Origin of the sequence: Streptomyces sp. NBRC 109706, from assembly GCF_000974485.1 — a bacterium.
Classification (GTDB): Bacteria; Actinomycetota; Actinomycetes; order Streptomycetales; family Streptomycetaceae; genus Streptomyces.
In genome coordinates this window covers 114,775-229,769 of record NZ_BBOM01000005.1, presented here as the reverse complement: position 1 = coordinate 229,769, position 114,995 = coordinate 114,775, and the positions used below count along the sequence as shown (strand labels likewise).

Here is a 114,995-nt window from a genome sequence, read left to right as displayed (position 1 = left end):
GGACGACGTTCCCTCGGACCTGCGTGCCAAGGTGCTGGAGCGGATCGACACCATCAGGGACGAGGCCCGTGCCGCCGCAGAGGCGGGGCCCGAGGCCCGGGAGGCCCCCCGGGCCGACCGCTGAACCACCGCCCCCTTCGCCACCTCCCGCCCGGAGCGCCCCGTCGCGCGCCGGGCGGTTCTCCTTTTCCGCCCGCTCCGCCCTCTCCTTCTGTACCGATCCAGCTGTACCGATCCTTCTGTACCAACGGTTTCGTCCGCCGGTTTCACCCGCTGGTCTTCCGCCGTCTCGCGCGCGACGGCGGACTGACCCATGCTGTGAGCAGGCACCTGTCGCCCCATGGTTGGATGCGGTCCGGGACGGACAGGAGAACTGTGAAGTGCACGCTACAAGGCGGGAATCAGGCAGGACACCGTGAGGATCTTCGGCAGGGTCCGGCAGCGCCCGTCCACGGACTGGCGGCTGGCCACCAACCGGGCGTTCACCCTCATCGACGACGGTCGCTACGAGGACGCGGACGCGCTGCTCACCCGTGCCGCGGATCTGGAGCCATGGCTCTCCGAGTCCTGGTTCAACCTGGCGCTGCTGCACAAGTTCCGCCACGACTGGGAGCAGGCCAGATCGGCGGGCCTGCGCGCGGTGGCCCTGCTGGAGAAGGACGCCGGCGCCCCGGACTGGTGGAACGTCGGCATCGCCGCGACCGCCCTGCAGGACTGGCCGCTGGCCCGCCGCGCCTGGCAGGCGTACGGGCTGCCGGTGGCCGGCGCGCCCTCGGTCGCGGACGAGCCGCTGGGCATGGAGCTGGGCGGCGCCGCCGTGCGGCTCTCGCCCGAGGGCGAGGCCGAGGTGGTCTGGGGCCGGCGGCTCGATCCGGCCAGGATCGAGGTCCGCAACATCCCGCTGCCCTCCTCGGGCCGCCGCTGGGGCGAGGTGGTGCTGCACGACGGGGCGCCCCGGGGCGAGCGGACCACGGCGGTGGCCGGCGGCTCCGCCGTCTTCCCGGTCTTCGACGAGATCGAGCTGTGGGCGCCGTCCGCCGTCCCCACCTGGGTGGTGCTGATCGAGGCCGCCACGGAGGAGGACAGGGACGCCCTGGAACGCCTCGCCGCCGAGGCCGGCTACGCGGCGGAGGACTGGTCGTCCTCGGTGCGGCTGCTGTGTCGCTCCTGTTCGGAGAGCCGGATGCCCAGCGAGGAGGGGGACGGGCTGGCGCAGCACGATCCCCATGACCACAGCGTGCCGGGGCGGCCGGGGCCGTTGGGGCACACCGGCGCCGGCGCGCTCTGGTCGCCGGAGCGGGAGTGCGGCATCGCCGCGCCAAGCGGCCTGGTCCGGGGGCTGCTCGACGGCTGGGTCGCCGACCGGCCGGACGCCAGGGAGTGGCGGGATCTGGAAGAGGTCTGCTGAGCCCGGCCGGGGCCTCGGGCCGGTGTGGCCCACGGGAGGGACCAGTCGGCGGCGCGCCTTAAGCTTGGAGCGGCAGTGCGGGCCATGTCCCGCGAGCATGACCCGAAAGGCGAACGTCGGACCATGGCGCAGCAAGACACCGATGAGCGCGGCGGCGAGTTCATCGACGACACGCAGGACGCCGCGCAGCGTGAGCAGGAGCACCGGGAGCGCGGCACGGTCCGGCCCATCACGGTGGTGGGGCATCCGATGCTGCACCGGGAGTGCCGGGACGTCACGGAGTTCGACGACAAGCTGGCCGCGCTGATCGACGACATGTTCGCCAGCCAGCGGGCCGCGTCGGGCGTCGGCCTGGCGGCCAACCAGATCGGCGTCGACCTCAAGGTTTTCGTATACGACTGCGAGGACGACGACGGCGTGCGGCATGTCGGCACGGTCTGCAATCCGGTGCTGGACGAACTACCGGCGGAGCGCCGGGTGTTGGACGACAGCAACGAGGGCTGCCTCTCGGTGCCCACCGCCCACGCCGAGCTGCCGCGCCCCGACTATGCCGTCGTGCGTGGTCAGGACAGCGCGGGCAAGCCGATCGTGGTGCGCGGCACGGGGTACTTCGCGCGGTGCCTGCAGCATGAGACGGACCATCTCTACGGCCGCCTGTATCTGGATCGGCTCACCAAGCGGGAGCGCAAGCGGGCGCTGAAGATGATGGACGAGGGAACGCCGCGTTACGAGACGGTTCCCAACGCGGACTGATCCGGGACACTTCCGGCGGGGCGTCAGTGGCCTGGTCCACTGGTGCCCCGCAGAAGGTTGACGCGCGTTGACAACCTCGGGCACTCTCATTGCGAACTTCCTCTCCCCCCTCGGAGGTCAGCATGTTGAGACGTCTCGTCAGAGTGTTACTCACGATTGTCATGGTCGCCTCAGCGGCAGTGGTGGGTACGGTAGCCACCGCCGGAACCGCGCAGGCGGACGGTTGTTACACCTGGAACCGCGTGCTCAGCCAGGGCAGCTCCGGCGAGGACGTGCGACAGCTGCAGATCCGGGTCGCCGGATACCCGGGCTACGGCGCCGTGTTGGCCATCGACGGTCAGTACGGTCCCGCGACCGCCGCCGCCGTCACCCGGTTCCAGCAGGCGTACGGCCTGTCGGCGGACGGCGTCGCCGGCCCGCAGACGGTCGGCAAGATCTACGATCTGCAGGACAACGACTGCACGCCGATCCACTTCACCTACGCCGAGATGAACCGCTGCAACTCGGACTGGTCGGGCGGTGCGGTCAACGCCGCCACCGCGCGGTCGAACGCGCTGCAGCAGATGTGGAAGCTGGAGGCCCTCCGGCACGCGCTCGGTGACCGGCCGCTCAACACCAGCAGTGGTTTCCGGTCCTACTCCTGCAACAGCGCGGTGGGCGGCGCGGCCAACAGCAACCACCTGTACGGCCGTGGCATCGACCTGGTCGGCTCCCCGACCTTCTGCCAGATCGTCACGCAGGCCCGGAATCACGGCTTCAACGAGATCCTGGGCCCGGGTTACCCCGGTCACAACGACCACGCCCACCTCGGCAGCATGAGCAGCCGTTTCTGGTCGGCCCCCAGCTGCGGTATCTGAGCGGCTGATCCACCGATCGAACTGAGTGACTGAGCACCGCTGGCAACGGCCGTGCGGCCGGCGCGAAGGCGCCGGCCGCACGGGCATGTCCGGGGGTTCCCCGACGGGGCCCGTCGCCGGAACCCGCCTCAGGAGTCGTCGTCAGAACTCGTCGTCAGAACTCGTCGTCGAAGGAGACGTTGCCCTCCACCGCGACCTGGTACGCCGACGGGCGGCGCTCGAAGAAGTTGGTCAGCTCCTGGACGTCCTGCAACTCCATGAAGGAGAACGGGTTCTCCGAGCCGTAGACCGGCTTGAGGCCCAGCCGCACCAGCCGCTGGTCCGCCACGCACTCCAGATACTGGCGCATCGACTCGGTGTTCATCCCGGCCAGCCCGTCACCGCACAGGTCGCGGGCGAACTGCAGCTCGGCCTCCACGGCCTCCCGCAGCATCTCCGTGACCTGCTCGGCCAACTCCTCGTCGAACAGCTCGGGCTCCTCCCGGCGGACCGTGTCCACCACCGAGAACGCGAACTCCATGTGCATGCTCTCGTCCCGGAACACCCAGTTGGTGCCGGTGGCCAGGCCGTGCAGCAGGCCACGGGAGCGGAACCAGTAGACATAGGCGAAGGCGCCGTAGAAGAACAGCCCCTCGATGCAGGCGGCGAAGCAGATCAGGTTGAGCAGGAACCGCCGCCGGTCCGCCTTGCTGGTCAGCTGGTCCATGTCCTCGACCGAGTCCATCCAGCGGAAGCAGAACTGCGCCTTCTCCCGGATGGACGGGATGTTCTCCACGGCGGCGAACGCCGCGGTCCGCTCGTCGGGGTCGGGCAGATAGGTGTCGAGCAGCGTCAGATAGAACTGGACGTGCACGGCCTCCTCGAACAGCTGCCGGGAGAGATAGAGCCGGGCCTCGGGCGAGTTGATGTGCTTGTAGAGGGTCAGCACCAGGTTGTTGGCGACGATCGAGTCGCCGGTGGCGAAGAACGCGACCAGCCGGCCGATCAGATGCTGCTCCCCGGGCGAGAGCTTCGCCAGATCGGCGACATCGGAGTGGAGGTCGACCTCCTCGACGGTCCAGGTGTTCTTGATGGCGTCCCGGTAGCGCTCGTAGAACTCCGGGTAGCGCATCGGCCGCAGCGTCAGCTCGAAGCCCGGATCGAGCAGATTCTTCGTGGCGGACGGGGTGGCCGGTGCGGTGGCCGGTGCGGCTGGTGCCGGCTGTTCCGGCTGGCTCTGGGTGGGGACACTCACTGGCATGCCTCGCAGGACTCGGGGTTCTCCAGGGAGCAGGCGACGGCCTGCTCGGGGACGGGGATCTCGTCGACGACCGTGACGCCGACGGGGGCGGCGGCCGGCTCGGGGACGGAGGCGGCGGCCGCGCTCGAACGGGCGGACTGCGCGATCCGGGTGGCCGGACGGGACCGCAGGTAGTAGGTGGTCTTCAGGCCGCGCTTCCAGGCGTAGGCGTACATCGAGCTGAGCTTGCCGATGGTGGGCGACGCCATGAAGAGGTTGAGCGACTGGCTCTGGTCCAGATAGGGGGTGCGGTCGGCGGCCATGTCGATCAGCGCGCGCTGCGGGATCTCCCAGGCGGTGCGGTAGAGCGCGCGCACCTCCTCGGGCAGCCCGGACAGCTCCTGCACCGAGCCGTTGGCCGACCGCAGCTCCTGCCTGGTCGCCTCGTCCCAGCGGCCCAGACGCTTCAACTCCGCGACCAGATAGGTGTTCACCTGAAGGAACTCGCCGCTGAGGGTCTCCCGCTTGAAGAGGTTGGAGACCTGCGGCTCGATGCACTCGTAGACGCCGGCGATCGAGGCGATGGTGGCGGTCGGGGCGATCGCCAGCAGCAGCGAGTTCCGCATCCCGGTGCGCCCGATCCGCGTCCGCAGCGCCTGCCAGCGCTCCGGCCAGGTGTGCTCGACGCCGTCGTAGTGGTCCGGGTGGAGCACCCCGTCGGCCGTGCGGGTGTCGGCCCAGCCGTCGTGCGGCCCGTGCCGTTCGGCCAGCTCCGCCGAGGTCTCGTAGGCGGCGAGCATCACGCGCTCGGCGATCCGGGTGGAGAGCGCCCTGGCCTCGGGCGAGTCGAAGGGGAGGCCGAGCCGGAAGAACACGTCCTGCAGGCCCATCACGCCGAGACCCACCGGGCGCCAGCGGGAGTTGGAGTTCTCCGCCTGCTCGGTCGGGTAGAAGTTGATGTCCACCACCCGGTCCAGGAAGAGCACGGCGGTGCGCACCGTCGCGTCGAGACGGGCCCAGTCCATCTCGCCGTCCGTGCCCAGATGCGCGGCCAGGTTGACCGAGCCCAGATTGCACACGGCGGTCTGGCCGTCGTCGGTGACTTCAAGGATCTCGGTGCAGAGATTGGACGAGTGCACCACGTTGCCGGGCCGCGCCGTCTGGTTGGCGGTGCGGTTGGCCGCGTCCTTGAAGGTCATCCAGCCGTTGCCGGTCTGCGCCAGGGTGCGCATCATCCGGGCGTAGAGCTGCCGGGCCGGCACCTGGCGCTGCGCCAGACCCCTGGCCTCGGCCTCGCGGTAGGCGGCGTCGAACGCGTCGCCCCACAGGTCGGTCAGCTCGGGAACGTCGGCGGGGGAGAAGAGGGACCACTGGCCGTCGGCGTCGACCCGGCGCATGAACTCGTCCGGGATCCAGTGCGCGAGGTTCAGGTTGTGGGTGCGCCTGGCCTCCTCGCCGGTGTTGTCCCGCAGTTCGAGGAACTCCTCGATGTCCGCGTGCCAGGTCTCCAGATAGACGCAGGCCGCGCCCTTGCGCCGGCCGCCCTGGTTGACGGCGGCCACCGAGGAGTCCAGCGTGCGGAGGAACGGGACGATGCCGTTGGACTTGCCGTTGGTGCCCCGGATCAGCGAACCCCGGGCGCGCACCCGGCTGTAGGAGAGGCCGATGCCGCCGGCGTGCTTGGAGAGCCGGGCGATCTGGTGGTAGCGCTGGTAGATGGAGTCCAGCTCGTCCAGCGGGGAGTCCAGCAGATAGCAGGACGACATCTGCGGGTGCCGGGTGCCGGAGTTGAACAGGGTGGGGGAGGACGGCAGATAGGAGAGGGTGCTGGTCAGCCTGTACAGCTCGGTGACCTGCGCCAGGGCCGCCTCGGTGTCGTCCGGGGCCAGGCCGCAGGCCACCCGCAGCAGGAAGTGCTGCGGGGTCTCGATCACCCGGCGGCTGATGGGGTGGCGCAGCAGATAGCGGGACTGGACGGTGCGCAGCCCGAAGTACTCGAAGCGGTCGTCGGCGCCCTCGGCCACGGTGCGGGCGAGCAGCGCGTTCAACGCCTCGGCGTGCCGACCGACGAAGGCCGCCGTGCTGTCGCCGATCAGGCCCTCCCGGTGGCCGACGGCGATGGAGTCGGCGAACGAGACCGCGCCCTGCCCGGCGGCCTCCTCACGGATCGCCAGGGTGAGCAACCGGGCGGCCAACCGTGAGTACTCGGGCTCCTCGGCGATCAGACCGGCCGCCGCCTCGATGGCCAACTCACGCAACTCGGCCTGGTCCGAACCGGGATGGCGGCCCCGTTCCACGGCGGCGGCGACCCGGGCGGGGTCGGTCGCCGGCAGATCGGCGGTGAGGTCGGCCAACGTGCGCGTCAGCGCCGCTGTAACCGGCTCTGCGGGGGCGGCGGGTGCGATGGTCACTCGGTGCTCTCCCTCGTGTGGCGATGCGCTCCACGAGCGAGGCGCGAGGGGATGCGGGCATGGCTGTGCCCCAAGGCAGTTCAGCCGCACCGCGTCCTTCGGCCCAGCCCGCGAGGCTTGGACGTGATCAGCCGTCGGCAGGCAATCGGACTCGTCAGGGCAGGGCGAAACCCGGCCATGACACACCGTTGCGGGACAGTTCCGGATTCCCACCGGATTCCCCTGCGGCGACAACGAGCACGAGCATACATCTTGTGCCGCTGCCCACGAGCAGCCCTATATGTTGTGTTCTCCGTCTCGTTGCGCGGGGAGTTCACCTGCGAACGCCCAGAGCTTCACTGCTTCGGGCATTCCCGGCACCGGCTTCCAGTCGCGCTCCGGCGCTCGGACGAGACCGAGGGGACGGCAGGGACGCATCGCCGTGTGCAGCTGCGACTGACAGGAAATCACGACACGCCGACGACCCGCCGCCGAGGCCCGGCGAAGGCGCTCCCGCGCCAGCGCCTCACCCACCCCACGGCCGCGCCGCTCGGCCGCCACCGCCAACATCCGGAACTCCGCCTCGCCCTCGCCGGCCACCTCGGCCAACTCCCCGCCGGCCACCGACAGGCTGACGGCGCCCCACAGCTCGCCGGGCCGGGACGGATCATCGGCGACCAGGAGATCGGCCGCCTCGGCGCGCCGGGGAACATCCCCGAGCGCCGCCGGACAGTGTCCTCAGGGCCACCGCCCAGGCCGTCCGCCAGCGGGACCGCCGTGGTCAGCGTGGTCAGCGAGGCCACGGCGGCGAAGTCGGCCGGCTCGGCCGATCGCACTCGCACGTTCATGGGACCAGTCTGCGTGCCACCACTGACAGTCGGGGCGGCCGGCCCTACTTGCGGCGCAGCACGAAGTAGCCGGAGTCCCCGGCCACCACCGAGTAGACCGTTCCCGGATACAGCCCGGCGGCCCTGCGCAGCATCGCGTCCTCGCTCATCCCCGGGCCGTAGTACGCCACATACTCCGGCGCCCGCACCGCCGGGTCGCCGATCCAGAACACCCGGCAGCGGCCGGTGAGCTGGGCGATGGGCCGGACATTGGCCGCCACCTCGGCGCCGTCCGGAACGCCGGCCAGCACCTGCCGGCCCGCCACCGCGACCGGGCCCGGACGGTAGGTCTCCGGCTCGGCGAGCGCCGCCACCGGCAGCGTGGGGGCGAGGGCCAGCGCGGCGCCCAGCAGCCCGGCGGGGACGAAGCGGGCCCCCTGCCGCACCCAGATCCTCGGGGAGCCTCGGGAGTGCGCCAGGGCGTCCGTCAACGCCAGCGCGACCACCGGCATCAGCACCGCGCTGTAGTGCCAGTCGGTGCCCCAGTAGTGCGGCTCGTGGGAGACGAAGCGCCAGCCCAGCGTCGGCAGCGCGACCAGCAGCAGCGGGGAGCGCAGCGCCAACAGCGCGCCGGTCGGCAGCAGCAGCCACACCACGGTGCGCAGCTTCTCCTCGCCGCCGGCCAGCAGCGCGCCCCAGGGGCCCCCGCCGCTCTCCTCGTTCAGCTTGTTCCAGTAGTCGTAGTCGCCCGCGCTGTTGAAGAACGGGATCAGCACCGCCAGGGTCAGCGCGCAGGCCAGCACCCCGAAGAGCGCCACCAGGCCGGCGCTCCGCAGCAGTTGGGGCGCCCGGTGCCGGGCCCGCACGGCGACCACCGCCGCGATGGCCGCCGTGGTCAGCCCCAGGTCCTCCTTGACCAGCACCAGCGGCAGCGCCCAGACCAGCGCGGCGCGCCACCGCCCGCGCAGCACCGCCTCCAGGGCGAAGGCGATCAGCGGCACCGCGAAGCAGATCTCGTGGAAGTCGAAGTCCACCGCCTGCTGGATCCCCCAGGACAGCCCGAAGACCACCCCGAGGGCCAGCCCGGCCGCCCGGCCGAGCAGCGAACCGCTGACCCTGGCCACCGGGATCACGGCCAGCGCGAACAGCGCGGCCTGGGCGACCAGCAGCGTGACGGGCGTCGGGAAGGCCCGGTAGGCGGGCGCCAACAGCGCGGTGACGGGGCTGAAGTGGTCGCCCAGGATGGGGAATCCGGGCCCCTTGAGATCGGATACGGGCAGCCGTCCCCGCGCGTAGGAGCTCACCGCCTGCTCGAATATGCCCAGATCCCAGGACCGGGTGCGCAGATCGCGGTAGCGCCCCACGGAGATCACCGTGTAGACGACGAAGAACCCCACCGCGAGGAGATACGGATCCCGCGCGCCGCGCCGGCCGAGCAGCGGCGGCGCGGCCCGCCAACGGCCCGCGGCCGGCCGTTCGATGGTCGCCATCCGTCCTCCCCCGAACCGGGCGCCCGGGAGTGTTCCCCCGGCGCCCACCACAACAGCACTCCCCAGCCACAACGCGTGGCGCGGGCGCTTGGTTCGCCGGGCCGGTCCGGTGTTGTGCCCGTCACCAGGACCGGCCCGGCGTTCTTGTCGTTCTCGTCGATTTCGTCGATCTCGTTGTTCTCAGGTTGGGGCGGCCCCGTCAGCAGCAGCCGTGGTGGGAGGTGGGATCGGCGTACTTGTGGTCCTGGCGCCGCCGTTCGAACTCCCGGCGGTCGAGCACCGGCGCCGACGGGTCCTCGTCGTGGGCGCGTTCCCGGTAGCGCCGGTAGGCGTTCTCCCCGGTCAGCTCGGTGACATACCAGCGCAGCCAGGCGGCCGCCCGGCGTGGCGCGGCGATCAGACGCATCAGTGGGACCCTTCCTCCGTCGCGGTCTCCTTGGTGCCGGGCGCCCGCTGTGCGGGGATGCCGCCGCCGGGGCCGAGCCCGGCCCGGGCGAGTTCGGCCTTCTCCTCCCTGGTGGCGATCAGTTCGGCCGGCGCGATCAGCCGGGACTCGGCGTAGGGGGCCTCCCGCAGCCGGACCGACTCGGGGGAGCGGATCGACCTGAGCGTCACCCGGGCGGCGTCCACAAAGATCACCAGGACGAGCAGCGCCAGCACCGCCGTCAGCGCCGCGTCCAGGGTGGCGTTGTTGACGATGGTGCGCATCTCGGACATGTCGGCCGCGCCGGGCAGGAGTTCGCCCCGGTCGATGCCGTCCTGGTACAGGTCGCGCCTGGCCAGGAAGCCGACCGCCGGATCGCCGGAGAACACCTTCTGCCAGCTGGCGGTGAAGGTGACCACGGCCACCCAGGTCATCGGCACCGCGGTGACCCAGGCGTAGCGCAGCCGCCCGGACTTGACCAGCAGCACCGTGCAGACCGCGAGCGCCACCGCGCCCAGCAGCTGGTTGGAGATGCCGAAGATCGGATAGAGCGTGTTGATGCCGCCGAGTGGATCGTTGACCCCGACCCACAGCAGCCAGCCCCAGAGGCCGACCACCGCCGCGCTGGTCAGCAGGATGCCGGGCAGCCAGGAGCTGGAGCGGAACCGGCCGAGCCGGGGGTGGGCGCTGGCCAGCGCGTCCTGGAGGATGAACCGGCCCACCCGGGTGCCGGCGTCGATCGCGGTCAGGATGAAAAGCGCCTCGAACATGATCGCGAAGTGGTACCAGAAGCTCATCATCGCGTCGCCGCCGAGGATGTCCGAGAGGATCGCGGCCAATCCCAGCGCCAGGGTGGGCGCGCCACCCGTTCTGGAGAGCAGCGAACCCTCCTCGACCGAGGCGGCGGCCTCGGTGAGCTGTTCGGGAGTGATCACAAAGCCCCAGGACGAGATCGTCTCGGCGGCGGCCTGAACCGTGTCCCCGATCGCCGCCGGTGGCGCGTTCATGGCGAAGTAGACACCCGGGTCCAGCACACAGGCCGCGGTGATCGCCATCACGGCCACCGACGACTCCATCAGCATCCCGCCGTAGCCGATGCTGCGGACCTGGGTCTCCTTCTGGATCATCTTGGGCGTGGTGCCGGACGAGATCAGCGCGTGGAACCCGGAGAGCGCGCCACAGGCGATGGTGATGAAGACGAACGGGAAGAGCGATCCCGCGAACACCGGCCCCTCGCCGTTGCGCGCGAAGTCGGTGACCGCCTCCATCTGGAGGGTCGGCAGGGTGATCACCAGGGCGAGGGCGAGTAGCCCGATGGTGCCGATCTTCATGAAGGTGGAGAGGTAGTCGCGGGGCACCAGCAGCAGCCAGACCGGGACCACGGACGCCGCGAATCCGTAGAGCACCAGGCAGATGACCAGGGTGCGGGGATCGAGGGTGAAGGCGTCCGCCCAGCCGGAGTTGGCCACCCAGCGGCCGGCGACGATCACGAAGAGCAGCAGCGCTACACCGATCCCGGTGACCTCGGCGACCCGTCCCGGCCGGATATAGCGCAGATAGACGCCCATGAAGAGCGCGATGGGGATGGTCATCCCGACGGAGAACGTGCCCCAGGGCGATTCCGCGAGCGCGTTGACCACCACCAGCGCCAGCACGGCCAGCAGGATGATCATGATGGTGAAGATGGCGATGACGCCGGCGACGCCGCCCACCGGGCCGATCTCCTCGCGGGCGATCTGCCCCAGGCTCTTGCCGTCCCTGCGGGTGGAGAAGAACAGCACCACCATGTCCTGGACCGCGCCGGCGAAGATCACCCCGACGATGATCCAGATCGTTCCCGGCAGATAGCCCATCTGGGCCGCCAGCACCGGGCCGACCAGCGGCCCCGCGCCGGAGATGCCGGCGAAGTGATGGCCGAGCAGCACCCGCCGGTCGGTGGGCTGGTAGTCGAGCCCGTCCTCAAGCCGCTCGGCCGGGGTCGCCCTGGTGTGGTCGGCGCGCAGCACCCGTCTGAGGATGAACCGCGAGTAGAACCGGTACCCGATGGCGTAGGAGCCGAGGGCGGCGGCCACCATCCAGGCGGCGGAGACGTCCTCTCCTCTGGACAGGGCCAGCATCGCCCAGCCGATTGCGCCCACCAGGGCGACAACCGTCCAGACGATGATGGACCGGGTACGTACCTGACGTGTCTGGCCTAGGAGTTGCACGATTCCTCCCGCCGTCGTCTTTGACTGACGCGGGGAATCTAGAGCACCCGAACCGCCTTGACCATGGGGCCTGCGCGGCGGAGGCGCGGCAGGTGACCCCGGGGCCCGGTGGGACGACCCGGTTTGCGGGCCGGACGCCCGGATGCCCCGGAGGGCCGGTTGCCCCGGATGGCCGAACGCGGCTCGGGCGGCTCGGGTGACCCGGACGGCTCAGGTGGGACGGGGACGCTCCAGGTTGGCGACGAACTTGTAGCGGTCCCCCCGGTAGACCGAGCGGACCCACTCCACCGGCTCACCCTGGGTGTCCCGGGAATGGCGGGAGAGCATCAGCATCGGCAGACCCACGTCGGTGCCCAGCAGCCCGGCCTCGCGGGGGTTGGCCAACGAGGTCTCGATCGTCTCCTCGGCCCGCGCCAGATGGACGTCGTAGACCTCGGCCAGCGCGGTGTAGAGCGAGGTGTAGCGCACCAGGCTGCGGCGCAGCGCGGGGAAGCGTTCCTGGGAGAGGTGGGTGGTCTCTATGGCCATCGGCTCCCCGCTGGCCAGCCGCAGCCGTTCGATGCGCAGCACCCGGCCGCCCTCCGGAAGGTCCAGCAGCCGGCTCAGCCGCTCGTCGGCGTTGATATAGCCGATCTCCAGCAACTGGGAGGTGGGCTCCAGACCCTGGGCGCGCATATCCTCGGTGTAGGAGGTGAGTTGCAGGGTCTGTGAGACCTTGGGTTTGGCCACGAAGGTGCCCTTGCCCTGGATGCGTTCCAGCCGGCCCTCCACCACCAGCTCCTGGAGCGCCTGCCGCACGGTGGTTCTGGAGGTGTCGAACTCGCTCGCCAACGAACGTTCCGGCGGCACCGGCGTGCCGGGCGGCAGTGTCTCCGTCATCTGTTGAAGATGGCGCTTGAGACGGTAGTACTTCGGTACACGTGCGGTGCGGACCCGGTCGGCGGCGTCGGCGGCACCTGATTCGTTGGCCATGTCCCACCCCTCCGACTCGTTGTGTTCTGCCGTCACCGGCTCCTCCGAAAGATCGCGGTTGACATGGTGGCACGGGCCACCCCGGGGCGCCGCCCCGGGACAGATGTCGGTCCTGTAACGGACCTGTCAGGCGGCCCGTGGGCCCTTGACACCTTTCCTGGTCTGGTCCAGGCTCCCGTGCAACTGGTCTACACCTCTTGTCTACACCACTAACGCAACGGCCGTCCCGGCGCACCACGATGTGGACCGGGCCCGGCTTTTTGAAGGAGGGTGACGTGAAGCGCAAGCTGATCGCTGCTATCGGCGTGGCCACCATGGCGGCCACCGTCGCCGCCTGCGGCTCCGACGACGACGGCGGGGGTGGCGGCGGCAGCTCCGACGCCATCACCGTCTGGCTGATGGACGGGTCCGCTCCCGAGGACTGGCTGAACGAGCTCAACGAGGCGTTCGAGGCCGAGCACGGCGTCTCGGTGAACGTCGAGATCCAGCAGTGGGACGGCATTCAGGAGCGGGTCACCACCGCGCTGTCCGAGGACGGCACCATCGACGTCCTGGAGATCGGCAACACCCAGACCGTCGGCTACGCCAACACCGGCGGCCTCGCGGACCTCGGCGACTTCGCCGACGAGCCGTGGAACGAGGCGATGCTGGAGTCGGCCCAGGTGGACGACACGCTCTACGCGGTGCCGTGGTACGGCGCCAACCGCGTGGTGGTCTATGACAAGGGCATCTGGGAGGAGGCCGGCGCCGAGGTGCCCACCACGCGGGACGAGTGGATCACCGCGCTGGAGACCATCCAGGAGAACACCGATGCGGAACCGATCTATCTGCCCGGGCAGAGCTACTACGTGATGGGCGGGTTCGCCGCGGACGAGGGCGGCGCCTTCGCCGTCGAGGAGGGCGACGGCTGGGTCGGCGCGCTGGCCACCCCCGAGGTGCAGGCCGGCATGGAGTTCTATGCCGAACTCCAGTCCTTCTCGAACTCCCCGACCGACAACGACGAGGCGGAGCCGCAGCAGTCCACGGAGATCGTCCCCAACGGGAACATCGCCTCCTGGATCGGTCTGGGCTGGGAGGCCGCCGGCGCCATCGCGGCCATCGAGGAGCAGGGCGGCGAGGCCGACTTCGGCTACTTCCCGGTGCCGGGCCCGACGGCCGACCAACTGGGCCACGTCTTCCTGGGCGGCTCCAACCTGGCCGTCTCCAACCGGGCCGGCAACGCGGAGCTGGCCAACGAGTGGCTGGCCCTGGCCACCTCGCAGGAGTGGGCCCAGAAGTACGTCGACGCCAACGGCGGTGGCGTGGTCCCCAACCGGACCGATGTCACGGCCACGCCCGAGGAGGGCAGCTTCGCCGAGGCGATGGTCGCCGCCCGCGACGTCGGCTACCTGCCGCCGCTGACCACCGGATGGGCGAACGTCGAGACCGACCCCAACCCGATCAAGGAACTGATGACCAAGTCCCTGAACGGGGACGACTACCAGTCCGCCGCCGAGTCCGCGGACTCGGAGATCACCAGCCGCATCAACCGCGAATAGCCAGCGCCCGGGGGCGCCGCAGCCCGGCGGCGCCCCCGTCCTTCTTCGCCATCTGAGGGAAGACACCGCATGACCGTGCACATCGAGGAAGCACCGGCACCACCGCCCCCGGTCCGTGGCACCCCGGGCCACGGCGAGGACCGGCGCCCGCCACGCCGGTGGCTGCCCTCAAACTGGGTGCCCTATCTGCTGATCGCGCCGGCCGTCATCGCGATCCTGTCGGTTCTGGGCTACGCCCTCTTCCGCAACGTGCTGATCTCGTTCCAGGAGTTCGGCCGGAAGCAGCTGATCTCCCGGACCACCGAGTGGATCGGCGTCGAGAACTACCGCGCCGTCCTGCAGAACGAGCGCTTCTGGGACTCGGTGGTCCGCACCTTCCTGTTCATGGCGGCCAACGTCGTGCTGATCATGATCATCGGAACGCTGCTCGGGCTGCTGCTCAACGCGCTCGGCAAGAAGATGCGGCTGGTGCTCGCGATCTCCCTGGTCGCCGCCTGGGCCATGCCGGTGGTCGCCACCACCACGGTCTTCCGCTGGCTCTTCGACACCCAGTTCGGCGTCGCCAACTGGATGATGCGCACGCTGGGCTTCTCCGGCTACGACCAGCACAACTGGTTCAGCAGCGGCCTCTCGACGCTGGCCATCGTCACCCTGCTGATCGTCTGGACCTCCGTCCCGTTCGTCGCCATCAACCTCTACGCCGGACTGACCACCATCAGCGGGGAGATCCGGGAGGCCGCCCGGGTGGACGGCGCCTCCTCCTGGCGCATCTTCTGGTCGATCCTGCTGCCGATCATGCGCCCCTTCTTCATGATCACCACCTTCCTGGAGATCATCTGGGTCTTCAAGGCGTTCGTGCAGGTCTACGCCATGAACGGCGGCGGACCCGACCGGGAGTCCGAAACCCTTCCGGTCATGGCGTACGTCGAGGGCATGGGGCAGAACCAGTACGGCGTGGCCGCGGCGATCTCCGTGCTGACGCTGTTCATCCTGCTGATCGCCATGTCCTTCTACTTCCGGCTGATCCTCAAGCAGGAGAAGGAGAACTCATGAGGAAGCTCTGGCTCAACGGCACGGCCCTGGTGCTGTCCGTGCTGTTCATCTTCCCGGTCTACTGGATGTTCAGCACCTCCTTCAAAAGCAACTCCCAGGTGCTCACCAAGGACCCGGTCTTCTTCTTCACGCCGACGTTCGACCACTACTCGACGGCCACCGGGGTCGACCTGTTCTGGACCTATGTGACCAACAGCCTCGTGGTCACCATCGCGGCCGTGCTGCTGGCGCTGGTCGTGGCCCTGGCCGCCAGCTTCGCCATCGCGCGGATGGAGTTCAAGGGGCGCAGGGGCATGGTCATCGCGGTGATGATGGCCCAGATGGCGCCCTGGGAGATCCTGATCATCGTCGTCTACCTCAACGCCCGCGATCTGGAGATGCTCAACAGCCTGGTGACGTTGACGCTGATCTACTTCGTGATGGCGCTCCCCTTCACCATCTGGACGCTGCGCGGCTTCATCGCCGCCGTGCCCAAGGAGCTGGAGGAGTCGGCGATGATCGACGGCTGCAACCGGGTCCAGGCGTTCATCCGGGTGATCTTCCCGCTGCTCGCCCCCGGCCTGATGGCCACCTCGCTGTTCGGCTTCATCGCCGCCTGGAACGAGTACGCGATGGTGCTGGTCCTCAACAAGGCGCCGGACGCCGCCACCCTGCCGCTGTGGCTGACGCAGTTCCAGACCAACTTCGGCAACGACTGGGGCGCCACCATGGCCGCCTCCTCCATGTTCACCATCCCCGTGCTGATCGTCTTCCTCCTTCTCCAGCGACGGGTCACCGGCGGCCTCTCCGCCGGGGCCGTGAAGGGATAACGCGCATGACCACCGTGGTTCCGGACTCGGACACCCTCACCAGGGACGCGCTGGCCGTTCTGCAACCCACCTTCGTCGGCACCCACCAGGCACCGGGCTGGCTGCTGGCGCAGCTGGACAACGGCATGACCGGCGTCGGGCTGTTCGGCAGGAACGTCGTCTCGACCGAACAGCTGGCCGAGCTGACGGAGCAGCTGCGCGAGGCCAGACCGGACGTGCTGGTGGCCATCGACGAGGAGGGCGGCGACGTCACCCGGCTCGACGTGCACGGTGGTTCGTCGGTGCCGGGCAACCACGCGCTGGGCAGCGTGGACGATCCGGACCTCACCCGCGCGGTCGCGGCCGAGATCGGCCGCCGCCTCGCCGCCGGCGGCGTCAACGTCAACTGGGCGCCGTCCGCCGATATCAACTCCGATCCGGAGAACCCGGTGATCGGGGTGCGCTCCTTCGGCGAGGAGCCGGGTCTTGTGGCCCGGCACACGGTGGCCTATGTGGAGGGGCTGCAGTCCGCCGGCGTCGCCGCCTGCGTCAAGCACTTCCCCGGGCACGGCAACACCAACGTGGACTCGCACCACGCGCTGCCGACGATCGACATCGACCTGGACACCCTGCGCGGCAGGGAGCTGGCGCCCTTCCAGGCCGCGATAGCCGCCGGCACCCGCTGCGTCATGAGCGCGCACATCCTGGTGCCCGCCCTCGACCCCGACCGGCCGGGAACGCTGAGCCCGGCCGTTCTCACCGGACTGCTGCGCGCCCCCGTCGCCGAGGGCGGGCTCGGCTTCGACGGCCTGATCTACACGGACGCCATCGAGATGCGGGCGGTCGCCGAGACCTACGGCCTCGACCAGGGCTGCGTCCTGGCCATCGCGGCGGGCGCCGACGCCCTCTGCATCGGCGGCACACCGTCCGACGAGGCCGAAGTGCTGCGGCTGCGCGACGCGTTGGTCACCGCCGTACGGACCGGCCGGCTCCCCGAGGAGCGGCTGCACGAGGCGGCCGAACGGGTGCGCGCCCTGGGCCGGTGGACCACCGCCGAGCGGCAGCGGATCGCCCGCCGGCCCAGCGCCGGGCCCGGCGGCGCGGAGATCGGGCTCATCGCCGCCCGGCGCGCGGTGCGCCTGACCCGCCCGGCCGGCTCGGACGCCTTCCAGCCGGTGACCCGCCCGGCGCATGTCGCCGCGTTCACCCCCGGCGCCAACATCGCCGTGGGCGACGAGACCCCCTGGGGGCCCGGCACCGAACTGACCCGGCTGCTCCCCGGCACCACCACCGGCGACCACTCCCGCACCGACGCCGAGCGGCTGGGCCCGGTGGAGCTGGCCGCCGAGGTGCTGGCGGCGGCGGGGGAGCGCCCCCTGGTGGCCGTGGTGCGGGACAGCCATCGCCACCCCTGGATGGCCGCCACGCTGACCGCCCTGGTCGCCGCCCGACCCGACACCATCGTGGTGGAGATGGGTGTTCCCCACGCCGCGCCGGTGGGCGCCTCCCATATCGCCACCTATGGCGCGGCCCGCGTCTGCGGCCAGGCGGCGGCGGAGATCATCGCCGGCCACCAACCCGGCTGAGCCACCCGGCCCGCCCGATGGCGGGGGCGCCCCGTCGCGCGCCCCCGCACGACCGTCCGTTCCGCTTCCGGCTGGGAGAGTCCTGATGTCCGCCACACAGCCAGGCCGGCTGATGTTCGCCGAGATGACCGAGCAGCCCACCGTGCTGCGCCGCCTGTTGGACGAGGGCGCGCCCCGTATCGCGGAGGTGGCCCGGCGGATCGCTGCCCGCCACCCCCGCTTCGTCCTGCTGACCGGCCGGGGCACCTCCGACAACGCGGCCTACTACGCCAAGTACCTGCTGGAGATCCAGCTGGGTCTGCCCTGTGGTCTCACCTCCATGTCCACGACGACCGCCTACGAGGCCAAGCCGGACCTGACGGACTGCCTGGTGATCGCCGTGAGCCAGTCCGGCGGCTCACCCGATCTGGTGGCCTCCACCACCGCCGCCCGGGAGGGCGGGGCCATCACCCTGGCGGTGACCAACAACCCCGACTCGCCGCTGGCGGAGGCATGCGAGTTCGCCATCGATGTGTTGGCGGGGCCCGAGGAGGCGCTGCCCGCCACCAAGACCTACACCGCCGAGCTGCTGGCGCTTTATCTCTTTGTCGCCAGCCTCCGGGGCGAGGACGGCGTCGCCACCGCCCGGGCCCTGCCCGAGCTGGCCGAGCGGGTCCTGGCCCGCCAGGACGAGGTGCGGCAGCTCGCCGGGCGGTACCGCTTCGCCGAGCGCATGGTCCTCACCTCACGCGGCTACGGCTATCCGACGGCGAGGGAAGCGGCCCTCAAGCTGATGGAGACCAGCTATATCCCCGCGCTCGCCTACTCGGGAGCCGATCTCCTCCACGGCCCGCTGGCGATGGTGGACAACGTGTCCCCGGTGATCGCCATCGTGACGGGAGGCCGGGGCGGCGAGGCCCTGCGCCCCGTGTTGGACCGGCTCCAGGACCGGGGCGCCGACCTGATGGTGGTGGGCCCGGAAAGCGCCGTCGCCCGGGCATCGGCCGGCTTCGCGCTGCCCACCGAGCAACTGGCCGAGGAACTTCAGCCGATCCTGGAGATCATCCCCCTGCAACTGCTGGCCTACGAGGTGACCCGCGCCAGGGGCCAGGACCCCGACGCCCCCCGGGCGCTGGCCAAGGTGACCGAGACGCGCTGAGCGCTCCCGCCGCCTCAGAGCAGCGCCCCGCCGGTGGCGTCCAGCCACTGACCGGTGACCCATCGGGCGTCGTCCGAGGCGAGGAACCCGGCGACATCCGCTATGTGTGAGGGCTGCCCCACCTCGCCCAGTGGGGACATCGAGGCGATGGCCGCCCTGCGCTCCGGATCCGACAGCCCGAGCCCGGCGTTCATCTCCGTCTCCACGATGCCGGGGGCCAGCGCGTTGACCGTGATCCCGCGCGGCCCCAGCTCCTTGGCGAGGGCCGTGGTGAAGGCGTCCACCGAGGCCTTGGTCATCGAGTAGGCGAGGATGGCCGGCATCATGCCCGGGCGATGCGAGAGGCCCGAGGAGAGATTGATGACCCGGCCCCCGTCCCGCAGCCGGCCGAGCCCCAGCCGGGTGATGAAGAACGGCGCCCTGACATTGACCGCGTGCAAGCGGTCGAACTCCTCGGGCGAGGTGCCGGCGAAGTCGACGGCGGTGCCGACGCCCGCGTTGTTCACCAGGATGTCCAGGCCGTCGGCCTGTTCGTCGAACGCCGCCCAGAGCGCCTCGGCATCGCCCGGCTCGCCCAGCCTGGCGCGCAGGGCGAAGGCGCTGCCGCCCGCCCGCTCGATGGCCGCGACCGTCTCCTTCGCGGCATCCTCCCGCTCGCCGTAGTGCACCCCGACGCGGGCCCCGTCCGCCGCCAGCCGCTCGGCGATAGCCCGCCCGATGCCCCGGCTGCCGCCGGTGACCAGGGCCGTCTTGTTCTTCAGCGTGCTCATGCGTGGCACACCCCTCCCCACAGAACCCCCCTCAGGGCGCCCCGCGGAATTAGCTAGCGATCGTTACAGAAGGAACCGTAGCACCATTTCTTGAGCGAGCGCTATAGAATGGCGGCCATGGTCACTCGTTCGCGTGGACGCCCCCGTTCCTTTGACCGCGACACGGCGCTGGAGCAGGCCACCCACGCCTTCTGGGAGCACGGCTACGAGGCCACGTCGATCGCCGATCTCACGGCGGCCATGGGCATCGGGGCGCCGAGCCTCTATGCCGCCTTCGGCGACAAGCGCAGCCTCTTCGAGGAGGTGGTGGCGTTCTATGTCGAGCGCTACGGCTCCTTCATCGGCCGCGCCCTGGCGGAGGAGCCCACCGCCCGCCGCGGGGTGGCCAGGGTGCTGCGCGAGGCCGCCGTCGAATACACCAGGCAGGGGCGGCCGGCCGGCTGTCTCGTGGTCTCCGCCGTCACCAACTACGCGGATTCCGCGCGGGAGGTCGCGGAGGAGCTGCGGGTGATCAGGCGGGGCAACTTCCAGGCGGTGCGTGATCGGGTGCGGATGGATATCGCCGCCGGTGTGCTGCCGGCGACGGCCGACGCCGAGGGGCTGGCCCGCTTCACCAGCGCGGTGATCCAGGGCATGAGCCAGCAGGCGCGGGACGGCGCCACGGCGGCCGAGTTGGCGGTGGTGGCCGAGGCCGCGCTGCGCGCCTGGCCCGAGGAGTTCGACGGACCGGTGATCGAGGTCCCCTGAGCGGTCGGGATCCCCGCGAGGGGGCGGCCACCGCCCCAGGGCCTGAAGGGCCGGGGAAGAGAGGCGGAAAGTCCGGGGAAAGGTCCGAGGAAAAAGCCCCGGAAAACACCCACGGGCCGCGGCACCGAAGAGGGACCCTCAACCCTCTTGGCACCGCAGCCCGGAGCGATTTCGGGCCCGGGGCGCCGTCAGGGCAGAAAGCGCCGGGCCCCGCTCTGCTCTCCTGTGCGGGGAGAGCAGAAGACTGTGTTGGTCCCTCCCATTCTGGACCGGGCTCGTCTCATGTGTCCATGCTCTGAACGGACTTCCTGCTTGGTTTCGCCGTTCCCCGTCACAACTTGATCACAAGGAGCATCCGGACCGTCGCAAGACGCTCGCCGGTAAGCTCCGAGTGTGCCCTCCATGAACGACCTCGTACGCCAGCACACCGCCCTGGGAACCGGGGACCTGGAATGGCTCCATCTCCTGGTCTCCGAATGGCAGCTGCTCTCCGACCTCTCCTTCGCCGATCTGGTGCTGTGGCTCCCCACCGAGGACGGCACCCGCTTCGTCTCCGTGGCGCAGATGCGGCCCAACACCGGGCCCACCTCCTACCAGGACGACATGATCGGTCATCTGGTCCCCCGGGGCCGCCGGCCGCTGCTCGATGTCGCCCTGGACGAGGGGCGGATCGTGCGCGAGGGCGATCCCGAGTGGCGCGAGGAGGTCCCGGTGCGGGTGGAGTCCATCCCGGTGCGGCGGGAGGGCCAGGTGCTCGGCGTGATCGCGCGCAACACCAACCTGCTGACCGTGCGGACGCCCAGCCGGCTGGAGCTCACCTATCTGCAGAGCGCCTCCGACCTGGCCCAGATGATCGCCGGCGGGGCCTTCCCGTTCCCCGGCCAGCAGGTGGGGATGGACCGGGCGCCCCGGGTCGGGGACGGGTTCATCCGGCTGGACGCCGAGGGCGTGGTGCAGTACGCGAGCCCCAACGCGCTCTCCGCCTACCACCGGTTGGGCCTGGCCACCGATCTGGTCGGCCTTCCGCTGGGCCCCACCACGGCCGAACTGGCGCCCACCCGTGGCCCCGTCGACGAGTCCCTGGTCAAGCTCGCCAGCGGCTGGGCGCCTCGGGAGGCGGAGATCGAGGGCGCCGACTGCGTGATCCAGCTGCGCGCCATTCCCCTCAAACCCAAGGGGGAACGTATCGGCTCGTTGATACTGCTCCGCGATGTGACGGAATTGCGCCGCAGAGAACGCGAGTTGATTACCAAGGACGCGACAATCCGCGAGATTCACCATCGGGTGAAGAACAATCTGCAGACCGTGGCCGCGCTGCTGCGCCTGCAGGCTCGACGGATCGGCGCCGCCGGCGACTCCAGCGCCAGGGCCGCGTTGGAGGAGGCGGTTCGCCGGGTCGGTTCGATCGCCATCGTGCACGAGACGCTTTCGCAGAACCTCGACGAGCGGGTGGAGTTCGACGAGATCGCCGACCGGGTGATCGCGATGGTTGCCGAACTCTCCCCGGACGGCCGGGTGGTGGGGCGGCGCACCGGCCGGTTCGGGATTCTGGACGCGGAGACGGCGACGCCGCTCTCCATGGTGCTCACCGAGGTGCTGCAGAACGCCCTTGAGCACGCCTTCGGCCCGGGGGAGCGGGGCACGATCGATGTGGCCGCGACGCGCGCCGACGCCACCCGTTCCACGCATCGGCTGCTGGTCACCGTGCAGGACAACGGGCGGGGGCTGCCGGCGGGCTTCGACCCGCGCGGCGGCGGGAACCTCGGGCTGCAGATCGTCCGCACCCTGGTGGAGGGCGAGTTGGGCGGCCGGTTCGACATGTTCCCCGCCGACGGCGGCGGCACCCGGGTGGTCCTGGACGTTCCACTCCAACCCGAGAAGCGCTGAAGGGGGAAATCCGGTACGGGAGTTGACGAGCCGTCAACTCCCGTAGGAACGGCCCTGCTGCGCACAGCACTGAGCCCCGGCGCCTGGCCTTTCGGCCTGGTGCCGGGGCTCATCACGTTCTACGCGATGTGCACCTCGGTCGGTGCGGGTGCTGCGGCTCGGGGCAGCGAAGGGGCGGCGGCGTCGGCCTGGGTCAGGCGGTCGCCTTGCGCGCTCGGTTGCGGGCGGCGCGGCGCTTCATGGCGCGGCGCTCGTCCTCGCTCATGCCGCCCCAGACGCCGGAGTCCTGGCCGGACTCCAGAGCCCACTGCAGGCACTGCTCCATCACGGGGCAGCGGCGGCAGACGGCCTTGGCTTCCTCGATCTGCAGCAGCGCGGGACCGGTGTTGCCGATGGGGAAGAACAGCTCGGGGTCTTCCTCGCGGCAAACGGCGCTGTGACGCCAGTCCATGTCTGCTCCATCTCCTGCACGTTGCAGTTACATTGCTTGTGAATGTGAACGCTTTCACGAATCCCCACACAAGGAACGGGCCGTCGATTGGACGTCGCTCAGAGTGAAGCCCCTCACCGCGATCCCGCAGGATGGGAGGGGAGGATTCGGGCTCTCAAGGGGGCCAAGGGCTTGGCCGTCCCGATCGCCATGAAGAGGTTCGCAAACCTCGGCGACGGATACAACCCCTTCCGACAAGTTTTTTTTGAATCCTTGGTGTCGCCTAGCTCACAACCCTAATTCCCTTGGGTGGAGTCTGCGCTAAACGTTCGACTAGAAGGAGTTTTCGCAGTTCTGCTCACACAATCACACGCAGTGCACGGCGCACGCCTGTGAAGGAGACGCTGTTTCGCAGTCCCAGGTGGTCACCATCAAGCTGAAACGGCAGTGGCACCTGCGATTGCAAGGTGAACTCCGTTTCGTCATGCAACGACACCACATGTCGGCCATGTGGGCCTCGGTCCGGGCTGGAGCGCAGCAGTTGGGTCCCGTAGCGCGTGACGGCGGCGGAGGAGAGGCGGGAGAGACCGAGCAGGTCGAGCCCCGTGTCGAACGAGGCGCGCGGCGCGGCGTACATCGGTCGGTTCCCCAGAAAGGTCCAGGGCGCCGTATTGCAGATTATCGACAACACCAGCCCCTCGACGGCCTCTTCGCCGGGCCGGGTCAACGAGATGGTGCCGTGGGTGCGCCGCCGGTCGCCGAGGAAGTGCCGCATCGCCTGCCGCACATAGAGCGCGTGGGTGGAACGTTTGCCCCGCTCCCGTTGTCCCTCCACCCGGCCGATCACCCCCGCGTCGAAGCCGTAGCCGGCGCAGAAGGTGAACCAGCGGCTCGGCACCTCGGCGTCCGGGGTGCCCGGGGTGCCGGTGGCCAGGCCCAGGCCGATGGTGCGTTCGGAGCGGGCGTGCAGGGCGTCGAGCAGCGCGCCGGTGGCCTCCACGGCGTCGTTGGGGAGCCCGAGGGCGCGGGCGAAGACATTGGTGGAGCCGCCCGGCACCACCGCCAGCCGGGGCAACTCGCCGCCGGGGTCGGGGCCGTTGTGCAGCAGCCCGTTGACCACCTCGTTGACCGTGCCGTCCCCGCCGAGCGCGATCACCACGTCCGTGGTGCCGGACTCCGCGGCCTGTCGGGCGAGCCGCCGGGCGTGGCCCCGGTACTCGGTGGCGGCGACATCGAGCTTGAGGTCGCTGGCCAGCGCATGGCTGAGCACGTCACGGGTCCGCGCACTGGTGGTGGTGGCTACCGGGTTGACCACGAGAAGTGCGCGCATGGTGGCAGGGTACCCAGGTCAGGCGCGTCGGTGCCGGGGTGGTGCCTTATACCCTGGCCGGGTGAGCGAGAAGAGCCCGCGGGAAGCGGAGCGGATGGAGGCCGACCGGCCGCGTCGGATCGCGCTGGCGGCCGTGCTGTGCGGCGCGCAGGGGGCGGCGCTGGCCGGGGTCGCCGTGCTGCTGCTGGTGTTCGCCGTCGGCGGGGAGTCGGGTGATCTCGCCCAGGCGGTGGCCGGCGGGCTGACCCTGCTGGCGCTCGCCGGGCTGCCGCTGATGGCGGGGCACGGGCTGTGGCGGCTGCGGCGCTGGAGCCGGGGCCCGGCCGTGATGACGCAGTTGATAGGGGTGCCGATCGCCTTCACGCTGCTGGGCAGCGGAGGCGTCTGGGTGGTCGCGGCGCTGGGCCTGGCGGGCTCGGTGGCCGTGGTGCTCGGCTGTCTGCTCAGTCCCACGGCCACCGAGGCGCTCGGCGTGGGCCCCGAGCGGGCCTGAGCCCGGCGGGCGACCGTCCGAGGGGACGCCCGGGCCGTTCACTCCTCGACGAGCAACTTCTCCCGGAGCTGGGCCAGCGTGCGGGCCAGCAGCCGCGAGACGTGCATCTGCGAGATGCCCACCTCCTGGGCGATCTGCGACTGGGTCATGTTGCCGAAGAAGCGCAGCAGCAGGATCTTCTTCTCCCGGGGCGGCAGCTCCTCCAGCAGGGGCTTGAGCGATTCGCGGTACTCCACGCCCTCCAGCGCGTCGTCCTCGGCGCCCAGCGTGTCCGCGACGGCCGGCGACTCGTCGTCGGTGTCCGGGACGTCGAGGGAGAGCGTGCTGTATGCGTTGGCCGACTCCAGGCCCTCCAGCACGTCCTCTTCCGAGATGTTCAGCCGCTGGGCCAGCTCGTGCACCGTGGGGGCCCTGCCGTGCTGTTGGGACAGCTCGGCGGTGGCCTGGCTCAGCGAGAGCCGCAGCTCCTGCAGCCGGCGGGGGACCCGCACGGCCCAGCCCTTGTCCCGGAAGTGGCGTTTGATCTCGCCGACCACGGTGGGCGTCGCGTAGGTGGAGAACTCCACGCCGCGCTCCGGGTCGAAGCGGTCGACGGACTTGATCAGGCCGATGGTGGCGACCTGCGTGAGGTCGTCCAGCGGCTCGCCGCGGTTCCTGAAGCGGCGCGCGAGATGCTCCACCAGCGGCAGGTGCATCCGCACCAGGGTGTCCCGCAACTCCGCCTTGGCCGCCGAACCTTCGGGCAGCTCGCGCAGCTGGACGAAGAGGGCCCGGGCGGCGCTGCGGTCCTGCGGATCGGGCGACAGCCGGCGTCGCGTCTGGGTGTGGTCGGCTCCGCGCCGCCGGATCGTCGGCTCGGACTGCCCGGGAATGGCCGCGTCGGCCGGCTGTTGGTGCGCCGCCGTGCGCGTTGTCTGATCCACCTCGTTCACCTCGGCCCCCTCGTCCCGTGGCGGCCCCTGGGCGCCGGTCACGGCGCTCCGGGGGCGGCGCCGCGCTTCTTGTGCAGGCTGATGCTGACCGTCTTGTCCTCGGCGACGGTCGATTCGACTTCGCCGGCGAGCGCGGTGAGCACTGTCCAGGCGAAGGTGTCGCGCTCCGGCGCGTGCCCCTCCGTGGTCGGGGCGGAGACCGTGACCCGCAGCGCGTCCCCGACCAGCGTGAAGACGCAGTCGAGCACGCTGCCGTGGATGGCCTGCTGGAGCAGGATGGCGCACGCCTCGTCCACCGCGATGCGCAGATCCTCGATCTCGTCGAGGGTGAAGTCCAGTCGGGCCGCCAGCCCGGCCGTGGCCGTCCGCAGCACCGACAGATACGCACCCGCGGCCGGTAGCCGGACTTCGACGAAGTCCTGCGATCCGGGCTCACCTGGGAATTGGGACACCCTCACCTCCACAGAGACTCACAGTTCGTAAGCGCTCCAGGGCACCACCGAGGTGCCCTGACCGCCCTGCGACGCTACCGCGATCCACAGCGCGCTGTCGCCTGGCCCGGGATGTGGCCGACCGACCCGACCACCTCAGCGGTATTACTCATCGTAATGCACTCAGTGCTTACTGTGCCCGGTGGGGGGGCGTCAAATCCCGTGTCCACGACAGATGTTGTGCGTGATCACCGCGATGGTCGTTGATCGTACTGCCCCCTGGGCCCCATGCGTCACGACCAGCCGAGGAGGGTCAGGTCGACCGTGCCGCTCAGGCAGCGTTCCACCAGGCGCTCGCCGCCGAAGACCATCTCCGTGTCGTTCGTCGGCAGGGCGTCGACAGCCACCCAGCGCACCTCGGAGTGCTTGGTCGGTTCGACGTTGCGCGGTTCGCCGCTCCACTCCTCGGTCCGGAACACCATCGTGACAAAGCCGTTGGGCGCCTCGACGCCGCGCGCCGCGTGCAGCACATGGGCCAGCCGGAGCGCCGACTCCTTCACGACCACCCCGGTCTCCTCGTGCAACTCCCGCACGGCGGTGGTGGTCACCGGCTCACCCGGGTCGCTCTTGCCGACCGGCAGATCCCACTTTCCCGGCGCGAACTTGGCCGCCGGGCCACGACGCAGCAGCAGCACGCGGTCGGTCGCCGGATCGTGCACCAGAACCGCGGCGGCGAGCATGGTCATGGACTGGGCGGCGGGGGGCAGCGCTGGGGACATGCCGGCAGCCTAGCCAGCGTGCCGGGCCGTACCGCAGCGGTTTTTTCCGCCGGGTGGCACGGCGTGTGGTCGGACAGGGGCGCGAAAAAAGAAAAAGCCGCGCCTTGAAAGGGCGGCCAATTACTCGCTATATTGGTGGGTTTGATGCGCCTGAAGGGGATTGGCGAGTCAACTCACAAGCTAATTTTAGCGAGAAGAGGAAAGCGATGTCAAGTCGCGCGGAAAAAGGGGAACTCGACGGGGAACTGCGGGGCGAGCGGGGCTATGTGAATGCCCTGTACGACCGGCTCGACGCGCTGCGCGAGCAGGTGGCGCGCCGGCTGGACGCGACCCTGGCCAGCACCGGGCTCGGCCATCAGGGGTTGGCCGAACGCGATGTCGCCGCCCGGGAGTTGGCCCGTGAGCTGGCGCGGCTCGACGGTGTGGAGAGCGGTCTGTGCTTCGGCCGGCTCGATATGCGGGCCGAGGAGCGCCGCTATATCGGACGGCTGGGGCTGCGGGAGACGGACGGAACGTATGACCCGTTGCTCATCGACTGGCGGGCGCCGGCGGCCCGTCCGTTCTATGTGGCGACCGCGCTCAATCCGTTGGACGTGCGTCGACGTCGGCATATCCGGTCCCGGGGGCGAAAGGTCGTCGGGGTCTGGGACGAGGAGTTCGCCGGCAATGCGGAGGTGAGCGGGGATTCCGCGCTGCTGGACGCGCTCGACGCGGCCAGGACGGATCGGATGGGCGATATCGTCGCCACCATCCAGGCCGAGCAGGACGAGATCATCCGCGCCCACCACCGAGGGGTGCTGGTGGTGCAGGGCGGCCCCGGCACCGGGAAGACCGCCGTCGCGCTCCACCGGGCCGCGTACCTCCTCTACACCCGGCGCGAACAGCTGGCCAGAAGCGTGGTGTTGGTGGTCGGCCCCAACCCGACGTTCCTGCGCTATATCGGCGATGTGCTGCCCTCGCTGGGCGAGACCGGGGTGCTGCTGGCCACCGTCGACCAGCTCTACCCCGGCGTGCGCCCCCGGCGCGCGGAGTCCAGGGACGGCGCGGTGCTCAAGGGGCGGCGGTCCATGGTCGGGGTGCTGGAGCGCGCCGTCGCCGACCGTCAGCGGGCGCCGGAGGACGGTTGGACGGTCGAGGTCGACGGCCGGCCGGTCCGGCTGGCCCCGGGCGCCTGCGCCGCGCTCAGGCGCGCGGCCAGGGAGAGCGGGCTGCCGCACAACCAGGCCAGGGCCGTTTTCGCGGAACTGCTGGTGGACGCCCTGACCGAACGGGTGGTGGCGGACTTCGGCACCGATGTGCTGGACGGTACCCCGCTGTTGGGCGCGGAGGACATCGCCGGCATCCGCGCCGAGCTGGCCGCCGAGCCGGGGGTGCGGGCGGCCCTGGACGAGCTGTGGCCCGCGCTCACCCCGATGACGCTGCTGGCCGGCCTCCTCGGCTCACCGGACCGGCTGGCGGTGGCCGCGCCCGGGCTGACCGGGGCGGAGCGCCGTGCGCTGCACCGGCCCGAGGCACCCGACGGCTGGACGGCGGCGGACGTGCCGCTGCTGGACGAGGCGGCGGAGCTCCTCGGCCCGCTCCCCGAGCCCCGGCCGGGCCCCGAGGACGAGGAGCGGGCCCACGCGCTGCGGCTGGCCGGGGAGGCGCTTGAGGTCGGCTACGGCTCGCGGACGGTCGACGTCGACGACGGGGAGGAGTCCGAACAGCTCGCCGCCTGGGATCTGTTGGACGCCGAGGCGCTGGCCGAACGGCAGGCCGACACGGACCACCGCACCCCGGCGCTGCGCGCCGCGGCCGACCGCACCTGGGCCTTCGGGCATGTGGTGGTGGACGAGGCGCAGGAGCTGTCCCCGATGGCCTGGCGGCTGCTGATGCGCCGCTGTCCCGCCCGGTCGATGACGCTGGTCGGCGATATCGCGCAGACCGGTGACCCGGGGGGCGCGCCGTCCTGGGACGAGGTGCTGCGGCCCCATGTGGGCGGTCGTTGGCGGCTGGCGGAGCTGACCGTCAACTACCGGCTGCCGACCGAGATCGCGGAGGTCGCGGCCGAGGTCCTGGGCCGGATCGACCCGTCGCGGCGGGCGCCGCGCGCGGTGCGGGAGGGCGGCGTGCGGCCCTGGTGGCGCCGCGCGGCGGACGCCTCGCCGGCCGGGCTCGCCGCCGAGGCGGCGCGGCTCGCGGCCGTCGAGTGCGAGGCGCTGCCGGAGGGGCGGGTCGCCGTGCTGGTGCCCGGGTCGCTGCGTGGCGCTGCCGAGGCGGCGGTCGCCGGCCTTGGGCGCGGCGAGCGGATCGTCGCGTTGGACCCCGGGACCGCCAAGGGGCTTGAGTTCGACGCGGTGTTGGTGGTCGATCCCGAGCGGATGGTCGCCGAGGCGCCGCGCGGCCTGGGCGATCTCTATGTCGCGCTGACCCGCGCGACCAGGCGTCTTGGCGTGCTCCACCCGGGGCCCACGCCGCCCCTGGGGCTGCTCGGCCTGGCCGGCGCCGGCACCGGGCGGCCCCGGAGTCGGCCGTCGTTCTCCGAACGGTCCGGCGGACCGGGTCAGTGCGCGTCGTAGATGCCCCGGTAGTGGCCGAGGGCCGTCGAGCTGATCCGTTCGTCGCTCCAGTCGGCGAAGCGGTCCGGGGCCAGCCGTTCGGGGTCGACCAACGGAGCGCCGCCGGACAGGAGTTGGTCGGCCAGCTGGCGGCCGACCCCGGCGGCGTGGGTGACCCAGGACGCCTCGGCGCACCAGAGCCCGGCCACTCCCGGGGCCGGCCCCACCAGCGGGAGTTCGTCGGGCGTCAGGGCGAACGCCCCGTTGAGGCGGCGTCCCCGCGGGGCCGTGCGGAAGGCCGGCACCAGGGCGGTGGCCTCGGCCAGGGCGGTGCCGAAGTCCGTTTCGCGGAAGGGGAGTTCGGCCGAGCCGAGGGTGGCGGACGGGGTCAGCGGGAGCGGTTGGTGGGCGTAGGAGCCCAGTCCGTAGCGGCGGCCGTGGCGGCGGGTGTAGACGGCGTGGTCCGGGTAGCGGACGATCGGCCCGTCGATGGGGGTGTCGTCGAGGCCCGGCAGTTCGGCGGTGTAGAGGTAGGGGTGTTGGACGGCCACCATGGGCAGCCGGGCGCCGGCCCGCGCGGCCAGTACCGGTCCCCAGATCCCGGTGGCCAGCACGGTCCGGCCGGCGCGCAGCAGTTCGCCGTCCGCGCCGGCGCGCACGCCCACCACCCGGCCGTTCTCGATCTCCAGCGCGCGCACCGGCGTGTCGAAGCGGAAACGCGCCCCGCCGTTTGTCGCGGCCTCGACGAGGGCGTGGGTGAGCGCGGCCGGGTCGGCGGCGCCGTCGGTGGGGAGATACAGCGCGCCCAGGGCGCGGTCGGCGTCGACCAGCGCGGGGGCGAGCGCGGCCGCTTCGGCGGGGCCGAGGACCCGGGCGGGCAGCCCGGCCCGCGTGCCCTGCTCGACGTCCCGGTGGGCCTGCTCCAGGCGGGCCGGGTCGGTGGCGACCTCCAGGCAGCCGACCTGGTGGAAGACCGGCTCGGGCGTGGTCCCGGCGAGCGTGCGGTAGGTGGCGACGCTGTCCCTGGCCAGCACCGTCAGCTCGGGGGTGGCGCTGAGTTGGCCGACGAAGCCGGGCGCCAGTCCGGTCGATCCCGGCAGCCGGGCGCGGTCACGGGCGTCGAGGACCGTCACCCGTCGGTGTCCCGACCGGGTGAGGTGGTAGGCGACCGAGGCTCCCACCACGCCGGCGCCGACGATCAGGATCTCGTCGGCGATCCGCTCCTCCGTGCCCACGCGCACGCCCATCTCCCCTTCCTCGGGCGCCCGGTGACCGGGCGCTGGTGGCCAGGGGCATCCTCCGCCACCGGACCGGGGGCGGCCAAGGGGGGAGAGCGCCGTACACAGGACCGCACCCGGACCGCCGTGGCCGCCGGGTGGGGCGGGCCGCGATCCGGGTGCGGGAGGAACGGACGTCCGGACGGGACGTCAGGCCTTCTTGGTCTCCCAGAAGATCTTGTCGATCTGGGCGATGTAGTCCAGCGCCTTCTGGCCGGTGGCCGGGTCGGTCGAACCCTTGGCGGCGCTCAGGGCCTTGAGGGTGTCGTTGACCAGCTGGTGCAGCTCGGGGTACTTCTCGAAGTGCGGCGGCTTGAAGTAGTCGCTCCACAGCACCGACACGTGATGCTTCGCCAGCTCGGCGCGCTCCTCCTTGATGACGGTGGCCCGGGCACGGAAGTGCGGGTCGTCGTTGGCTTGGTACTTCTCCTGGACGGCCTTGACGGACTCGGCCTCGATACGGGCCTGGGCCGGGTCGTACACGCCACACGGAAGGTCGCAGTGCGCGCTGACCTTGACCTTCGGGGCGAACAGGCGGGAGAGCATAGAGCTGTCCTTCCTCGTGATCGTCTTCTCACCGGCGAGGTTACTCCGTACAGGGCCGGTTTTCTCCGTCGACCCGGGGCCTCGGCGGAGGCTTAGGCCGAAAGTCCAATGCCATGGCGGGCCCTGAGGCGGAGCATGGTGGCGGGGGCGGGAGGATGGTCCCGGCCTGCCGGCTCCGTTCGGGAGGGCGGGCCGGTCCGAGGTGCCCGCATGCGATCAACGGACGTTCCGGGCACGATGGCTCATGGACGACAAGTGAGGGTGCGATGAGGTTTGGGCTGGCCGAAGTCTACAACCCCTCGATGCTGCCCACCCTGCGTCCGGGTGACCAGTTGCTGCTCGCCTACGGTGCCAGGGTGCGTCCCGGGCATGTGGTGGTGCTGCGCCACCCGTTCCAGCACGATCTGCTGATCGTGAAGCGCGCGGTGGAGCGGCGGGACGAGGGGTGGTGGGTGCAGGGCGACAACGGCGCGGTCACCAACGACAGTCGGGAGTTCGGCGTGGTGCCGGACGGGCTGTTGGTGGCCAGGGCGCTGGTGCGGCTGCGCTCGCCGCTGGGTCAGGTGTCCCCGGCCGACGCCGCCGGCGCGCCCGGGGTCCCGGGTCTGGTCGAGGCGCCGGCGCCGGCCGGTTCCGCGGGGCGGGTCGGCTCCTGGGTGGGCGCGCTGGGCAGGCTGCCGTCCGCCGTGCGTCCGCTCTCCGCGCGCTCCCGGCGTTTGCGCGCCCGATAGGCGGCGACATTGGCGCGGGTGGCGCAGCGGTCGGTGCAGTAGCGCTTGGAACGATTGGTCGATGTGTCGATATAGGCATTGCGGCAGGGCGCGGCCTCGCAGATGCCGAGCCGGTTCACCCCCAGGTCGGTGAGCTGGAACGCGAGGCCCATGCAGGCGATGGCGGCATAGCCGGCTGTGGCGTTCGACGGGTGCTCGGCCAGGTGGAGGTGCCAGCGGGGGCGGCCGGCGTCGTCGAGATAGTCGTGTCCCGAGATCTGCGGGCTGGCCGGGTATTCGAGCAGCAGGGCGTTGAGCAGGTCGACGGCGCGCGTCTCCTCGCCCTCGTGCGCGGCGGTGAAGACGGCGCGCAGCCGGCCGCGGACGCCGCGTAGCCGGGTCACATCGCCCTCGCCCGCCCGGCGGGCCGCGTGCTGCGCCTCGCCGAAGAGCGCGCGGACGGCGTCGACCGAGGTGAGGGAGTCGGTGCCGCGCTGCGGCTCCTCCGTGTTCACCAGGCGTACGGCGAAGTCCGCGTAATAGGTCAACTCCATTGTGATTCCTTACCGGCGCGGCTTATAGTCGGCACGGGCCATAGTAATGGGCTGCTCCGGATATCGGCCCTTACTGGTGGCTCTCGCGTCTTCTCGACCGACACCGAGCCCAGGGAGCGGACATGACGGACTGGTCTGTTTGGCAGCAGAGTTGGGACGATCAGCAGGAGTGGTACCTGCCGGATCGGGAGGAGCGGTTCCGGGTGATGCTCGACGCGGTCGAGGCCGTCGTCGGGGACCGGCCCCGGGTGCTCGATCTCGCCTGCGGCACCGGCAGCATCAGCGCCAGGGCGCTGCGGCGGTTCCCCGAGGCGGTCAGCACGGGCGTCGATCTCGACCCCGCGCTGCTGACCATCGCCAGGGGCACCTTCGCCGACCACCCCAGGGCCGGGTTCGTCAGGGCCGACCTCACCGACCCCGACTGGACGGCCGCGCTCCCGCACCCCTCCTATGACGCGGTGCTGACCGCGACCGCGCTGCACTGGCTGCGCGAGGACGCGCTCCGCGCGCTCTACGGCCGGCTGGCCCAACTGGTGCGCCCCGGCGGCGTCTTCCTCAACGCCGACCATATGCCGTACCCGCACACGCCCCGGATCGACGCGGCGGTCAGGGCCCACGAAGAGGCCAGGCAGCTGCGGGAGAAGGAGCAGGGCGGCGCCGACTGGGCGCAGTGGTGGCGGTCGGCCGCCGAGGCGCCCGAGCTGGCCGCCGCCACGGCGGAGCGCTACCGCATCTTCGGCGACCCCAGCGAGGGCGACCACTCCGACGGGCAGATGTTCTCCGTCGACTGGCATGTCGACGCCCTCAGGACGGCTGGCTTCGCCGAGGCCAGGCCGGTCTGGGCCTCGCCGAACGACGCCACGGTGCTGGCCCTGCGCTGAGGCCGCGTCCCCGTCCCCGGCCCACGCGGGCCGGGGACGGACGAGGCGGGTCAGATCCGCGCGACCCCCTCGGCGCGCGCCGCCTCGGCGACGGCGGCGGCCACGGCCGGCGCCACCCGCTCGTCGAACGGCGAGGGGATCACCCGGGTGGGGCTCAGCTCGTCGGCGACCACCGCGGCCAGGGCCTCGGCGGCGGCCAGCTTCATGCCCTCGGTGATCCGGGTGGCCCGCACCCTGAGGGCGCCGGCGAAGATCCCGGGAAACGCCAGCACGTTGTTGATCTGGTTGGGGAAGTCGCTGCGCCCGGTGGCCACCACCGCCGCGTGCCGGGCGGCCACCTCCGGGTGGACCTCCGGGTCCGGGTTGGCCATCGCGAAGACGAACGCGCCCGGGGCCATGGTCGCCACCGCCGACTCGGGGACGGTGCCCCCGCTGACCCCGACGAACACGTCGGCGCCGGCCAGCGCGTCCGCCAGCGAACCGGTCCGCCCCTCCCGGTTGGTCAGCTCGGCCAACTCCCGTTTGACGTCCGTCAGATCCGTGCGGTCGGCGGAGACCACGCCGCGCCGGTCGCAGACCACCACATCGCCGACGCCGGCGCCCAGCAGGATGCGGCTGATGGCGACCCCGGCCGCGCCCGCCCCGGAGATGACCACCCGCAGGTCGGCCGGCTCGCGCCCGGTGAGCCGGGCCGCGTTGCGCAGCGCGGCCAGCGTGACCACGGCGGTGCCGTGCTGGTCGTCGTGGAAGACCGGGATGTCAAGGCGCTCCTGGAGGCGCCGCTCGATCTCGAAGCAGCGGGGGGCCGAGATGTCCTCCAGGTTGATGCCGCCGAAGGACGGTGCCAGCCGGGCGACGGTCTCCACGAGTTCGTCGGGATCGCGGCAGTCGAGCGCCACCGGGACCGCGTCCACGCCGCCGAACTGCTTGAACAGGATGGCCTTGCCCTCCATCACCGGGAGCGAAGCCTCCGGCCCGATATCGCCCAGGCCGAGCACCGCGCTGCCGTCGGTGACCACCGCGACGGTGCCCGACTTCCAGGTGTAGTCGTCGACCAACTCGGGCCGCTCCGCGATCGCCTGGCAGACCCGGGCGACGCCGGGGGTGTAGGCGAGGGAGAGATCGTCCGCGTCGCGCAGCGGAACGGTGCCGAGCACGGCCATCTTGCCGCCCCGGTGCAGGGCGAAGACCGGGTCGATGCCGGCGTCGGCCAGCTCGGCCGGCCGGGAGTGGGTGGGCTGGTCGCGGGTGAGTTCACCGCGTGGGTTGATGATCTCCGAAGCCACTGGCTGAGAACCTCTTTTTTGGTGCAGTTTGGCGCAGTTCAGTGCAATGCGGCATACCGCGGGGCAACGCGGTGCACCGTGACTGTTCGCGGGTGGCCGCTCTCCGGTCGGAGCACGGGCGGCACCACGTCCGCTGCCCGTCCGGCACATGGCTGCCGGCACGGGGAGGGTGCGGACGCCGGGCGCTTCGCACAGACGCCCAGGCCCCGGGTGAGGGGTGTAAGGGTCGGTTCTACCGGATGGAGGGGTGGGGAGACGAATGGGTTCGGCGTCCGGGCGAGCCGTGCCCCGAGTGCGCCGAGCGCGTGCCCGGCGCACGGGGCGGAACGCGCGCCACCTCCGCTGACCTGCGGTGGCGCGGGCGCGTGACGCATCTCTCAATGGCGCGCAAGGAACCGGCCGGGCCCGCGAGTTGTCCACTTCCGCTCTCCGGTGTCGGTTGTCCGTTATCCGATCTTGATCTACTGGCCGGTGAAGTTCCGCGTTCGGATGGCAGGATGTCCTCTCATCTACCGCTGAACTCCGTCGCGACACTCGAAGACGCGTGCCCGACCCCCCTCGGTTTCCCGCCCCAGGAGGACCACGCCATGACTGCCAGCCTCACTCGCCGCTCTCGTCTGGCCGCGGCAGGTGCGCTCGCCGCCGCCGGCGTTCTGCTGCTCGGTGCCTGTGGTGACCAGACCGACGACGCCGGAGGCGACTCCGGCGGGTCCGGCGGTTCGGAGTCCTCGAACGGTGCCGAGGAGACCGAGGAAGGCGGCGAACTGTTCGACCTGCTGCCGGAGAGCATCCGGAACGCCGGCGAGATCAAGGTCGGTTCGGACATCGCCTACGCGCCCATCGAGTTCATCGACGAGAACGACGAGATCGCCGGCATCGACCCGGACATCGGCGCCGCGCTCGGCGAGGTGCTCGGGGTCGACTTCGTCTTCGAGAACGGCACCTTCGACGGCCTCATCCTGGGCCTGAACAACGGCCGTCACGATGTGATCATGTCCGCGATGACGGACACCGCCGAGCGTCAGCAGGGCGTCAGCGAGGACGCCGAGGGCGGCGCCGACTTCGTCAACTACTTCCAGGCCGGCTCCGCCATCCTGGTCCCGGCGGACGACCCGCACGGCATCGAGTCCGTGGCCGACCTCTGCGGCCTCAACGTCGCGGCCCAGCAGGGCACCGCCAACGAGGCGGTCGTCGAGGCGGCGCAGGAGTCCTGCGACGAGGCGATCAACCCGCTGATCAACCAGGTGGACAGCGACTCCATCGCCGCGCTCCAGAGCGGCCGCGCCGACGCGGTGATCACCGACTACCCGGTGGCGCTCTACAACGAGCTGACAGCCGGCGACGGCGGGCTGTTCAAGGTGGTCGGCGAGCAGATCGACGCCGCGCCCTACGGCATCGCGGTCGCCAAGGACAACCCCGAGCTGCGCGACGCGCTCCAGGCCGCCGTCCAGGAGATCATCGACAACGGCACCTATGCCGAGATCCTGGCCGAGTGGAACGCGGAGGCCGGCGCGATCGACGAGGCGACCGTCAACGCCGGCGAATGATCCGGTAGGGCCAGTCAGCAGCGACAGCCAGCGAGAGCGATCTTCGTGTCAGACTTCCGTGAGTCACCGCCGGCCGGCGTCTCGAAGGAGGCGCCGGCGGGCTCGGTACCGCCCGAGGACATCGTCGCCATCCCGGTACGACACTGGGGACGGTGGATCGGCGCCGTCCTGGTGTTGGCGCTGCTCGGCGCGCTGGTGTGGGCGTTTGTCCAGGCCAAGATCAACTGGGATGTGGTGGGGGAGTACCTCACCTACGACACCATCGTCGAGGGCGCCGGCAAGACGCTCTGGATCACCGTGCTCTCCATGCTTCTCGGCGTGGTCCTCGGCGTGATCCTGGCCGTGATGCGGCTCTCGACCAACCCGGTGCTCTCCGGCGTGGCCTGGGGCTATATCTGGTTCTTCCGGGGCACTCCGGTGCTGGTCCAGCTGTTCCTCTGGTACAACCTGTCGTACATCTTCGACACGGTGAACCTGGGGTTCTACAAGGACGAGATGAACGACGTCATGACGCCGTTCCTCGCCGCGCTGCTGGGCCTCGGCCTCAACGAGGCCGCCTATATGGCGGAGATCGCCAGGGCCGGCATCCAGTCCGTGGACCGGGGACAGACCGAGGCGGCGCACGCGCTCGGGATGAACAACGGCCGGACACTGCGGCGGATCGTGCTTCCCCAGGCGATGCGGGTGATCATCCCGCCCACCGGCAACGAGTTCATCAACATGCTGAAGACCTCGTCGCTGGTCTATGCGATCCAGTACAACGAGTTGTTCCGCGCCGGCACCAACATCAGTTCCCGAAACCTCGCGGTCATGGAAATGCTGTTGGTGGTCACCGCCTGGTATCTGGTGCTCACCACGGTGTTCAGCATCGGTCAGTACTACCTGGAACGACATTTCGCCAAGGGCAGTCAACAGGAGTTGTCGCCCACCGCCTGGCACCGGGTGCGCACCCAGCTGACCAGCTTCCGCACCAAGAGCCCCACCGGTCCCTCCGGTCGCGCCGGCGGCTCCGATGCGAGTGGAGGGTGAACGCGATGTCCAAGGATGCGACGCCCGACCGGTCGACGTCCGGCCGTCCGATGGTCAAGGCCGAGCGGGTGCACAAGCGCTTCGGCTCCGTCGAGGTGCTCAAGGGCATCGATCTTGAGGTCAGTTCCGGCGAGGTCTGCTGTGTGGTGGGCCCCTCGGGGTCCGGCAAGTCGACCCTGCTGCGCTGCGTCAACCATCTGGAGAAGATCAACGCCGGCCGGCTCTGGGTGGACGGCGAGCTGGTGGGCTACCGGCAGCGCGGCGACAAGCTCTACGAGATGCGGGAACGCGAGGTCGCAGAGCAGCGCCGCGATATCGGCATGGTCTTCCAGCGGTTCAACCTCTTCCCGCATATGACCGCCCTGGAGAACGTGATGGAGGCACCCGTCCAGGTCAAACGGGTGCCGAGGGCGGAGGCCAGGGAACGCGCCGAGCGGTTGCTGACCAGCGTGGGCCTGGCCGACCGGATGCTGAACTACCCGACGCAGCTCTCCGGCGGACAGCAGCAACGGGTGGCCATCGCCCGCGCGTTGGCGATGGAGCCGAAGCTGATGCTCTTCGACGAGCCCACCTCGGCGCTCGACCCGGAGCTGGTCGGCGAGGTGCTGGACGTGATGCGCCAGCTCGCCGAGTCCGGCATGACCATGATCGTGGTCACCCATGAGATGGGCTTCGCCCGCGAGGTCGGCGACAGCCTGGTCTTCATGGACGAGGGCGCCGTCGTGGAGACCGGCGCCCCGCGCGATGTGCTGGCCGATCCCCGCGAGGAACGCACCCGCGCCTTCCTCTCCAAGGTGCTCTGAGGCTCAGGGACCCGGGCCCGCGCCGTCGTGGCGCGGGCCGCTGTGGTTTGCGGCCGGTGGCTCGGGTCAGCCGCCGTTGAGCGGGATGGTCCAGGCGCCCAACGGGGTGCCGTCCACCGGGGTCAGCTGGCCGGACTTGCTCCACCCCAGGGACTGCGCGGCCGTCTGCCCCGCGACATTGTCCGGCTCGATCAGGGCCAACGCCACGGGCGCCGAGCCACGGGAAAGCAACTCGCGCAGCAGCCGCCCGGCCAGCCCCTGGCGCCGCCGCCGGGGATGCACCATCAGCCCGGCGACCACGAACACCCGGCGGGTCTCCGCCAGTTGCTCCAGGTCGTGTGGCTCCTCACGGAAACCGGGCCACCAGGAGCCGTACTGCTCGGCGACAAAACCGTAGGCGTAGCCGGCCGGTTGTGGATCGCCCGCCAACACCAGGTCGAAATCCGGCTGCTGCACGTCGAAATCGACGAAGCGGCGGAGAAAGGCCGCCCGATCGGGCGGCGGCGCACCCGGGATGTCGTCACGCGAGGCGGCGTGCAGATCACCGAGCTGCTCGCGCTCCGTCTCGGCCTGCCATCTGCTGAGCCGGCGAAGAAACAGCGTCCCCATGTCAACCTCCCCGAAAAGAATCATCTTTGCACCTCAGGACCGCTTCGGGAATGGACCGTGCGGTTCTGTACGGTGCGGCCCGGCGGGCGGGGTGGCCCCGGGCCGTCGACCCGGCTAGCGTGCGCGACATGTTCGCCGCATATGTGAGCCATTTTGACCGGGACCGACCGCTCAGCGGACTGCGACTCGGCGATCGGCCCGATCCCGAGGTGGCGCCGAACTGGGCGCGGGTGCGGGTGAAGGCGGCCTCGGTCAACCACCACGACCTGTGGTCCCTGCGCGGGGTGGGCCTGGGCGAGGGCGCGTTGCCGATGATCCTGGGCTGCGACGGGGCCGGCATCGACGAGGACGGGAACGAGGTGGTGCTGCACTCGGTGATCGGGGACTCCGGCCACGGGGTGGGGCCCGACGAGCGCAGAACGCTGCTGACCGAGAAGTACCAGGGAACGTTCGCCGAGTATGTGACGGTGCCTCGGTGGAATCTGCTGCCCAAGCCGCCCGAGCTGTCCTTCGAGGAGGCCGCCTGCCTGCCGACCGCGTGGTTGACGGCCTACCGGATGCTCTTCAGCCGGGCCGATGTGCGGCCGGGGGACAGCGTGTTGGTGCAGGGCGCCGGCGGTGGCGTCGCCACCGCCGCGGTGATCCTGGGCACGGCGGCGGGCCTGCGGATGCTGGTCACCAGCAGGGACGAGGGCAAGCGGGAGCGGGCGCTGGCCCTGGGCGCCGAGGGCGCCTATGAGCCGGGGGCCCGGCTGCCCCGGCGGGTGGACGCCGTGCTGGAGACGGTGGGCTCGGCCACCTGGCGGCACTCGGTGCGTTCGCTGCGGCCGGGCGGCACCGTGGTCATCTCGGGCGCCACCTCGGGGCAGAGCCTGCCGGAGGCCGAACTGAACCGCATCTTCTTCCTGGAGCTGCGGGTGGTGGGCTCCACCATGGGGAGCAAGGAGGAGCTGGCCTCGCTGTTGTCCTTCTGCCAGGCCAAGGGGGTGCGTCCGCTGATCGACTCGACGCTGCCGCTGGACCGGGTCGGCGAGGCGCTGGGCCGGATCGAACGCGGCGACGTCTTCGGGAAGATCGTGCTGACCCCCTGAGCCGGCGGCCCCGTCGCTCGGGGCCGACGGCTCACGCCGGCGGGCAGGAGGGGGGCGGGTGTCAGGGCTGGGGAGAGCGCAGCATGGCCACCAGATGGGCCGAGGCCACCGAGATATGGCGGCGTGCCTCCCGCAACTGCTCCTGGCTGACGCCATGGTCGCGGGCGGCGTCGCGCACATCGTCGCGGAACCTGTCCAGCAGCTGCTCCAGGGCCCGCGCCGGATCCGCCGGCTGATCGCCGCCTCCCTGCTCGGGAGCGGCCTCCTCGGCGCCGGGCGGCGCATCCTCCTCGGGCGGCTGGGACCAGCCACCGGGCCAGGGCATATGCGGCTCGACCCAGCGGCTCCAGCTGCCCAACTCGCCGCTGAGGCCGTCGAATCCGGCGCGGACCGCGCCGGGCCAGTCGCCGGCGCCGGCCCGGGAGCGCACCTGCTCCTGGATACGGCGGGCGGCCTGCTCGAACTGCTCCCGGCCGGTCGCGTCTGGGCCGTCCTCGGGGCCCTCGGGCCCGTCCGGCGCCGGCGGGGCCGTGGAACGCGCCCGCCTGGCCTCCTGCCTGGCCCATCGGGCCTGCCGCCGCCAGTCCGGATGGCCGTCGGGGCCCGGGCCTCCGCCGTGGCGCGCACCGGCGGCCGCGGCGCGCATGACCTCCTCCCGGAGATCCTCGGCCGAGGCGCTGACATCCTCGCGGATGCCGGCGGCCAGCGCGGCCAGCGACTCTCCCAACTCGCGCTCCAACGCGGCCAGCTCGTGCTGGCGGTTGGCCAACTCCCGCTGGCCGTCGGGCGTCAGCGAGTAGATCTTCCGGCCGCCCTCCTCGGTGTGGCTGACCAGGCCCTCGGAGGCCAACTTGGCCAGCCGGGGGTAGACCGTGCCGGCGGACGGGGCGTAGAGGCCCTGGAAGCGCTCCTCCAGCAGGCGGATCACCTCGTAGCCGTGCCTCGGGGCCTCCGCCAGCAGCTTGAGCAGATAGAGGCGGAGCCGGCCGTGACCGAAGACAGGAGGCATCTCACACATCCTTACGGGCGGTGGTGGGACGGTCGACTCGCGGCTCGTCCGCGGCGGACTCCTCGGCGGACGGGGACGCCTCGGCGGCCGGGCCCGGCAGCAACACGATGGGGCCCGACACGGAGGAGCAGCTGATCGAGCCGGCGCCGGAACCGAGACTGGCGGAGAGCTGTCTGGCGCGCCAGCCGCCGACTCGCATCCCCGGGATGGCACAGGAGATCGCGCCCGTGATCGTGTGCCCGGAGATCGTGGCGTTCGTCTGCTCGGGGACGCGCAGCGCCAACTCGCCCGAGATCGTGCCGAGCCGCACATCGGGCGGCGGAGCGGCGTCGGCGATATCGATCACCAGACTCCCGCTCACGGAGTCGGCCGTGAGGCTGGGCCCGCCGCTCTCCAGGGCCGTCAGATCTCCGGAGACGGAATGGAAGCGCAGCGGCCCCGTGACCGACTGGGCCGCGACGGCCCCGGAGACGGACTCGACGGAGACCCGGCCGCCGAGCCCCACCAGCGTGACGTCCCCGGTGAGCGTGTTGACGTCGCAGGGGCCGGAGACGCCGTTGATCATCATCTCGGCGCCGACGGCGGCGAGTGTGACCCGGCAACCGCGCGGCACGGAAAGGGAGATCACCGCCTCCCGGGAGGCGCGTCGACGGGAGAGCCAGGGCAGGAACCCCTGCCACGGCAGATCGCGATAGCCCACGACCAGGCGCTCACCCGACAGGCTGACCAGCAGCGGTGGGCCGTTGACCGCCGAGATCTCCAGGCGGGCGGCGGGCTCGTCCGTGCCCACCACGTTGACCGTGCCGCCCATCACCCGGACCTCAAGCACCTGGACCGGATCCTCCGCGAAGGAGAGCGTGCGGGGCTCGGCGATGGACCACTCGTTGTTCCGCGCCATCGCGCCTCCCTCGAATCGCGGCCCGGCGGCCGACGACACACGTCTCTATCGCATTCGCAAGGAACACGATATATCGCGTGTGGCTCGCGTCAAGGGCCGGGGCCGCTCTCGACGTTCGGATCGTTGCGCGCCCAACTCGCGCGCGCCGGGCGCGCGCGACGTGTGAGCGTGTCGCCCCACCGCGCGCCCCCTCGAACTCCGGGGCCGCGGACCACGCGTTCCCGACTACTCGTCGTCCTCGTCGTCCAACCGGGCCAGCCAGGTGGCGAGTCGCTCGACCGGCACCTCGAAGTCCGGGTTGAGATCCACGAAGGTGCGCAGCTGCTCGGCGAGCCAGTCGAAGCTGACCTCCTCCTCGCCGCGCCGCTGGGCGAGTTCCTCGATGCCTCGGTCGGTGAAGTACACGGCGTGCTCCAAGCTCCGGGAAGGGGACGTGGTTACGGGACGGTAGCGGAAAGAAAGTCCAGGATAGGCAACTGTCGGTGGCGGCCGGTAACCTGCCTGCACACAAGGAGCGACGGGGGTCTCATGAGCAGCGAAGTCACCCGGGTCAGCCTGCCGGACGGCACCCCGGTATGGGCCAGGATCTCGGATGCCGAACAGGCCCAGGTGCCCGAACAGCAGCCGCGCTCCGGCTATTCGGGTTCCGGCGGTTCAAGCCCCGGCGGTTCAAGCCCCGGTAATTCGGGCTCCAGTTATTCGGACACGGGGATCGCCCAGCGCGCGGTGGCCCAGTTGGAGAGCTTCCGCGATCTGATCAGCGGCGTCGCCGCCTCGGTCGCCGACGGGGTGCGCGACGCCCGCCCCGACGAGGTCAGCGTGAGCTTCGGCATCGAGCTGACCGCCAAGGCCGGCAAGGTCGTCGGCCTGCTCGCCGAGGGCGAGGCCAAGGGCGCCATCACGGTCACCCTCACCTGGCAGGGCCCGCCGGTCGCCGGGCCGTCCCGGGACGCCACGTGACATGGGGGGACGCCGGGGGCGCACGGCCGGCGGGCGTGGACCCCTTCGAGACCCTGGCGCCGCTCGTCGCCGCCGCCACCGTACGCATCCATCCGCCGCCGACCGGGTATGCCGAGGGCGAGCCGCCGCCACCGCGCGGCAGCGGGTTCTTCGTCGCCCCCGAGTGGGTGCTCACCTGCGCCCATGTGGCCCTGGGCGGGGACGGCGGCCGGGAGGGGAGGCGCGAGGTGGGGCTGACCTTCAGAGGTGTGGACCGCCCGGTCGCCGGGCGGGTGGAATGGGCCGAGCCCGAGGAGCCGCCGCCCGGCGGCGGGTTCTGGCCGGCTCCCGATCTGGCGCTGGTCCGGCTGCTCGATCCGCCGCCGCCGGGCCCGGAAGGCCCCGGCTGCGTCTGGCTCACGGAGCGCACCGCCCGCGTCTTCACCCGGGAGGAGGTCGCCTTCTTCGGCTTCGCCGAAGTGGCCGGCTCCTTCGTCGACATGAGCGGCCGCTGCACCATCAAGGGCCAGATGGGCGCGGACGGGCTGCTCCGCCTCGGCAACGAGGACGAGTTCCCGGCCGGCGTCTCGGGCGGGCCGCTGGTCGATCTGGAGCGCGGCGAGGTGATCGGCGTGCTCAAGGCCCGCAGGGACGGCAGGGACGGCGGGCTGGCCACCTCGGTCGTCCAGTTACGCCGCCTCCCGGACGCGGTCGGCCCGGTCGGCGCGCTTGCCGACGACGGCTATCAGCGCGTGGTGCACGCCCATGACACGCTGCACGCCGAGCGCCACCGGGATGTGGACTCGGGCGAGACCACCTGGACGGACGCGCAGATCGAGCTGTCCGTCGGCGTCCCTGGCGCCCTCTCGCCCGGTCAACGCGTCGAACTGCTCGGCCTGTTGGCCGATCTGCCGCCGCCGGTCTCCACCAAACGGCTGGGCGAGCTGGTCGCCGAGCTGCGCGGCCGCCCCTACGAGGGCACGCTGCCCGCCCCCAGGGGCTGGCGGGACGGCCTCGGCCTGCTCTACGACCTCAGACGGGGCGTCACCGAGCTGGAGGCGGTGCTGCACTACGCGCTCCGCGCGGCCACCGACGAGCGTCCCTTCCCCGGCTCGGCGCGGGCCGAGGAGCGCCTGCTGGACTGGGTCCGCAGGCTGGCCGCGCAGGCGCCCGGCCTGCCGCGCCGGGTGCGCATCGGGCTGCGCGAGGAGCAGGACGAGCGGCTGCGGCACCGCGCCGCCCTGCTGCGGCGGCGCCCGCGCCCCGAGCCGCCCTGGGACATGGAGTGGGAGCTGCTCGACCTCCCGGCGGAGCGGGCCGACGGGGTGGACGCGCATGCGCTGCTGGAGATCACGCCGCACGGCTGGGAGCGCGGCCGGTACGACTGGCGGGTCTGTGTCGTCAGGGGCGACGGCCAGCTCACCGCGATCGCCGAGGACTCCAGGGCGGTCGGCCCCGGCGATCCGCCGGGGCCGCTGCGGGCCGCGCTGGCCGAGGCGTTTCGGCGCGGCGACGAGCCGCGCAGTCCGGTGCCGTTGCATGTCGCCGTGCCGTACTCCCTGCTCGGCTTCCCGGTGGAGCGGTGGCGGCTGACGCACGACGGGCCCACGTTGGGCGAGCGCCGCCCGGTGGTGGTGCGGTGCACGGATCCGGCGCCCGGCGCCGAGGACAGCGAGGAGATGCGGGCCCTGCGGCTCGACCGCTGGACCGAACTGCACATGGGCCGGATGACCCCGGACATACTGGACTGTCACGCCGGATGCGCGCGCTCGCTGCCCAAGCAGACGGAGCTGATCGGTCGGGATCAGGCCACCGTTCCGGTGCTCTGTCGTACGCCGGCCAGCGGTGGTGAGCCGGCCGCGCTGCATCGGGTGATGGCCAGCGGGTACAACGTGATCCTGTGGCGACGGGAGATCGCGGAGCGCGATCCGGAGTGCGAGGACTTCCACCAGGGGGTGGCGGGCGCGGTCGGCGGCGCCGGGCAGGCCGGGCGGCTGCCCGCGGCGCTCTGGCGGCTGCGCGAGGCCGCGGCCGGTGGCTCCGACGAGGCGGGCTGGTCCGCGCAGTTGGCCCTCCTCTACGCCGATCCCCGGGTGCCCCCGCTCGGCGAGGACGACTTTCTGGAGGCGCCGTGAGCGGGCGCGGCCCGGCCAGGTTGACCCGATCCGCCCCGCCCTTCCCCTGGGCGCGGTCCGTCTCCCCGGCTACGGTCGGGAGCGTCGGGCCCTGGCGGTCGCCCGCATGGCGGACAACCGATGAGGAGTATGCGGTGGCAGTCTCTGAAACCAACGGTCAGGAAGGTACCGCCGCCCAGGAGCCGGCCGGCGGCGAGTGGTTGATCTACCGGGGCACCGGCGAGCGGCACGAGGGCATCCACACGCTGCCCAAGCCGCCGCCCTGGCGGGACTTCGACGGCCAGCCGCTGGTCGCGCCGGGCCCGGACACGGACAGCGCCTCGGCGCGCCGGCTGGGCGCGTTCCGGCATCTCGCGGAGATGCACCGGCCCAGCGCCGAGGAGCTGGAGATCATAAACGCGGCGCTCTATCTGCGCCGCCCCCTGTTGGTCACCGGAAGTCCGGGCACCGGCAAGAGCACCCTGGCTCATTCGGTCGCCTTCGAGCTCGGCCTCGGCCGGGTGCTGCACTGGCCCATCGTCAGCCGCAGTCGGCTGGAGGACGGGCTCTACCACTACGACGCCATCGCCCGTCTGCAGGACACCCAGATCGCCGCCAGCGGCCGCGCCGCCGGGGGGGCGGCGCCGGTGGTGCCCGGCGGGATCGGCAGCTATCTGCGCCTCGGCCCGCTCGGCACGGCGCTGCTGCCCACGGCGAAGCCGCGGGTGCTGCTGATCGACGAGTTGGACAAGAGCGACATAGACCTCCCCAACGACCTGTTGAACGTGTTGGAGGAAGGCGAGTTCACCATCCCCGAGCTGCAGCGGATCGCGGAGCGCGAGCCCGAGGTCGAGGTGCTGACGGACGACGGCACCCGGGTCACCGTCAGGGACGGCCGGATCCGTTGCCATTCCTTCCCCTTCGTGGTGCTCACCAGCAACGGCGAACGCGACTTCCCCGCCCCGTTGTTGCGCCGCTGCATCCCGCTGGAGCTGGGCCGCCCCGACCACGAGCGGCTGGCCACGGTGGTCAGGGCGCATCTCGGCGACGAGCTGACCCGGGTCGGGGAGGATCTGATCAGCCGTTTCCTGGAGCGCTCGCGCACCGAACAACTCGCCACCGACCAGCTGTTGAACGCCATCTACCTCACCCACCACGCCGAGCTCCCGACCCGCGACCGGCTGGCCGACATGCTCATCCAGCGCCTCGATCAACCCAGGTAGGCTCCGATGTCCCAAGCGGCCGGCCGAGACCAACTGGCGTCCCTCATCGGGGCCCTGCGTGGCGCGGGGTTCGATCCCACCTGGGCGGAGCTGTCCGATGCCCTGTGGCTGGCCCAGTACACCGACAGGCCCGTGGCCGACGACGGCCGTTCCGCCGGCGCCGGGGCGCGTTCGGGGGCGCCCGGCGGCCCCGGGGACGCGCCGGCGCGTGCGGACCGGCCGGGGCGCGCCGACGCGGACGGGCGCCCGGGGGAGGACACGGCACAACCCAGGGCCGGCGCCGGCCGGTTGCCCCGCCCCGAGGATCCGTCCGTGCTGCTCTACGCCGATCCGCGTGGTTCCGGCCAGCCGGTCGACCGGCCCGCCGGTGAGGCCCTGCCGGTCGGCGTGCCCGAGGCCAGGGCGCTCCCCGGGCTGCTCGGGATGGAGCGCGCGCTGCGCCCGCTGCGCCGCTACACCCCGCCCACCGGGCCCGCGCACTCCGGTCGGGGCCTCCGCCTCGACGAGGAGGCCACCGTGCACCAGACGGCGCGCGCCGGGGGGCTGCTCACGCCCGTCTTCCGCGCCGAGCCACGCGGTCACACCGATCTCCAACTGCTGATGGACGCGGCCCCCGCGATGCGGGTCTGGCAGCGGATGCTCGGCGAACTGGCCGAGGTCTTCGGCCGGTTGGGCGCCTTTCGGGACATCCAGGTCCACTATCTGCACCGCTCGCCGGACGGCAGCCCGGCGGTGAGCCGCCGGTTCGCCCCGGGCGATGCCGCGCTCCGCCCCGCCCGCCAGCTGCGTGACCCCACGGGGCGTCGCCTCACCGTGGTGGTCAGCGACTGCACCGGCCCCCTCTGGCGGGAGGGCACGGCGCACCGCCTGCTGCACGCGCTGGCCAGGCACGCCCCCGTCGCCGTGGTGCAGCCGCTGCCCCAGCGGCTGTGGGCGCGCACCCGGCTCCCCGCCAGCTACGGCACGCTGCTGCGCGAGGAGGGTCCGGCCGCCTCGGTGCGGCTGCGGTTCACCGCCGAGGGGATGGCCGCCGCCGCACCGGTCGAGCAGGGCGCCGTCGCGGTGCCCGTACTGCCGCCGACCGCCGTCGCGTTGGGCGCCTGGGCGAGCCTGCTCGCCGGCACCGGCGCCGGCTCGGCGCCCGCCGCCGTGGGCTGGGTGCTGGCCGACCAGCCGCCGGCCGCGCCCCGCCGCGCCCCGGCCGGCGGCGGCCGTTCCGCGCCGGCGCTGCTGGCCAGGTTCCGCGCCACCGCCTCGCCCGGCGCGGTCCGGCTCGCCGTCTATCTGGCCGCCGCCCCGCTGTTCCTGCCGGTGATGCAGCTCATCCAGCGCACCATGCTGCCCGACTCGGGCCCGGCGGAGCTGTCCGAGGTGCTGCTCAGCGGCATGCTGCGCCGGCTGGACGGCGCCCTCTCCGACGGCCTCTGGTACACCTTCGCCGACGGGGTGCACGACGAACTGCTCGCCGAACTCGGCCATGACGAGGCCCTGTTGGTCCTCAAGCACTGCTCCGGCTATGTGACCAGGCGGTTCGGCGGCAGCGGCCCCAACTTCCCGGCCCTCGCGCTGGCCCAGCTCGCGGGCGAGGAGTCGCCGGGTGTGCCGCGCGCCGAGGGCGACGAGGACGGCCGCCCGCTGCCCCGCCCGTTCGCCGAGGTCGCGGCGAAGGTGCTGCGCCGCTTCCTGCCCGAGGCGCCGCTGCCCCCCGCCGGCCCGCCCGGCACCGCGACGCCGCCGCCCTCCCGCACGGTCGGCCGGGCGAGGGCGCTGGCCGCGGCCTATGCCGAGGACGGCCAGGTGCGGCATCTGCTCGACGCCGTCCGGTTGTTGCGGCAGGCCACCGGCCAACACCAGGCCGACGGCCACCGCACCGATCCCGAGCTGTGGGGCGAGCTGGCCGAGCAACTGCTCCGGCTCTGGCGGGTGCAGCGCGACGGGGAGCTGCTGGACGAGGCCAGGGTCGCGGCGGCGACGGCCGCCGCGCATCTCGGCCCGCCGCGCGGCCGGACGGTGCTCGCCCGGGTGCTGCACGCGGCGGCCGTCGAGCGGCAGGCCGCGGGCGATATCAGCGGCGCGTTGGAGCTGTGGCGTCAGGCGGACCGCGAGTTCGCCGCCGCGCACGCCACACCGGGGCTCGACCGGGAGACCGCCCTCGGCATCACGCTGGACCGCGTCGAGGTGCTGACCGCGCAGTGGCGCCTCGGCGGCGACAGCGCGCTGCTGCAGGAGAGCGTCGGCATGGTCGAGGCGGTGGCGGACGCCTGGCCGGCGGACGAGCCGCAGCCCAGCGGTCTCTGGCTGGCGCACGGCCGGGCCCTGCTGCGGCTGGCCGACGCGGCCGTCGAGGTGGAACGGGCCCGGGTGCACGCCGGCCAGGCCGCCGATTCGCTGCGCCAGGGCTGTTGGGCGCTGGAGAGCGAGAACGCGCCGGCGCACGCCAGGGTGCGCGCCCAGCTCGATCTGGTCGACGCGCTGCTGTGCACCGAGCACGACTGGCGGCGCGCCGCCGAAGTGATCGAGTCCGCCGTCCGGTTGGCCGAGGATCCCGGGCAGCGGGCCGCCTGCCGGACCAGGGCCGGCCGCTTCGAGGTGCGCCGGTTCGAGACGGACGGCGAGGTGGCGGCCCTGGAGGCGGCGGCGGCGCGGTTCGAGGAGGCGAGCCGCGCGGTCTCCCGGGACCGCGCGGAGTACAGCGCGCTGATCGAGGAGTGGGGCGAGGCGCTGCTGCGCCGGGCCGACCGCGAGGACGGCGGGCCCTTTGTCTCCCGCGCCGTCCGGGTGCTGCGGGACTGCCGCATGGAGACGGCGGCGGACGATCCCCGGCTGCCGCGAAGGCTGTTGCTGCTGGGGCAGGCGCTGACCGCCCGCTACCGGGACTCCGAGGACATGGTGGATCTCCGGGAGGCGGAGTACCTCTTCCAACGCGCGGCCAGGCATGCGGCGGAGCCGCTGACGGAGGCCACCGCCTATCTGGCGCTGGGCGACACCCATCGCCGTTCCTTCGGGCACACCCACCGCGTCGAACGGCTCAACCAGGCGGCCGAGGCGTATCGCCGCGCGGCGACGGCCGCTCGGGCCGCTGAGGTCGACGCGGCCGATCCGACGGAGCCGATGCGGCTGGCCGCGACGGCGCTCCACCAACGCGGTGTGGTCTTCGAGGCGGCCGGCCGCCCGCTGGCGGCGGGCGAGGCGTACCGCTCGGCGCTCCAGCAGTGGCGCCGACTCCCCGAGGACGAGAAGGGCGGCGCCGAGACGGTCACCCGCCTGGACGCGCTGCTACACGGTCGCTGAGCGCGCGGCTTGGCGCCAGGCCGCAGGACGGTGGGCGAGGTTCTGGCCCCTCGGCCCGCCGGCCGGTGCCGGGGTGGGCGAGTGGGTGGGTGACCCTGGTGCCGGGGGGCGGAAGTCGGTGGCCGTTCGGGTGGGCGGGGAAGCAGAGTGGTGGGCATGACGACGACCACTCCGGAGTTTATGCCCGGATTGCGGCTTTCGCGGATCCTCTTCGAGGAGGCGGTGCGCCCGTTGCTCGACGAGGGGTTCCCGGGGCTGCGGTATGCCGCCGCGCGGGTGGGTGCCGGTTCCGAGGTGCTGGGGTTCGACACCGAACGGTCCCCCGACCACGAGTGGGGGCCCCGGCTTGAGCTGTTCCTGACGCCGGAGGAGGCCGCCGAGCACGGCGCCGACCTGCGGCGGCTGTTCCGGGAGCGGCTGCCCAAGCAGGTGCGTGGCTGGCCGACGCACTTCCACCACGAGGCCCCTGACGATCCGGTCGGCCTGATGCGGCTCACGGCGGGACCCGTCAACCACCGCGTCGAGGTGCGTGATGTCGGCGGCTGGTTGACGGAGCGGCTGGGGGTCGACCCCGCCGCGCTGGTCGGCGCCGGCCCCGAACGGCTCGGCGCGCGTGACTGGTTGGCGATGCCGCAGCAGCGGCTCGCCGAGGTCACCGCCGGTGCGGTGTTCCACGACGGGCTCGGCGCGCTCACCGAGGCGCGACGCCGGCTGGTCTGGTATCCGGACGAGGTGTGGCGGTATCTGCTGGCCTGCCAGTGGCAGCGGATCGGGCAGGAGGAGGCGTTCGTCGGGCGGTGTGCCGAGGTCGGCGACGACATCGGGTCCGCGGTGGTCGCGGGCCGTCTGGTCCGGGATCTGATGCGGCTCTGCCTGCTGCTGGAGCGGCGGTACGCGCCCTACAGCAAGTGGTTGGGGACCGCGTTCGGCCGGCTGCCGGTGGCGGAACGGCTCGCGCCCTCGCTGCGCGGCGCGTTGGGCGCGGGGGAGCACCGGGTGCGGGAGGGGCATCTGTGTGACGCCTACGAGGTGGTGGCCGAGGCGCAGAACGAGTCGGGGCTGGCGGAGTGGGTGGATCCGTCGCGCCGGGGGTTCCACGGGCGGCCGTTCCTGGTGCTGGGCGCCGAACGGTTCGCCCGGGCGTTGGCCGACTCGGTCACCGATCCCGAGCTGCGCGGGTGGCCGTTGTCCGGCGGGGTGGACCAGTGGGCGGACAACACGGATTTCCTCGGGCTGCTCGGACCGGGGCGGGCCGCGATGGACGCCGTCGGCTGAACGGGCGCGCCCGCGTGAGCACTTGGGACGGACGCCGCGCGTTTCTGGTGGGGGCGGGAGGGGAATCTCCGGTGAGGCTCACTGTGCGGGATCGGTGGGGAGACGCCATGTTCATTGGTTCGCAGGAATCGGCCTCGGCGGGCGCTCTGTCGGAGCCGCCCGACGTGTTGGGGCTGAGTCTGACGGAGCTGCGGGGGATCGACCATCCGGTGCTCAACGCCGTGCTGGCCGAGTTGCGCGAGCGGGTCGCGCGTCCGCTGGAGACGCTGTGGGATTTCGACCAGACCATCAACCCGCTGCTGACCCCTTGACCTGGGTAACTTTCAGCCCAGTTGCGATGGTTGGCCGACCGGATATGGCCGGTTGGGTTTCTGTGTTCGGTCGGATCGGAATCGTCCTCTTCCGATGTTCCGGCATGGGGCCTGGCCCGGAGGGGACGGACACGCGGTGGAGAGCAGGGCAGAGGCCATGGGCGCCGGGCTCGCCGCTCCGGTGCCCTTCCGGCAGTTCGTCGTCAAGGTGAACAGCCGCTGCAATCTGGCCTGTCGCTACTGCTATATGTACTTCGCCGCCGACGAGGGCTGGCGGGAGCAGCCGGTCAGCGCCTCCCCCGAGACGCTGCGCTGGATCGCCCGGCGGATCGGCGAGCATGCCGCCACCCATCGACTGCCCGCCGTCTCCCTGGTGTTGCACGGCGGGGAGCCGCTGCTCACCGATCCGGCGGTACTCGGCGGCTTCGCCGACCGGGTGCGGGCCGAGGTGCCGGCCGGATGCCGGGTGCACGCCGGTCTGCAGACCAACGGCACGCTGCTCACCGAGTCCGTCCTGGACGTGCTCGCCGAGCACCGGGTGCGGGTCGGGCTGAGCCTGGACGGCGGCCGGGCCCACCACAACCGACGGCGGGTGGACCACGCGGGCCGCGCCGCCTGGCCCGGAGCCCGCCGCGCCGCCGGGCTGCTCGCCAGGCCCCGCCATCGGGACGCCTATGCCGGGGTGCTCTGTGTGATCGATCCCGCGACGGATCCGATCGAGGTCTATCAGTCCCTATTGGAACTCGATCCCCCCGCCGTCGACTTCCTGCTGCCGCACGGCAACTGGACCCATCCGCCCCCGGGGCTCGAAGGAGCCGAGCAGGAGACCGACCGGGCCACCCCCTACGCCGACTGGCTGTGCGCCGTCTTCGACCGCTGGTGGCGGGACGACCGACGCCGGGTGCGGATCAGGATCTTCGAGGAGTGCGTCGCCGCGCTGCTGCGGCTGCCCACCGCCGGGGGGCTGTTCGGGCTGCGCCCGTTCACCGCCGTGGTGATCGAGACCAACGGGGCCATCGAGCAGATCGACTCCCTCAAGACGGCGTACCCGGGCGCCGCCGCCACCGGCCTCGACATCGCGCACCACACGCTGGACCAGGCGCTGCGACATCCCGGCGTCGCCGCCCGCCAGGCCGGCGCCGCCGCGCTGGCCGGGACCTGCCGCCGCTGCCCGCTGGTCGAGGTCTGCGGCGGCGGGCACTACGCGCACCGCTACCGCGCCCCCGACGGCTTCCGCAACCCTTCCGTCTACTGCGCCGACCTCACCCGGCTGATCCGGCACCTCGACGCCGCGCTGCGTCGGGCGGTGGCGCCATGACCGGCCGGGTGGCGGGCACGCTGAGCACGGCCCAACTCGCCGAGCTGGGCCGCACCGAGGGCGACGCGGCCACCCTCGCCGCGCTCAGCGCCGGCCAACACACCCGCAGGCTGCTGCTGTTGCGGGTGCTCTTCGACGCCATCCCCGCCGCGCCGCCCGAGGCCGCCGCCCGCGCCGCCGAACACACCGCGCTGCTGGAGAGCGCCGAACACGCCGCGCCGGAGGCCGCCCGCCGGGTGCTGTTCTACCCGCTCACCGGCACCTGGGCCGAACGCTGCGCCCACCGGCTCACCACCGGCGCCGGCGCCGCGGCCGTCCGCGATCTGGCCCATCTCGGCGGGCTCGCCGCCGCCGCCGCGATCCGCGCCGGCCTCGACTTCCGTATCCGCACCACCGTCACCGCCGGCCGGGTCGCGCTGCCCACCCTGGGCGCGCTCAACACCGCGTCCCCGGACGGCGGCCCGGTGGAACTCAGCGCGCACGCCGGCCGTTTGACGGTGCGACTGCCGGACGAGGCCCCCGTCTCGCTGCGTCCTGACCCGGCGGGGCGCTGGCGCTCGGGCGATCCGCGCTGGATCGGGCTGCACACCCTGGACGGCGGCCCGCGCCCCGTGCTGCTCGACGACCTCGATCCGGGGCGCCCCGTGCCCCGGCAGGCCGGGCAGGCCCCGCCGGCGCACGCGCTGCGTCCCGCCGAGCGCGCCCACTGGTCAGGGCTGTGGCGCGAGGCGCTGCCGCTGCTGCGGCTGGGCGGCGCCGCCCGCGCCGCCGAGCTGACGCTGCTCAACTGCATCGTGCCGCTGCTGCGGCCGGCCGAGGAGCAGCAGGGCCACATCAGCTCCACCAGCCCGGGGGCCTTCGGCGCGGTGCTGGCCAGCGCCCCGCCCAACGCCGCCCAGCTGGCCGCAGGGCTCACCCACGAACTGCAGCACGCCAAACTGGCCGCCGTCGGCACCCTCAACCCGCTGCACCACGAGGGGCCCAGGGCCCGGCACTGGGCCCCCTGGCGCCCCGATCCGCGCCCCTTCGACGGGCTGCTGCACGGGGCCTACGCCCATCTGGCGCTCGCCGGCTTCTGGCAGCGACTCGCGCTGGGGTTGCGCGATCCCGGGGCGCGCGAGACGGCGTGGGCGGCGCACAGCCGTTGCCAGCTGCAGGTGGGCGCCGTGCTGCCCGCCCTGCGCGCCGCCCGGCGGCTCACCGACGACGGCCGGGTCTTCGTGCGCGCCATGGCCGAACGGCATGAACAGCTGGGCTCGCCGGCGCCCCCCGAGGGCCATCTGGTGCGCGCCCGGGCCTATGTGGAGACCGCGCGGACGGTCTGGCTACGAGAGCATGCCCGTGACACGGTTACCTGAGGGAGCCGAGGTGTATGTTTCCCAAGGCGGTCGCTGACGGTTCGTCGGCTCCGCTCCGGATCGAGCGGTGGACGCCGATCGTCGCCGCGGTCGACGAAGTCGGTCGCGTGGCCGCTGAGGGAGGGGCTTCGTGCAGGGTTCGGCTCATGCCGTGGTTCCGGCCGCCGAGGGCGACCGGATCACCATCAGCTTCGCCGGGTACAACAGGCCCTGGGCGGTGTGGATCGCGGACCGGCTGGAGCGCTACGGCTGGCAGGTCGCGTTCCAGCGCTGGGATCCGCCGATCGAGACCCCGCTGGACGAGGCGCTGCGCGATCTGCTGCTCGTCGAGGGCCGGATCCTGGTGATCCTGAGCGACTGGTACTTCAAGCTCGGCCCGCGCACCGACCAGGAGTGGAACGAGGCGCTGCGCGCGGTTGTCGCCCCCAACACCCGCCGGTTCGCCGCCATTTCCGTCTCGACCAGCCCGGTGCCCACCGCCTCGGCCGCGTTCGGCGGCACCACGGAGCTGTGGGGCCTCGGCGCCCGGGAGGCCGAGCGCCGGCTGATCCACCTCTTCGGCGGCGTCCGGGACCGCGATCCCGCGTTCGACACCCTCGGCGGCGCGCACCGGCCGCGTTTCCCCATGGATCTGCCCCGCGTCTGGGGCGGGGTGCCGCGCCGCAACACCCGGTTCACCGGCCGGGAGCGCGCCCTCCAGGAGATCCACGACCGGCTGGGAAGCGCCGAGCCGGGCGCCGGCGTGGTCACCCTGCACGGCCTCTCCGGCGTCGGCAAGACCCAGGTCGCCGCCGAGTACGCGCACCGGTTCGCCTCCTCCTACGATCTCGTCTGGTGGGTGCCGGCCGACCAACGCGGCACGCTGCGCCAGCGGTTGGCCGAGCTGGCGCCCGCCCTCAAGCTCAACACCGGTCCCGAGTACGGCGAGCGGCTGCGCGCGGTCGGCGACGCGCTGCGCCGGGGCCAGCCGCACGGCCGCTGGCTGGTGGTGCTGGACGGCGCCGACCAGCCGGGCACCATCGCCGATCTGCTGCCGTCCGGCCCCGGCCATGTGCTGATCACCTCGCAGAACCGCGAATGGGCCGCCTACAACACCGATCTGCTGTCCGTCCCGGTCTACGAGCGCGAGGAGTCGGTGGCCTTCGTCCGCCGCCGCGCTCCCCGGATCGGCTCGGCGGACGCCGATGTGCTGGCCGAGGCGCTGGGCGACCTCCCGCTGGCGCTCGACCAGACGGCCGGCTGGCTCAACGACTCCACGATGACGGTCGCCGAGTATGTCGAACTCCTCCGCGACGACGAGGACATCGAGGTCGGCCTGCGGGTCGCCGTCGACTTCGACACCTCCTACCCGATGGCCTTCTCCATCCTGCTCAACCGGTTGCGGGAGACGGTGCCCGAGGCCGTCGAACTGCTGCGGCTCTGCGGCTTCTTCGCGCCCGGCGCGGTCCCCGTGCAACTGCTGCGGGGCATCCCGCCCGAGCATCTGCCGGAGCAGCTCACCGGGTTGATGTCCGATCCGCTGCGCTGGAACACCGCGATCAACAAGCTGGTGCAGTACTCGGTGATCCAGTGGGACCCGCCCAACGACGAGAACGACCCCGAGGCGTCCGGCACCATCCATCTGCACCGCATGGTCCACCAGACGGTGCGGTCCGGGATGTCGGAGGCGGATCGGGAGCTGTTCTCCCGCGCCGTGCGCCGAGGGCTCTCCGCGGCCAACCCCGAGGTTCCCACCGACACCCGCACCTGGGCCAGGTTCGCCCGCATCGTGCCGCATCTGGACGCGTCCGGCGCGTTGCGCAGCCGGCACAACTCGATGCACCGGCTGATCCACCACTGCCTGCACTACCTCTACCTCGCCGGCGAGTACGCGGCGGGCATCCAGCTCGTCGAACGCACCGAACGCGCCTGGCGCGTGGTGTTCGGCGAGGAGCACGCGCTGATGGCCGGCCTGGCCTCGCTGCACGCCACGCTGCTCCGCGCCACCGGCGAGTACGCCCGCACCGAGCGGATCAACCGCGGGCTGCTGGCCCGGCTTGAGGCCGAGGAAAACCCCCAGGAGCTTGAGGTGCTGCGGGTGGTGGAGGGGCTTGGCGCCGATCTGCGCGGCCTCGGCCGCTATGCCGAGGCCCTTGAGGCCACCGAACGGGTGCTCGCCGGCTGCCGGCGGCTCATCGGCGACGAGGACTTCCGCACCCTCAACGCCCGCAACAACCTGGCCGTCACCCTGCGGCTGCTCGGCCGTTACCAGGACGCGCTCACCGAGGACCGGCACACCCTCAGGGCACGCAGGGAGCTGTTGCGCGCGCGCAACACCGCCTCCCTCTCCTCCGAGGTCGCCTATGCGACGGACCTGCGCCTGCTGGGCCGCTACTCCGAGGCCCAGTCCGTCCAGGAACAGAACGTGGAGGTACACCACACGGTGTTGGGGGCCGACCACCCCCAGACCCTCCAGAGCGAGCTCAACCTGGCGCTCTGCGTGCTGCGTTCCGGCGACCGGACGGCCGCCAACGCGCGGCTGGCCGCCCTGCTGGAGCGCGCCGAGCGCGTCCTGGGGGATCGCGGCCCGCTCACCCAACGCATCGCCGCCTGCTATTCCTTCGCGCTGCGCGCCTATGGCCAACTGGATCTGGCCCGGGACATCGGCGAACGCGCCATGCAGCGCTACCGCGAGGCGCTGGGCCCACACCATCCGTACACCATCGGCACCACCGGCAACCATGCCCTGTTGCTGCGCGCGGCCGGCGAGCGGGAGGAGGCGCGGGCCATCAACGAGGCCTGCCTGACCCGGATGACGGAGGCACTGGGCCCTGACCACCCCTGGACGTTGGGTCTCGCGCTCAACCTCAGCGCGGACCGCAACCTGGAGGGCGATGTGGAGAGCGCGGCCCAGCTGAGCCGCGACACGGTGCGCAGGGCCGACCGCTTCCTCGGCCCCCAGCATCCCCTGGCCCTCTCCGCCAAGGTCGCGCACGCCACCGATCTGCGGAACCTCAGGCAGCGCTCGGAGGCGGACCGGGCGGAGGGCGAGGCGCTTTCCGGGCTGATCGCCACCCTGGGCACCCAGCACGAGCACACCGTCAGCGCGCGCGCCCGGGTGCGCCCGTACTGGGACTTCGAGCCGCTGCTCACCTGACACGCCGGGGAGTTGACGCGCCCGGAGGCTGACGCGCCGCGTCCGGCAACGGGAAGGGGGGCCACCGCAGCCGGTGGCCCCCCTTCCCGATGTGCCTCAGCCCGTCAGAGGTCGAACACCTCGTCCAACAGGGCCTGCTGCTCCGCCTGGTGCCGCTTCGCCGAGCCGACGGCCGGCGAGGAGGACGCGGGGCGGGTGACCGGGGTCAGCCGGCCCGGGATCTCCACCGCTTGCGGCAGGTTGAGCGCAACAAACGGCCAGGCACCCTGGTTGGCCGGCTCCTCCTGGGCCCAGACGACCCGCTCGGCGCCCGGGAACCTGGCGAGCTCGGCGCGCAGCTCGTCGCTGGGCAGCGGGTAGAGCCGTTCGAGACGCACCAGCGCCACCTCGTTGGCGCCGCGCTTCTCCCGCTCGGCCGCGAGGTCGTAGTAGACCTTTCCGCTGCTCAGCACCACCTTGCGCACCTGCTGCGGATCGGCGTCCGCGTCCCCGATCAGCGGCCGGAACCCGCCGGAGGTGAACTCCTCGGCCCGCGACGAGGCCGCCTTCAGCCGCAGCATCGACTTCGGGGTGAAGACCACCAGCGGCTTGTGGTGCGGGTTGTGCACCTGCCAGCGCAGCAGATGGAAGTAGTTCGACGGCAGGGTCGGCGCCGCGACCGTCATGTTGTTCTGCGCGCACAGCGCGAGGAAACGCTCGATCCTGGCCGAGGAGTGGTCGGGCCCCTGGCCCTCGTAGCCGTGCGGCAGCAGCAGCGTGACGCCGGACGTCTGGCCCCACTTCTGCTCGGCCGAGGAGATGAACTCGTCGATCACCGTGGCCGCGCCGTTGGCGAAGTCGCCGAACTGCGCCTCCCACATGACCAGCGCCTCGGGCCTGGCCAGCGAGTAGCCGTACTCGAAGCCCATCGCCGCGTACTCGCTCAGCAGCGAGTCGTAGACGTTGAACCGGGCCTGGTCGTTCGACAGATAGAGCAGCGGGGTGTAGTCCTCGCCGGTCTTGCGGTCGATCAGCACCGAGTGGCGCTGGCCGAAGGTGCCGCGCCTGGAGTCCTGGCCGGCCAGCCGGACCGGGGTGCCCTCCATCAACAGGGAACCGACGGCCAGCAGCTCGCCCATCGCCCAGTCGATGGTGCCCTCCTCGACCATCGCCGCGCGCCGCTGCAGCTGCGGAAGCAGCCTGGGGTGCACGGTGATCCGCTCGGGGATGTTGACCTGCGACTCGGCGATCCGCTTGACCACCTCGCCGGAGACACCCGTCTCCACCGTGACGGGGAAGTCGGGGCGCGGCAGCTGGACCTCGGCGGGGGCCGGGGTGACCGTGGCGTCCCTGACCTCCTTGAAGACCTTCTCCAACTGGCCCTGGAAGTCCTGCAGCGCCTGCTCGGCCTCCTCCAGCGTGATGTCGCCCCGGCCGATCAGCGATTCGGTGTACAGCTTGCGCACCGAGCGCTTCTTGTCGATCAGGTCGTACATCAGCGGCTGGGTGAAGGACGGGTTGTCCGTCTCGTTGTGGCCACGGCGGCGGTAGCAGACGAGGTCGATCACGACGTCCTTGTTGAACGCCTGCCGGTACTCGAAGGCCAGCCTGGCGACCCGGCACACCGCCTCCGGGTCGTCCCCGTTGACGTGGAAGATCGGGGCCTCGATCATCCGGGCCACATCGGTGCAGTAGGTGGAGGACCTGGCGGCGGCGGCCGTCGCGGTGTAGCCCACCTGGTTGTTGATCACGATGTGGATGGTGCCGCCCGTGCGGTAGCCGCGCAGCTGCGACATGTTGAGCGTCTCGGCGACCACACCCTGGCCGGCGAAGGCCGCGTCACCGTGCAGCAGGATCGGCAGCACCGTGAAGTCCTTGCCGCCCCGGCCGATGATGTCCTGCTTGGCCCTGGCGACACCCTCGACCACCGGGTCGACGGCCTCCAGATGGGAGGGGTTGGCCGTCAGCGAGACCTTGATCTGCTCACCCGAAAGGCCGGTGAACGTGCCCTCGGTGCCCAGGTGGTACTTCACATCGCCCGAGCCGTGCATCGACTTGGGGTCGAGGTTGCCCTCGAACTCGCGGAAGATCTGCGCGTAGGACTTGCCCACCACGTTGGCCAGCACATTGAGCCGGCCACGGTGCGCCATGCCGATGACGGCCTCGTCCAGCTTGTCGGCGGCGGCCTCGTCCAGCACCGTGTCCAGCAGCGGGATAACCGTTTCCCCGCCCTCCAGCGAGAACCGCTTCTGGCCCACGTACTTGGTCTGCAGGAACGTCTCGAACGCCTCCGAGGCGTTCAGCCGGCGCAGGATGCGCAGCTGCTCCTCGCGCTCGGGCGCCGTGTGCGGGCGCTCCACGCGGTCCTGGATCCAGGTGCGCTCCTTGGGGTCCTGGATGTGCATGTACTCGATGCCGGTGGTGCGGCAGTACGAGTCCCGCAGCACGCCCAGGATGTCCCGCAGCGTGAGCATCGACTTGCCGGCGAAGCCGCCGACCGCGAACTCCCGCTCCAGATCCCACAGGGTGAGCCCGTGCTCCGTGATGTCCAGGTCGGGGTGGCGGCGCTGCTTGTACTCCAGCGGGTCCGTGTCGGCCATCAGATGGCCGCGCACCCGGTAGGAGTGGATCAGGTCGAAGACCCGGGCCGCCTTGGTGACCTCGTCGTCGTGGTTGACGTCGATGTCCCGGTGCCAGCGGATGGGCTCGTAGGGGATGCGCAGCGCGGCGAAGATGTCGTCGTAGAAGTCGTGCTCGCCCAGCAGCAGCTGGCTGATCTGCCGCAGGAACTCGCCCGACGCCGCACCCTGGATCACCCGGTGGTCGTAGGTGCTGGTCAGCGTCATGACCTTGGAGATGCCCAGGCGGTTCAGCGTCACCTGCGAGGTGCCCTGGAACTCCGCCGGGTACTCCATGGCGCCGACGCCCAGGATGACGCTCTGGTTCGGCATCAGACGGGGCACCGAGTGCACCGTGCCGATCCCGCCCGGGTTGGTCAGCGAGGCGGTGACGCCGGAGAAGTCCGCCATCGTCAGCTTGCCGGTGCGGGCGCGGCGGACGATGTCCTCGTACGCCTGCCAGAACTCGAAGAAGGAAAGCGTCTCGGCCTTCTCGATGCCGGCCACCACCAGCTGGCGGTCGCCGCTCTTCGTCACCAGGTCGATGGCCAGGCCGAGCTTGACGTGCTCCGGCTTGACCAGCGTGGGCTTGCCGTCCTTCTCGACGAACGAGTGGTTCATCGCCGGCATCGCCTTCAACGCCTGCACCATCGCGTAGCCGATGAGGTGGGTGAAGGAGACCTTCCCGCCCCTGGCCCGCTTGAGGTGGTTGTTGATCACGACGCGGTTGTCGAAGAGCAGCTTCACCGGGACCGCGCGCACCGACGTGGCGGTGGGGACGTCCCGGGAGGCGTTCATGTTCTTGACGACGGCGGCGGCCGGGCCGCGCAGCGTCACCAGCTCGGGGCCGGCCGGCTCCTCCTTGGCCTCCGCCCCGGGGGCGGCGGCCTTGGCCTTGGGTGCCTCGGCCTTGGGCGCCTCCGCCTTGGCGGGCTGCGCCTTCGGCGGCGCGGCCGCGGGCGCCGGAGCCTTGGCCGGCGCGGCCTGGCTCGGCGCCGGGGCGGCCGGCCGGGCGGGCGCCGCGCTGGGCGCGCTCGGCCGCGCCTCGGCGGCGGCCTGCCCGTCGGCGGCCGGCTTGGTCTGGGCCGAGTCGCCTCCCGGCTGGTAGTCGGCGAAGAAGTCCCACCAGGCCCGGTCTACCGAGTTCGGGTCCTGGAGGTACTGCTGATAGATCTCGTCAACAAGCCATTCGTTGGCTCCGAAACCGGCGGCAGAGTTCTTCTGCGCTTCTTGGTCGGAGTCAACGCTTGAGGTGTTCGGGGACTGTGGCGACACGGCGGCAACCGCCCTCTTCCGCTTCGCAAGGTCATGGACAGCGGAAATCAAGGCTACGCCCCTGGGCGCCCCCGGCGCAGTCCGCACCCGCCATACGTGGCCTACACCACACGGAAGTCCGTGTTTCAGGGCAGGAAGAGGCGGGAATTGCATCAAGTTCGGTGTGAACTGGCAACAAAATGACAACGACCTGATTGCGGTCGAACGTGACCGCGAGCACCCCCACGTTCAGCTGCGGCGATGCCTGCCGGTGGGGCGCGCGCCCCTTCGCGCGCGGTTGACCACGCCCCGGGACGCCCGAGGTCAACGAGCGCCCAACAGGGGCGTAGCCGCGACCCTACGTCAACTATTTGCCTGTGCGTTACCCGGCAGGGTGATCCGAATGCGGCAGCCCCTTCTGGACTCGGCGACGCCGATCGTTCCACCGTGCAGATCGACCGCCCAGCGGGCGATCGCCAGGCCGAGCCCGGTGCCCCCGTCACGGGCCTGGACGCCGTCGATGGTGCCCCGGCCGAAGCGTTCGAAGACCAGCTCCCGCTGTTCCTGGGGGATACCGGGACCCTCGTCCCGCACCTCGATCACCAGGCCGCCCGGCGCCTGACCCGGCCGGGCCACCACGGTGACCAGGCCGTTGCGCGGACTGTGCTTGACCGCGTTGTCCACCAGATTGGTGACCACCTGGTCAAGACGCTCCGGATCGGCCGTGGCCCGCAGCCCGCCCGGCACCACGTCCAGCCGCAGCTTGACGTCCGTCCTGGCATGGCCGCGCCCGAACGCCATCTTGGCGTCGCCCAGCACGGTGCTCAGATAGGACTCGACGCGGAAGTCACGCGACTGGAGCGGCACCACGCCGTTCTCCAGCCGCGACAGGTCCAGCAGCTGCTCCACCAGCCGGCCGAGCCGTTCGGTCTGCCGCAGCGCCGTGGACATGGTCTCCGGATCGGCGTCGGAGACCCCGTCCACCACGTTCTCCAGCACCGCGCGCAGCCCCGCGATCGGGGTGCGCAGCTCGTGCGAGACGTTCGCCACCAGCTCCTTGCGCTGCCGGTCGGCGGCCTGGAGATCGGCGGCCATCCGGTTGAACGCGTGCGCGAGATCGCCCAGCTCGTCCCGGCGGGTGACCCCCACCCGGCGCCCGTAGTGGCCACGCGCCATCGCCCGCGCCGCCGACGTCATCTCCAGCACGGGGGAGGCGAGACCCTGCGCCACGAACTGCGTGACCAGCAACGAGGCGATGATCGCGATGATGGCGATCACCTGGAGGCCGATATCGGAACGGTAGGCGAGCAGCAGCAGGACCGTGGTGATCCCGACGGAGATGATCACCAACCAACCGAGCGCCGCCTTCACCGAGCGGAACGGGTCGAGGGGGCGCAGCACCCGCCACAACGTGTGGCCGTAGCGCCGCGCGGTCGACTCCCGAAGCACCTGCCGATCAGCCCTCGGCGGCGGCCTGGCCCGCGGCGCCGTTCTCCCCGGCGAACCCGGGCGGTGTCTCCAGGGCGTAACCCACTCCGTGCACGGTCCTGATCCGCTCGGCGCCGATCTTCCGCCGCAGCGCCTTCACATGGCTGTCCACCGTTCTGGTGCCCGAGGCGTCGGCCCAGTCCCAGACCTCGGCCAGCAACTGCTCCCTGGTGAGCACCGCGCGGGGCGAGCGGGCGAGGCACATCAGCAGGTCGAACTCGGTGGGGGTGAGGTGGATGTCCTTGCCGGCGGCCCGCACCCGGCGCTGGGTCCTGTCGATCTCCAGGTCACCGAGCCGCACACTGCCGGGGCGCGGCGTGGTGGCCGCGACGGCGGCCCGTTCGATCCTGCGGAGCAGCACATGCGAGCGGGCGACCAGCTCGCGCATGGAGAACGGCTTGGTCATGTAGTCGTCGGCGCCCACGCCGAGGCCCACCAGCATGTCGGTCTCGTCGTCCCGCGCGGTCAACATCAGGACCGGCACCGGGCGTTGTGACTGGACCCGGCGGCACACCTCAAGGCCGTCGAAGCCCGGCAACATCACATCGAGGATGAGCAGGTCGGGATGCCAGGCGCTGGCGGTCTCCACGGCGGCCGGGCCGTCGGCCGCGGTCTGCACCAGGAAGCCCTCGGCACGCAGCCGGGCGGCGATGGCCTCGACGATGGTGGGGTCATCCTCGACAACCAGGACACGCCGCTGAGCCCCGGGGGTCGCCACGGTCGCGTTGTGGTGACCAGCCCGTTCCGCCGCCTCCGGCTCGGACTGACCGCCCGTGGGCGACGGGTTCTCCTGGTGCTCTCGATCCATTGGCGTTGTCCTGATTTCTGTTTGAGTCATCTATCCCGCCCCCGGGAAGGTCGTCATGCCAGACGGCTGGTACTGGCGGTCAATGCCCTGATGAGCACTGCGTAGCAGCGTAAGGCGGAAACTCGGGGCTCGGCTACGCGCCCTGGCTGGCGAGATGATGGCTGGCGAGAAACAGCACGTCGGGAACGCCTCGGGCAACGGGCACCTCTTCGGTGCGAACATCGTCGAAACCGGCATCGCGCAGTATGTCGGGGAATGTCTCCGACGGTTGTGCGGACCAGACAACGAGCGTCCCGCCGGGGGCGAGCGCGGCGCGGCACGCCGCCAGGCCGGCGGGGGAGTAGAGGCCCTCGTTGTCCTCGGTCACCGTCCAGTCGGGGCCGTTGTCGACATCGAGACAGAGGGCGTCATAGCGGGCCCGCGCGCCGGCTCCGGTTTCGAGGAGATGGGCCAGCAGATCGTTCTCGACCAACTCCACGCGGGGATCGGTCAGGGCGTCTCCCGAGACGTCCGAAAGCGGTCCGGAACGGTGCCAGTCGATGATGGCCGGTTCCCGCTCCAGCACGGTGATCCGGCCCCAACGCGGTTCCGCGACCGCTTCGTTCAGCGAGAACCCCACGCCCAGGCCGCCGATCAGCAGCCGGGGCGCCGGCGTCGTGAGCGAGCCCGACGCGGCCCGCACCAGCAGACGTTCGGAGCGGCCGTCCGAGGTGTCCATCAGGAAGCAGCCGTTGGCGATGATCTGCAGCAACTCCCCGTGCCGGCGCAGCACCACCTCGCCGAAGGGGCCGGTGCGCCGGTCCAGCACCAGGGGGCGGCCGTCGTCGAGGGCCGTGCGGTCGTCGGGGATCGCGCGGCGTTCGGGGTGTTCCGGGTGCCCGGGGGAGGAGGCCATGGGGACATCCTTCCGCATGGCGCTGCCCTCCCCGGGGCGGGCGGTCAGCCGTTGGCCAGGGCCTGGAGCCGGTCGTAGGCCCCGTTGAAGAGGTTGTGGTCGCCCACGGTGGGGCCGGTCGAGGTGTACTGCCAGAAGGTGTGGAAGCTCCAACCGGCCGGCAGCGTCCCCGGCGTCGACGCGTAGCGGGCGATCCAGAGCGGGTTGGTGTTGCCGAAGCTCGCGTTGTTGCCGGTGCACTGGGTCCACCAGTCGGTGGTGGTGTAGATCACCACGTCACGTCCGGTGTGGGCCCGGTAGGTGTCGCTGAAGTCGCGGATCCAGTCCACCATCGCGGACTGGCTCAGGCCGTAGCAGGTCGAGCCGTACGGGTTGTACTCCAGATCCACCACCCCGGGCAGCGTCTTGCCGTCGGCCGACCAACCGCCGCCGTGGGTGGCGAAGTAGGTGGCCTGGGCGGCGCCGCTCGACGAGTTGGGCAGCGCGAAGTGGTACGCGCCGCGGATCATCCCGATGTCGTACGAGCCGTTGTACTGCTGGGTGAAGTAGGGGTTCTGGTAGCCGGTGCCCTCGGTCGCCTTCACATAGGCGAACTTGACGCCGCTGTTCCACAGCGTGGACCAGGCGACATTGCCCTGGTGGCTGGAGACGTCCACGCCCTCGACCGTGGCCAGCGGGTCGATGTCGGTGGGCGGGACATAGCTGGTGTTGCCGCCCTCGTGTTCGAGGACGGTGGAGCCCAGATACGCGGAGCCGAAGTCCGGGTGGTCCTCCGGGGCGCCGCCTTCGTCGGCGCCGGCCGTGCCGGGGACGGCGAGCAGCAGGAGGAGGGCGGCGCAGAGCGCGCCGACGAGGGCCAGCGGGGTGTGGGGGGTATGGGGTGCGTGGGGGAAGCGTCGGGTGCGGTGGCGGGGATGACCGCCGGGCGCGACCGAGCCGGGAACGGGCATGGGACTGCCTTCCGGGACCGTGGTGTGGGGGGACGAACTGTCGGGCGCCGGCAGCCGTGGGGTGGCCTCGCCGGTGCGCCTTCTTCGACGGTAACGCGGGTAGACAGCCCGGGAAACGAGGGTGCGCGGTTGCCTCGGGACCGGTCCGCTGAACGCCGTGAAAGGGGGGCCCGCCCGGCCGGAGTCGGCCGACGGACGGACCGTGCGGGGTGCGGGCCGGGGCATGGGTTGCTCCCGGTGGCCCGGCCCGGGGGAGTCGAACTCCCGGCATCCGCCGTGCACCTGGGCGCCTCGGCCGGTCGGCCGGTGGTGCGCTGATGGTGGTGTGGCGAGGGCGTGCCGGTCGGTCCGGGGATATCCGGCGCCGCCCGGACGGGGCATGTATGTCCGCCTCGGCCCCGGCGTGCGCGACGAATCCGAGGCATAGGGGGCGTGCGCCGGGGCCGGTCAAGCATGTTCCCGGCGCGCCTCGTCGGGCGGCTGGCGTCAGCCGAGGTCCACGACCACGCCCGTGGCGTCGTCGTGGGTCTTGCCCCGCGGATGCGCCGCGCCCTCGGGGTCGGCGGACTCGGCGGCCCTGACCTCGGCGACGATCGCGGCCGGGCCACGGTCGGTCAGCGCGGTGAGCAGCGCGGGCCAGTCGCCGAGGGCGAACGTCTCAACCCAGCGGCCGAGCCCGTCGGTCAGCGCCGCCACCGTGCGCACCCGTTCCCTGGGCAGCGAACCGGTCACCGCGAGGCGGGCCACCGAGGGGTCGGCCGCCGCGGTGAAGAAGCCGCCGGGCGCGTTGCGCGCGCCCTCAACGAAGGCGACCCGCTGATCCGGCGGCAGCCGGCGGGCGGCCGGCCGCAGTTGGTCGAGCCGGTCGTCAAGCACGGTGCGGAAGGCGCCCGTTGACTCCCGGATGAGCAGAATGGAGTCGGAGAGCACCAGATACTCCACCGACCGGGCGTTCCAACGAACGCACACCACCGTGGCCTGGGGAGTGCGTCGGTGAGAAAGGTCACAGCTGTCCCGATGGGCGTCCGCGGTGCGTGTGATGGAGTGGGCCAGACACTCCGTCAGGGGAACGCTGGGTGCCGTGCCGATCGCCGTCAGCAGCGCCCCGCCGAGCCGGGCGGAGAACCATGTGACCCCGTGTTCACAACCGGAATCGCCCGTCGGTCCGGTGACTCCGTCGAGCACGACGAGGGCGCCGTCACCGGCCTCGGTCGGGGTGGCGAACGCCGCGAAGTCCTCGTTGGGGTGCCCGGTTGCTCCGGGCTCGGTGGCCGACTGGATGCGCATGCCCAACAGTCTGCCGTAGGGTGGCATTTGTTGGCGTTTGCCACGGTAAGCACCGATAGGTGTCGGGCCGGAGGTGATCTTGCCAGGAGCCGGGACGGAACACCAGCGAAAACCAGCCGAACTCATGGAGTGACCACCCCGCCCGGTCGACCTGAGCTTGTCCGCCAACTCCGGGGTGTTGTTCACTCCTTCGGGTGGCGAGGTCGGCCAGGCCGCCTCCCGCCTGGTCGGCGCTGGCAAGGTCGGAGCCGAAGTGACGAGAATGCGAGCACAGGTGCGGAAGACGACATCGGGGGACGGCGACGCCTCTTCCCCTTCCACACCGTCGGGTTTCCGGTCCCACGCGGCACGCCGACGGAGGGCCCGGGTCCGTACCCGGCTGTTGATCGCCCTGCTGTTGACCGGCATCGCCGTGCTGACGGCCGGGGTGCCGGCGGCGATCGACCGTTACCGGGAGCTGGGCGACACCCAAGCACTGCTGGACGACGCGGCGTTGGGACAACGAGCCGTCTCCCTGTCGCACATCCTGGCGGACGAGCGGGACACGCTGGTGGTCGCGGCGGCCGGCGGGGGCGGGGCGTTGGAGACGGCGCTCACCGACGACGCGGTGGCACGCGCCGACCGGCGCGTCGACGAGGTGCGCGAGGGCGCGGACGCCCCGCTCCGTGAGCTGCTGGAGACGCTGCCCGAGACACGTGCGCTGGCGCTCGCCGGGGAGAGCACGCCGGTCGAGATCCATGACGGCTACACCGCGCTGGTCGAGGAGTTGGACGCCGTGCTGCGCGCCGTCAGCCGGCGCACCTCGGCCGAGGCCACCAGCGCCACCAGCGACGCGCTGCCCGATCTGGCCCGCGCCGTGCACGCCTCGTCCGCCGCCCGGGGGCTGTCTGTCGCCGCGCTGGCCGGCGACGGCGATCCCGACGAGGAACTGATCGCCCTGGCACGGCGGGAGGCGATGCGCGAGACGGCGGCTCTGGCGGACTTCCACGCCATCGCCGACCCGTCGGGCCGGGAGACCTACCAGCGGACGGTCACCGGCGGCGACGCGGAGGTGGCCGAGGAGTTCCTGCTCGCCCTCACCGAACCCGCGGCCCCAGGGACGACGGGCGCGGACTGGGACATGGCCGAGGTCGGCGAGGCGCTGGAGGCCAGGACGGGGCTCCAACGCGGCGTGCTGGCCTCGCTCGCCACCGAGTACACCGCGGATGTCGAGGCGCTCAGCGACAAGGAGTTGACGGAGCTGGTGATCACCGTCGCGGTGATCATCGTGGCCCTGTTGCTGGCCCTCGGGGTCAGCGTCCAGACGGCCCGCTCGTTGACCAGGCCACTGGCCGCCGTCCGTCTCGGCACCCGTCGGGTCGCCTCCGACCCGGTCGGGCAGGAGCCGGTCAGATACGTCGGCCGCAACGACGAGTTCGCCGAGGTGGTCGCCTCCGTCAACGCGCTGCGCGCGCGGGCCGAGGAGCTGCAGCGCTATGCCGCCGAGGCCGAGCAGGACAGCGGCGGGCTGCGCGCCGAACGGGACCGGCTCCTCGCCGAGCAGCGGGAACTGACGGCCAGGCTGGCCGCGTTGCACGGCGCCGTGCACGGCATGTTCGCCCACCATGCCCAGCGACTGTTGGACCTGGTGGAGGAACAGCTCTCGGTGATCGAGGGCCTGGAGGAGCACGAGACCGACCCGGACCAGCTGGCGGTGCTGTTCTCCGTCGACCACCTGGCCGCGCGGATGCGCCGGCACAGCGAGAACGTGCTGCTGCTCGCCGGTGCCGAGCCGGTGCGGCTGCTGGACGCGCCGATGCCGCTGATCGATGTGGCGCGCGCCGCCGTCAGCGAGATAGAGCGCTACGACCTGGTGGAGACGGTGCCCCCGCCGCCGGTGCGGATCATCGCGCGGGCGGCCCGGGACATCAGCCATCTGTTGGCCGAACTCCTCGACAACGCGGCGGTGTTCACCCCGCCGGGCGCCAGGGTGCGGCTGTCGGGGGCCTGGCGGGCCAGCGAGCTGCTGCTGACGGTCGAGGACGAGGGCCGTGGCCTGTCCGAGGGCCGGCTCGCCGAGTTGAACGCGCGGCTCGCCGATCCGGTCACCCCGCCGCCGGGCTCCGACGCGGGCAACGGGCACGGCATCGGCATGGGCCTGTACACGGTGGCCAGGCTGGCCGCCCGGCACGGGCTGCGCTGCCGGCTGGTCGCGCGCCCCGCGGGCGGCACCACCGCCGAGGTGCTGGTGCCGGCGGCGCTGGTGGACCAGAGCGCCGTGGCCGAGCCCGGCCTCGTCGGCGAGACGCTGGCGGGCCCCGGCACCGGTGGCTACCCCACCGTCCCCGCCGCGCGCACCGGTTCGACGCCGATCGTCCAGCCGCAGTCCGGGCCCGGATACGGCGGGCACGACGCGCTGTCGGGGGCGCCCGAGGCCGCGCCGCGCCCCGGACGGCACGCCAGCCCGCCGGCGCACGCCCCCGGTGGCGTCGGGCCCGGTGGCTCGTTCCCGGACCAGTCCGGCGGCGGGTTGCCGTCGCGCGAGCGCCACGGCTACGCCCCCGAGCACACCAGGGCGCCCGACAGCGCGCCGGCGGTGACACACAGCGGACTGCCGGTCCGGACCAGGGTGGCCTCGGCCTCGTCCGCAGGACAGGACACCGGGCGCAACCGCACGGTGGACGCGGAGGAGCTTCGCCGCCGGCTCGGCGGCTTCCAACGGGGGGCCAGGGAAGGGCACCGGGACGCCGCACTGGCGGCCGACGGGCAACTCGGCGGGGAGATCGGCGGGGAGATCGGCGGTCACCCCGGCGAGCTGCCCGGCCAATATGGAGAGGAACAGCCTTCATGACCTCGGGGACTGGAACGCGGCAGCAGACACAGAGCCGCGGCGGGCAGAATCTGCGCTGGCTGCTGGGCAAGTTGGTGGACGAGGTGCCCGGGGTGATCTCGGTCGCCGTGGTCTCGACCGACGGTCTGCCGCTGCTCTCCTCGGAGACCGGCGAGGACGGTCAGCCGGGGCCGGGCGGCTTCACCGGGCCGCCCACCCCGCGTTGGCCGGGCGGCACGCCGAGCGGCGCCGCCGCCGATCTGGCCACCGTGGTCTCGGGCCTCGGCAGCCTCACCAACGGGGCCGCCTCGCTGATGGACGGCGGCTCGGTGAAGCAGACCATGGTGGCGATGGAGACGGGCAACCTGTTGGTGATGGCGATCAGCGACGGTTCGCTGCTGGGCGTCTACACCGAGCCGGACGTCGATATCAGCGTGGTCACCTACCAGATGGCGCTGCTGGTCGGCCGCGCGGGACATCTCCTCACCCCCGAGCTGCGCGCGGAGCTGCGGCAGGCCACCAACCCGCTGTACTGACGGGGTGCGGGCGCCCGTTCAGGCGCCGGTCGTCGGCCGCACCGCGCCCTCGACGGGGTGGACCGCCAGCGGTGTGAAGGACACCGGCTCGCCGGGGGCCGGCGGGTGCACGACGGAGCCGTCGCCCGCGTAGAGCGCGATATGGCTGGTGTCCTCGTGGTAGATCACCAGGTCGCCCGGCTGGAGTTGGTCGAGCGGCACACGCGGCAGCAGCTCCCACGCCCGCGCGCTGGTGCGCGGCACGATCGCGCCGGCGTGCTCCCAGGCGCGCATCGCCAGGCCCGCCGGGTCGAACGCGTCCGGGCCCTCGGCGCCGATCTCGTACGGCTTGCCGAGCTGGTCGAGCGCCCAGTCCAGCGCGCGCTGTCCGGCGGCGGAGCCCGGCGGTTCGTCGGTCGGGGCGTGTGCGGCCAGGAACTCCCGCTGCGCCTCGGCGGTGGTGTGTTCCTCCAGGGCGGTCAGCTCGGTCAGCTGCTCCTCGCTGAGCCCGGCCAACAGGCCGGCCAGCTCGTCCAGTCGCCGGTGGGCCTCGTCCCGCTGCTCGCGCTGCCGCTCGACGAGCGCCCGCTGTTCGTCGAGGGCCGCCGTGGCCTCCCCGGCGAGGGCCGCGGCCTGGCTCTCGGCCTCGACGAGCCTGCTGATCTCGGCCAGCTGGCCGGCGGCGGCCCGCCGGGCCACCGTTCCGTCGTGCAGGGCACGCGCCGGGTCGTCGCCGGTCAGCAGCAGTCGCAGCACCGACGGGAGGTCGGCGGCCCCGCCGTGCCGGTACTGCGCGGCGGCCAGCGCGCCCGCCGTGCGCCGGGCGTCGGCCAGGCCGCTCCTGGTGTCGGCCAGGCGCGCGGTGAGCCGGTCCACCTCGGCGCGCTGCTCGGCGAGCCGTTCCTCGGTCTCGTTGAACGCCTCGGTGGCCGCGCCGGTCCGCTGGTGGAGTTCGCGCAGCTCGGTCAACAGGGCGGCGACACCCGCCGGTTCGCCGGGTGGTCGGCCGGTGGCGGCCACCGCCGGAGTGCTGGTCAACGCGGTGGTGGCACACAAGAGCCAGACCAGGGCTGCGGGGTGTCGGGGCATCAGCTGACCTCTTTCGTCGTCGTGCCCCCGGTGGGCGCGAGCGGTGCGGCGATGGTGTGCACAGCTCCACGCCCGGCGCGCGCCGGGGAGTGCGAACGGGTGACCGCACGCCCCCTCGGGCTACTCCGCGCTACTCCTTCGGCTCGTCCCCGTCGGCCGGGCTCGGGCGCAGCCGTTTGCGGTAGGCGCGGCCCGGTGTCGCGTCCGGGGCGTAGACATAGCGCCAGCCCTTGGGCAGCCGCAGCCGACGGGTGTGGCCGGCCGGCTCCAGGTGGTAGACGTGCACGGCATCGAGGGCGCCGTCGTCCCCTGGCACCGGCACCTCGTACACCTTGGGCGGCTTGCCGGTGGCGCCCACCAGCACGGGCAGCGTCTCGCCGTCGAGCGGTCCGCCGACGAAGGGCGTCTCCAGGGATCTCATCCGCCGCAGTCTAGGTCGCGCGCGCCGGCGCGACGGGGGCGGCGGCGCGCGCCGGTGCTCAGCCGTCCACGGGCGCCGGCGCGAGCGCCCCCACGGCGCGGTCCAGCAGGGCGGCCACCCGGCCGTCGGGCGGCTCCAGCGCGGCGGCGGCGCGCAGCATGCGCGCGGTGCCCCCGTCATGGGTCGCGGTCACCACCAGCTGGGCGACAAAGAGGTCGATCAGATAGTCGCGAAGCTCGGTGAGGGCCAACTCGCCCTCGTCCAGGGAGAGCAGCGACATCGCCTCGACGGAGGTGATCCAGGTGCGCACGGCGGTACGCAGCCAGGGCCCAGGGCGGCGCACGGCCATATGCCGCAACACCTGTTGCGCCGCCGCGCGCCGGACGCCGTCCACGATCGCCGTGGTGTGCGCCGTCTCCACCACGCTGCCGCCGCGCAACAGCGCGGTGAAGCCCTCGCCGTGCTCGGCGACAAAGGAGAGATAGCGGTCGAGCGCATGGCCCAACCGTTCGCTCAACGGGCCCTGGGCCGGCACGTCGAAGCAGTGTTTCAGCTGGTCGGCGGCGTTGCGCAGGGCGGCCTCGTAGAGCTGCTGCTTGCCGCCGGGGAAGTAGCGGTAGACCAGGGGCCGGGAGACCCCGGCCTGCCGGGCGACCTCGTCCAGCGACACCTCCTCGGGGGCGCTCCGCGCGAACAGGCGTTGCGCCGTGGTGATCAACTGAGCGCGCCGCTCGTCCACGGTCAGGCGGCGGTAGGCCGGGACGCGTGGTTCGGGGTGGCCGGTCATGAGAGGCAGCGTAGTCGCCCGGGCACATCCCGCGAGGGGACAGCCGGACGGTGGGCGGTCGCGCGGGCCCGCCCGTCGAGCGCCAGGTCAGGCCAGCAGACCCGAGCGCCGCCACATATGGCGGGCCGGACCGCGCAACACCCCGATGTCGTCGAGGAAGTCGGTCAACCGTCGCGCGCCCTCCCGCATCACCTCGCGCCGGTGCGCGCTCGCCCGCGCCTGGGCCACCGCCTCACGCCGGTCAAGGCCGACGTCCGTGTACACCTGAGGGTTCACAAACGCGACGGAGAAGATCCGGGCGAACTCGCCGCTGGTGAGCCGCGTCAACTCCCGCTCCCAGCGCGGCGCGGTCACCATCTGGCGGCGCAACTCCTCCCTGGCGTATCTGACATGCCGCGCCTCCTCCACCACATGGATCCGGGTCACGCCCCGGATCAGCGGCTGTACCCGCTCGTCGGGGAAGGTGAGCCGCTGCATCCAGTCCAGGACCTCCTCGCCCAGCAGGGTCGCGACAAACGATCCAGGGGTGGTCGAGAAGGTCTTGAAAACCCGCGCCAGTTGATGGTGCGGGCCGGCCGGCGGATAGGCGGGCGTCCCACCCTGTTTGATCACACGTGCGAACATCATCGAATGCCGGCACTCGTCGGCGATCTCGGTGAGGGCGTAGCGCACATGGGCGCTGGTGGCGGGCTTGTCATAGATATGCCGCACCAGCAGTTGCATCAGGATCAGCTCGAACCAGATGCCCAACGAGGCCAGTGCGGCGGCCTCGTGGCGGGAGAGCGCGATCCGCTGCTCCCGCGACATTCGGTACCAGAGCGGCGTGTCGTAGAGCGAGACCAACTCCGGTGGCCAGTACCAGAGATCCGGATCCCAGGGCTGGTCCCAGTCCAGTTCCCGATCGGGATCGAACGAGTGCCGCGCCGACGCGGCGAGCAGGCGTTCGGCCACCCGCTCCCGGTCCTTGAGCGCACCCAGCGAGTCCCGCAGCGTCGTCAGGTCTGCCATGCCACCGGAGATACCCATGCTCTTATGAGACTTCGTGTCAACAAGCCCGTCAATGCCGCGTGCATGCCTTTTCCCCGCCGGGGCGCGCTCCCGTGGGCGCGGAGGGGTAGAACGGTCCCATGGAACACGCCAGTTGGCAGACCGCCGGGCAGCTCGTCGCCTGGCTCGATGAGCACTGCGCCGCCACCACCGCCGAGGTCACCCGCCTGCTGCGGGTGCTCAAGATCCAGGAGGAGGCCGGCGAGGTCGCCGAGGCGCTGCACGGGGTGATGGGCGCCAACCCCCGCAAGGGCGCGAGCCATGACTGGGCGGATGTCGAGAAGGAGCTGTGCGATGTGATCCTCACGGCGATGGTCGCGCTCTGCACGGTCAGCGACCGGGCCGAGGCGGTCTTCCAGCACCACCTCGACCGGGTCGCCGCCCGCTCGTCGGGCCCGCCCGCCGGTGGCCCGGCCTGCGGCGGCTCGTCCTACGGCAGCGAGGGCAGTTCGACGGACGGACCCTCGCCGCTCTCGACCGCCGGCAGCTCCGGGTAGAGGTCGTGGCGGGCGAAGCCGATCTCCCGGTTCGCCTCGTCGTACTCCATCATGGCGCAGGCCGCGTCCGGGGCCTGGCCGGCATCGGCGTCGGGACCGGGCTCGGCGGCGCGGACGGTCCAGCCGTCCAGCCGGTGCTCGGCGAGCAGCTCCTCCGCCCACTCCCGTGCCTCGTCCTCCGAGGAGCAGCCGGCCTCGGACAGCCGGCCCTGCAGCTCCCGGCGGAACTCGGAGAACCGCAGCTGCTCCTCCGAAACCCCCGTGTACGGCGTGGCGTTGTACTCGGCGCAGATCTCGGCGCCGCCGGGGAAGACCCGCAGCGGGTTGTACTCCGTGTTGTCCACACAGGCCGTCAGCTCGGCGGGCGCGGGCTCGCCCGCGTAGTCGATCCAGTACTCCCGGCACACCTCGGCCGGATCCTGCTGGGAGGGCTGGTAGCCGAAGCTGACGTCCAACTCGCCCATGACGCAGGCCACGGACTGGGATTCATGGGGCTGCCCCGGGTCGTTGACCCAGACATAGGCACCGGCCGTGGCTCCCACGGCGGCCAATGTGGTGGCCCCGACCAGCACGGTCCGCCGCAGCCGCTGGTGGCGTCGGGAGCGCTGCCCGGCCCGGGTCAGCACGCGCAGGGCCAGCGGCCCGTCGGCGGCCGGCGGCTCCGCCGCGCCCACCGGATCGGCCGCGCGCAGGGCCAGTTCGACGGCGTCGGGGTTCTTCTCGTGGTGCTGTCCGGAGTCGTGCATCGGAGGTCTCCTCAGTTCTCGGCGTCAGTTCTCGACGCCCGCGCGGGGGCGGGGCGCGGGGGTGGGGGCGTGCGGCGGTGGCGGGTCCGCCGTCGCCAGCAGGGGGCGCAGTCGCTCCCTGGCCCGGTGCAGGCGGGTGGCGACGGCGCCCGGCGAGATGCCGAGCACCACGGCGATATCGCGGTGCGGGAGGTCGTCCCAGTACGCCAGCCGCAGCAGTTCACGGTCGTCGGGCCGCAACGAGGCCAGTGCCTCGGCCAGCTCGGCACCGCCGGGCGGCGGTTCGGCGGTGACCGGGGGCGCCTCACCGACCCGACGCAGCAGCCGGCCCCAACGGCGTTGGCTCCGTTGCTGGTTGGCCAGCACCTTGCGGGCCACGCCGAACAGCCAGAGCAGCGTCTCGTGCGGGTCGTCCGGCAGGCGCCGCCGGCGGCGCCAGGCGATGGCGTAGACCTCGGAGACCGCGTCATGCGCCGAGGCCTCGGTGGTTCGCCGCAGGCAGTAGGCGATCAGCCGGCGAAAGGTCGACCGAAAGAGTCGGTCGAACTTCTCGTCGAACTCCTCGCTTTCGTCATCCGGTTCCATGCCCACTCATGTCCGCGGCCCCCGCCCCGCCTTACACCCCACCCGAAATGAGGAGATCTCGATCGTGTCACGGGCGGTGGTGGCCGGGGACGACCGGTCGGGGCGAGCGGGGGCGTCGACCTGACGGGGCTCGGTGGCGCCCCTATGCTCGTCGGCGCCCAGGTGGTCGCGGTCCCCTACCGCGTTCGCCTCTCCGGGCCATCGCCGGGCCGACCGGCTCTGGCGCGTGAGCACGATGAACGGAGCGCCTTGAGCGGCAGAAACTGGACCACCAGGCCCGAGACGGACGCGGATGTGGCGGCCGTCCGACGCATCAATCTGGCGGCGTTCCCCACCGCGGAGGAGGCCGACCTGGTCGACGCGCTGCGCGCCGACCCCGCCTGGATCCCCGGCCTGTCGCTGATCGCGGTGGCGGCGGACGGCGAACCGGTGGGCCATGCGCTGCTCACCCGCTGCCGGGTGGGGGAGGAGGGGCCGGCCCTGGCCCTGGCCCCCGTGGCGGTGCTCCCCGAACACCAGGGCCGGGGCGCGGGTTCCGCCGCCATCGAGGCGGCGCTGGCCGTGGCCCGCGCCCGCCAGGAGAATCTGGTCGTGGTCCTGGGCCACCCGGCCTACTACCCCCGCTTCGGCTTCCGCCGGGCATCCCAACAGGGCATCAGGGCCTCCTTCGACGTCCCCGACGAGGCCCTGATGTCCCTGGCCCTCCACCCCGACCGCCCCACCCCCACCGGCACCATCCACTACCCGGTGCCCTTCGGCGTCTGACGCGGGCTCCCTCGGCATCGCCGTCGTGCGTGGTCCTTTCTCGCCGAGGGGTCGGCGGCGTCGTCAGGCCCGGGTCCCGGCCTCGGCCGGGCCGGGTTCGACCGCCTTCGGCGCAGAGTCAGGTGGTTGGGGGGCGGGCGGTCCGGGGAGGAGGGGGATGCTCAGGAGGATGACGAGGAAGACCACCACGGTGAACCAGAAGGTGTGCTGGAACCCTTCGACCACCCCGCCCGAGGTCTGGAAGATCAGCGTCACCACGGCGACGCCCAGTGCCGCGCCCAGTTGGTTGAGCATGTAGAGCACGGAACTGCCCTGTGCCACCTGGTGTTCCGGCAGGGCCCGGTAGAGGGAGCCCATGGTGGGGGCGGCGAGGAAGCCGAGGGCCACGCCGAGGAGCAGTGCCGTCGCGGAGAGCCGGAGTTCGTGGGTGTCGGCGTCGACCCGGGTGAAGGCGAGCGTGCAGAGCGCGGCGAGCAGGGTGCCGCCGGTGGCCAGTTTGCGGGAGCCGATGCGGTCCGAGAAGCGGCCGGCGATCGGCATCGACAGGGAACCGCCGATGCCCACCGGGGCCATCAGCAGTCCGGCCGCCAACACGCTGTGCCCATGGGCCTGTTGGAAGTAGAGCGGCAGGGCGAAGAAGGCCGCGAAGTTGACCAGCCCGCTCAGCCCCATGATGGTGACGCTGGCGGTGAACCCCCTGCTGCTGAACAACCGCAGGTCGATGAGGGGTTGTGCGGTTTTCGCGCGCAGCGCGTGGGCCGCGTAGCCGAGCATCAGCGTCACGCCGAGGAAGAGGGGCAGCAGCGCCTGCCAGGCGGCGATGCCGCCCTGTTCGGCGGTCTGGGAGAGCGCCAGCACCAACCCGGCGAAGCCGGGCGCGAGCAGCGCGAGACCGAGGACGTCCAGCCGGATGTGGCCCTGTCGTTCCACGGCGGGCGGGTCGGTGGGCAGGACCCGCCGTGCGAGCAGCAGGGCCACCAGGCCGACCGGGACGCTCAGCAGGAACATCCAGCGCCAGGAGAGCGCCTCCAGCACCGCGCCGCCGGAGACCGGGCCGAGCGCCGGGCCCAGGGCCAGGACCACGCCCATCAGCCCCATCACCCGCCCGGCCCTGCGGGGGCCGGCGGCCCGCGCCAACAGGATCAGCACCAGCGGGTCCAGCACACCGGCGCCGATGCCCTGGAAGGTGCGGAAAGCGATCAGACTGCCGACGTTCCACGCCAGTCCCGACGCCAGTGAACCGGTCACGAACAGTCCAAGTCCGATCAGCCACAGGCGTTTTCCGCCATAGCGGTCCACGGCCCAGGTGGTGAACGGGATGGTCGCCGTGACCGCCAGCAGGAAACCGGTGGAGGTCCAGCCGGCCGTGCTGAGCGAGGTGTCGAAGGAGACCGCCAGGGTGTCCGTCGCGACGGCGGCCATGGTGCTGTTCAGGATCCCCAGCAGTCCGCCCAGCAGGACAACGCCGATCAGCGCGAGCAGGCGGGGGTCCAGACGATCGCCATCCGGCGAGAGTGAACTCATGGGTTCAAGTTAGTGATCCCATTGGTTCGCATGCAACCCCGAGCCGACTATAAAAATGAACCAGTGGGTACACTCGGCCCATGGCAGCGACCCCGACGGCACGCGGACGGATCGACAAACGGCAGGCCATCCTCGACGGCGCGTTCGCCGTCTTCGCCCGCAAGGGCTACACCGATGCCTGCGTGCAGGACATCGCCACCGAGGCCGGCGTCGCCAAGCCGACGGTCTACAACCACTTCGCCGACAAGGCCGCGCTCTTCCGCAGCGCGCTGGAGGCCACCGCCCAGGCCAAACTCGCCGAACGCGTCGCCGCCATGGAACCGCTCTACGACCCCGGCGACGACCTCCCCGGCACGCTGGAGAACGTCGGCCACCAACTGCTGCGCGCACACGGCGACTCCACGTCCTGTGCGCTGCGCCGGCTGCTCTACGCCGAGGTGACCCGTTTCCCCGAGGCGCTTGACCTGGTCAGCGCGTCAGGGCCGCACCGCGTGGTGCACGCCCTGACCGATCCGCTCGGCCGCCTCACCCTGGCCGGTCGCCTCAACGCCCGGGATCCGGCGCGGGCGGCGGAACATCTGATGGCCCTGCTCAACGGCCCGATGGAGGCCCGCTCCCGCATGGGCACACGGACCGTCGCCGACGAGGAACTGCGCGAGGTCGCCACGGCGGCGGTGGCCACCTTCGTCCTTGCCTACGGCCCGGCGACTTAGGACATCGCCCCGGGCGTGTGGCCCCGCCGGATCGGTGACGCGGTTGGGCGGCGTCGCATTGTCAGTGGTGTGGTGCATGATCGGCTCGTCGGGTTCTTTCTACCGGGTGGGGACGCCATGGCGATCACAAACGAGCAGGTGGCGGGGCATGCGTTTCTGCAACCGCTGTACGCGGACGGGTACTTCCCCGACCATGTCGTCGACAGGGGCAGGGCGATTCTGCTGCGGCTGTGCGAGCGGATCGAGGCCGAGCGGCCGCCGGATCTGACGGCCCTCTACGCGCTCACCCAGGCGGCGACGGAGGAGTTCAACCTGCTGGCGGCGGAGTTCGAGGCGGCCGGCAGTGAGATCGAGACGGTGGCCCGCGAGGGGATCGGCGAGGACTTCTGGTTTGTCGCGTCGGCCTACGGCTTCGCGGACGCGGACGCGGAGGAGCTGATCGCCACGCGGGACTGGTGAGTCGACGGCCTTCCGGGAGCGTCGGGCGGAGCAACGGTCCGGGGTGTGTCGGTGTCCTGGGCGGCGGTGGCCTTCGGCTGCTGCGTCTCGCGGTAGCCGCGGGCGATGGCCATCAGCCCGTCGAGCGCGTCGCGGGTGCGGATCAGCTCCGCGATATGGGCGGAGAGCCGGTCGCGCTCCTCCGTCATCCGCTCCAGCGCGATATCGGAGTTCTCCGCGCTGGGCTTGTCGACGCAGGGCAGCAGCTCGGTGATGGTGCGGCTGGACAGCCCGGCCGCGAAGAGCCGCTGGAGGAAACGGACGCGCTCCACGTCGTGGTCCGTGTAGTGCCGCTGCCCGCTGGTGCTCCGGATGCTGGTGAGCAGGCCGCGCTCCTCGTAGTAGCGCAACGAGCGGACGCTGACTCCGGCGCGGGTCGCCAGTTCACCGATGCGCATGGGGCCTCTCCCGGGTGTGAGGTACGGCACGGACCTTGCCTCTGACGTCAGTGTCAGGTTTTAGCGTAACCCCGTGCCCGAGATCCGGGCGCCACACCCTGACGTGAGCCCTTCGAGGAGTCCTGACGTGACTGTCCTGTTCGACGGTTTCCAGCTTGGCGAACTGGCCCTGCCCAACCGCGTGGTGATGGCCCCGATGACCCGGGTCAGAGCGGCCGCCGGCGGCCTGGCGACGCCATCCATGGCGACCTACTACGCCCAGCGGGCGACCGCAGGGCTGATCGTGAGCGAGGGGGTGCAGCCGAGCCTGGTCGGACAGTCCAATCCCGGGACGCCGGGGCTGTACACCGATGAGCAGATCGCCTCCTGGCGGCCGGTGACCGCCGCCGTGCACACCAACGGCGGCCGGATCTTCGCCCAGCTGATGCACGGCGGCCGCGTCTCGCACCCCGACACCACCGGCTTCCAGCCGGTCGGCCCCTCGGCGGTGCCCGCCGTCGGCGACGTGTTCACGCCGAACGGGCCCAGGCCGGCGCCGATGCCGCGCGCCCTGGCCACGGAGGAGGTGGCGGAGCATGTCGAGTCCTACGCACGGGCCGCGCGGGGCGCCGTCGAAGCCGGCTTCGACGGGGTGGAGCTGCACGGCGCCAACGGCTATCTGATCTCGCAGTTCCTCTCCAGCAACGCCAATCTGCGCACCGACCGTTACGGCGGTTCGGTGGCCAACCGCATCCGGTTCGCCGTCGAGGCGGTATCGGCGACGGTCGAGGCCGTCGGCGCGGCCAGGACCGGCATCCGGCTCTCCCCCGGCGGCACGTTCTGGGGCGTCGAGGAGAGCGGGATTCCCCAGCTCTATGCCGCGCTGCTGGCCGAGCTGGCGCGGCTCGACCTCGCCTATATCCATCTGGAGGGCACCACCGATGAGGAGGTGCTGGTCGGCCTGCGGCGGGCATGGCCCGGCACGTTGATCATGAACCCCTCGCTGCCCATGGGTCCCAAGCAGGTGGAACGCGCCGACGCCGACCACTGGCTCGGGCTCGGCGCCGAGCTGATCAGCTTCGGACGCGCCTTCATCTCCAACCCCGACCTGGTCGAACGGCTGCGCCTCGGCCTGCCCATCGCCCCGGTCGACGATGCCGCGTACTACCAGGGCGGCGACGAGGGCTATCTGACCTTCCCGACCTACCAGCACACGGTGCCGGAGACCCGGCTGCCCTGAGCCGCGCCGCACGTGGCGCACGTGGCGCGGCAACGGCGGTGGTCGGGCCGGTCGGCCCCGCGCGGGGCGATTCGGCCGGGGCGTTGTGGTCACCCATGGGTGCTGCGGCCTGTCGGTCCACGGGGTCGGTGACAGTTGTTGGGCTCCGGGTCTTGGTGGCGTTGGTCCGGCATCTGCCGGGTGTGTGGCAACTTGGCCGGGGCGCTGTGGGCGGCGGCCGGGGCGACAAGGCCGCCGGGCAGGCCCGCCCCGCCCCTCCATCGCGAAGCGGGACCGCGCTTGGCGCGGTAGGCCGTCGGGCAGGTTCGCGCCCGCGCCCGCGTGCGGCGCGCGGGTGGCGGCTGGGTCGGCAAAGGCCGCCGGGCAGGCCCCCGCCCTTCTGCCGCGAGGCGGGCCCGCGCGCGGCGCGGTGGGCCGCCCCGGCTGTCCGTCGCGGAGCGGGCCGTCGGGCAGGTTCGCGCCCCTGTCTGTCTGCCGCGAGGCGGGCCCGTGCGGCGGGCCCGCGTGTCGCGCGCGGTGCGGCGGGGGCGGCGAAGGCCCCCCGGCCAGGGCCCGCGCGGCCCGCGTTCGGCGCGGTGGCCGCCGGCCTGGCCCGCCCTGCCTGTCCGCCGCGAGGCGGGCGCGGGCGGGTTGCGGCGGGGGTTGGCGACAGCTGTCGGCCCCGGGGGCCCTGGCGCGTGTGCGGCAACCCGGTCGGGGCGGTGTGGGCGGTGGCTTGTCGGTGCACCTGGCCGGAGCGGTGGCGGCCGGGTCGGCGAAGGCTGCCGGCCTGGCCCCGCCCGGGGCGCCGCGCGGCGGGCCGGCGCGCGGCCCGCTCGGCGGGGGACGGTGGGGTGTCGGCCGGTCCGTTTGTGCGGGGTGCCGCGCAGCCGGGGCCGGCCGTGGCCGAACCCGCAGTACCCGGCAGGAGAGGTCGCCCGCATCGATCACCGCTGAACCGAGCCGCACATACCCACGCGTGGCAACCTGGCAGGGCCGCTGTGGAGGCAGCCGCGTCGGCGGAGGCCGCCGGCCAGGGCCCGGCGCCGCGCGCCGGGACCGGCGTCAGGTTGTCGTGGCGCGGATGGCCGCTGTGCCGTAGTCCCAGAGGCGGTCGGCGGAGTCCGGGTCGATGGCGTGGGCGGCCACGCCGCCGGTCTCGGACTGGTCGCCCCGGACGGTCGGGGCCTCCTGGTTGTCCTCGAAGTAGCGGCCCGTGACGCCCTCAAGCAGCGGCGAGGCGGCCAGCAGCACGGAGGTGGCGGCGCCCTGCTCGGGGGTCTTGTAGTAGGACAGCGGCCGCACCCGGCCCTCGTCGTCCATCACGCCGAACGCGCGCATGGTGTCGTCGTCGACGTGCCGCTGCAGGCCGGTGAGGATATAGCCGGGGTTGAGCGCGTTGGCCGTGATCCCGTCTGCGGCCCAGCGGCGGGCGCCTACCGCGAGGAGGACGTCGGCGGACTTGGACTGCCCGTAGGCCGCCCAGGGATCGTAGGGCCGGTCCTCGAAGTGCGGGTCGACGAAGTCGAACGGGTCGCCCAGGTGGGCGCCGGAGCTGACCACCACGATCCGGGCGGAGCCCGCCTCGCGCAGTGCCTCGTGCAGGCCGGAGGCGAGCGCGAAATGGCCCAGGTAGTTGGTGGCCAGCTGCATCTCCCAGCCGTTCGGCGCGAGGGTGCGGGTGGGCAGGGCCATGATCCCGGCGTTCGCGACCAGGATGTCGAGACGCCCGTGCCAGCCCCGCACGAACGCGTCGACCGAGGTCGGATCGGACAGATCGAGCGGCTCCGCGTGCACCGGGCCCGCGCCGTCGACGGCTGCCAGTTCCTCGACGAGGGGTTCGGCGGACCCCGGGCGGCGCGTGGCGATGGTGACCTGCGCGCCTGCGGTCGCCAGCGCCCGAACGGTCTCGGCGCCCAGACCCGACGCGCCGCCGGTGACCACGGCACGTCGGCCGCTGAGGTTCACGCCGTCGATCACCTCCCGCGCGGTGGACTGGGCGGAGAAGGGAGTGGTCAGTGCGGGGGAGTCGTCGCGCGAGGGCCCGTCGGCCCGGGGGTTTGTAGCCATGGCTCCACGCTACGACGAGTGGGCTGGACACTTTATGATTGAGAGTCCTTGGTTCTTTAGCGAACGTCCGAGCTGGGGGCGGTTATGGATCCTCTTGAGGATGTGCTGACCCTGCTGGAGACGCGCGGCCGGCTGTCCACGAGCCTGGCGGCGGGCGGACGTTGGGCCCTGCGGTTCGACGCCCCGCGGGCGGTCAAGTTCAACGCCGTCCGGCGCGGCTCCTGCCTGCTGGAGGTCGACGGGCTCGACGGGCCGATCGAGCTGGCCGAGGGCGACTGCTTTCTCCTCACCCGGCGGCGCGCGTTCACCCTCCGCAGCGATCCCGAGGCCGTGCCCGTCGCCGCCGGGCCGGTGTTCGCCCTGGTCGAGGGCGGCGTCGCCAGGGCGGGCCGGGGCGACGACGTGTTCCTCATCGGCGGCGCCTTCTCCTTCGGGACACGCGCCCAGGAGCTGCTGCTCGACCGGCTGCCCCCGGTCGTCCATGTGCCGGCCGGCACCCGGCACGCGGAGACGGTGCGCTGGGCGCTGACCGCGATCGACCGGGAGCTGACGCACCGGCCGATGGCCGCCACCCTGGTGGCCGAGCATCTGGCCGTGGTGATGCTGGTCCATGTGCTGCGGCTGCATCTGCTGCGCGAGCCGCAGGCGGTGACCGGTTGGCTGGCGGGTCTTGGTGATCCCGTGGTCGCCACCGCGCTGACCTGCCTGCACCGCGATCCGGCGCACGCCTGGACGGTGGCCGAACTGGCCGGCGCCGCCGCCGTCTCCCGGTCCACCCTGGCGGCCCGCTTCAAGGCCACGGTCGGCCAGGGGCCGCTGGAATACCTCACCCGGTGGCGCATCGAACTGGCGGCCAGACAGCTGCGGGAGGGCGGCGGCACCGTCGCCGCCATAGCCCACTCCGTGGGATACGGATCCGAGAGCGCCCTCAGCGTCGCGTTCAAACGCGTCCTCGGGGTGCCGCCCGGCGACTACCGCCGGCATCCGACCAGGCGCTGACGCCCACCCGCGCCCCGCCGCCGGCGCGGGGGCGCCGCCCGCAGCACCACTCCGGCGTCACCTCAGGCGTGCAACTCCATACGCACCGTAATGAATTACTCGGTTAAGTGGTGCCCGAAAACTCAATACACCTACCGATAAGCGCCTTTGATCCCTCGTCGAATCCCGTGCACTCTGTCCGTTGCCTTGACAGTCGTGGGCGGCGGTGGCCTGATGGGTGGGCGACTACATGGGAGCGCTCCCAGATTCCTGGGTCGCGCATGCGTCACCCCCCACCCAACTGGGCCCACGGGACGGGCCCTTGAGGAGACGACCGTGAAAAGCAGGAGAACCTTCGGTGTCCTCGTCGCGGCGGGCCTCGCCGGCGCGCTGGGTACGGCGCTCGCGGTGCAGCCCGCGACCGCGGACGAGCCGGACGCCAGCGCCGTCGGACTGCGCGTCGAGGACGGCCGGTTGGTGGAGAGCAACGGCAACGACTTCGTGATGCGGGGGGCCAACCACCCGCACGCCTGGTACACCGGCGAGTTGGGCGCGCTCGGCGATATCAAGTCGCTGGGCGGGAACACCGTGCGGGTGGTGCTGAGCAGCGGCCACCAGTGGGAGCGGACCTCCAACCAGCAGGTGTCCCAAATCGTCTCGGAGTGCAAGGCGAACCGGCTGATCTGTGTGCTGGAGGTGCACGACACCACCGGCTACGGCGAGGCGGGCGCGGCGGTCTCGTTGGACCAGGCCGCCGACTACTGGCTCAGCATCCAGGACGAGTTGGCGGGCGAAGAGAACTACGTCATCGTCAACATCGGCAACGAGCCGTTCGGCAACAGCGGTTACGAGGCGTGGACGGCCGACACCCAGGCGGCCATCGGGAAGCTGCGGAACGCCGGCTTCGAGCACACCATCATGGTGGACGCGCCGAACTGGGGTCAGGACTGGACCGGCACCATGCGTGCCAATGCCCAGTCGGTGTACAACGCGGACCCCACCGGCAACACCATCTTCTCCATCCACATGTATGGCGTGTACAACACGGCGGCGGCCGTCGAGGACTACCTCACGTCCTTTGTGAACGCCGGACTGCCCATTCTGGTCGGCGAGTTCGGGCACAACCACTCGGACGGCGACCCGGACGAGGACGCCATCATGGCGGTCACGGAGCGGCTGGGGCTCGGCTACCTCGGCTGGTCCTGGAGCGGCAACGGCGGTGGTGTCGAGTATCTGGACATGACGGTGAACTTCGACCCCAACCAGCTGACCGAGTGGGGCGAGCGGTTCTTCAACGGTCCCAACGGCGTCGCCGCGACCTCCGAGGAGGCGACGATCTACAACTGAGGTCGGACGGGCCGGAGTTGTGTGCGGCGGGGCCGCCCGGTGGCACGACCGGGCGGCCCCGTTCCCGGCCGTCCGCCGCTCGGTGCGCCCCGTCGCTCAGTGCACCCGGCCGCCGCCCACCGAGCCGGCCGGCTGGCGGGTCTCGGCGGTCAGCCGCCTGATGGTGCGGTTGACGTCGGACGGCGAGACGATCCCCAGCAGCCTGGGCCGCTCCGCCCGCTCGATCACCAACACCCGGTGCTCGGGGCCAGGTTCGAGCTGCGGCAGCAGATCGGCGAGGTCCGTCTCGGGCGGGGTGGTGCGGACCCGGTCCAGGGGCAGCATGATCTCGGCGACGGTCAGCACCCGGTGCTTCTCCAACGGCACCTCGTTGATCTGGTCCTGGGTGACCAGGCCGATCGGCGCGCCGCTGGCCGAGACCACGGGCAGCGCGGGGTGGGTGAGGCCGTGGGAGGGTTCGGAGAGCAGCGCGCCGACGGTCTCGTCGGCGGGCACGGTGGCCGGGCCCGGGGTCATGGTCTCGCGGACGGGGACGCCGGCCAGCAGTTGACGCATCCGCGCCTGCTGGCCCTCCAGGGATGCCGCGCCGGCCACAAACCATCCCACCAGGGCCAGCCACAGGGCACCGAAGGCCCCCGTCCAGAGGAAGGCCACCAGTCCCGCGGTGACCAGGATCCAGCCGAAGACCTGACCGGCCGCACTGGACTGGGCGGTGGCCTTCGGCCGGTTCCCGGAGCGGCGCCAGAGCGCGGCGCGCAGCAGCCGGCCGCCGTCGAGGGGCGCGGCGGGGAAGGCGTTGAAGAGCGCCAGCAGGAAGTTGATCACCGCGAGCCAGGCGAACACCTCGACCACGGGTCCGGCGTCGGCGGCGACCAGGATCCAGGTGAGGGCGGTGAAGAGGACACCGAGCGCGAAGCTGGCCATCGGGCCGGCGCCGGCGATCCTGAACTCGGCCTTGGGATCGGGCGCTTCGGCCCTGGTGCGGGTGGCGCCGCCGAGCAGCCACAGCACGATGTCGTCCACCGGCACGCCGGATCGGCGGGCGAGCAGCGCGTGTGCCATCTCATGGGCCAGTAGCGAGGCCAGAAACAGAACCCCGGCGAGCAGCGCGAGCAGGGTGTAGCTCAGCGCGCCGCGGTCCGGGTAGGCGTCCGGCAACCGTCCGGTGCCAAGACCGATCGCGATCACCGCGAAGATCACCGCGACGCTCCAGTGCACCCCGATCCGGACGCCGGCGATCCGCCCCAGCGTAAAGGTCGCCCGCACTTCGCTCACCTGCCTCGATGGGTTTCTCTCTGGCGTAAAGCGCGTCGTTCGCCGTGGAACGTCGCAGGTCAGCACGCCGAGTACCCGTGCAGCCGCTCGCCATGCCGGATCCCGTCCGGCTCCCTAGACTGGGGATATGGCCCGGCCGAACGAGGAGGTCGAGGCGTTGCTCAGGGAGTACGCCGACCTGCTCTCCATCACCGGCGACGGCGCGTTCAAGCAACGCGCCTACGAGCGCGCGGCGCGCGCCATCGGGGGGCATCCCACCGATGTCGCGACGCTGGACACCAAGGCCCTGCGCGAGATCCCGGGCGTCGGCCGGTCGATCGCGGACAAGGTCGCCGAGTATCTGCGGACCGGCCGGGTGGCCGCCGTCGAGGAGACCAGGGCCTCGATCCCGTCGGGCGTGCGGGCGCTGCTGGACATTCCCACGTTGGGGCCCAAGAAGGCGATGACGCTCTACCGCGAGTTGGGCGTCTCCTCGGTGGACGAGCTGATGGCGGCGCTGCGCGACGACCGGGTCGCCGGGCTGAGGGGGTTCGGCCCCAAGGCACGGGAGAACATCGAGCACGGGGTCGCCGTGCTGCGGCAGTCCGGAGGCCGGATCCGGCTGGATGTGGCGCTGGGGGTCGCCGAGGAGGCGGTGGCGCGGCTCTCCGAGGTGCCGGGCTGTGAACGCTGCGCCTGTGCCGGTTCGGTGCGGCGGATGCGGGAGACGATCGGCGATATCGACGTCCTGGCCGCCGCCGACGATCCGGAGCCGCTGATGGCGGCGTTCTGTGAACTTCCGCTGGTGGACGAGGTGGTGTCCCGGGGGCGGAAGAAGACCACGGTGCGCACGGCGGAAGGGCTGCAACTGGACCTGCGGGTGTTGGCCGCCGACTCCTGGGGTGCGGGGATGCTCTACTTCACCGGTTCCAAGGCTCATAACATCCGCCTCCGCGAGATCGCGGTGCGCAAGAAGCTCAAGCTCTCCGAGTACGGGCTGTTCGACGCGAAGACCGGCCGGAAGCGGGCCGCCCGCACCGAGGAGCAGGTCTACCGCCGGCTCGGCCTGCCCTGGATCCCGCCGACGCTCCGCGAGGACCGGGGCGAGATCGCCGCCGCCCAACGCCATGAGCTGCCCACGCTGGTGACCGAGCGGGACCTGCGGGGCGATCTGCACAGCCATACCGATCTGACGGACGGCGTCGCCCCGTTGACGGAGATGGTCGCAGCCGCCGCGGCGCGCGGCTACCACTACTACGCCGTCACCGACCACGCGCCCGAGCTGCGGATGCAGCGGATGACCAGGGAGAAGGCGCTGGCCCAGCGCGCCCGACTCCGGGAGATGGCCGGGCGGTTCGGCCGGCTGAAGCTGCTGCACGGCACGGAGCTGAACATCGACGAACACGGCGAGGTGGACTGGCCGGCGGAGTTCCTGGCCGAGTTCGATCTCTGTGTGGCGTCGATCCACTCGCACTTCGAGCTGGACCGGGACGCCCAGACGCGGCGGCTGCTCCGGGCCTGCGAGAACCCGTATGTGCATGTCATCGGCCATCCCACCACGCGGAAGCTGGGCCGCCGCACCGGTATCGACATCGATCTCGACGCGGTCTTCGCCGCCTGCGCCAGGACGGGCACCGCGCTGGAGATCAACAGCCATCCCAACCGGCTGGACCTCGACGACGAGCAGATCCTGCGCGCCCGCACCCACGGCGTGCGGTTCGCCATCGACTCCGACGCCCACGCCCCGACCCATCTGGATCATGTGCGGTTCGGCGTCGCCCAGGCGCAGCGCGGCTGGCTCACCAAGGACGAGGTGATCAACACCTGGCCCCTCACCCGGCTGCGCCGCTTCCTCGACCAACGCGGTAAGAGGGGGAGTTAGACCGCCTCGCCGAGGTGGCGAAGGAAGAAGTCCCTGGCCTGGGCGGTGACTTCGGAGAGGGCGCCCGGCTCCTCGAAGAGATGGGTGGCGCCCGGGACCACGGTCAGCTCGTGCGGGCACTGCAGCGACTGCTCGGCGGCCCGGTTCAGCTCCAGCACCCGCTCGTCATGGCCGCCCACGATCAGCAGCGTGGGGCAGCGCACCTCGGAGAGCCGCCGGTCCGCCAGATCGGGTCGGCCGCCACGGGACACCACCGCGCCCACCGGCGAACCGGGGTCGGCCGCCGCCCAGAGCGCGGCGGCGGCGCCCGTGCTCGCCCCGAAGTAGCCGACGCGCAGCCCGTCACGGGGCGGCACCCCGTTGGTCAACAGCCACTCCGTCGCCCGGGTCAGCCGCTCGGCGAGCAGGCCGATGTCGAAGACATTGGCCCGGTCGGCCGCCTCCTCCTCGGTCAGCAGGTCGAAGAGCAGCGTGCCGAGGCCGGCCTGGGCCAGCGCCTCGGCGACAAACACATTGCGCGGGCTGCCCCGACCGCTGCCGCTGCCGTGCGCGAAGACCACCACGCCACGCGCCTCGGCCGGCACCGTCAGCGTGCCCGGCAGCTCCACCGGGCCGGCCGCGACGGTCACCTCACGGGCCGTGCCCCGGCGCAGAAACGCCACCACCTGCTCGTCGGTGGTCTGCGCGAAGTCGTCGTAGAACTGGCCGACGGCCAGAAAGTCGTCCTCCACATGCGGGCAGACCAGCTCGTCGGCCGCGTCGCCGATCCGGCGTTCCCAGTCGACGGGGGCGACCGGTACCGCCAGCACCACCCGGTCCGCGCCGCGCGCGCGTGCCGAGTGGCAGGCGGCCCGTGCGGTGGCGCCGGTCGCGATGCCGTCGTCGACCAGCACCACGGTGCGGCCCGCCACCGAGACCCTGGGCCGCTCGCCCCGGTAGGCGACGGCCCGCCGGTCCAGCTCCGCGCGCTCCTTCGACTCGACCTCGGCGAGCAGGTCCCGATGCACCCCGGCACCGCCGACGACCTGGTCGTTGAGGACCCGCGCGCCGTCCTCGGCGATGGCGCCCATCGCCAACTCCGGCTGCGCCGGCAGCCCCAGCTTGCGCACCACCGCCACATCCAGCGGGGCGCCCAGCGCCGTGGCCACCTCGGCGGCCACCGGCACCCCGCCCCTGGGCAGCCCGAGCACCACAACCTCGCGCCCCCGCAGGGACCCCAACGCGTGGGCCAGCCGCTGCCCGGCCTCCCGCCGATCCGCGAACCGCATCGTCGGCCACCTTCCTGGTCACGTCCCGGCGCACACCGCGCCACAACGACCTGCCGGAGTGCTGGCTCCATCGAACCGCGTACCCGCCGACGGCGCCCGTCGGACTCCGTCAGCCGGGCGTACCGGGGCGCCGGACCCCGGTCAGTGCCTCGGCAGCCGACGCAGAAAGGCGGCGACCGCGGCGGCGAACTCCTCCGGCGCGTCATCGTGCACCCAGTGGCCGGCGCCGGGGAAGTCCACGCGCTCCGTTCCGGGACGGCGCGCGACCATCGCGTCGGCCAGCCCGGCCGGCAGCAGGGTGCTCTCCGCGCCGCGCAGCAGCAGCGCGGGGCAGTCCGAGCCCAGCCAGTCCGCCCACCAGTCGCCGACCCCGCCCTCCTGGACGGCCATCATCACGTCCCAGTCGAAGAGCAGCCGCCAACCGTCCTCCGCCGGCACCGCGCTGCGCAGGAAGTAGCTCGCGTCCGGCACCCCCCTGGCCTCGATCAGCGCGCCCAACGCGGCCCGTGTCTCGGCCCGCGCGGGCCAGCCCCGCACATCGAGCGTCGGCTGCTCCACCTCGGGCCGCCGCATCACGGGACCCACGTCCTCGATGATCAGCGCCGCCACCAACTCAGAGTGCGCGGCGGCGAGTTGATAGGCCGTTATGCCGCCCAGCGAATGCCCCAGCACCACCACGGGGCCAAGCCCCAGGGCCTCCACCAGCACGGCGGCGTCCGCGACAAACGCCTCCCTGCCGAAGCCGCCGGGCGCCGGCTCGCTCCAGCCGTGGCCGCGCTGGTCCGGCGCGATCAGCCGCGCCCGGCCGGCGAGATCGCGGGCCAGCCGGGTGAACACCGCCCCACGACCGAACGTGCCGTGCAACGCCAGCACCACCGGCAGCGCCTCGTCACCCCCCGAGTCCAACACCGGGACACGGCGCCCCCGAACAAGCACGGTCCCCATCTCGGCGATGGCACTGTTCCCCTGGTACCCCTGATCCGTCACCCCCGCAACGCTAGCGCCGCGGACACCGCGACCGGCGCGGGGTCCGGCCGCTACGCTCGGCCGAGGACACCACCGCCGTCTCACAACGGAGCCGCCGTGCCGCTCTTCCGCAGCCCGTCCCGCCGTCGAGCCCGTGTGCCGGAACGGGACCGCGCGGTCGAGGTGTTGGGCGTCGCCCGCAACCTGACCTCCGCCACCCGGCTGCTCGACGTGCTGCCGCTGCTGCGCGCCGAGGACGGCGTCGACGTGTCCTTCACCGTCAACCCGGGCTCCACCTTCGACGGTGGGCTCGCCGAATACCTCGAAGGCCAGCGGGCCACGGTGCTGCCCTGGCGGGAGGCGACCCGCCGCCGTTTCGACCTGGTCCTCGCCTGCGCGGTCAACCGGTCGATGCGGCGCCTGAGTCGGCCGCTGGTGGTGCTGCCGCACGGCGCCGGCTACAACCGGCTGGTCAGCCGGTCCACCGGCGACACCAGCTCGTCCGCCGGCCTCTCCCGGCGTGAACTCCTGCACCGGGGGCGGGTGGTGCCCGATGTCATCGGCCTCTCCCACGAGGAGCAGCTGGGCCGGCTCGCCGACAGCTGCCCGGCCGCGCTGGCCCACGCCCGGGTGGTCGGCGACCCCTGCTTCGACCGGATGCGGGAGAACCTCGACTGGCGCGACCACTTCCGCGAGCCGTTCGGCGCCGTCGCCGGCCGCCGGCTGGTGATGCTCAACTCCACCTGGGGGCCGCACTCGTTGATCCGCCGTCACCCCGACCTGCCGCTGCGCCTGGTCAACGCGCTGCCGGTCGACGAGTACGTGGTCGCGGTCGTGCTGCACCCCAACATCTGGTCCGACGACACACCGTTCGGCGTCGGCGAACGGCTGCGCCCCGCGCGGGACGTGGGCCTGCGGGTGATCAGCCCCGACAACGGCTGGCAGGCCGCGCTGATCGCCGCCGACCTGGTCATCGGCGACACCGGCTCGGTCAGCTTCTACGGCGCCGGCCTCGAACGGGCCACGCTGCTCGCCGCCAGCGGCGAGCCCGAACTCGACCCGCGCTCGCCCATGCACGCCTTCGGCTGCAACGCCCCCAGGCTCGACCCCGACGGCGATCTGCTCGCCCAGCTGCGCGCCGCCGAACGCGACCACCGGCCGAGCGAGTTGCGCGCCATCACCGACGGCGCGCTGGGCCTGCCTGGCGAGTCGGCGCGCATCCTGCAGGGCGTCTTCCACGAACTGCTGGGCGACCGCGTCCACCCGCCGGCCCCGCACCCGCGCCCACCCCGCTACCCGGACCCCGCGCCGGCCACCGGCCACGGGCCGACCGCCTTCGACGTGCGGGGGCGGGTACGCGAGGGCCGCGTCGAACTGGCCCGCTACCCGCTGGACCCGGACCGGGCCCGCGCCCGCGGCTTTCTGGCGGTCACCGCCGAGGAGGGCACCTGGTCGGCGTCCGCGCAGACCGCGGAGGTGGCGGTGCGCCGCCAGCCGCACGGCGAACTGCCGCCGCGCGCCTGGCTCGACCGACGGTTCGCCGACCAGCCCTGGCTCTCCGTCGCGGTCGCGGCACTGGGGGAGCGGCGCCATCTGGTGCGGCTGCGGGACGGCACGCTGTGGGAGGCGTGGGTCCCGGAGGACTGGGCCGCCCCCTCGCCGGTGCTGGACCCGGTGGTGTTGGGCGCGGCCGTCTACCTCTGGCTCACCGACACCGACCCGCCGACCCCTCCACCCCCACCCCACCTCCCCATCCACACCGGCCCCACCCTCACCACGGCCCACCTCCGCCCCCGCTGAGCGCCGGCCGCGCGGCCGGCACAGCGCGCCTAGCGGGGGCTGGTCGAGGGGAGGCCGGCCAGGGTGCGGAGGTCGGATTGGCGGGTGGTCAGTTCGCGGGTGGCGGTGGTGTCGCCGGCTTCTTCGGCCAGTTGGATGAGGGTGGTGAGGGCGGCGTCCGCCTTGGACCACAGGCCGAGGTCGACGGCCAGGGCGGCCGCTTCCGTCAGGACGGCCCTGGCCCGGTCCCGTTCGCCGAGGTCGCGCAGGGCCACGCCCCTGGTCAGCCTGATCCTGGCGCGCAGGGCCGCGTTCATCTTGCCGGGGACCAGGGCCTCGGCCGTCGCCAACTCAGTGAGGGCGACCTGTGGTTGGCCCAGCGCCAGCAGCGCCCCGGCCAGCTGGTAGCCCTGCATCGCCTCACCGCGCGGGTCACCCGCGTTGGCCGCCTTCGCCTCGGTGAAGTGGTCAACGGCCGCCGCCGCGTGGCCGCCCTCCAGCGCCAGCAGTCCTCTGGTCTCCGCGATCACCCCGCGCAGCTGGGGGGAGCCGACCTCGGGCAGCAGCGTCCTGGTCGGTTCCAGCGCTTCGTCGGCCCGTTCCAGCTCGCCCAGCTCCTGGTAGGCGCGGGCGAGTTGGTTGCGGAGCCGCAGCTCGGCGTCGGGCCGGCCGGTCAGATGGGCCGACCGGATGCCCAGCCGGTGGGAGGCGATCCAGTCCGCGTAGCGCTTACGGCTGTGGTAGAAGGCCCACAGCGCCTGGCACATCCGCCACACCGGCTCGTGCCAGCCGCGTTCGGCCGCGAGCCGAAGCAGCGCCAGCACCGTGCCGTGGGCCCCCTCCAGCCAGTCCAACGCGACGGCCGAGGAGGGGAGTTCGGGCAGGGCGGGCGGCTCGGCCCACTCCCTGCCGCCGGGGAGCCGCAGCCGGTCGCCCAGCACCACCCGGTCCACCAGCTCGCAGACGGCCAGCGCGAACCCGACCGCGCCGCGCAGCGCCGTCTCCCCGTCCACGCTGTCCACCCCGGCCATGCCGTCCACGCCGTCCGTGATCAGCGTCCTGGCCTCGTCGTGGAACGCGTAGTGTCCCGGGTGTCCCGGCGCCAGTTCGCGCACCAGGCCGGCGCGCCGCAGTTCGGCGATGCCCGCGCGGGGCTCGTCTGCGCCGGCGGCCAGCGCCAGCTCGACGGTGAACGTGGGTCCGGGGAGCGCGCCCAGCAGTTGGCAGAGGCGGCGGGTGGCCGGTGGGAAGCTCTCGAGGACCAGTCGCAGCGCGTCTGTCATCCGGGCGTCCCCTCCGTCGCTTGTCACCGTCCGCCGGCGCCTACTGGCCTCCTCGGCGGCCAACTCGGCGACCACTCGGCGCGGATCGGCCCCCGGCGCCTCCAACAGCCGTTCGCCCACGGCGCGCAGCGCCAGCGGGCGTCCGTCGCAGAGCCGCACCAGCTCCCGCAGGGTGGCCTCGTCGACCTCGCCCTCCTCCCACCAGGAGGCGGCCAGGGCGCGGCCGGCCGCCGCGCTCAGCCCGCCGAGGACCAGCTCCCTGGCGCCGTCCAGCCGCAGTATCGGCAGCGGCCGCCGGCTGGTGACCAGCACCATTCCGTCGCGCGGCAGCAACGCCCGTACCTCGGAGGCGTGTTCGGCGTTGTCGATCAGGAGCAGCAGGCCGCGCCGCCCGGTGGTGGCGGAGCGGTAGATCGCGGAGCGCTCGGCCGGCGTCGACCCGATGAACGAGGCGTCCACGCCCAGCGAGCGGGCGAAGTGGGCCAGCACCGCGCCCAGATCGACCGCGCCGCCCTGCCGTTCGGCGGCCAGGTCGACATAGAGCTGCCCGTCGGGGAAGCGCTCCCGCTCGCGGTCGCCTCAGTAGGCGGCCAGCTCGGTCTTGCCCATTCCGCCGGCGCCGGGCAGCACCACCAGCGTCAGCCCGCCGGAACCGTCGGCCCACCGGGCCCGCTCGGCGTCCAACCAGGCCAGCTCGTCGCGGCGGTTGACGAATCCCGGGCGGACGAGCGGGAGTTCGTAGGGCGTCGGGGGCCGGGCGGGGCCGCGCAGCTCGACGGTGTCGATCCGTCCGGCCAGGACCACGTTCTTCGCCACGCCGCCGGAGAACACGTTGTGCGTGTCCCCGCCGCCCGGCCGGCTCCCGTCCCTGTCCATCCGCTCACTCCTCCGCGGCCCGCCCGCTCGACGGGGAGCCTTCCCAGGTGCCGGGGCGTCAGTCCCCCGGGGTACAGGGTGTCAGGTCCGTCAGCTCTCCGGGGTCACCTCGATCGAGAGGTCGTTGTCCACCGTGTAGTACGGCCAGAACGCGACGCCGCGCAGCGTTGACGTCGGGTAGACGAAGATCGCCTTGCGGTCGTGCACATCGTCCAGCAGGCGGGCCACCCGCACCGGGCGGGCGTCCCCGGCCGGGCGGACGAAGACGTTCCACACCGCCTTCGCGCCCGGCTCCACCGGGAGTTCGCGGTAGTCGGCGGTGAAGGAGAACCCGCCGTCCTCGTCCAGGGTGAGCGGTGTCTCGCGTTCCGGGCCCTCCTTGCCCCGGCGGCGCAGCACGGCGGCCGCTCCCTCGCCCGGTTCGACGCCCCACAGCCGGCCCGTGACGGTGAGCCCGTGCTCGCCCGGTTCGAGGCGGTGCGCCTCGGCGTGGCCGACGCGGCGCCAGGCGCGCACCGCGAGGGCGCCGTCCTTGGTCGGGTACGGCAGCCGGACCCGGAGGGTGCCGTCGTCGCCGATGACCGGATCGGGCGCGGTGGGGGCGAGCAGCCGCAGATCGCGCTGCCCGGGGCGGAGCCGTTGTCTGGGGCGGTCGGCGGCCGGCAGCAGATAGGCGTCCCAACGGCCCTCGTCCAGCCGGGGGTTGTCGCCCAGCTCGGCGCGCCAGCGGCCCGGGGAGTCGGGGAGTTCGACCAGTTCGACGGCGTGTCCCGTGGTCTCGGGCTCGCCTTTCTTGGGCCGCAGCCGCAGCAGCAGCTGGGGCGCGGTGGCCTCGGGCAGGTCGACCTCGAAGGTGACGCGTCCCTCGGCGGTCACCGCGCAGTCGACGCGGGGGGCGTTCTCCAGATCGGTCGGGTTCAACGGTTGCCCCTTCGCATGGTGCGCATGGTGGAGACGGCGGCGGCGAACGCGGCGTCGCGGACCACATGGCCCCGGTTGACCACCCGGGCGCCGATCCTGATGTGCAGCGGCACCCGGACGCGGTTGCCGCCGGCCTTGGCCTCGTGGAGTTCGGTGAAAAGCGCCTCGGCCTGCTCGATGATCGGCACCGGGTCGTAGCGGCGGGAGTTGGCGAGCGCCGCCTCGCTCATGGTGCGGCGCAGGTCGTCGTCCCGGATGAGGTCCAACAGCGCCTCGCTGAGGGCGTGTTGGTCGCCGACCGGGACGAGCCTGCCGTCCTTGCCCGGGGTGATGATCTCGCCGGGGCCGTGCGGGCAGTCGGTGCTGACCACGGGGAGGCCGCAGCGCATGGCCTCGACCAGGGTCATGCCGAACGGCTCGAAGCTGGAGGTGGAGGCGCCGATGGAGCCCTTGACCCATTCGGCCTCCATGGAGGAGGCGGCGCCCATCAGGAAGACGTTGTTGTAGAGGCCGAGTTCGTCGATCAGGGCGCGCAGCCGGTCGCGTTCCTCGCCCTTGCCGTAGATCCGCAGCCGCCAGTCGGGGCGTTCGTCCGCGACCCGGGCGAAGGCGCGGATCAGCAGGTCGTAGCGCTTGACGCGGACCAGCCGGCCGGCGGCGATCACGATCTTGGCGCCGCTGTCGGCGGGCGGCAGGGCGGGCGGCGGCACGCTGTTGGGAAGCGCCTCGACGCGCACGCCCGGCAGCCGCATCTTGCGGCGGTAGGCGTCGGCGTCGGCGTGGGTGACGGTGGTGAGGGCGTCCAACCGGGAGTAGACGCGGCGCAGTTCGTTGCGCAGCCCGGGCGGGTGGTTGTCCAGGGTGAGGTGTTCCTGCCCGACCAGCACGGCGTTCCTCGGCCCCTGGAGCGCCAGATGGACGTTGAGCCCGGGGCGGGTGCCGATCACCACATCGGCTTCGAGGGAGGCCAGGCAGTGCGCGATCCGCTCGTCGGTCAGCGCGCTGTACTGGTCGAAGCGGTACTCGGCGGCGGGGAAGATCTTGGGTGGTCTCCTGTGCCGGGGATCGTCCCGTTCGGTGCGCAGATCGACCAGGGGCCGGATGCGGACCCGCGGGTCGAGGGTGAACACCGGGTCGGTGCGGTGCCGGAGGATGGAGATGATCTCCACCTCATGCCGGGGGGCGAGGGCCTGAGCAAGATTGAACGTGGTCTTGATCGTGCCCCCGATCCCATAGGCGTTGTGCAACAGGAACGAGATCCTCATGCCGGTTTGACCTCCTGGACTGCGACTTCGGTTGCCGGTGACCGGGTGACGCTGGTCACTTCCCGCGGTCGCGGTGCCGTCGGGCGCGGCGGGGACGGTCCAGCGCTCTCCTCAACGAGCGGTCCGGCGGGAGGATGCGCCGGGCGCCGGGGGGTCGTCCCCCGACCGGGTCAACGGGCGGCTCGCCAGTGCCAGTCGGCGACCTCGGGCAGATCGGTGCCGTGCTCGGTGACATGGCGTTGGTGCCGGTAGCGGGTGCGCGCCATCCGCTGCCGCAGCCGGGCGGCGCGCACCGCGAGTCCCGGCACCCGGTCGATCACATCCATGACGAGGCGGTAGCGGTCCAGGTTGTTGCGGACCACCATGTCGAACGGCGTGGTGGTGGAGCCCTCCTCCAGATAGCCGTGGACATGCAGCTGCGGATGGTTGTCGCGGTGGTAGGTCAGGCGGTGGATCAGCCACGGGTAGCCGTGGTAGGCGAAGATCACCGGCCGGTCGCGGGTGAAGAGGGCGTGATAGTCCCGATCGGAGAGGCCATGCGGATGGTCCTCTTCGGACATCAGCCGGGCGATGTCGACCACATTGACCACTCGGACGGTCAGTTCGGGAAGGTGACGGCCCAGCAGATCGGCGGCGGCCAGCACCTCCTGGGTGGGCACGTCGCCGGCGCAGGCGAGCACCACATCCGGTTCGTCGAGGCCGTTCTCGGAGCCGGCCCACTCCCAGATGCCGGCGCCGGCAGCGCAGTGCGCCCGGGCGGAGTCCAGGTCCAGCCAGTCGAAGCACGGCTGTTTGCCGGCGACCACCACGTTGACGTAGTCCCGGCTGCGCAGCACATGCTCGGCCACGGCCAGCAGGGTGTTGGTGTCGGGCGGCAGATAGACCCGCACCACCTCGGGGGCCTTGTTGAGCACCTGGTCGACAAAGCCCGGGTCCTGGTGCGAGAAGCCGTTGTGGTCCTGCCGCCAGACATGCGAGGTCAGCAGGTAGTTGAGGGAGGCGACGGGCCGGCGCCAGGGCAGCCGGCGGGCGGTGCGCAGCCATTTGACGTGCTGGTTGGCCATCGAGCCGACGATATGGGCGAACGCCTCGTAGCTGGAGAAGAGGCCATGGCGGCCGGTCAGCAGATAGCCCTCCAGCCAGCCCTGGCACAGATGCTCGGACAGCACCTCCATCACCCGGCCGTCGCGCGCCAGATGCTCGTCCACCGGGAGGATCGCCGTCTGCCACACCTTGTCGGTGGCCCGGTAGACGTCCTGGAGCCGGTTGGACTCGGTCTCGTCCGGGCCGACCAGACGGAAGTCGCGGCGCTCGGCGGTCGCGGCCAGCACCCGGGCCAGCAGTTCGCCCAGCGCCCTGGTCGGCTCATGGCTGCTCGCCCCGGGGGACGGCACGGGCACCGCGCACTCCTCAAGGGGCGGCAGCGGCAGTTCGCGCAGCAACAGCCCGCCGTTGGCGTGCGGGTTGGCGCCGAGCCGCCGTTCGCCGGTGGGCAGCCAGGAGCGCACCGGCTCGGTGGGGTGGCCCGCCGGGTCGAACAGCTCCTCGGGCCGGTAGGAACGCAGCCAGTCGTCCAGCCGCCGCAGATGGTCGGGGTTGTTCCTGGGGTCGGCGAGCGGGATCTGGTGCGCCCGCCAGGTGCCCTCCACCGGCTTGCCGTCCACCTCGGCGGGGCCCGTCCAGCCCTTGGGGGTGCGCAGCACGATCAGCGGCCAACGGGGGCGGGCCCGGACGCCCTGTTCCCGCGCGGCCCACTGGAAGTCCGCGATCCGGTTGAGCGCGGTGTCCAGCGCCGCCGCCAACTCGCGGTGCACATGCGCGGGTTGGTCGCCGGCCACATAGATCGGGTCATGGCCGAGGCCGCGCAGCAGCTGGTCCAGCTCCGCCTCGGGGATGCGGGCCAGCACCGTCGGGTTGGCGATCTTGTAGCCGTTGAGGTGGAGGATCGGCAGCACCGCGCCGTCGTGCACCGGGTCGAGGAACTTGTTGCCGTGCCAGGACGCGGCCAGCGGGCCGGTCTCCGCCTCCCCGTCGCCGATCACACAGGCCACCAGCAGCCCCGGGTTGTCGCTGGCGGCCCCGTAGGCGTGGGCCAGCGCGTAGCCCAGCTCGCCGCCCTCGTGGATGGAGCCCGGCGTGTCGGGCGCGACATGGCTGGGCACCCCGCCGGGGAAGGAGAACTGCTTGAAGAGCCGCGCCATCCCGTCGGCGTCCCTGGGCACGTCGGGGTAGGTCTCGCTGTAGCTCCCGTCCAGCCAGGAGTTGGCCAGCGGCGCCGGGCCGCCGTGCCCCGGACCCCAGACGCAGAGCGCGTCCAGATCGCGGGCGACGACGGCCCGGTTGAGATGGGCGTGCACCAGGTTGAGCCCGGGCGTGGTGCCCCAGTGGCCGAGCAGCCTCGGCTTGACGTGCTCGGGACGCAGCGGCGTCTCCAGCAGCGGATTGCCCAACAGATAGATCTGGCCGACGGAGAGGTAGTTGGCGGCGCGCCACTGCGCGTCCAGGGCCGCCACCGTCGCGTCGTCCAACGCGGTGACCGGCTGGTGCGCGGTGCGCCGCGCGGCGCCCTCCCGGGTGGTCAACGGGACCCGGCCGGCGTCATGGGCGGTTCCCCGCGCTCCGGGGTCTCCGGCTTCTCTGCTTTCTCCGGGTTCTCCAGGTTCTCCGGGGTCTCCGGGTTCTCCGGCACGGGGCACCTCCTGGCTCGGCTCGGGCCCGCCGCGAGTACCCCGCCGCCGCGGGGCCAAACGCGACGGGCCCTCGCCCCGCGCGCCGTCGGGACCGGGTCGCGCCCGGTCCCGGCGCCGCGCCGCCCGGACGGGGCCTACGCGGTCCAGGTGAAGGTGGCCACCGCGCCGGCCGGCAGGGAGTAGTTCAACGAGGCGCCGTCCTCCGTGATGGAGAAGGACCGCTCACCGCCGGAGGCGTTCACCACATAGGCGACCCGGGTCCCGTCGGGGTTCTCGAAGACCACGTTCTGCAGCCCGCCGGGGCCCTCGCTCGAGGAGGAGACCCGCTGCGCGCCGGGGTCGGTGAACTTGGTGAGATGGCCCAGCACATAGAACTCGGCACCCCTGTTGACCTGGTTGCCGGCGATCTCCACCACACCGTTGCAGCGGTCGTCGCAGTGGCCCTGGTGCGGGCCGCCGTTCTGGTCCAGGGCGAGGTTCCAGGTGATCACGGTCTCGCCGCCGTGGCGCATGTTCCGCACCACCAGGTTCTCGGCCTGCCAGCGCAGCGTGTCGGAGAAGGTGTTGGCCTGGTTCTCGCTGTCGGTGCCCGAGCACTCGGTGAAGTACACCCGCTCACCCGCGTCGACCAGCTGCCCCTGGGCCTCGGGCTGTCCGCCGTAGCAGTGGAACGCGGCGCCCGCCACCCGGTCGATGTCCGAGGTCTCGGAGAGGACCTGGAGGGGGTAGCCCGGCTCGTCCCAGTTGTGGTCGTAGGCGAAGAGGCTGGTCGGCAGCCCCGCCTCGGTCAGCGCCTCGTCCAACACCCGGAAGAACGCGGCCTGTTCGGATGCGCTCATCGAGGTGGACGGGTAACTCGTCGCGAACAGCGGCTCGTTCTGCGCGGTGAGATCGTGCAGCTCGATGCCCTCGGCCGCGTACGCCTGGATCGCGTTCACCAGGTAGTCGGCGTAGTCCCCGTAGTGCTCGGGCAGCAGGCTGCCGCCGTTGAGGGAGTTGCCGGACTTCATCCAGGCCGGGGGCGACCAGGGGCTGCCCATCAGCCGGATGTCCGGATTGCGGTTCAGCGCGGCCTGGACCACGGGGATGATCTCCTGGCGGTCCCGGTCGATGGAGAACTGCCCCGGGGTGTCCTCGTAGGTGTAGAAGCCGCCGGCGTTGAAGTCGGTGCTGCCCAGCGGCTGGCGCAGATAGCTGAGCCCGATGCCCTCGCCGTTCCTGCTGAACAGCGAGTCCAGCAGCGCGTCGCGCTCGCCCTGCGGGAGGCCCTGGATCAGATGGGCCGACGCCTCGGTGACGGAGGCGCCGGCGCCGCTGAACGACTGGTGGCGCTGTCCGGTGTCCACCTGGATGTCGGTGGACTGCGGTTGGCCGTCGAAGGCCACCTCGCCCTGGGGTGCCAGCCGGGACTGGCCGCCCGGGGTGGTCAGCCACACCTCGGCGCTGGTGGGCGCGGCCTGCGAGGTGCCGGCGGTCAGGCCGAGCCCGCCGGCGACCAGCGCCGCGGCGGAGACGCCCAGCAGGGTGGTGCGCAGGGCGGTCCGGCGGTGTGCGGTGCGTTCTCTCATGTGCGGCTCCCTTGAGTGGGGGGTTGCTCTCCGCGGGATCTCTCTCCGCGGAGAAGGGGAGTTCCGGTGTCCGGCCACCACGAAGTACCAGGCATGTCCATGACACTCTGGTGGTCGGGGTCGATCCGCCGTGCCGCGCGCGCGGACGCGCGCGGCACGAACGCCTTGGGGTCAGCCGGTGGTGCCCACGCGCACCTCCCGGGTCAGCCGGATGTCCCGGCTGGAGCGGCCGACGAGCAGCTGGTAACGGCCGGGTGGGGTACGCCAGTCGGCCTTCCGCGTGCTCCACACCTGGAAGGCCCGCGCCGGCACGGTCACCGTGGCCGTGCCCTCGCCGCCGGCGGCCACCGCGAGCACGGCCGAGCCGGCCAGCGCCCGCAGCGGCCTGCCGTCCTCGTCCGGCGGCGGGGCCAGATACACCTGGACCACCTCGCGGGCGTCGCGGTCCGCCGAGTTGCGCACCGTGACGGTGACCGTGAGGTCCCGCCCCTCGGGCAGTTCCTCGGTGTCGACCTCGACGGACGCGTAGGACCAGGCGCCGTAGCCCAGGCCGTGGCCGAACGGGAACGCCGGCTCGCGCAGGGCGCGGTCCCAGCCCCGGTAGCCGACGTCCCGGCCCTCCGCGTACTCGATCAGGCCGCCCTCGGGGACGGCGTGCGGCACCGGCACGTCCTCGGCGCGCGCCGGCAGGGTGAACGGCAGCCGTCCGGTGGGCTCGGCCCGGCCCAGCAGCACATCGGCCAGCGCGTGGCCCGCCTCCTGCCCGGGCAGCCAGCCCCAGAGCAGCGCCGGCACCTCGTCGGCCCAGGGCAGCAGCACCGGGGCGCCGGCGTTGACGACCACCACCGTCCGGGGACTGGCCGCCGCGACCCGGCGCACCAGCTCGTCCTGCCGTCCTGGCAGCGACAGCGTGTCCCGGTCCCAACCCTCGGACTCGACCTCCTCGTTGGTGCCCACCACGACCACCGCCAGCTCGGCGGCCCCGGCCGCGGCGACCGCCGCCGCGATCTCCTCCTCCGGCCCGGCGCCCGGCCCCAGATGACGCAGCTGGCAGGTGACGATCCGGCCGTAGCCGCCGGCGTCCACCACCGTGAGATCGATCTCAAGGGCCACCGCGCGCGAGGTCTCGCCCACCGTCAACTCCACCCGGTGGCCCGGCGGATGGCTGTGGCTGGAGTCCAGAACCAGGTCCACGCCCCGGTCGTCGTCCCCGGCGGCGACCTCGGCCCCGTCCACCCGGACGACGAACCGGCCCATGGCGCCGATCTCCAGCTGGTGCGTGCCGGGCCCGGCGAGCGTCACCGTGCCGCGCAGCACCACCCGGTGGGTCTCGTCCGGGAAGCCGTGGTAGTCGGTGAGGTCTCCCGTGCCGTGCTCCTCGGAGCCGAGCAACCGGCCCTCGGCGTCCAGGAAATCGGCGCGCAGGACGAGCGACGCCGGATCGACAAACGGCGCGTGACGGCGCGCGTCCCCGCCCCTGTGCACGGTGACGGTGGCGTCGGGCAGCGCGGCACGCAGCCCCTCGGCATAGTCGACCAGCCGGCTCGGCGGCACAAAGGCGCTGCCGCCGCCCTGGAAGTAGGGCCGCACCGCGTTCGGCCCGATCAGCGCCACCCGGGAGAGCGCCGCGCCGTCGAGCGGGAGCAGCCGGTCGGGGTCGCGCAGCAGCACCGTGCCCCGGGCGGCGACGGAGCGCAGCAGCGCGAACTCCCGCTCGGTGGGCTCGCCGCCGGTGGCCGGGCGCGGTTCTGGGGCCTCCTCCTCCGGGTCCCAGGGCGCCACCAGACGGCCCACCCGGCCCGCCAGCCACAGCAGCCGCAGCACCTTGTCGTCCACCACCGCCTCGGGGACCTCGCCCGCCGCCACGGCGGCGACCAGCGCCTCGCCCCAGGGGCCGCCGGGACCCGGCATCACCAGATCGAGCCCGCCCAGCGCACTGGGCACGGTGGAGCGCGTCGCGGCCCAGTCACTGATCACGGGGCCGGCGAAGCCCCATTCGTCCTTGAGCACGCCACGGACGAGCCCGGTGTGCTCGCCCATCGGCGCGGACAGCTCGCCGTCGTCCACGCCCGAGTAGGCGGACATCACGCTCCAGGCGTCGGAGTCCGCCAACACGGCCTGGAACGGCGCCAGATACACCTCGCGCAGGGTCCGCCGGTCGACCCGGGCACGGTAGGTGGTGCGCTCGGTCTCGGAGTCGTTGGCCACATAGTGCTTGAGGCAGCCGGCCACCCCGTGCCGTTGGAGGCCCCGGACCAGCCCGGCGGCGACGGCGGCGGTGAGCAGCGGGTCCTCGGCGAAGTACTCGAAGTGCCGGCCGGCCACCGGGGTGCGCTGCAGGTTGATCGCCGGCGCCAGCAGCACGTCCACCCCCTTGCGCCGGGCCTCGGCGGCGAACAGCTCGCCGAGGCGCTCGGCCAGTTCCGGATCCCAGCTGGCCGCGACCGCGCTGGGCGCCGGCGCCAACAGCCCGGTGGCGCCCGGCACATCGCCGATGCCACGCACTCCCTGCGGCCCGTCCGACAGCACCACCGGCAGCAGGCCGAGCCGGGGTTCGGCGCCGGTCGACCAGAGCGAGGCGCCGGTCAGCAGGCGCACCTTGGCGGCCACGTCCAGTTCGCGGACCCGGGCCGCCAGCTCGGCGTCGTCCCGGACCCGGCGCCGGTGGACCGGCCCGACACCGGCGGCGGACGCGGGGAGAGGGGGCATGGGGTTCCTTTCGAGCGGGTGGTACGGAAGGATGAAAGCAGACTGACTGAGTACTTAGTAAGGGCTGCGTCGGGGTTTCGGCGGTTCCGGAACCAGGGCCGGTGGTTCCGGAACCTGGCGGTCCCGGGCGTGATCGGCCGTACACTGCCAGCCGACGAAGCCGAAGGTAGGAGCGGTCATGCCCAAAGCAGCGCCTCCACGTCCGGTAGGTGCCCGGCGGCGTGACGAGATTCTGCGCATCGCCATGGAGACCTTCGCGACCCGTGGCTACCACAACGCCTCGCTGGCCGAGATAGCCGAACGGTCCGGGCTCACCCAGGCCGGCGTCCTGCACCACTTCCGCACCAAGGCCGGTCTGTTGACCGGGGTGTTGGAGCTGCGCGACAAGTCCGATATCGACGCGCTGGGCGACGGCCGCCCGCGCGGCCTCGGCCTGCTGCGGCATCTGGTGGACACCGCGCGCCGGAACGCCGAACGGGAGGGCATCGTCCGGCTCTACACGGTGCTCTCGGCGGAGAGCGTCACCGAGGGGCATCCGGCGCAGGAGTACTTCCGCAGCCGTTACCAGGGGCTGCGCACCATGGTGATCACCGCCCTCGAAGAGGCGGCCGAGGCCGGCGAACTGCCGGCCACCCGGGATCTGCCGGAGCTGGCCAACGCGATCATCGCGGTGATGGACGGCCTGCAGGTGCAGTGGCTGCTGGACCCGGCCGCCGTGGACATGGCCCGGGCAACGGACCGGGTGATCACCGCTCTGATCGGGGTGCCGCTACCGCCCGAGGAGTGAGCGGCGCCCCGCGGGGGCCGCCGAAGGGGGCATGACCGGCGCACACCGCCGAACAGGACGGTGTGCGTAGTTTGGCACGCTCACTTTGTCCGGCTGCAGGATGAAGTTGGCACAGCTTGTTTCAAAGGGGTTTCCAGTTCGGGGGAAAGTCGTTACCTTCCCTGTGGTGTACCAGTCAATTTCGAACAGTCCGAACAGGGCGGTCGTTCCCCTCATCTGACGTCCACTCCGTTCACCATGGCGCGACGGCGCGCGCCTGTGCGACAGCTTCACCCCCACCCCCGTGCGCTCTTACGGAGGAACGCTCGTGCACAGGAGATTCAAAGCCGCACTCGCGGCAGTGGCGGGCCTCTCGCTCGCCGCCGTGGGTACGGTCATCAGTCAACAGGCGGCCACGGCCGCACCTCCGCCACTGGAGGAGTTCCAGCAGGTCACCCTCGCCAAGGGCGAGGCCGAGATGGGCGAGCCCATGACGCTCGCCGTGCTGCCCGACACCTCGGTGCTGCACACGTCGAGGGACGGCACCGTCCGGCTCACCGACGCGGCCGGCTCCACCAAGGTCGCCGGCCGGGTCCCGGTCTACAGCCATGACGAGGAAGGTATCCAAGGCGTCGGGGTCGACCCGGACTTCGAGGACAACCGCTTCATCTATCTGTACTACGCACCGCCGTTGGACACCCCGGGCGGCGACTCGCCGGCCGAGGGCGGCCCGGACGACTTCGCGCCCTACGACGGCGTCAACCGGCTGTCCCGCTTCGTGTTGAACGAGGACGGTACGCTCCACAACAGCAGCGAGGTCGAGATTCTCGACGTGGCCGCCAGCCGTGGCCAGTGCTGCCACGTCGGCGGTGACATCGACTTCGACGCCGAGGGCAACCTCTACCTCTCCACGGGTGACGACACCAACCCGTTCGCGTCCGACGGCTACTCGCCGATCGACGACCGGGACAACCGCAACCCGGCGTTCGACGCCAGGCGTTCCTCGGGCAACACCAACGACCTGCGGGGCAAGGTCCTGCGGATCCATGTCGAGGACGACGGCAGCTACACCATCCCGGACGGCAACCTCTTCGCGCCCGGCACCGAAGGCGCCCGCGACGAGATCTACGCGATGGGCTTCCGCAACCCGTTCCGGATGAGCGTGGACAAGGCCACCGGCGTCGTCTACGTCGGCGACTACGGCCCCGACGCCGGCACCGCCGACCCGGGCCGAGGGCCCGGCGGACTGGTGGAGTTCAACCGGATCACCGAGCCCGGCAACTTCGGCTGGCCCTACTGCATCGGCGACAACCAGCCCTATATCGACTACGACTTCGGCAGCGGCAGCTCCGGCAGCGCCTTCGACTGCTCGGCCCCGGTCAACGACTCGCGCAACAACACGGGCCTGACCGAGGTGCCGCCGGCCCAGCCCGCCTGGATCCCCTACGACGGCAACTCGGTGCCGGAGTTCGGCGGCGGCTCCGAATCGCCCATGGCGGGACCGGTCTACAACTACGACCCGAACCTCGACTCGGCCGTGAAGTTCCCCGAGTCCATGGACGGCACGTTCTTCGCCACCGAGTTCGGCCGCCAGTGGATCAAAGCCGTCGAGATGGACGGCAGCGGGAACGTCGACGGCATCCATGACTTCCTCTGGGAAGGCACCCAGGTCATGGACAGCGCCTTCGGCCCGGACGGCGCGCTCTATGTGCTCGACTACGGCCTGGGCTGGTTCTCCGGCGACGAGAACAGCGCCCTGTACCGCATCGAGTACACCAGCGGCGTCCAGTCGCCCATCGCCGAGGCATCGGCCGACGTGAACTCAGGACCCGCCCCGCTGGAGGTCAACTTCAGCTCCGAGGGCAGCCGCGACCCCGGCGGCGCAGACCTCAGCTACGCGTGGGACTTCGGCGACGGCGCCACCTCGGACGAGGCGAACCCGACCCACACCTACACGGAGACCGGCACCTACACCGCCGAACTGACGGTGACCAACCCCTCCGGGGCCACCGGCGGCGCCTCAGTCCAGATCGCGGTCGGCAACAGCGCGCCCCAGGTCAACATCGTGCTGCCGGGCAACGGCGCCCTGGTCGACTTCGGCGACGCGGTGCCCTTCGAGGTGGAGGTCACCGACGCCGAGGACGCGGAGATCAACTGCGACAACGTCACCGTGACCTTCATCCTGGGCCACGACTCGCACGGCCACCCGCAGACCTCCACCACCGGCTGCTCCGGCACGCTGCAGACGCTGGCCGACGGTGAACACGACCCCAACGCCAACATCTTCGGGGTCTGGAACGCCGAGTACACCGACTCGGGCGCCGGTGACGCGCCGCCGCTGACCGGGAGCGACCAGGTCGTCTCCCAGACCAAGCAGCGCCAGGCCGAGCACTTCAGCGATTCCTCCGGCGTCGAGGTGGAGAGCCAGGCCGGGGCCCACGGCGGCAACGCGGTCGCGTTCATCGACGCGGGCGACTGGATCGCCTTCGAGCCCTACCAGCTGGGCAACGCCCAGGAGTTCACCGCACGGGTCGCCTCCCAGGGCGGCGGCGGCACCATCGAGGTCCGCGCGGACGCCCCCGACGGCGAACTGCTCGGCACCGTCGAGGTGGGTGACACCGGCGGCTGGGAGACCTACGAGGACGTCAGCACCACGCTGTCCAACCAGCCGTCCGGGACCGTGACGCTCTACCTCGCCTTCACGGGAGGCTCGTACAACCTGGACGACTTCACCTTCAGCACCGGCAGTGAGGAGTGATCACCATGCGCAAAGTGACCACCCGCACCACCCCCACCACCCGTATGCGACGCATCGGCTATCTCGCGGCCGGCGGTGTGCTCGCCGCCGCCGCGCTGCCCGCCGTCGCCGCCAGCGCGTCCACCGACTCCGGCCCCTCGGCCGACGGCGGAACGTCGATCGCGGCCGACCCGTTCGACGTGCTGGTCTTCTCCAAGACCGCGGGATTCCGGCACGACTCGATCGAGACCGGCATCGAGACCATCACCCAACTCGGCGCGGAGAACGACTTCTCGGTGACCGCCACCGAGGACTCCGGCACCTTCACCGAGGAGAACCTCGCCCAGTACGAGGCGGTGATCTTCCTCTCCACCACGGGCGATGTGCTCGACGACGGCCAACAGGCCGCGTTCGAGAGCTACATCCAGTCCGGCGGCGGCTATGTCGGCGTGCACGCGGCGGCCGACACCGAGTACGACTGGGCGTGGTACGACGGCCTGGCCGGCGCGCTCTTCGACTCGCACCCGCACATCCAGGAAGCCACGATCAACGTCGAGGACCACGACCACCCGGCGACCGCCCACCTGGGCGACACCTGGGACCGGACCGACGAGTGGTACAACTACCGCACCAACCCCAGGGAAACCTCCCGCGTGCTGGCCTCGCTCGACGAGTCCAGCTACGAGGGCGGCAACATGAACGGCGACCATCCGATCGCCTGGTGCAAGGAGTACGACGGCGGCCTCGCGTTCTACACCGGCGGCGGCCACACCATCGAGTCCTTCGCCGAGGAGGACTTCCGGCAGCACCTGCTGGGCGGCATCCAGTACGCCGCCGGCCAGACCGACGCCGACTGCTCCGTCGACGGCGGCGAGGACCCGGACCCGGGCCGCACCCCGATCTTCGACGGCTCGGGCACCGAGGGCTGGACGCAGGCCGGTCCCGGTGAGTTCGTGCTCGACGAGGAGGAGGGCACCCTCACCAGCGTCGGCGGGATGGGCCTCTTCTACTACGAGGCCGCGGCCTACACCGACTTCTCGCTGGTGCTGGACTGGCGCCAGGAGGGTGACTCCAACTCCGGGATCTTCGTGGGCGCCCCGGTCAGCGACGACCCGATGGACGCCGTCAACCAGGGCTACGAGATCCAGATCGACGACACCGACGAGCCCGACCGCACCACCGGCGCCGTCTACGGCTTCCAGTCGGCGGACATCGAGGCCAGGGACGCCGCGCTCAACCCCAACGGCGAGTGGAACACCTACGAGTTGCGGGTCGAGGGCGACCGTCTCCAGATCTTCCTCAACGACACCCTGATCAACGACTTCACCAACACCGACCCGGCCCGCACCCTGGCCGGTCATATCGGGATCCAGAACCACGGCGACGCCGACACCGTCCAGTTCCGCGACATCAGCGTCGAGGAACTGACCCCGGCCGCCGACTACACCGCCATCTTCGACGGCTCGGGCACCGAGGGCTGGACGCAGGCCGGTCCCGGTGAGTTCGCGCTCGACGAGGAGGAGGGCACCCTCACCAGCGTCGGCGGGATGGGCCTCTTCTACTACGAGGCCGCGGCCTACACCGACTACTCGCTGGTGCTGGACTGGCGCCAGGAGGGCGACTCCAACTCCGGGATCTTCGTGGGCGCCCCGGCGAGCGACGACCCCTGGGACGCCGTCAACCAGGGCTTCGAGATCCAGATCGACGACACCGACGAGCCCGACCGCACCACCGGCGCCGTCTACGGCTTCCAGTCGGCGGACATCGAGGCCAGGGACGCCGCGCTCAACCCCAACGGCGAGTGGAACACCTACGAGCTGCGGGTCGAGGGCGACCGTCTCCAGATCTTCCTCAACGAGGTGCTGATCAACGACTTCACCAACACCCACGAGGGCCGTAGCCTTGCAGGTCACATCGGTCTGCAGAACCACGGCGACGCCGACACCGTGCAGTTCCGCGACATCCGGATCCAGGAGCTGACCGACTAACCCCCACCCCCGATTCCCCACAACCACACCCCCATCAGGACCCGTCCACGCCGCGAGGGGCGGCACGGACGGAGACCGGCCGCAAGGCCGGCCGGCGGCGGCACGGGTGGACACGCCGAACCCACCCGGCCGCCGCCCGCGCGGAGCCCGGCCACGCCGCACACGTGGCCGGGCCCCGCGCCCTTCCCTTCCGCAGCTGCACAGAAAGCCGCGACATGACAACAGCACCCCAGGAGCGCGTCGGAGTCTGGCTGATCGGCGCCCGTGGTTCGGTCGCCACCACCACGGTCGCCGGCCATGCCGCCCTCGCCGCCGGCCTCCACCCCTTCACCGGCCTCGTCACCGCCGGGCCCGAGTTCGCGGAGGCGGCACTGCCCTCGCTGGACCACCTGGTGTTCGGCGGCCACGACACCGCCCCCACCCCTCTCCCGAAACGCGCCGAACAGCTCGCCGAGGCGGGGGTGTTGCCTCCCGGGCTGCCCGTCGCCGTCGCCGACGCCCTCATCCGCGCCGAGGCCGAGATCCGGCCCGGCGGCCCCCAGTCGGACGATCCCCGCGACGACCAGGAGCTGATCGCCGCCTTCGCCGCCGACATCACCACCTTCCAACGCCGCAACGACCTCGCCCGCACCGTGGTCGTCCATCTGGCCAGCACCGAGCCGGTGCCGGCGGACGACGCCCCCCGCGCCCCCGCCAGCTCGCTCTACGCGACGGCGGCCATCGAGGCCGGCTGCTCCTATGTCAACTTCACCCCCGCCAGCGGGATGCACACCCCCGGCCTCGCCGAACGCGCCGCGCGCGCCGGCCTTCCGCACGCCGGCCGCGACGGCAAGACGGGGCAGACGCTGCTCCGCGCCGTGCTCGCCCCGATGTTCGCGCAGCGCGCGCTGAACGTACGCGCCTGGTCCGGCAGCAACCTGCTGGGCGGCGGCGACGGCGCCACGCTCGCCGATCCGCAGGCGGCGGCCGCCAAGAACGCCGGCAAGGCCAGGGCGTTGGCCGACAACCTCGGCGAAACCCCCGAGGGCACCACCCATATCGACCATGTGCCGGCGCTCGGCGACTGGAAGACCGCCTGGGACCACATAGCCTTCGACGGTTTCCTCGGCACCCGGATGGTGCTCCAGACCATCTGGCAGGGCTGCGACTCCGCACTGGCCGCACCCCTGGTGCTCGACCTCGCCCGACTGGTCGCCCGCGCCCACGCGTCGGGGATCTCCGGTCCGGTGCCGGGGCTCGGCTTCTTCTTCAAGGACCCCGACACCCCACCGCCGGGGCTGGCCGAGCAGTACCGCGAGCTGCTCGCGCTCGCCGAGCGGCTGGCTGGCCGATCGTGACCGGCGGCAGGGCCCGCGCCTGGCTGGAGCTGGTGCGCGGGCCGGCCGCGCTGACCGTGCCCGGCGACACCCTGGCCGGCGCCGCCGCCGCCGGCGGGGTGCCCCGCCGCGACGCCGCCCTCGCCCTGGGCAGCTCCGTCTGCCTCTACTGGGCCGGCATGGCGCTCAACGACTGGGCCGACCGCGCCGAGGACGCGCGCGACCGGCCGCACCGCCCGATCCCCTCGGGCCGGATCCACCCCGCCGCCGCCTTCGGCGCCGCCGCGGGGCTCACCGCCGCCGGGCTCGCCCTGGCCGGCGCCGCCAACCGGGCCCAACTCGCCACCGCCACCGCCTTGGCGGCCACCGTCTGGGCCTATGACCTGGGGCTCAAGCACACCCCCGCCGGGCCGGTCGCCATGGGCGCCGCCCGGGGCCTCGACCTGCTGATGGGCTCGGCCGCCGGCGGCCGGGTGCCGCGCGCCGCGCTGCCCCCCGCCGCGCTGCTCGCCGCCCACACCACCGCCGTCACCCATGTCTCCCGACACGAGGTGGACGGCGGTTCGCGCGCCGCGCCGCTGGCCGCGCTCGCCACCACGGCCGGCGTCGCCGCCGCCGTCGCCCGCCCCGGCGCGGACGCCGGCACCGCCCAGGGCTGCGCCGCCGGCTATCTGCTCACCGCCGCCCCGGCGTTGGCCCGCGCCGCCCGGCACCCCACCGGCGACCACACCAAACAGGGCGTGATCGACGGCCTGGCCGCGCTGGTGCCGCTCCAGGCCGGGCTCGCCGCCAGGGCCGGCGCCCGCCGCTCCGTCCCCGTGCTGCTGACCCTGCTGGCCGCCACCCGCCGACTGTCGAGGAAGGTGACCCCCACATGAGCCCCCCACCAGGGCCGCTGCTCGCCTACGGCACCAACGGCCTCACCGACCTGCGGCTGGCCGACGCCCTCGCGCTGCTCGCCGACCTCGGCTACCAGGGGGTCGCGCTCACCCTCGACCATATGCATCTCGACCCGCTCGCCCCCGAGTTGGCCCGCCGCACCGCCGAGGTCGCCAAGCGGCTCGACCAACTCGGCCTGGCCGTCGCCGTGGAGACCGGCGCCCGCTACGTTCTCGACCCGCGCGCCAAACACGGGCCCAGCCTGCTCGATCCCGACCCGGCCGCCCGCGCCCGCCGGATCGGCCTGCTCACCGAAGCCACCAGGATCGCCGCCGACCTGGGCGCCACCGCCCTGCACTGCTTCAGCGGCCACCGGCCGCCCGACACCCCGGACGAGGTGGCCTGGGCGCGGCTGGCCGACGCGTTCACCCCGCTGGTGGAGGCGGCCGAGGCGGCCGGCGTCCCGCTCGCCGTCGAGCCGGAACCGGGCCATCTGCTCCAGGATCTCGCCGGCTTCCACCGGCTGCGCCAGGCGCTGGGCGGCCCCGAGGTGCTGCGCCTCACCCTGGACATCGGCCACTGCCAGTGCCTGGAGCCGCTGCCGGTCGCCGCAACCGTCACCGCCGCCGGGCCCTGGCTGGCGCATGTGCAGATCGAGGACATGCGGCGCGGCGTCCACGAGCATCTTCCGTTCGGCGACGGCGAGATCGACTTCCCGCCGGTGCTCGCCGCGCTGGACGCCACCGGCTACGCGGGCCTGGTCTCCGTCGAACTGCCCCGCCACTCGCACGCCGGCCCGCAACTGGCCGCAGAATCCCACGCGTTCCTCCGGAGCGCCTGGGGAACCGCCCGAGCGGAGGTCGTCTGATGCCATCCCCCAACACGCTCGACACCCTGCGCGCCGCCCTCGCCGACCATCTCGCCCCGCCGGCCGACGCGTGGCTGACCGGCGCGCTCGACCCCGCCGCCCGCCCGGGCTGGGAGGCGGCGTTCGCCGTCGCGGCCCGCCGCGTCGGCCGGGGCCCGCTGCCCGGCACCGGCCTGCCGGCGGCCGACGCCGCCCGGATCCTGCTGCTGGCCGCCGCCGCCCCCGACGCGGCCACCGTCAACCGCCTCTACCAGCAGGGCGACGCCGCCGAACGCCGCGCCGTGCTGCTCGCCCTGCCGGAGCTGCCGGTCGGGGCCGACGCCGTCCCCCTCGTCGAGGACGCGCTGCGCGCCAACGACAACCGGCTGATCGCGGCCGCCGTCGGCCCCTACGCCGCCGCCCATCTCGAAGCGCACCAGTGGCGGCACGCCGTCCTCAAATGCGTCTTCACCGGGGTGCCGCTCACCGCCGTCGCCGGACTCGCCGACCGCGCCGACGCCGAACTCGCCCGGATGCTCGACGACTTCGCCGCCGAACGCCGGGCGGCCGGCCGCCCCGTACCCGACGATGTCGCGCGCGCCCTCGCCCTCGCGCCGCACCCCCAGGAGTCCTGATGCGCATCTTCGACCCGCATATCCATATGACCTCCCGCACCACGGACGACTACCGGGCCATGCGGGACGCCGGCGTCCGGGCCCTGGTCGAGCCCTCGTTCTGGCTCGGCCAGCCCCGCACCTCCGTCGGCAGCTTCCTCGACTACTTCGACGCGCTCCTCGGCTGGGAGCCCTACCGCGCCTCCCAGTACGACATCGCCCACCACTGCGCGCTGGCCCTCAACCCCAAGGAGGCCAACGACCCGCGCTGCGTCCCGGTGTTGGCCGAGCTGGACCGCTATCTGCGCAAGGACAGCGTGGTCGCCGTCGGCGAGATCGGCTACGACTCCATGACCCCGGCCGAGGACGCCGCGCTCGCCGCTCAGCTGCAGCTCGCCGTCGACCACGAGCTGCCGGCGCTGGTGCACACCCCGCACCGGGACAAGGCCGCCGGCGTCACCCGCACCGTGGACGTGGTCCGCGAGTCGGCGCTGCCCACCGAGCGGGTGCTGCTCGACCACCTCAACGAGACCACGATCAAGGCCGCCAAGGACAGCGGCTGTTGGCTGGGCTTCTCCGTCTATCCGGACACCAAGATGGACGAGGAGCGGATGGTCCGGCTGCTGCGCGAGTACGGCCCGGAGAAGGTGCTGGTCAACTCGGCGGCCGACTGGGGCAACAGCGATCCGCTGAAGACCCGCAAGGTCGCCGACGCCATGCTCGCCGACGGCTTCGACGAGGACACCGTCGACCTCGTGCTGTGGCGCAACCCGGTCGCGTTCTACTCCCTCTCCGGACGGCTCGACCTCGGCGAACGCCCCGAAGCCGACGACTACGCCGGCAATGTGCTGCGCCGCGGCACCCCCATCGACGGCTGAGAGGACAACCGTGCGTTTCCGCCACCCCAGCGGCGAGTTGGTCCACCTCGCCTACTGCACCAACGTGCACCCCGCCGAGACCCTGGACGGGGTGCTCGCCCAACTCTCCGAACACTGCGCCCCGGTGCGCCGCCGGCTCGGCCGTGAACGCCTCGGCATCGGCCTGTGGCTGGCCGCCGACGTGGTCGCCGCGCTCGGCGACGACCTCGCCGCCCGCCGCACCCTCGCCGACGCGCTGCGCCGCGAGGGCCTTGAGGTCGTCACCCTCAACGGCTTCCCCTACCGGGGGTTCGGCGGCGCCAGGGTCAAGTACCGCGTCTACCAACCGGACTGGACCACCGACCAGCGCCGCGAACACACCCGCCAACTGGCCACCCTGCTCGCCGGGCTGCTCCCCGACGACATCGCCGACGGCACCATCTCCACCCTGCCGCTGGCCTGGCGCACCCCGTTCGACGCCACCGACGCCGGCCGTGCCATGAGCCAACTGGGCCGGCTGGCCGGCGAGTTGGACCAGCTGGCGGAGCGCACCGGGCGTTCGGTGCGGCTGGCCCTGGAGCCCGAGCCGGGCTGCGTCGTCGAGACCACGACCCAGGCCGTCCGGGTCCTCACCGGCCCCGACGCGCCCCCCGCCCACCGGGTCGGCGTCTGCCTGGACACCTGCCATCTGGCCACCGCCTTCGAGGACCCCGACGAGGCGCTTGACCGGCTCACCGGGCAGCGGGTGCCCGTCGTCAAGGCGCAGCTCTCCGCCGCGCTGCACGCCGAGCATCCGGACCGGCCCGAAGTGCGCGCCGCGCTCGCCGACTTCGTCGAGGACCGGTTCCTCCACCAGACCAGGGAACGGGGCGCCGACGGCACCGTCGCCGCCCGCGACGATCTGGACGAGGCGCTGGACGGCGTCCATCCGCTGCCCGCCACGGGACCGTGGCGGGTCCACCACCACATCCCGCTGCACGCGAAGCCGGCCGCGCCGCTGGCCACCACCCTTCCCGTGCTGGAACGCGCGCTCGCCCGGCTGGTCGGCGGCGACCGGCCGCTCACCCACCACCTGGAGGTGGAGACCTACACCTGGCAGGTGCTGCCGCCCGCGCTCCGCCCCACCGACGCCGACCAGCTCGCCGACGGCATCGCCGCCGAACTCGCCCTGGCCCGCGACCTGTTGACCGCCCTCGGCCTCAAAGAGCTGCCGTGAACCGAAAGGAGCCGCTGCCATGACCCGCCGTCTGGTGGTCATCGATGTCGTGGGCCTCACCCCGGCCCTGCTCGACCACATGCCGACCCTGAAGTCGCTCGCCACCCGGGGCTCCCAGGCCCCCCTCGGCACCGTGCTGCCCGCCGTCACCTGCTCGGCCCAGGCCACGTTCCTCACCGGCGAGCTGCCCTCGGGCCACGGCATCGTCGGCAACGGCTGGTACTTCCGCGAGCTGGGCGACGTGCTGCTCTGGCGCCAGCACAACGCGCTGGTCGGCGGCGAGAAGGTGTGGGACGCGGCCCGGAAGGTCGACCCGGACTACACCGTGGCCAACATCTGCTGGTGGTACGCCATGGGCGCCGACACCGACTACACGGTGACGCCCCGGCCCATCTACCACGCCGACGGCAAGAAGGAGCCCGACTGCTACACCAGGCCGCCCGAGCTGCACGACGAACTCACGTCGCGGCTGGGCGAGTTCCCCCTCTTCACCTACTGGGGGCCGACGGCGGCCATCGACTCCTCGCGGTGGATCGCACATGCCGCGCGCCGGGTGCTCACCACCCGCGACCCCGACCTCACCCTGGTCTACCTGCCGCATCTGGACTACGACCTGCAGCGCTACGGCCCCGACTCCCCCCAGGCCCGCGCCGCCGCCGCCGAACTCGACGGCGAACTGGGCCCGCTGCTGGACGCCGCCCGCGAGCGGGACGCCACCGTGCTGGCCCTCTCCGAGTACGGCATCACCTCCGTCAGCCGCCAGATCCACATCAACCGGCGGCTGCGCGAGGCGGGCCTGCTGGAGGTCTACACCCAGGCCGGCATGGAGTATCTGGACCCCTGGGTCTCCCGCGCCTTCGCCGTCGCCGACCACCAGATCGCGCATGTCTATGTCCGCCGCCCCGAGGATCTGGCCCCCGCCCGCGAGGCCCTGGCCGACCTCCCCGGCATCGCCGAACTCCTCGACGACGAGGGCAAGGCCGCCCACGGTCTCGACCACCCCCGCGCCGGCGATCTGGTCGCCGTCGCCGATCCCGACTCCTGGTTCACCTACTACTACTGGCTCGACGACGCGGTGGCCCCCGACTTCGCGCCCACGGTCGAGATCCACCGCAAGCCCGGCTACGACCCGGCCGAACTCTTCTTCAACCCGGAGGACCGCCTGGTCAAGGCCCGCGCCGGCGCCGCCCTGGTGCGAAAGAAGGTCGGCCTGCGCTACCGGATGAACGTCATCCCGCTGGACGGCGCCCAGATCCGCGGCAGCCACGGCCGTCTCCCCACCGACCGCCGCGACCAGCCGGTGCTGATCTGCTCCGACCCCGAGGCCCTCACGGGCGAGGAGGTCCCCGCCACCGACGTCAAATCCCTCCTCCTGCGCCTCGCCGGCCTCGACAAAGCCTGACCGGCCGGGGGACGTTGCCCGGGGCGGCGGTCAGTGCGCGCGGCGGCCCGCTGACCGCCCCGCCTCCGGTGTGACGAGCGCGAGTTGCCGGAGGCGGCAGGAGTACCAGCTGGTGGCCAGGCAGATGACCAGATAGATGCCGACCGCCTGGGCGGCGAAGGCCGGATAGTCGAAGAGCCACCGGTCGGCGGTGGGATCGGTGGCGAAGTCCGGGTTCTCCCGGACATGCGGCGTGATCCAGGCGATGATCCCGCCGACGCACTGAGCGGCGACATACAGCGCCACCAGCTCGCCGAACCGCCGGGCATAGCCGCCCCGGTCCTGACGTATCAGGGCGCGGACCCGCCGCCGCGCGTCCCCGAACCGCCACCGCTCACCACCGGGCGCGACCCGCGCGCTGACCTCGGGAGCGACCACCACGGCGGCGACGACCAGCGCGAACAGCGCGGTCACAC

95 protein-coding genes, 1 pseudogene and 1 riboswitch (2 of these 97 only partly in view) are annotated in these 114,995 nt (G+C 72.3%); of the genes and pseudogenes, 49 read left to right on the top strand and 47 right to left on the bottom strand.

Annotation, left to right across the window (positions count from 1 at the left end):
* The 4 genes from rsrA to AOM46_RS05950 form a co-directional block, all read left to right on the top strand.
* On the top strand, window positions 1–124 hold the end of the coding sequence (gene rsrA / locus AOM46_RS05965) for a mycothiol system anti-sigma-R factor (protein ID WP_062206750.1). The gene continues 191 nt to the left of window position 1, outside the view; the window shows 124 of its 315 coding nt (coding positions 192–315); its start codon lies beyond the left edge, outside the window; the stop codon is at window positions 122–124.
* Window positions 125–415: 291 nt separating this feature from the next.
* Entirely contained in the window at window positions 416–1,408 is a 993-nt protein-coding gene (locus AOM46_RS05960) for a tetratricopeptide repeat protein (protein ID WP_062206749.1), read from the top strand.
* 123 nt (window positions 1,409–1,531) lie between these two features.
* Window positions 1,532–2,161 carry a peptide deformylase gene (gene def / locus AOM46_RS05955; RefSeq protein WP_062206748.1) on the top strand — a complete coding sequence of 210 codons (630 nt, stop codon included), beginning with the start codon at window positions 1,532–1,534 and terminating at the stop codon, window positions 2,159–2,161.
* A 122-nt stretch (window positions 2,162–2,283) separates the two neighbouring features.
* Window positions 2,284–3,018: a D-Ala-D-Ala carboxypeptidase family metallohydrolase gene (locus tag AOM46_RS05950; RefSeq protein WP_078856524.1), complete on the top strand. Its 735-nt coding sequence runs from the start codon at window positions 2,284–2,286 to the stop codon at window positions 3,016–3,018.
* A gap of 154 nt (window positions 3,019–3,172) precedes the next feature.
* Here the strand turns inward: AOM46_RS05950 and AOM46_RS05945 are convergent, their stop codons facing one another.
* From AOM46_RS05945 to AOM46_RS05920, 7 genes are all read right to left on the bottom strand, one after another.
* Window positions 3,173–4,129 carry a ribonucleotide-diphosphate reductase subunit beta gene (locus AOM46_RS05945; RefSeq protein WP_234313706.1) on the bottom strand — a complete coding sequence of 319 codons (957 nt, stop codon included), beginning with the start codon at window positions 4,127–4,129 and terminating at the stop codon, window positions 3,173–3,175.
* 119 nt (window positions 4,130–4,248) lie between these two features.
* Window positions 4,249–6,648: a ribonucleoside-diphosphate reductase subunit alpha gene (locus AOM46_RS05940; RefSeq protein WP_062206746.1), complete on the bottom strand. Its 2,400-nt coding sequence runs from the start codon at window positions 6,646–6,648 to the stop codon at window positions 4,249–4,251.
* Window positions 6,649–6,766: 118 nt separating this feature from the next.
* A riboswitch (cobalamin riboswitch) is annotated at window positions 6,767–6,931 on the bottom strand.
* Window positions 6,925–7,251, bottom strand: coding sequence for a GNAT family N-acetyltransferase (locus AOM46_RS35995; protein ID WP_370592648.1), 327 nt, complete (start codon window positions 7,249–7,251; stop codon window positions 6,925–6,927). It overlaps the preceding riboswitch by 7 nt.
* A gap of 268 nt (window positions 7,252–7,519) precedes the next feature.
* On the bottom strand, window positions 7,520–8,944 hold the full coding sequence (locus AOM46_RS05935) for a DUF2079 domain-containing protein (RefSeq protein WP_078856523.1): 1,425 nt from the start codon (window positions 8,942–8,944) through the stop codon (window positions 7,520–7,522).
* Between the two features lie 199 nt (window positions 8,945–9,143).
* Entirely contained in the window at window positions 9,144–9,350 is a 207-nt protein-coding gene (locus tag AOM46_RS05930) for a YbdD/YjiX family protein (RefSeq protein ID WP_062206745.1), read from the bottom strand.
* Entirely contained in the window at window positions 9,350–11,485 is a 2,136-nt protein-coding gene (locus tag AOM46_RS05925) for a carbon starvation CstA family protein (RefSeq protein WP_107079998.1), read from the bottom strand. Before AOM46_RS05925 ends, AOM46_RS05930 begins: the two co-directional genes overlap by 1 nt.
* Window positions 11,486–11,785: 300 nt before the next feature.
* The gene (locus AOM46_RS05920) at window positions 11,786–12,547 is read right to left on the bottom strand and encodes a GntR family transcriptional regulator (RefSeq protein ID WP_062206741.1); all 762 of its coding nucleotides are present in this window, start codon (window positions 12,545–12,547) and stop codon (window positions 11,786–11,788) included.
* Window positions 12,548–12,822: 275 nt separating this feature from the next.
* Here AOM46_RS05920 and AOM46_RS05915 point away from each other — a divergent pair, with 275 nt between their 5' ends.
* The 5 genes from AOM46_RS05915 to AOM46_RS05895 all read left to right on the top strand — a co-directional run bounded on the left by AOM46_RS05915 (window position 12,823) and on the right by AOM46_RS05895 (window position 18,650).
* A complete protein-coding gene (locus AOM46_RS05915) occupies window positions 12,823–14,085 on the top strand; it encodes an extracellular solute-binding protein (protein WP_062206739.1) in 1,263 nt (420 codons plus the stop codon).
* A 69-nt stretch (window positions 14,086–14,154) separates the two neighbouring features.
* A complete protein-coding gene (locus AOM46_RS05910; RefSeq protein WP_062206737.1) occupies window positions 14,155–15,138 on the top strand; it encodes a carbohydrate ABC transporter permease in 984 nt (327 codons plus the stop codon).
* Complete coding sequence (locus AOM46_RS05905; RefSeq protein WP_062206735.1) at window positions 15,135–15,947, top strand: carbohydrate ABC transporter permease; 813 nt, start codon at window positions 15,135–15,137, stop codon at window positions 15,945–15,947. The genes AOM46_RS05910 and AOM46_RS05905 overlap by 4 nt, the downstream gene beginning before the upstream one ends.
* A 5-nt stretch (window positions 15,948–15,952) precedes the next feature.
* Window positions 15,953–17,512: a glycoside hydrolase family 3 protein gene (locus AOM46_RS05900; protein ID WP_062206733.1), complete on the top strand. Its 1,560-nt coding sequence runs from the start codon at window positions 15,953–15,955 to the stop codon at window positions 17,510–17,512.
* Between the two features lie 85 nt (window positions 17,513–17,597).
* The gene (locus AOM46_RS05895; RefSeq protein WP_062206732.1) at window positions 17,598–18,650 is read left to right on the top strand and encodes an SIS domain-containing protein; all 1,053 of its coding nucleotides are present in this window, start codon (window positions 17,598–17,600) and stop codon (window positions 18,648–18,650) included.
* A gap of 14 nt (window positions 18,651–18,664) precedes the next feature.
* On the opposite strand, the gene AOM46_RS05890 is transcribed toward AOM46_RS05895, so the two are convergent.
* Window positions 18,665–19,420, bottom strand: a complete 756-nt coding sequence (locus AOM46_RS05890) for an SDR family oxidoreductase (protein ID WP_062206730.1) — start codon at window positions 19,418–19,420, stop codon at window positions 18,665–18,667.
* A gap of 117 nt (window positions 19,421–19,537) precedes the next feature.
* On the opposite strand from AOM46_RS05890, the gene AOM46_RS05885 reads away from it, so the two are divergent.
* Both AOM46_RS05885 and AOM46_RS05880 read left to right on the top strand, forming a co-directional pair.
* Window positions 19,538–20,167 (top strand): TetR/AcrR family transcriptional regulator, encoded by a 630-nt coding sequence (locus AOM46_RS05885; RefSeq protein ID WP_062208539.1) that lies wholly within the window; start codon window positions 19,538–19,540, stop codon window positions 20,165–20,167.
* 402 nt (window positions 20,168–20,569) lie between these two features.
* Window positions 20,570–22,054 carry a sensor histidine kinase gene (locus AOM46_RS05880; RefSeq protein ID WP_062206728.1) on the top strand — a complete coding sequence of 495 codons (1,485 nt, stop codon included), beginning with the start codon at window positions 20,570–20,572 and terminating at the stop codon, window positions 22,052–22,054.
* A 193-nt stretch (window positions 22,055–22,247) separates the two neighbouring features.
* Here AOM46_RS05880 and AOM46_RS05875 read toward each other — a convergent pair whose 3' ends face one another.
* Window positions 22,248–22,505 carry a WhiB family transcriptional regulator gene (locus AOM46_RS05875; protein ID WP_062206726.1) on the bottom strand — a complete coding sequence of 86 codons (258 nt, stop codon included), beginning with the start codon at window positions 22,503–22,505 and terminating at the stop codon, window positions 22,248–22,250.
* Window positions 22,506–22,842: 337 nt separating this feature from the next.
* Window positions 22,843–23,814, bottom strand: a complete 972-nt coding sequence (locus tag AOM46_RS05870) for a diacylglycerol kinase family protein (protein WP_062206724.1) — start codon at window positions 23,812–23,814, stop codon at window positions 22,843–22,845.
* A gap of 61 nt (window positions 23,815–23,875) precedes the next feature.
* On the opposite strand from AOM46_RS05870, the gene AOM46_RS05865 reads away from it, so the two are divergent.
* Entirely contained in the window at window positions 23,876–24,307 is a 432-nt protein-coding gene (locus AOM46_RS05865) for a hypothetical protein (RefSeq protein WP_158920267.1), read from the top strand.
* Window positions 24,308–24,345: 38 nt separating this feature from the next.
* Here AOM46_RS05865 and AOM46_RS05860 read toward each other — a convergent pair whose 3' ends face one another.
* The 3 genes from AOM46_RS05860 to AOM46_RS05850 form a co-directional block, all read right to left on the bottom strand.
* Entirely contained in the window at window positions 24,346–25,230 is an 885-nt protein-coding gene (locus AOM46_RS05860) for an RNA polymerase sigma factor SigF (protein WP_370592647.1), read from the bottom strand.
* A 47-nt stretch (window positions 25,231–25,277) separates the two neighbouring features.
* Complete coding sequence (locus tag AOM46_RS05855; protein WP_062206720.1) at window positions 25,278–25,691, bottom strand: hypothetical protein; 414 nt, start codon at window positions 25,689–25,691, stop codon at window positions 25,278–25,280.
* Between the two features lie 272 nt (window positions 25,692–25,963).
* Window positions 25,964–26,449 (bottom strand): NUDIX domain-containing protein, encoded by a 486-nt coding sequence (locus tag AOM46_RS05850; protein ID WP_062206718.1) that lies wholly within the window; start codon window positions 26,447–26,449, stop codon window positions 25,964–25,966.
* A 206-nt stretch (window positions 26,450–26,655) separates the two neighbouring features.
* On the opposite strand from AOM46_RS05850, the gene AOM46_RS05845 reads away from it, so the two are divergent.
* Complete coding sequence (locus tag AOM46_RS05845; RefSeq protein WP_067225965.1) at window positions 26,656–29,007, top strand: AAA family ATPase; 2,352 nt, start codon at window positions 26,656–26,658, stop codon at window positions 29,005–29,007.
* Here the strand turns inward: AOM46_RS05845 and AOM46_RS05840 are convergent.
* Window positions 28,992–30,233: an FAD-binding oxidoreductase gene (locus tag AOM46_RS05840; RefSeq protein ID WP_062206716.1), complete on the bottom strand. Its 1,242-nt coding sequence runs from the start codon at window positions 30,231–30,233 to the stop codon at window positions 28,992–28,994. The two genes, AOM46_RS05845 and AOM46_RS05840, sit on opposite strands and share 16 nt — an antisense overlap.
* 180 nt (window positions 30,234–30,413) lie before the next feature.
* Window positions 30,414–30,809, bottom strand: a complete 396-nt coding sequence (gene sodN / locus AOM46_RS05835) for a superoxide dismutase, Ni (protein WP_062206715.1) — start codon at window positions 30,807–30,809, stop codon at window positions 30,414–30,416.
* Window positions 30,810–31,075: 266 nt separating this feature from the next.
* On the opposite strand from sodN, the gene sodX reads away from it, so the two are divergent.
* Window positions 31,076–31,540, top strand: coding sequence for a nickel-type superoxide dismutase maturation protease (gene sodX / locus AOM46_RS35990; protein WP_107079997.1), 465 nt, complete (start codon window positions 31,076–31,078; stop codon window positions 31,538–31,540).
* On the opposite strand, the pseudogene AOM46_RS05830 reads toward sodX, so the two are convergent.
* Window positions 31,459–32,073 (bottom strand): annotated as a pseudogene (locus tag AOM46_RS05830) (ABATE domain-containing protein); the annotation flags it as partial. The gene sodX and the pseudogene AOM46_RS05830 sit on opposite strands and share 82 nt — an antisense overlap.
* 122 nt (window positions 32,074–32,195) lie before the next feature.
* Between AOM46_RS05830 and AOM46_RS05825 the strand changes: the two are divergent.
* Complete coding sequence (locus AOM46_RS05825) at window positions 32,196–32,954, top strand: trans-aconitate 2-methyltransferase (RefSeq protein ID WP_062206711.1); 759 nt, start codon at window positions 32,196–32,198, stop codon at window positions 32,952–32,954.
* A 50-nt stretch (window positions 32,955–33,004) separates the two neighbouring features.
* Here the strand turns inward: AOM46_RS05825 and AOM46_RS05820 are convergent, their stop codons facing one another.
* Window positions 33,005–34,240 (bottom strand): NADP-dependent malic enzyme, encoded by a 1,236-nt coding sequence (locus tag AOM46_RS05820; protein ID WP_062206710.1) that lies wholly within the window; start codon window positions 34,238–34,240, stop codon window positions 33,005–33,007.
* Between the two features lie 587 nt (window positions 34,241–34,827).
* On the opposite strand from AOM46_RS05820, the gene AOM46_RS05815 reads away from it, so the two are divergent.
* From AOM46_RS05815 to AOM46_RS05805, 3 genes are read left to right on the top strand one after another with little or no spacing between them, the layout of a single operon-like run.
* Window positions 34,828–35,787, top strand: coding sequence for an ABC transporter substrate-binding protein (locus AOM46_RS05815; protein ID WP_062206709.1), 960 nt, complete (start codon window positions 34,828–34,830; stop codon window positions 35,785–35,787).
* 45 nt (window positions 35,788–35,832) lie between these two features.
* Window positions 35,833–36,816: an amino acid ABC transporter permease gene (locus tag AOM46_RS05810; protein WP_062206708.1), complete on the top strand. Its 984-nt coding sequence runs from the start codon at window positions 35,833–35,835 to the stop codon at window positions 36,814–36,816.
* 5 nt (window positions 36,817–36,821) lie between these two features.
* Complete coding sequence (locus AOM46_RS05805) at window positions 36,822–37,619, top strand: amino acid ABC transporter ATP-binding protein (protein ID WP_067225964.1); 798 nt, start codon at window positions 36,822–36,824, stop codon at window positions 37,617–37,619.
* 66 nt (window positions 37,620–37,685) lie between these two features.
* Here the strand turns inward: AOM46_RS05805 and AOM46_RS05800 are convergent, their stop codons facing one another.
* The gene (locus tag AOM46_RS05800; RefSeq protein WP_062206706.1) at window positions 37,686–38,228 is read right to left on the bottom strand and encodes a GNAT family N-acetyltransferase; all 543 of its coding nucleotides are present in this window, start codon (window positions 38,226–38,228) and stop codon (window positions 37,686–37,688) included.
* 128 nt (window positions 38,229–38,356) lie between these two features.
* On the opposite strand from AOM46_RS05800, the gene AOM46_RS05795 reads away from it, so the two are divergent.
* Complete coding sequence (locus AOM46_RS05795) at window positions 38,357–39,319, top strand: zinc-binding dehydrogenase (RefSeq protein ID WP_062206705.1); 963 nt, start codon at window positions 38,357–38,359, stop codon at window positions 39,317–39,319.
* Window positions 39,320–39,380: 61 nt separating this feature from the next.
* Here the strand turns inward: AOM46_RS05795 and AOM46_RS05790 are convergent, their stop codons facing one another.
* The 3 genes from AOM46_RS05790 to AOM46_RS05780 form a co-directional block, all read right to left on the bottom strand.
* On the bottom strand, window positions 39,381–40,328 hold the full coding sequence (locus AOM46_RS05790; RefSeq protein WP_062206704.1) for a PadR family transcriptional regulator: 948 nt from the start codon (window positions 40,326–40,328) through the stop codon (window positions 39,381–39,383).
* A gap of 1 nt (window position 40,329) precedes the next feature.
* Complete coding sequence (locus AOM46_RS05785) at window positions 40,330–41,226, bottom strand: hypothetical protein (protein ID WP_062206703.1); 897 nt, start codon at window positions 41,224–41,226, stop codon at window positions 40,330–40,332.
* A gap of 225 nt (window positions 41,227–41,451) precedes the next feature.
* Window positions 41,452–41,631, bottom strand: coding sequence for a DUF6104 family protein (locus AOM46_RS05780; protein ID WP_062206701.1), 180 nt, complete (start codon window positions 41,629–41,631; stop codon window positions 41,452–41,454).
* Between the two features lie 123 nt (window positions 41,632–41,754).
* Here AOM46_RS05780 and AOM46_RS05775 point away from each other — a divergent pair, with 123 nt between their 5' ends.
* From AOM46_RS05775 to fxsT, 9 genes are all read left to right on the top strand, one after another.
* Window positions 41,755–42,186 carry a CU044_2847 family protein gene (locus AOM46_RS05775; protein WP_062206700.1) on the top strand — a complete coding sequence of 144 codons (432 nt, stop codon included), beginning with the start codon at window positions 41,755–41,757 and terminating at the stop codon, window positions 42,184–42,186.
* Between the two features lie 35 nt (window positions 42,187–42,221).
* Window positions 42,222–44,300 carry a trypsin-like peptidase domain-containing protein gene (locus AOM46_RS05770; RefSeq protein WP_158920265.1) on the top strand — a complete coding sequence of 693 codons (2,079 nt, stop codon included), beginning with the start codon at window positions 42,222–42,224 and terminating at the stop codon, window positions 44,298–44,300.
* A 134-nt stretch (window positions 44,301–44,434) separates the two neighbouring features.
* Entirely contained in the window at window positions 44,435–45,502 is a 1,068-nt protein-coding gene (locus tag AOM46_RS05765; protein ID WP_062206698.1) for a MoxR family ATPase, read from the top strand.
* Window positions 45,503–45,508: 6 nt separating this feature from the next.
* Window positions 45,509–48,793 (top strand): SAV_2336 N-terminal domain-related protein, encoded by a 3,285-nt coding sequence (locus AOM46_RS05760; protein WP_062206696.1) that lies wholly within the window; start codon window positions 45,509–45,511, stop codon window positions 48,791–48,793.
* A 156-nt stretch (window positions 48,794–48,949) separates the two neighbouring features.
* Window positions 48,950–50,068: a DUF4037 domain-containing protein gene (locus AOM46_RS05755; RefSeq protein WP_062208531.1), complete on the top strand. Its 1,119-nt coding sequence runs from the start codon at window positions 48,950–48,952 to the stop codon at window positions 50,066–50,068.
* A 107-nt stretch (window positions 50,069–50,175) separates the two neighbouring features.
* Window positions 50,176–50,379 (top strand): FxSxx-COOH cyclophane-containing RiPP peptide, encoded by a 204-nt coding sequence (gene fxsA / locus AOM46_RS05750; RefSeq protein WP_062206695.1) that lies wholly within the window; start codon window positions 50,176–50,178, stop codon window positions 50,377–50,379.
* A gap of 157 nt (window positions 50,380–50,536) precedes the next feature.
* Window positions 50,537–51,697, top strand: a complete 1,161-nt coding sequence (locus AOM46_RS05745) for an FxsB family cyclophane-forming radical SAM/SPASM peptide maturase (protein ID WP_062206694.1) — start codon at window positions 50,537–50,539, stop codon at window positions 51,695–51,697.
* Complete coding sequence (locus tag AOM46_RS05740) at window positions 51,694–53,055, top strand: HEXXH motif-containing putative peptide modification protein (protein ID WP_062206692.1); 1,362 nt, start codon at window positions 51,694–51,696, stop codon at window positions 53,053–53,055. The genes AOM46_RS05745 and AOM46_RS05740 overlap by 4 nt, the downstream gene beginning before the upstream one ends.
* A 130-nt stretch (window positions 53,056–53,185) precedes the next feature.
* Complete coding sequence (fxsT, locus tag AOM46_RS05735; RefSeq protein WP_062206690.1) at window positions 53,186–56,191, top strand: FxSxx-COOH system tetratricopeptide repeat protein; 3,006 nt, start codon at window positions 53,186–53,188, stop codon at window positions 56,189–56,191.
* Between the two features lie 104 nt (window positions 56,192–56,295).
* On the opposite strand, the gene AOM46_RS05730 is transcribed toward fxsT, so the two are convergent.
* The 6 genes from AOM46_RS05730 to AOM46_RS05705 all read right to left on the bottom strand — a co-directional run bounded on the left by AOM46_RS05730 (window position 56,296) and on the right by AOM46_RS05705 (window position 65,470).
* Window positions 56,296–60,063: a multifunctional oxoglutarate decarboxylase/oxoglutarate dehydrogenase thiamine pyrophosphate-binding subunit/dihydrolipoyllysine-residue succinyltransferase subunit gene (locus AOM46_RS05730; protein WP_062206688.1), complete on the bottom strand. Its 3,768-nt coding sequence runs from the start codon at window positions 60,061–60,063 to the stop codon at window positions 56,296–56,298.
* 342 nt (window positions 60,064–60,405) lie between these two features.
* A complete protein-coding gene (locus AOM46_RS05725) occupies window positions 60,406–61,491 on the bottom strand; it encodes a HAMP domain-containing sensor histidine kinase (RefSeq protein WP_062206687.1) in 1,086 nt (361 codons plus the stop codon).
* Window positions 61,492–61,498: 7 nt separating this feature from the next.
* Entirely contained in the window at window positions 61,499–62,338 is an 840-nt protein-coding gene (locus tag AOM46_RS05720) for a response regulator transcription factor (RefSeq protein ID WP_078856517.1), read from the bottom strand.
* A gap of 133 nt (window positions 62,339–62,471) precedes the next feature.
* Entirely contained in the window at window positions 62,472–63,233 is a 762-nt protein-coding gene (locus AOM46_RS05715) for a hypothetical protein (RefSeq protein WP_062206684.1), read from the bottom strand.
* Window positions 63,234–63,277: 44 nt separating this feature from the next.
* Window positions 63,278–64,183, bottom strand: coding sequence for a lysozyme (locus AOM46_RS05710; protein ID WP_078856516.1), 906 nt, complete (start codon window positions 64,181–64,183; stop codon window positions 63,278–63,280).
* A 486-nt stretch (window positions 64,184–64,669) separates the two neighbouring features.
* Complete coding sequence (locus AOM46_RS05705) at window positions 64,670–65,470, bottom strand: protein phosphatase 2C domain-containing protein (RefSeq protein WP_062206682.1); 801 nt, start codon at window positions 65,468–65,470, stop codon at window positions 64,670–64,672.
* Between the two features lie 382 nt (window positions 65,471–65,852).
* On the opposite strand from AOM46_RS05705, the gene AOM46_RS05700 reads away from it, so the two are divergent.
* The gene (locus AOM46_RS05700) at window positions 65,853–68,300 is read left to right on the top strand and encodes a sensor histidine kinase (RefSeq protein ID WP_062206680.1); all 2,448 of its coding nucleotides are present in this window, start codon (window positions 65,853–65,855) and stop codon (window positions 68,298–68,300) included.
* Window positions 68,297–68,815 carry a roadblock/LC7 domain-containing protein gene (locus AOM46_RS05695; RefSeq protein WP_062206678.1) on the top strand — a complete coding sequence of 173 codons (519 nt, stop codon included), beginning with the start codon at window positions 68,297–68,299 and terminating at the stop codon, window positions 68,813–68,815. Before AOM46_RS05700 ends, AOM46_RS05695 begins: the two co-directional genes overlap by 4 nt.
* A gap of 18 nt (window positions 68,816–68,833) precedes the next feature.
* Here AOM46_RS05695 and AOM46_RS05690 read toward each other — a convergent pair whose 3' ends face one another.
* The 4 genes from AOM46_RS05690 to AOM46_RS05675 all read right to left on the bottom strand — a co-directional run bounded on the left by AOM46_RS05690 (window position 68,834) and on the right by AOM46_RS05675 (window position 72,099).
* Entirely contained in the window at window positions 68,834–69,883 is a 1,050-nt protein-coding gene (locus AOM46_RS05690) for an NlpC/P60 family protein (protein WP_062206676.1), read from the bottom strand.
* Window positions 69,884–70,013: 130 nt separating this feature from the next.
* Window positions 70,014–70,304 carry a hypothetical protein gene (locus tag AOM46_RS05685; protein WP_062206673.1) on the bottom strand — a complete coding sequence of 97 codons (291 nt, stop codon included), beginning with the start codon at window positions 70,302–70,304 and terminating at the stop codon, window positions 70,014–70,016.
* A 58-nt stretch (window positions 70,305–70,362) separates the two neighbouring features.
* Window positions 70,363–71,091 carry a TetR/AcrR family transcriptional regulator gene (locus AOM46_RS05680; protein ID WP_062206671.1) on the bottom strand — a complete coding sequence of 243 codons (729 nt, stop codon included), beginning with the start codon at window positions 71,089–71,091 and terminating at the stop codon, window positions 70,363–70,365.
* An 87-nt stretch (window positions 71,092–71,178) separates the two neighbouring features.
* A complete protein-coding gene (locus tag AOM46_RS05675; RefSeq protein WP_234313652.1) occupies window positions 71,179–72,099 on the bottom strand; it encodes a diiron oxygenase in 921 nt (306 codons plus the stop codon).
* A 119-nt stretch (window positions 72,100–72,218) separates the two neighbouring features.
* On the opposite strand from AOM46_RS05675, the gene AOM46_RS05670 reads away from it, so the two are divergent.
* Window positions 72,219–72,635, top strand: a complete 417-nt coding sequence (locus AOM46_RS05670) for a MazG-like family protein (RefSeq protein ID WP_067225961.1) — start codon at window positions 72,219–72,221, stop codon at window positions 72,633–72,635.
* Here AOM46_RS05670 and AOM46_RS05665 read toward each other — a convergent pair.
* Complete coding sequence (locus tag AOM46_RS05665; protein ID WP_062206667.1) at window positions 72,569–73,381, bottom strand: hypothetical protein; 813 nt, start codon at window positions 73,379–73,381, stop codon at window positions 72,569–72,571. The two genes, AOM46_RS05670 and AOM46_RS05665, sit on opposite strands and share 67 nt — an antisense overlap.
* A 24-nt stretch (window positions 73,382–73,405) precedes the next feature.
* Window positions 73,406–73,966, bottom strand: coding sequence for an RNA polymerase sigma factor (locus AOM46_RS05660; protein WP_062206663.1), 561 nt, complete (start codon window positions 73,964–73,966; stop codon window positions 73,406–73,408).
* A gap of 249 nt (window positions 73,967–74,215) precedes the next feature.
* Here AOM46_RS05660 and AOM46_RS05655 point away from each other — a divergent pair, with 249 nt between their 5' ends.
* Complete coding sequence (locus tag AOM46_RS05655; protein ID WP_234313651.1) at window positions 74,216–74,731, top strand: GNAT family N-acetyltransferase; 516 nt, start codon at window positions 74,216–74,218, stop codon at window positions 74,729–74,731.
* Window positions 74,732–74,794: 63 nt separating this feature from the next.
* Here the strand turns inward: AOM46_RS05655 and AOM46_RS05650 are convergent, their stop codons facing one another.
* A complete protein-coding gene (locus tag AOM46_RS05650) occupies window positions 74,795–76,255 on the bottom strand; it encodes a DHA2 family efflux MFS transporter permease subunit (protein ID WP_062206660.1) in 1,461 nt (486 codons plus the stop codon).
* Window positions 76,256–76,335: 80 nt separating this feature from the next.
* Here AOM46_RS05650 and AOM46_RS05645 point away from each other — a divergent pair, with 80 nt between their 5' ends.
* On the top strand, window positions 76,336–76,968 hold the full coding sequence (locus AOM46_RS05645) for a TetR/AcrR family transcriptional regulator (protein WP_062206658.1): 633 nt from the start codon (window positions 76,336–76,338) through the stop codon (window positions 76,966–76,968).
* Between the two features lie 117 nt (window positions 76,969–77,085).
* On the top strand, window positions 77,086–77,427 hold the full coding sequence (locus tag AOM46_RS05640; protein ID WP_062206656.1) for a DUF5713 family protein: 342 nt from the start codon (window positions 77,086–77,088) through the stop codon (window positions 77,425–77,427).
* Here the strand turns inward: AOM46_RS05640 and AOM46_RS05635 are convergent.
* Window positions 77,373–77,864 (bottom strand): MerR family transcriptional regulator, encoded by a 492-nt coding sequence (locus AOM46_RS05635; RefSeq protein ID WP_062206654.1) that lies wholly within the window; start codon window positions 77,862–77,864, stop codon window positions 77,373–77,375. The genes AOM46_RS05640 and AOM46_RS05635 overlap by 55 nt on opposite strands.
* A 127-nt stretch (window positions 77,865–77,991) precedes the next feature.
* Between AOM46_RS05635 and AOM46_RS05630 the strand changes: the two genes are divergently transcribed.
* Window positions 77,992–79,083 carry an alkene reductase gene (locus AOM46_RS05630; RefSeq protein WP_062206652.1) on the top strand — a complete coding sequence of 364 codons (1,092 nt, stop codon included), beginning with the start codon at window positions 77,992–77,994 and terminating at the stop codon, window positions 79,081–79,083.
* Between the two features lie 1,044 nt (window positions 79,084–80,127).
* Here the strand turns inward: AOM46_RS05630 and AOM46_RS05625 are convergent.
* Window positions 80,128–81,132, bottom strand: coding sequence for an SDR family NAD(P)-dependent oxidoreductase (locus AOM46_RS05625; RefSeq protein WP_062206650.1), 1,005 nt, complete (start codon window positions 81,130–81,132; stop codon window positions 80,128–80,130).
* 84 nt (window positions 81,133–81,216) lie between these two features.
* On the opposite strand from AOM46_RS05625, the gene AOM46_RS05620 reads away from it, so the two are divergent.
* Window positions 81,217–82,131, top strand: a complete 915-nt coding sequence (locus AOM46_RS05620; protein ID WP_062206649.1) for an AraC family transcriptional regulator — start codon at window positions 81,217–81,219, stop codon at window positions 82,129–82,131.
* Window positions 82,132–82,446: 315 nt separating this feature from the next.
* Window positions 82,447–83,457 (top strand): glycoside hydrolase family 5 protein, encoded by a 1,011-nt coding sequence (locus tag AOM46_RS05615; protein WP_234313650.1) that lies wholly within the window; start codon window positions 82,447–82,449, stop codon window positions 83,455–83,457.
* 96 nt (window positions 83,458–83,553) lie between these two features.
* Here AOM46_RS05615 and AOM46_RS05610 read toward each other — a convergent pair whose 3' ends face one another.
* The gene (locus AOM46_RS05610; RefSeq protein WP_062206647.1) at window positions 83,554–84,723 is read right to left on the bottom strand and encodes a site-2 protease family protein; all 1,170 of its coding nucleotides are present in this window, start codon (window positions 84,721–84,723) and stop codon (window positions 83,554–83,556) included.
* 136 nt (window positions 84,724–84,859) lie between these two features.
* On the opposite strand from AOM46_RS05610, the gene polX reads away from it, so the two are divergent.
* Window positions 84,860–86,593 (top strand): DNA polymerase/3'-5' exonuclease PolX, encoded by a 1,734-nt coding sequence (gene polX / locus AOM46_RS05605; protein WP_062206645.1) that lies wholly within the window; start codon window positions 84,860–84,862, stop codon window positions 86,591–86,593.
* Here the strand turns inward: polX and AOM46_RS05600 are convergent.
* Both AOM46_RS05600 and AOM46_RS05595 read right to left on the bottom strand, forming a co-directional pair.
* Entirely contained in the window at window positions 86,590–87,861 is a 1,272-nt protein-coding gene (locus tag AOM46_RS05600) for a phosphoribosyltransferase family protein (RefSeq protein ID WP_062206643.1), read from the bottom strand. The genes polX and AOM46_RS05600 overlap by 4 nt on opposite strands.
* 141 nt (window positions 87,862–88,002) lie before the next feature.
* Window positions 88,003–88,848 (bottom strand): alpha/beta fold hydrolase, encoded by an 846-nt coding sequence (locus AOM46_RS05595; RefSeq protein ID WP_234313649.1) that lies wholly within the window; start codon window positions 88,846–88,848, stop codon window positions 88,003–88,005.
* Window positions 88,849–88,944: 96 nt separating this feature from the next.
* Between AOM46_RS05595 and AOM46_RS05590 the strand changes: the two genes are divergently transcribed.
* Window positions 88,945–90,627, top strand: coding sequence for a hypothetical protein (locus tag AOM46_RS05590; RefSeq protein WP_158920263.1), 1,683 nt, complete (start codon window positions 88,945–88,947; stop codon window positions 90,625–90,627).
* 29 nt (window positions 90,628–90,656) lie between these two features.
* Here the strand turns inward: AOM46_RS05590 and AOM46_RS05585 are convergent, their stop codons facing one another.
* From AOM46_RS05585 to AOM46_RS05550, 7 genes are all read right to left on the bottom strand, one after another.
* Window positions 90,657–92,378, bottom strand: coding sequence for a hypothetical protein (locus AOM46_RS05585; protein ID WP_062206637.1), 1,722 nt, complete (start codon window positions 92,376–92,378; stop codon window positions 90,657–90,659).
* A gap of 90 nt (window positions 92,379–92,468) precedes the next feature.
* The gene (locus AOM46_RS05580; protein ID WP_062206635.1) at window positions 92,469–92,765 is read right to left on the bottom strand and encodes a hypothetical protein; all 297 of its coding nucleotides are present in this window, start codon (window positions 92,763–92,765) and stop codon (window positions 92,469–92,471) included.
* A 90-nt stretch (window positions 92,766–92,855) separates the two neighbouring features.
* Window positions 92,856–93,686 (bottom strand): hypothetical protein, encoded by an 831-nt coding sequence (locus tag AOM46_RS05575; RefSeq protein WP_067225958.1) that lies wholly within the window; start codon window positions 93,684–93,686, stop codon window positions 92,856–92,858.
* Window positions 93,683–94,951: a glycosyltransferase family 4 protein gene (locus tag AOM46_RS05570; RefSeq protein WP_062206633.1), complete on the bottom strand. Its 1,269-nt coding sequence runs from the start codon at window positions 94,949–94,951 to the stop codon at window positions 93,683–93,685. Before AOM46_RS05570 ends, AOM46_RS05575 begins: the two co-directional genes overlap by 4 nt.
* Before the next feature lie 170 nt (window positions 94,952–95,121).
* On the bottom strand, window positions 95,122–97,533 hold the full coding sequence (locus AOM46_RS05565; RefSeq protein WP_078856513.1) for a phosphoketolase: 2,412 nt from the start codon (window positions 97,531–97,533) through the stop codon (window positions 95,122–95,124).
* Between the two features lie 242 nt (window positions 97,534–97,775).
* Entirely contained in the window at window positions 97,776–99,209 is a 1,434-nt protein-coding gene (locus AOM46_RS05555) for a glycoside hydrolase family 30 beta sandwich domain-containing protein (protein ID WP_078856512.1), read from the bottom strand.
* 171 nt (window positions 99,210–99,380) lie between these two features.
* On the bottom strand, window positions 99,381–101,918 hold the full coding sequence (locus tag AOM46_RS05550) for a beta-glucosidase (RefSeq protein WP_078856511.1): 2,538 nt from the start codon (window positions 101,916–101,918) through the stop codon (window positions 99,381–99,383).
* A gap of 178 nt (window positions 101,919–102,096) precedes the next feature.
* Between AOM46_RS05550 and AOM46_RS05545 the strand changes: the two genes are divergently transcribed.
* The 10 genes from AOM46_RS05545 to AOM46_RS05500 all read left to right on the top strand — a co-directional run bounded on the left by AOM46_RS05545 (window position 102,097) and on the right by AOM46_RS05500 (window position 114,540).
* A complete protein-coding gene (locus AOM46_RS05545; RefSeq protein WP_267887793.1) occupies window positions 102,097–102,705 on the top strand; it encodes a TetR/AcrR family transcriptional regulator in 609 nt (202 codons plus the stop codon).
* 307 nt (window positions 102,706–103,012) lie between these two features.
* Window positions 103,013–105,442: a PQQ-dependent sugar dehydrogenase gene (locus AOM46_RS05540; RefSeq protein WP_078856510.1), complete on the top strand. Its 2,430-nt coding sequence runs from the start codon at window positions 103,013–103,015 to the stop codon at window positions 105,440–105,442.
* Between the two features lie 5 nt (window positions 105,443–105,447).
* On the top strand, window positions 105,448–107,409 hold the full coding sequence (locus AOM46_RS05535; protein WP_234313648.1) for a family 16 glycoside hydrolase: 1,962 nt from the start codon (window positions 105,448–105,450) through the stop codon (window positions 107,407–107,409).
* Window positions 107,410–107,624: 215 nt separating this feature from the next.
* Entirely contained in the window at window positions 107,625–108,746 is a 1,122-nt protein-coding gene (locus AOM46_RS05530) for an inositol-3-phosphate synthase (RefSeq protein ID WP_062206626.1), read from the top strand.
* On the top strand, window positions 108,740–109,603 hold the full coding sequence (locus tag AOM46_RS05525; RefSeq protein WP_078856662.1) for an SCO3242 family prenyltransferase: 864 nt from the start codon (window positions 108,740–108,742) through the stop codon (window positions 109,601–109,603). The genes AOM46_RS05530 and AOM46_RS05525 overlap by 7 nt, the downstream gene beginning before the upstream one ends.
* Entirely contained in the window at window positions 109,600–110,472 is an 873-nt protein-coding gene (locus tag AOM46_RS05520; protein WP_062206623.1) for a sugar phosphate isomerase/epimerase, read from the top strand. Before AOM46_RS05525 ends, AOM46_RS05520 begins: the two co-directional genes overlap by 4 nt.
* The gene (locus tag AOM46_RS05515; RefSeq protein ID WP_062206621.1) at window positions 110,472–111,086 is read left to right on the top strand and encodes an EboA domain-containing protein; all 615 of its coding nucleotides are present in this window, start codon (window positions 110,472–110,474) and stop codon (window positions 111,084–111,086) included. Before AOM46_RS05520 ends, AOM46_RS05515 begins: the two co-directional genes overlap by 1 nt.
* Window positions 111,086–111,943 (top strand): TatD family hydrolase, encoded by an 858-nt coding sequence (locus tag AOM46_RS05510; protein WP_062206619.1) that lies wholly within the window; start codon window positions 111,086–111,088, stop codon window positions 111,941–111,943. Before AOM46_RS05515 ends, AOM46_RS05510 begins: the two co-directional genes overlap by 1 nt.
* Window positions 111,944–111,953: 10 nt before the next feature.
* On the top strand, window positions 111,954–113,138 hold the full coding sequence (eboE, locus tag AOM46_RS05505; RefSeq protein ID WP_062206617.1) for a metabolite traffic protein EboE: 1,185 nt from the start codon (window positions 111,954–111,956) through the stop codon (window positions 113,136–113,138).
* Window positions 113,139–113,157: 19 nt separating this feature from the next.
* A complete protein-coding gene (locus AOM46_RS05500; protein WP_062206615.1) occupies window positions 113,158–114,540 on the top strand; it encodes an alkaline phosphatase family protein in 1,383 nt (460 codons plus the stop codon).
* A 30-nt stretch (window positions 114,541–114,570) separates the two neighbouring features.
* On the opposite strand, the gene AOM46_RS05495 is transcribed toward AOM46_RS05500, so the two are convergent.
* Window positions 114,571–114,995, bottom strand: partial view of a hypothetical protein gene (locus tag AOM46_RS05495; RefSeq protein ID WP_062206613.1) — the 3' portion only. 166 nt of this gene lie beyond the right edge of the window; only the last 425 of its 591 coding nucleotides appear in the window; the start codon falls outside the window, past its right edge; its stop codon occupies window positions 114,571–114,573.

What these genes read in the sequence shown, in the direction of transcription:
- def (WP_062206748.1), top strand. Translation starts at nt 1,532, where the DNA reads ATGGCGCAGCAAGACACCGATGAGCGCGGCGGCGAGTTCATCGACGAC.
- AOM46_RS05950 (WP_078856524.1), top strand. Translation starts at nt 2,284, where the DNA reads ATGTTGAGACGTCTCGTCAGAGTGTTACTCACGATTGTCATGGTCGCC.
- AOM46_RS05945 (WP_234313706.1), bottom strand. Translation starts at nt 4,129, where the DNA reads ATGCGCTACCCGGAGTTCTACGAGCGCTACCGGGACGCCATCAAGAAC.
- AOM46_RS05935 (WP_078856523.1), bottom strand. Translation starts at nt 8,944, where the DNA reads ATGGCGACCATCGAACGGCCGGCCGCGGGCCGTTGGCGGGCCGCGCCG.
- AOM46_RS05930 (WP_062206745.1), bottom strand. Translation starts at nt 9,350, where the DNA reads ATGCGTCTGATCGCCGCGCCACGCCGGGCGGCCGCCTGGCTGCGCTGG.
- AOM46_RS05925 (WP_107079998.1), bottom strand. Translation starts at nt 11,485, where the DNA reads ATGCTGGCCCTGTCCAGAGGAGAGGACGTCTCCGCCGCCTGGATGGTG.
- AOM46_RS05920 (WP_062206741.1), bottom strand. Translation starts at nt 12,547, where the DNA reads ATGGCCAACGAATCAGGTGCCGCCGACGCCGCCGACCGGGTCCGCACC.
- AOM46_RS05910 (WP_062206737.1), top strand. Translation starts at nt 14,155, where the DNA reads ATGACCGTGCACATCGAGGAAGCACCGGCACCACCGCCCCCGGTCCGT.
- AOM46_RS05905 (WP_062206735.1), top strand. Translation starts at nt 15,135, where the DNA reads ATGAGGAAGCTCTGGCTCAACGGCACGGCCCTGGTGCTGTCCGTGCTG.
- AOM46_RS05900 (WP_062206733.1), top strand. Translation starts at nt 15,953, where the DNA reads ATGACCACCGTGGTTCCGGACTCGGACACCCTCACCAGGGACGCGCTG.
- AOM46_RS05895 (WP_062206732.1), top strand. Translation starts at nt 17,598, where the DNA reads ATGTCCGCCACACAGCCAGGCCGGCTGATGTTCGCCGAGATGACCGAG.
- AOM46_RS05890 (WP_062206730.1), bottom strand. Translation starts at nt 19,420, where the DNA reads ATGAGCACGCTGAAGAACAAGACGGCCCTGGTCACCGGCGGCAGCCGG.
- AOM46_RS05885 (WP_062208539.1), top strand. Translation starts at nt 19,538, where the DNA reads ATGGTCACTCGTTCGCGTGGACGCCCCCGTTCCTTTGACCGCGACACG.
- AOM46_RS05880 (WP_062206728.1), top strand. Translation starts at nt 20,570, where the DNA reads ATGAACGACCTCGTACGCCAGCACACCGCCCTGGGAACCGGGGACCTG.
- AOM46_RS05875 (WP_062206726.1), bottom strand. Translation starts at nt 22,505, where the DNA reads ATGGACTGGCGTCACAGCGCCGTTTGCCGCGAGGAAGACCCCGAGCTG.
- AOM46_RS05870 (WP_062206724.1), bottom strand. Translation starts at nt 23,814, where the DNA reads ATGCGCGCACTTCTCGTGGTCAACCCGGTAGCCACCACCACCAGTGCG.
- AOM46_RS05850 (WP_062206718.1), bottom strand. Translation starts at nt 26,449, where the DNA reads ATGTCCCCAGCGCTGCCCCCCGCCGCCCAGTCCATGACCATGCTCGCC.
- AOM46_RS05845 (WP_067225965.1), top strand. Translation starts at nt 26,656, where the DNA reads ATGTCAAGTCGCGCGGAAAAAGGGGAACTCGACGGGGAACTGCGGGGC.
- AOM46_RS05840 (WP_062206716.1), bottom strand. Translation starts at nt 30,233, where the DNA reads ATGGGCGTGCGCGTGGGCACGGAGGAGCGGATCGCCGACGAGATCCTG.
- sodN (WP_062206715.1), bottom strand. Translation starts at nt 30,809, where the DNA reads ATGCTCTCCCGCCTGTTCGCCCCGAAGGTCAAGGTCAGCGCGCACTGC.
- sodX (WP_107079997.1), top strand. Translation starts at nt 31,076, where the DNA reads ATGAGGTTTGGGCTGGCCGAAGTCTACAACCCCTCGATGCTGCCCACC.
- AOM46_RS05825 (WP_062206711.1), top strand. Translation starts at nt 32,196, where the DNA reads ATGACGGACTGGTCTGTTTGGCAGCAGAGTTGGGACGATCAGCAGGAG.
- AOM46_RS05815 (WP_062206709.1), top strand. Translation starts at nt 34,828, where the DNA reads ATGACTGCCAGCCTCACTCGCCGCTCTCGTCTGGCCGCGGCAGGTGCG.
- AOM46_RS05805 (WP_067225964.1), top strand. Translation starts at nt 36,822, where the DNA reads ATGTCCAAGGATGCGACGCCCGACCGGTCGACGTCCGGCCGTCCGATG.
- AOM46_RS05800 (WP_062206706.1), bottom strand. Translation starts at nt 38,228, where the DNA reads ATGGGGACGCTGTTTCTTCGCCGGCTCAGCAGATGGCAGGCCGAGACG.
- AOM46_RS05795 (WP_062206705.1), top strand. Translation starts at nt 38,357, where the DNA reads ATGTTCGCCGCATATGTGAGCCATTTTGACCGGGACCGACCGCTCAGC.
- AOM46_RS05790 (WP_062206704.1), bottom strand. Translation starts at nt 40,328, where the DNA reads ATGCCTCCTGTCTTCGGTCACGGCCGGCTCCGCCTCTATCTGCTCAAG.
- AOM46_RS05785 (WP_062206703.1), bottom strand. Translation starts at nt 41,226, where the DNA reads ATGGCGCGGAACAACGAGTGGTCCATCGCCGAGCCCCGCACGCTCTCC.
- AOM46_RS05775 (WP_062206700.1), top strand. Translation starts at nt 41,755, where the DNA reads ATGAGCAGCGAAGTCACCCGGGTCAGCCTGCCGGACGGCACCCCGGTA.
- AOM46_RS05760 (WP_062206696.1), top strand. Translation starts at nt 45,509, where the DNA reads ATGTCCCAAGCGGCCGGCCGAGACCAACTGGCGTCCCTCATCGGGGCC.
- AOM46_RS05755 (WP_062208531.1), top strand. Translation starts at nt 48,950, where the DNA reads ATGACGACGACCACTCCGGAGTTTATGCCCGGATTGCGGCTTTCGCGG.
- fxsA (WP_062206695.1), top strand. Translation starts at nt 50,176, where the DNA reads ATGTTCATTGGTTCGCAGGAATCGGCCTCGGCGGGCGCTCTGTCGGAG.
- AOM46_RS05745 (WP_062206694.1), top strand. Translation starts at nt 50,537, where the DNA reads ATGGGCGCCGGGCTCGCCGCTCCGGTGCCCTTCCGGCAGTTCGTCGTC.
- AOM46_RS05740 (WP_062206692.1), top strand. Translation starts at nt 51,694, where the DNA reads ATGACCGGCCGGGTGGCGGGCACGCTGAGCACGGCCCAACTCGCCGAG.
- AOM46_RS05720 (WP_078856517.1), bottom strand. Translation starts at nt 62,338, where the DNA reads ATGGATCGAGAGCACCAGGAGAACCCGTCGCCCACGGGCGGTCAGTCC.
- AOM46_RS05715 (WP_062206684.1), bottom strand. Translation starts at nt 63,233, where the DNA reads ATGGCCTCCTCCCCCGGGCACCCGGAACACCCCGAACGCCGCGCGATC.
- AOM46_RS05710 (WP_078856516.1), bottom strand. Translation starts at nt 64,183, where the DNA reads ATGCCCGTTCCCGGCTCGGTCGCGCCCGGCGGTCATCCCCGCCACCGC.
- AOM46_RS05705 (WP_062206682.1), bottom strand. Translation starts at nt 65,470, where the DNA reads ATGCGCATCCAGTCGGCCACCGAGCCCGGAGCAACCGGGCACCCCAAC.
- AOM46_RS05695 (WP_062206678.1), top strand. Translation starts at nt 68,297, where the DNA reads ATGACCTCGGGGACTGGAACGCGGCAGCAGACACAGAGCCGCGGCGGG.
- AOM46_RS05690 (WP_062206676.1), bottom strand. Translation starts at nt 69,883, where the DNA reads ATGCCCCGACACCCCGCAGCCCTGGTCTGGCTCTTGTGTGCCACCACC.
- AOM46_RS05685 (WP_062206673.1), bottom strand. Translation starts at nt 70,304, where the DNA reads ATGAGATCCCTGGAGACGCCCTTCGTCGGCGGACCGCTCGACGGCGAG.
- AOM46_RS05680 (WP_062206671.1), bottom strand. Translation starts at nt 71,091, where the DNA reads ATGACCGGCCACCCCGAACCACGCGTCCCGGCCTACCGCCGCCTGACC.
- AOM46_RS05675 (WP_234313652.1), bottom strand. Translation starts at nt 72,099, where the DNA reads ATGGCAGACCTGACGACGCTGCGGGACTCGCTGGGTGCGCTCAAGGAC.
- AOM46_RS05670 (WP_067225961.1), top strand. Translation starts at nt 72,219, where the DNA reads ATGGAACACGCCAGTTGGCAGACCGCCGGGCAGCTCGTCGCCTGGCTC.
- AOM46_RS05665 (WP_062206667.1), bottom strand. Translation starts at nt 73,381, where the DNA reads ATGCACGACTCCGGACAGCACCACGAGAAGAACCCCGACGCCGTCGAA.
- AOM46_RS05660 (WP_062206663.1), bottom strand. Translation starts at nt 73,966, where the DNA reads ATGGAACCGGATGACGAAAGCGAGGAGTTCGACGAGAAGTTCGACCGA.
- AOM46_RS05650 (WP_062206660.1), bottom strand. Translation starts at nt 76,255, where the DNA reads ATGAGTTCACTCTCGCCGGATGGCGATCGTCTGGACCCCCGCCTGCTC.
- AOM46_RS05645 (WP_062206658.1), top strand. Translation starts at nt 76,336, where the DNA reads ATGGCAGCGACCCCGACGGCACGCGGACGGATCGACAAACGGCAGGCC.
- AOM46_RS05640 (WP_062206656.1), top strand. Translation starts at nt 77,086, where the DNA reads ATGGCGATCACAAACGAGCAGGTGGCGGGGCATGCGTTTCTGCAACCG.
- AOM46_RS05635 (WP_062206654.1), bottom strand. Translation starts at nt 77,864, where the DNA reads ATGCGCATCGGTGAACTGGCGACCCGCGCCGGAGTCAGCGTCCGCTCG.
- AOM46_RS05625 (WP_062206650.1), bottom strand. Translation starts at nt 81,132, where the DNA reads ATGGCTACAAACCCCCGGGCCGACGGGCCCTCGCGCGACGACTCCCCC.
- AOM46_RS05620 (WP_062206649.1), top strand. Translation starts at nt 81,217, where the DNA reads ATGGATCCTCTTGAGGATGTGCTGACCCTGCTGGAGACGCGCGGCCGG.
- polX (WP_062206645.1), top strand. Translation starts at nt 84,860, where the DNA reads ATGGCCCGGCCGAACGAGGAGGTCGAGGCGTTGCTCAGGGAGTACGCC.
- AOM46_RS05600 (WP_062206643.1), bottom strand. Translation starts at nt 87,861, where the DNA reads ATGCGGTTCGCGGATCGGCGGGAGGCCGGGCAGCGGCTGGCCCACGCG.
- AOM46_RS05580 (WP_062206635.1), bottom strand. Translation starts at nt 92,765, where the DNA reads ATGGACAGGGACGGGAGCCGGCCGGGCGGCGGGGACACGCACAACGTG.
- AOM46_RS05570 (WP_062206633.1), bottom strand. Translation starts at nt 94,951, where the DNA reads ATGAGGATCTCGTTCCTGTTGCACAACGCCTATGGGATCGGGGGCACG.
- AOM46_RS05555 (WP_078856512.1), bottom strand. Translation starts at nt 99,209, where the DNA reads ATGAGAGAACGCACCGCACACCGCCGGACCGCCCTGCGCACCACCCTG.
- AOM46_RS05550 (WP_078856511.1), bottom strand. Translation starts at nt 101,918, where the DNA reads ATGCCCCCTCTCCCCGCGTCCGCCGCCGGTGTCGGGCCGGTCCACCGG.
- AOM46_RS05545 (WP_267887793.1), top strand. Translation starts at nt 102,097, where the DNA reads ATGCCCAAAGCAGCGCCTCCACGTCCGGTAGGTGCCCGGCGGCGTGAC.
- AOM46_RS05535 (WP_234313648.1), top strand. Translation starts at nt 105,448, where the DNA reads ATGCGCAAAGTGACCACCCGCACCACCCCCACCACCCGTATGCGACGC.
- AOM46_RS05530 (WP_062206626.1), top strand. Translation starts at nt 107,625, where the DNA reads ATGACAACAGCACCCCAGGAGCGCGTCGGAGTCTGGCTGATCGGCGCC.
- AOM46_RS05520 (WP_062206623.1), top strand. Translation starts at nt 109,600, where the DNA reads ATGAGCCCCCCACCAGGGCCGCTGCTCGCCTACGGCACCAACGGCCTC.
- AOM46_RS05515 (WP_062206621.1), top strand. Translation starts at nt 110,472, where the DNA reads ATGCCATCCCCCAACACGCTCGACACCCTGCGCGCCGCCCTCGCCGAC.
- AOM46_RS05510 (WP_062206619.1), top strand. Translation starts at nt 111,086, where the DNA reads ATGCGCATCTTCGACCCGCATATCCATATGACCTCCCGCACCACGGAC.
- AOM46_RS05500 (WP_062206615.1), top strand. Translation starts at nt 113,158, where the DNA reads ATGACCCGCCGTCTGGTGGTCATCGATGTCGTGGGCCTCACCCCGGCC.